General features: G+C 64.5%; 75 protein-coding genes and 2 pseudogenes. 31 read left to right on the plus strand and 46 right to left on the minus strand.

The window, feature by feature from the left end; all coding sequences use genetic code 11:
• Positions 1-151: pseudogene (locus AB4Z51_RS22190) on the plus strand (IS630 family transposase); the annotation flags it as partial.
• A gap of 26 nt (positions 152-177) precedes the next feature.
• Here AB4Z51_RS22190 and AB4Z51_RS22195 read toward each other — a convergent pair.
• Positions 178-1,452 carry an acyl-CoA dehydrogenase family protein gene (locus AB4Z51_RS22195; RefSeq protein ID WP_085403928.1) on the minus strand — a complete coding sequence of 425 codons (1,275 nt, stop codon included), beginning with the start codon at positions 1,450-1,452 and terminating at the stop codon, positions 178-180.
• Between the two features lie 212 nt (positions 1,453-1,664).
• On the opposite strand from AB4Z51_RS22195, the gene AB4Z51_RS22200 reads away from it, so the two are divergent.
• Positions 1,665-2,444, plus strand: coding sequence for an enoyl-CoA hydratase-related protein (locus AB4Z51_RS22200; RefSeq protein WP_085403929.1), 780 nt, complete (start codon positions 1,665-1,667; stop codon positions 2,442-2,444).
• A 186-nt stretch (positions 2,445-2,630) separates the two neighbouring features.
• Here the strand turns inward: AB4Z51_RS22200 and AB4Z51_RS22205 are convergent, their stop codons facing one another.
• From AB4Z51_RS22205 to AB4Z51_RS22215, 3 genes are read right to left on the minus strand one after another with little or no spacing between them, the layout of a single operon-like run.
• Complete coding sequence (locus AB4Z51_RS22205; RefSeq protein WP_085403930.1) at positions 2,631-3,008, minus strand: DUF6285 domain-containing protein; 378 nt, start codon at positions 3,006-3,008, stop codon at positions 2,631-2,633.
• Between the two features lie 3 nt (positions 3,009-3,011).
• Complete coding sequence (locus AB4Z51_RS22210; protein WP_441497968.1) at positions 3,012-3,998, minus strand: phosphotransferase family protein; 987 nt, start codon at positions 3,996-3,998, stop codon at positions 3,012-3,014.
• Complete coding sequence (locus AB4Z51_RS22215) at positions 3,995-4,783, minus strand: enoyl-CoA hydratase/isomerase (RefSeq protein ID WP_028146899.1); 789 nt, start codon at positions 4,781-4,783, stop codon at positions 3,995-3,997. Before AB4Z51_RS22215 ends, AB4Z51_RS22210 begins: the two co-directional genes overlap by 4 nt.
• Before the next feature lie 179 nt (positions 4,784-4,962).
• Between AB4Z51_RS22215 and AB4Z51_RS22220 the strand changes: the two genes are divergently transcribed.
• The 4 genes from AB4Z51_RS22220 (at position 4,963) to AB4Z51_RS22235 (ending at position 8,586) form a co-directional block, all read left to right on the plus strand.
• The gene (locus AB4Z51_RS22220; RefSeq protein ID WP_085403932.1) at positions 4,963-5,742 is read left to right on the plus strand and encodes an SDR family NAD(P)-dependent oxidoreductase; all 780 of its coding nucleotides are present in this window, start codon (positions 4,963-4,965) and stop codon (positions 5,740-5,742) included.
• Positions 5,743-5,851: 109 nt separating this feature from the next.
• Positions 5,852-6,232 carry a VOC family protein gene (locus AB4Z51_RS22225; RefSeq protein ID WP_028146897.1) on the plus strand — a complete coding sequence of 127 codons (381 nt, stop codon included), beginning with the start codon at positions 5,852-5,854 and terminating at the stop codon, positions 6,230-6,232.
• 307 nt (positions 6,233-6,539) lie between these two features.
• Positions 6,540-7,817 (plus strand): acyl-CoA dehydrogenase family protein, encoded by a 1,278-nt coding sequence (locus AB4Z51_RS22230; protein ID WP_014496881.1) that lies wholly within the window; start codon positions 6,540-6,542, stop codon positions 7,815-7,817.
• A 151-nt stretch (positions 7,818-7,968) separates the two neighbouring features.
• Positions 7,969-8,586: a flavin reductase family protein gene (locus AB4Z51_RS22235; protein ID WP_085403933.1), complete on the plus strand. Its 618-nt coding sequence runs from the start codon at positions 7,969-7,971 to the stop codon at positions 8,584-8,586.
• A 173-nt stretch (positions 8,587-8,759) separates the two neighbouring features.
• Here the strand turns inward: AB4Z51_RS22235 and yghU are convergent, their stop codons facing one another.
• Positions 8,760-9,641, minus strand: a complete 882-nt coding sequence (yghU, locus tag AB4Z51_RS22240; protein ID WP_085403934.1) for a glutathione-dependent disulfide-bond oxidoreductase — start codon at positions 9,639-9,641, stop codon at positions 8,760-8,762.
• 180 nt (positions 9,642-9,821) lie between these two features.
• Positions 9,822-11,495 (minus strand): flavin-containing monooxygenase, encoded by a 1,674-nt coding sequence (locus tag AB4Z51_RS22245; protein ID WP_441497969.1) that lies wholly within the window; start codon positions 11,493-11,495, stop codon positions 9,822-9,824.
• 255 nt (positions 11,496-11,750) lie between these two features.
• Here AB4Z51_RS22245 and AB4Z51_RS22250 point away from each other — a divergent pair, with 255 nt between their 5' ends.
• Together AB4Z51_RS22250 and AB4Z51_RS22255 are read left to right on the plus strand one after the other, a co-directional pair.
• Positions 11,751-12,884, plus strand: coding sequence for a nitronate monooxygenase (locus AB4Z51_RS22250; RefSeq protein WP_441497970.1), 1,134 nt, complete (start codon positions 11,751-11,753; stop codon positions 12,882-12,884).
• A gap of 176 nt (positions 12,885-13,060) precedes the next feature.
• Positions 13,061-14,572: an acetyl-CoA acetyltransferase gene (locus AB4Z51_RS22255; protein ID WP_441497971.1), complete on the plus strand. Its 1,512-nt coding sequence runs from the start codon at positions 13,061-13,063 to the stop codon at positions 14,570-14,572.
• Positions 14,573-14,678: 106 nt separating this feature from the next.
• Here the strand turns inward: AB4Z51_RS22255 and AB4Z51_RS22260 are convergent, their stop codons facing one another.
• The 6 genes from AB4Z51_RS22260 to ltnD form a co-directional block, all read right to left on the minus strand.
• Positions 14,679-15,878 carry an efflux RND transporter periplasmic adaptor subunit gene (locus tag AB4Z51_RS22260; protein WP_085403936.1) on the minus strand — a complete coding sequence of 400 codons (1,200 nt, stop codon included), beginning with the start codon at positions 15,876-15,878 and terminating at the stop codon, positions 14,679-14,681.
• Positions 15,865-19,044, minus strand: coding sequence for an efflux RND transporter permease subunit (locus AB4Z51_RS22265; RefSeq protein WP_441497972.1), 3,180 nt, complete (start codon positions 19,042-19,044; stop codon positions 15,865-15,867). Before AB4Z51_RS22265 ends, AB4Z51_RS22260 begins: the two co-directional genes overlap by 14 nt.
• Before the next feature lie 245 nt (positions 19,045-19,289).
• A complete protein-coding gene (locus tag AB4Z51_RS22270) occupies positions 19,290-20,981 on the minus strand; it encodes a methyl-accepting chemotaxis protein (RefSeq protein ID WP_063984694.1) in 1,692 nt (563 codons plus the stop codon).
• A gap of 178 nt (positions 20,982-21,159) precedes the next feature.
• On the minus strand, positions 21,160-22,437 hold the full coding sequence (gene otnK, locus AB4Z51_RS22275; RefSeq protein WP_441497973.1) for a 3-oxo-tetronate kinase: 1,278 nt from the start codon (positions 22,435-22,437) through the stop codon (positions 21,160-21,162).
• On the minus strand, positions 22,434-23,216 hold the full coding sequence (gene otnI, locus AB4Z51_RS22280) for a 2-oxo-tetronate isomerase (RefSeq protein WP_441497974.1): 783 nt from the start codon (positions 23,214-23,216) through the stop codon (positions 22,434-22,436). The genes otnK and otnI overlap by 4 nt, the downstream gene beginning before the upstream one ends.
• 16 nt (positions 23,217-23,232) lie before the next feature.
• Positions 23,233-24,372, minus strand: a complete 1,140-nt coding sequence (gene ltnD, locus AB4Z51_RS22285) for an L-threonate dehydrogenase (protein ID WP_441497975.1) — start codon at positions 24,370-24,372, stop codon at positions 23,233-23,235.
• On the opposite strand from ltnD, the gene otnC reads away from it, so the two are divergent.
• On the plus strand, positions 24,256-24,930 hold the full coding sequence (gene otnC, locus AB4Z51_RS22290; RefSeq protein ID WP_441497976.1) for a 3-oxo-tetronate 4-phosphate decarboxylase: 675 nt from the start codon (positions 24,256-24,258) through the stop codon (positions 24,928-24,930). The genes ltnD and otnC overlap by 117 nt on opposite strands.
• 185 nt (positions 24,931-25,115) lie before the next feature.
• Here the strand turns inward: otnC and AB4Z51_RS22295 are convergent, their stop codons facing one another.
• The 6 genes from AB4Z51_RS22295 to AB4Z51_RS22320 form a co-directional block, all read right to left on the minus strand.
• The gene (locus tag AB4Z51_RS22295; protein WP_085403940.1) at positions 25,116-25,820 is read right to left on the minus strand and encodes an ABC transporter ATP-binding protein; all 705 of its coding nucleotides are present in this window, start codon (positions 25,818-25,820) and stop codon (positions 25,116-25,118) included.
• The gene (locus AB4Z51_RS22300; RefSeq protein WP_028146884.1) at positions 25,804-26,535 is read right to left on the minus strand and encodes an ABC transporter ATP-binding protein; all 732 of its coding nucleotides are present in this window, start codon (positions 26,533-26,535) and stop codon (positions 25,804-25,806) included. Before AB4Z51_RS22300 ends, AB4Z51_RS22295 begins: the two co-directional genes overlap by 17 nt.
• A complete protein-coding gene (locus tag AB4Z51_RS22305; protein ID WP_063984699.1) occupies positions 26,532-27,515 on the minus strand; it encodes a branched-chain amino acid ABC transporter permease in 984 nt (327 codons plus the stop codon). The genes AB4Z51_RS22300 and AB4Z51_RS22305 overlap by 4 nt, the downstream gene beginning before the upstream one ends.
• Positions 27,515-28,393 carry a branched-chain amino acid ABC transporter permease gene (locus tag AB4Z51_RS22310; protein ID WP_063984700.1) on the minus strand — a complete coding sequence of 293 codons (879 nt, stop codon included), beginning with the start codon at positions 28,391-28,393 and terminating at the stop codon, positions 27,515-27,517. Before AB4Z51_RS22310 ends, AB4Z51_RS22305 begins: the two co-directional genes overlap by 1 nt.
• Positions 28,394-28,543: 150 nt before the next feature.
• The gene (locus AB4Z51_RS22315; RefSeq protein ID WP_085403942.1) at positions 28,544-29,788 is read right to left on the minus strand and encodes an ABC transporter substrate-binding protein; all 1,245 of its coding nucleotides are present in this window, start codon (positions 29,786-29,788) and stop codon (positions 28,544-28,546) included.
• 89 nt (positions 29,789-29,877) lie between these two features.
• Entirely contained in the window at positions 29,878-30,693 is an 816-nt protein-coding gene (locus AB4Z51_RS22320; RefSeq protein ID WP_441497977.1) for a putative hydro-lyase, read from the minus strand.
• A gap of 119 nt (positions 30,694-30,812) precedes the next feature.
• Here AB4Z51_RS22320 and AB4Z51_RS22325 point away from each other — a divergent pair, with 119 nt between their 5' ends.
• The 5 genes from AB4Z51_RS22325 to AB4Z51_RS22345 all read left to right on the plus strand — a co-directional run bounded on the left by AB4Z51_RS22325 (position 30,813) and on the right by AB4Z51_RS22345 (position 35,831).
• Positions 30,813-31,730 carry a LysR family transcriptional regulator gene (locus AB4Z51_RS22325; RefSeq protein WP_071915762.1) on the plus strand — a complete coding sequence of 306 codons (918 nt, stop codon included), beginning with the start codon at positions 30,813-30,815 and terminating at the stop codon, positions 31,728-31,730.
• 32 nt (positions 31,731-31,762) lie between these two features.
• Positions 31,763-33,013, plus strand: a complete 1,251-nt coding sequence (locus AB4Z51_RS22330; protein WP_441497978.1) for a Zn-dependent hydrolase — start codon at positions 31,763-31,765, stop codon at positions 33,011-33,013.
• A gap of 12 nt (positions 33,014-33,025) precedes the next feature.
• Positions 33,026-33,937, plus strand: coding sequence for an NAD(P)-dependent oxidoreductase (locus AB4Z51_RS22335; protein ID WP_441497979.1), 912 nt, complete (start codon positions 33,026-33,028; stop codon positions 33,935-33,937).
• An 11-nt stretch (positions 33,938-33,948) separates the two neighbouring features.
• A complete protein-coding gene (locus AB4Z51_RS22340; protein WP_441497980.1) occupies positions 33,949-35,022 on the plus strand; it encodes a malate/lactate/ureidoglycolate dehydrogenase in 1,074 nt (357 codons plus the stop codon).
• A 167-nt stretch (positions 35,023-35,189) separates the two neighbouring features.
• Positions 35,190-35,831: a suppressor of fused domain protein gene (locus tag AB4Z51_RS22345; protein ID WP_441497981.1), complete on the plus strand. Its 642-nt coding sequence runs from the start codon at positions 35,190-35,192 to the stop codon at positions 35,829-35,831.
• Positions 35,832-35,957: 126 nt separating this feature from the next.
• Here the strand turns inward: AB4Z51_RS22345 and AB4Z51_RS22350 are convergent, their stop codons facing one another.
• Positions 35,958-37,031, minus strand: a complete 1,074-nt coding sequence (locus tag AB4Z51_RS22350) for a tartrate dehydrogenase (RefSeq protein ID WP_282524730.1) — start codon at positions 37,029-37,031, stop codon at positions 35,958-35,960.
• 159 nt (positions 37,032-37,190) lie between these two features.
• Here AB4Z51_RS22350 and AB4Z51_RS22355 point away from each other — a divergent pair, with 159 nt between their 5' ends.
• Positions 37,191-37,967 carry an SDR family oxidoreductase gene (locus tag AB4Z51_RS22355; protein ID WP_441497982.1) on the plus strand — a complete coding sequence of 259 codons (777 nt, stop codon included), beginning with the start codon at positions 37,191-37,193 and terminating at the stop codon, positions 37,965-37,967.
• A gap of 114 nt (positions 37,968-38,081) precedes the next feature.
• On the plus strand, positions 38,082-39,500 hold the full coding sequence (locus tag AB4Z51_RS22360) for an amidase (RefSeq protein WP_441497983.1): 1,419 nt from the start codon (positions 38,082-38,084) through the stop codon (positions 39,498-39,500).
• Positions 39,501-39,552: 52 nt separating this feature from the next.
• Here AB4Z51_RS22360 and AB4Z51_RS22365 read toward each other — a convergent pair whose 3' ends face one another.
• The 3 genes from AB4Z51_RS22365 to AB4Z51_RS22375 all read right to left on the minus strand — a co-directional run bounded on the left by AB4Z51_RS22365 (position 39,553) and on the right by AB4Z51_RS22375 (position 42,229).
• A complete protein-coding gene (locus AB4Z51_RS22365; RefSeq protein WP_441497984.1) occupies positions 39,553-39,735 on the minus strand; it encodes a hypothetical protein in 183 nt (60 codons plus the stop codon).
• 194 nt (positions 39,736-39,929) lie between these two features.
• On the minus strand, positions 39,930-41,039 hold the full coding sequence (locus AB4Z51_RS22370) for an amino acid ABC transporter permease (protein ID WP_441497985.1): 1,110 nt from the start codon (positions 41,037-41,039) through the stop codon (positions 39,930-39,932).
• A gap of 2 nt (positions 41,040-41,041) precedes the next feature.
• Positions 41,042-42,229 carry an amino acid ABC transporter permease gene (locus tag AB4Z51_RS22375; RefSeq protein ID WP_441497986.1) on the minus strand — a complete coding sequence of 396 codons (1,188 nt, stop codon included), beginning with the start codon at positions 42,227-42,229 and terminating at the stop codon, positions 41,042-41,044.
• A gap of 87 nt (positions 42,230-42,316) precedes the next feature.
• Here AB4Z51_RS22375 and AB4Z51_RS22380 point away from each other — a divergent pair, with 87 nt between their 5' ends.
• The 4 genes from AB4Z51_RS22380 (at position 42,317) to AB4Z51_RS22395 (ending at position 46,365) form a co-directional block, all read left to right on the plus strand.
• Positions 42,317-43,189 (plus strand): MurR/RpiR family transcriptional regulator, encoded by an 873-nt coding sequence (locus AB4Z51_RS22380; RefSeq protein WP_441497987.1) that lies wholly within the window; start codon positions 42,317-42,319, stop codon positions 43,187-43,189.
• Positions 43,190-43,192: 3 nt separating this feature from the next.
• Positions 43,193-44,542 (plus strand): aspartate aminotransferase family protein, encoded by a 1,350-nt coding sequence (locus AB4Z51_RS22385; protein ID WP_441497988.1) that lies wholly within the window; start codon positions 43,193-43,195, stop codon positions 44,540-44,542.
• Positions 44,543-44,554: 12 nt separating this feature from the next.
• The gene (locus tag AB4Z51_RS22390) at positions 44,555-45,568 is read left to right on the plus strand and encodes an amino acid ABC transporter substrate-binding protein (protein ID WP_063984716.1); all 1,014 of its coding nucleotides are present in this window, start codon (positions 44,555-44,557) and stop codon (positions 45,566-45,568) included.
• Positions 45,569-45,726: 158 nt separating this feature from the next.
• Complete coding sequence (locus AB4Z51_RS22395; RefSeq protein ID WP_441497989.1) at positions 45,727-46,365, plus strand: aspartate/glutamate racemase family protein; 639 nt, start codon at positions 45,727-45,729, stop codon at positions 46,363-46,365.
• Here the strand turns inward: AB4Z51_RS22395 and AB4Z51_RS22400 are convergent.
• The gene (locus tag AB4Z51_RS22400) at positions 46,362-47,009 is read right to left on the minus strand and encodes a TetR/AcrR family transcriptional regulator (protein ID WP_441497990.1); all 648 of its coding nucleotides are present in this window, start codon (positions 47,007-47,009) and stop codon (positions 46,362-46,364) included. The genes AB4Z51_RS22395 and AB4Z51_RS22400 overlap by 4 nt on opposite strands.
• Positions 47,010-47,161: 152 nt before the next feature.
• On the opposite strand from AB4Z51_RS22400, the gene AB4Z51_RS22405 reads away from it, so the two are divergent.
• The 5 genes from AB4Z51_RS22405 to AB4Z51_RS22425 are packed head-to-tail and all read left to right on the plus strand — an operon-like array spanning position 47,162 to position 51,933.
• The gene (locus AB4Z51_RS22405) at positions 47,162-47,371 is read left to right on the plus strand and encodes a ferredoxin (RefSeq protein WP_007607931.1); all 210 of its coding nucleotides are present in this window, start codon (positions 47,162-47,164) and stop codon (positions 47,369-47,371) included.
• Between the two features lie 59 nt (positions 47,372-47,430).
• On the plus strand, positions 47,431-48,651 hold the full coding sequence (locus AB4Z51_RS22410; protein ID WP_085403953.1) for a cytochrome P450: 1,221 nt from the start codon (positions 47,431-47,433) through the stop codon (positions 48,649-48,651).
• Between the two features lie 32 nt (positions 48,652-48,683).
• Complete coding sequence (locus AB4Z51_RS22415) at positions 48,684-50,018, plus strand: MFS transporter (RefSeq protein WP_441497991.1); 1,335 nt, start codon at positions 48,684-48,686, stop codon at positions 50,016-50,018.
• A gap of 3 nt (positions 50,019-50,021) precedes the next feature.
• Positions 50,022-50,684, plus strand: a complete 663-nt coding sequence (locus AB4Z51_RS22420) for a sulfite oxidase-like oxidoreductase (protein WP_441497992.1) — start codon at positions 50,022-50,024, stop codon at positions 50,682-50,684.
• Between the two features lie 25 nt (positions 50,685-50,709).
• A complete protein-coding gene (locus AB4Z51_RS22425; protein WP_441497993.1) occupies positions 50,710-51,933 on the plus strand; it encodes a bifunctional alpha/beta hydrolase/OsmC family protein in 1,224 nt (407 codons plus the stop codon).
• A gap of 61 nt (positions 51,934-51,994) precedes the next feature.
• Here AB4Z51_RS22425 and pdxR read toward each other — a convergent pair whose 3' ends face one another.
• Positions 51,995-53,440: a MocR-like pyridoxine biosynthesis transcription factor PdxR gene (gene pdxR, locus AB4Z51_RS22430; RefSeq protein ID WP_441497994.1), complete on the minus strand. Its 1,446-nt coding sequence runs from the start codon at positions 53,438-53,440 to the stop codon at positions 51,995-51,997.
• 82 nt (positions 53,441-53,522) lie between these two features.
• On the opposite strand from pdxR, the gene AB4Z51_RS22435 reads away from it, so the two are divergent.
• Positions 53,523-54,437: a DMT family transporter gene (locus AB4Z51_RS22435; protein ID WP_441497995.1), complete on the plus strand. Its 915-nt coding sequence runs from the start codon at positions 53,523-53,525 to the stop codon at positions 54,435-54,437.
• On the opposite strand, the gene AB4Z51_RS22440 is transcribed toward AB4Z51_RS22435, so the two are convergent.
• The 16 genes from AB4Z51_RS22440 to AB4Z51_RS22515 form a co-directional block, all read right to left on the minus strand.
• Complete coding sequence (locus AB4Z51_RS22440; protein WP_085403958.1) at positions 54,416-55,474, minus strand: YeeE/YedE family protein; 1,059 nt, start codon at positions 55,472-55,474, stop codon at positions 54,416-54,418. The two genes, AB4Z51_RS22435 and AB4Z51_RS22440, sit on opposite strands and share 22 nt — an antisense overlap.
• A gap of 2 nt (positions 55,475-55,476) precedes the next feature.
• A complete protein-coding gene (locus AB4Z51_RS22445) occupies positions 55,477-56,481 on the minus strand; it encodes a quinone oxidoreductase family protein (protein WP_441497996.1) in 1,005 nt (334 codons plus the stop codon).
• A 180-nt stretch (positions 56,482-56,661) separates the two neighbouring features.
• Positions 56,662-57,993, minus strand: a complete 1,332-nt coding sequence (gene paaK, locus AB4Z51_RS22450; RefSeq protein WP_085403960.1) for a phenylacetate--CoA ligase PaaK — start codon at positions 57,991-57,993, stop codon at positions 56,662-56,664.
• A 46-nt stretch (positions 57,994-58,039) separates the two neighbouring features.
• Positions 58,040-58,489: a hydroxyphenylacetyl-CoA thioesterase PaaI gene (gene paaI, locus AB4Z51_RS22455; protein ID WP_441497997.1), complete on the minus strand. Its 450-nt coding sequence runs from the start codon at positions 58,487-58,489 to the stop codon at positions 58,040-58,042.
• 55 nt (positions 58,490-58,544) lie between these two features.
• Positions 58,545-59,627, minus strand: coding sequence for a 1,2-phenylacetyl-CoA epoxidase subunit PaaE (gene paaE, locus AB4Z51_RS22460; protein ID WP_085403962.1), 1,083 nt, complete (start codon positions 59,625-59,627; stop codon positions 58,545-58,547).
• Between the two features lie 2 nt (positions 59,628-59,629).
• A complete protein-coding gene (gene paaD / locus AB4Z51_RS22465; protein WP_441497998.1) occupies positions 59,630-60,133 on the minus strand; it encodes a 1,2-phenylacetyl-CoA epoxidase subunit PaaD in 504 nt (167 codons plus the stop codon).
• Entirely contained in the window at positions 60,127-60,903 is a 777-nt protein-coding gene (gene paaC / locus AB4Z51_RS22470) for a 1,2-phenylacetyl-CoA epoxidase subunit PaaC (RefSeq protein WP_441497999.1), read from the minus strand. Before paaC ends, paaD begins: the two co-directional genes overlap by 7 nt.
• A complete protein-coding gene (gene paaB, locus AB4Z51_RS22475; protein WP_166099185.1) occupies positions 60,903-61,190 on the minus strand; it encodes a 1,2-phenylacetyl-CoA epoxidase subunit PaaB in 288 nt (95 codons plus the stop codon). Before paaB ends, paaC begins: the two co-directional genes overlap by 1 nt.
• Positions 61,191-61,200: 10 nt before the next feature.
• Complete coding sequence (gene paaA, locus AB4Z51_RS22480; protein WP_441498000.1) at positions 61,201-62,193, minus strand: 1,2-phenylacetyl-CoA epoxidase subunit PaaA; 993 nt, start codon at positions 62,191-62,193, stop codon at positions 61,201-61,203.
• Positions 62,194-62,268: 75 nt separating this feature from the next.
• Complete coding sequence (paaX, locus tag AB4Z51_RS22485; protein WP_085403975.1) at positions 62,269-63,135, minus strand: phenylacetic acid degradation operon negative regulatory protein PaaX; 867 nt, start codon at positions 63,133-63,135, stop codon at positions 62,269-62,271.
• Positions 63,136-63,337: 202 nt separating this feature from the next.
• Entirely contained in the window at positions 63,338-64,108 is a 771-nt protein-coding gene (locus AB4Z51_RS22490; RefSeq protein ID WP_085403965.1) for an esterase/lipase family protein, read from the minus strand.
• 201 nt (positions 64,109-64,309) lie between these two features.
• On the minus strand, positions 64,310-65,596 hold the full coding sequence (locus AB4Z51_RS22495; protein WP_085403966.1) for a DUF445 domain-containing protein: 1,287 nt from the start codon (positions 65,594-65,596) through the stop codon (positions 64,310-64,312).
• Between the two features lie 163 nt (positions 65,597-65,759).
• Entirely contained in the window at positions 65,760-66,215 is a 456-nt protein-coding gene (locus AB4Z51_RS22500; RefSeq protein ID WP_085403967.1) for a phasin, read from the minus strand.
• Between the two features lie 202 nt (positions 66,216-66,417).
• Positions 66,418-67,011: a GNAT family N-acetyltransferase gene (locus AB4Z51_RS22505; RefSeq protein ID WP_063984735.1), complete on the minus strand. Its 594-nt coding sequence runs from the start codon at positions 67,009-67,011 to the stop codon at positions 66,418-66,420.
• Entirely contained in the window at positions 67,008-68,090 is a 1,083-nt protein-coding gene (locus AB4Z51_RS22510) for a PHA/PHB synthase family protein (protein WP_085404377.1), read from the minus strand. The genes AB4Z51_RS22505 and AB4Z51_RS22510 overlap by 4 nt, the downstream gene beginning before the upstream one ends.
• A complete protein-coding gene (locus tag AB4Z51_RS22515) occupies positions 68,087-68,470 on the minus strand; it encodes a hypothetical protein (protein ID WP_085404378.1) in 384 nt (127 codons plus the stop codon). The genes AB4Z51_RS22510 and AB4Z51_RS22515 overlap by 4 nt, the downstream gene beginning before the upstream one ends.
• A gap of 164 nt (positions 68,471-68,634) precedes the next feature.
• Here AB4Z51_RS22515 and AB4Z51_RS22520 point away from each other — a divergent pair, with 164 nt between their 5' ends.
• Together AB4Z51_RS22520 and AB4Z51_RS22525 are read left to right on the plus strand one after the other, a co-directional pair.
• Complete coding sequence (locus AB4Z51_RS22520; RefSeq protein ID WP_085404379.1) at positions 68,635-69,549, plus strand: alpha/beta fold hydrolase; 915 nt, start codon at positions 68,635-68,637, stop codon at positions 69,547-69,549.
• A gap of 124 nt (positions 69,550-69,673) precedes the next feature.
• Positions 69,674-70,138: a nuclear transport factor 2 family protein gene (locus AB4Z51_RS22525; protein WP_085404380.1), complete on the plus strand. Its 465-nt coding sequence runs from the start codon at positions 69,674-69,676 to the stop codon at positions 70,136-70,138.
• A 99-nt stretch (positions 70,139-70,237) separates the two neighbouring features.
• Here the strand turns inward: AB4Z51_RS22525 and AB4Z51_RS22530 are convergent, their stop codons facing one another.
• From AB4Z51_RS22530 to AB4Z51_RS22555, 6 genes are all read right to left on the minus strand, one after another.
• On the minus strand, positions 70,238-70,912 hold the full coding sequence (locus AB4Z51_RS22530) for a spermidine synthase (protein ID WP_085404381.1): 675 nt from the start codon (positions 70,910-70,912) through the stop codon (positions 70,238-70,240).
• A gap of 30 nt (positions 70,913-70,942) precedes the next feature.
• The gene (locus AB4Z51_RS22535; protein ID WP_085404382.1) at positions 70,943-74,179 is read right to left on the minus strand and encodes a bifunctional cytochrome P450/NADPH--P450 reductase; all 3,237 of its coding nucleotides are present in this window, start codon (positions 74,177-74,179) and stop codon (positions 70,943-70,945) included.
• A 131-nt stretch (positions 74,180-74,310) separates the two neighbouring features.
• Complete coding sequence (locus tag AB4Z51_RS22540) at positions 74,311-75,306, minus strand: alpha/beta fold hydrolase (RefSeq protein ID WP_028146842.1); 996 nt, start codon at positions 75,304-75,306, stop codon at positions 74,311-74,313.
• A 10-nt stretch (positions 75,307-75,316) separates the two neighbouring features.
• A complete protein-coding gene (locus tag AB4Z51_RS22545) occupies positions 75,317-76,867 on the minus strand; it encodes a WS/DGAT/MGAT family O-acyltransferase (protein WP_028157105.1) in 1,551 nt (516 codons plus the stop codon).
• A 46-nt stretch (positions 76,868-76,913) separates the two neighbouring features.
• Positions 76,914-77,714: an esterase/lipase family protein gene (locus AB4Z51_RS22550; protein WP_085404384.1), complete on the minus strand. Its 801-nt coding sequence runs from the start codon at positions 77,712-77,714 to the stop codon at positions 76,914-76,916.
• Positions 77,715-77,972: a DUF6489 family protein gene (locus AB4Z51_RS22555; RefSeq protein WP_071915885.1), complete on the minus strand. Its 258-nt coding sequence runs from the start codon at positions 77,970-77,972 to the stop codon at positions 77,715-77,717. It lies immediately after the preceding gene.
• 385 nt (positions 77,973-78,357) lie between these two features.
• Here AB4Z51_RS22555 and AB4Z51_RS22560 point away from each other — a divergent pair, with 385 nt between their 5' ends.
• From AB4Z51_RS22560 to AB4Z51_RS22570, 3 genes and pseudogenes are all read left to right on the plus strand, one after another.
• The gene (locus tag AB4Z51_RS22560) at positions 78,358-79,953 is read left to right on the plus strand and encodes an ABC transporter substrate-binding protein (RefSeq protein WP_085404385.1); all 1,596 of its coding nucleotides are present in this window, start codon (positions 78,358-78,360) and stop codon (positions 79,951-79,953) included.
• Between the two features lie 104 nt (positions 79,954-80,057).
• Positions 80,058-81,038 carry an ABC transporter permease gene (locus tag AB4Z51_RS22565; RefSeq protein WP_063984746.1) on the plus strand — a complete coding sequence of 327 codons (981 nt, stop codon included), beginning with the start codon at positions 80,058-80,060 and terminating at the stop codon, positions 81,036-81,038.
• Between the two features lie 10 nt (positions 81,039-81,048).
• Positions 81,049-81,196, plus strand: a pseudogene (locus AB4Z51_RS22570) (ABC transporter permease); the annotation flags it as partial.

Here is an 81,196-nt window from a genome sequence, read left to right on the forward strand (position 1 = left end):
CGACCTGAACCCGATCGAGCAGGTCTTTGCCAAGCTCAAGCATCTGCTCCGCAAAGCTGCCGCGCGAACCGTCGACGCGGTCTGCGCCGCAATCGGCCACGCACTCGATGCCTTCACCCCCGAGGAATGCGCCAATTACCTGAAAAATTAGGCTATCGAACTTAATGCCATCACGCTTTAATGCTTCCCCGGCCCCATATACCCGAACAAGAACCCCGCCACCTTCCGCATCTGGATCTCCTCACTCCCCTCCGTGATGCGATAGCGGCGGTGGTGGCGGTAGATGTGCTCGAACGGCTTGTGGCGTGAATAGCCCATGCCGCCGTGGACCTGCATGGCACGGTCGGCGGATTCGCAGCAGAGGCGGTTTGCCCAGTAGTTGCACATGGAGACGCGGTCGGAGAGCGTGCGCTCGATCTGCTCCTCATTGAGCTGGTCCATCTCCCAGGCTGTCTTGCGGATCAACAGGCGCAGCATCTCGGCTTGGGTCGCGAGCTCGACCAGCGGAAACTGGATCGCCTGGTTCTCGGCGAGCGCCTTGCCGAACGGCTTTCGCTCGCGCGCGTACTTCACACTCTCGTTGATGCAGTAGACGGCGGCGCCGAGCGAGCTTGCCGCCTGGCGGATGCGGTTCTGGTGGACAAAGCACTGCGCCAGCGACAGGCCGCGGCCGACTTCGCCGAACAGCGCATCCTCAGGCACGAACACGTCCGTAAAGCTGACGCGCGGATGGTCGGTCGGCATGTTGAAGGTCCACATGTACTCCTCGACCTTCACGCCATGGCTCTTGGCCGGCACCAGGAAGCAGGTGATGCCGCGGGCATCGCCGTCATTGCCCGAGGTGCGCGCGAACAGCGCGCAATGCGTGGCGACGTGCATGCCGGTCGTCCACATCTTCTCGCCGTTGATGATCCAGCCCTTGACGTTGTCGCGGGTCGCGGGCACCGCGCGCGTCTCCATGTGCGTCGCGTCCGAGCCGTGATGCGGCTCCGTCAATCCAAAGGTGATGCGGTACTTGCCCCTGATCGAGCCGTCGATCATCGCCTTCTGGTCGTCGCGGCCATAGCGATCGAGCATGGTGACAACGGGAAAATTGCCGACGATGGAGTGCTCGTTCTGAAGATCGTTGTGCAGGCCGAGACCCTTGGCGGCAAAGTGCTCGCGGATCACAGCCATCCAGAGGTTGGAGCCGTCCTTGCCGCCATATTGCTTCGGCACCGGAAAGCGCAGATGGCCGGCGGCGTCCGCGAGATCCTTGGCCTTGCGCAGCAGCGCTTCCCACTCATGGCGCGGCAGGCCGCCATTGTCGAAATCGGTGCGCGCCCATTCGCGGCGATGGTCGAAGAAGCGGATGTTGTCGTCGGCCTGTTCGAGCGGCTTGATCTCGCGTTCGATGAATCGATCGAGCTCTCCGAGATAGGCGACGAGATCGGCAGGCAATGAGAAATCCACGGCTCTCTCCCGGAGTAGTTTTGTCGTTTTGCGTTAAGGCGCTAACCGCGCTTTTGCTTCGCGCGATTAAGGTGAGAAGTGCGCGCGCAAGTCAAGCAAGGCAAGGCGTGTGACGGGCGCAAGGCGCGCCCGCGCAATTCGATGGTGTCGCGGCGCTGGCACGCGCTAGTATGACGCCAATATTCCTTCACGAGAAAATGCGGGAGCGCGCGATGGATCTGAAATTCTCAAAGGTGGAACGCAAGGGGCCGATCACGATCGTTACGCTGTCGCGGCCCGAGGTCTACAACGCGCTGCACACCGACGCGCATTTCGAGCTCCAGAAGGTGTTTGACGATTTCTCAGCCGATCCCGAGCAGTGGGTCGCGATCGTCACCGGCGCCGGCGACAAGGCGTTCTGCGCCGGCAACGATTTGAAGTGGCAGGCGGCGGGCGGAAAGCGCGGCTGGGACAAGGGCGGCTTTGCCGGCCTTACCTCGCGCTTCGATTGCGACAAGCCGATCATCGCCGCGGTCAACGGCGTCGCCATGGGCGGCGGCTTCGAGATCGCGCTCGCCTGCGACCTGATCATCGCCTCGGAGAATGCGACCTTCGCCCTGCCCGAGCCGCGCGTCGGCCTTGCCGCACTCGCCGGCGGCCTGCACCGGCTGCCGCGCCAGATCGGGCTCAAGCGTGCCATGGGCATGATCCTCACTGCGCGCCATGTCAGCGCCAAGGAGGGCCATGAGCTCGGCTTCGTCAACGAGGTGGTGCCGCAGGGTGAGGCCCTGTCGGGCGCACTGCGCTGGGCGGAGATGATCACCAAGAACTCGCCGATGTCGATCCGGGCGTCGAAGCAGACCATCCAGAAGGGCCTCGCCGTCTCGCTGGAGCAGGCGATCGAGGAGCAGCGGGAATATCCAGCGGTGAAGGCGATGGTGGCCTCGCAGGATTATATCGAGGGCCCGAAGGCATTCTCGGAGAAGCGGCCGCCGAAATGGGTGGGGAAGTAGAGCGCCGCTCTCCTCGTCACGACGACGGATGCCCCAACACCACAGGTGTCATGCCCCGGCTTGACCGGGGCATCCAGTACGCCGCGGCTTCAACGCATCTCATTGCCGTCTCTGGAATACTGGATCGCCCCCCCTGTGCGCAATTGCGCACTAGGCGGGCGATGACAGCGGAGAATATGGCACCGTCTACCCGCCTCGCCCCAGCTCCCGCTTGTATGAGGCATAGTTCGGCTGGTCGACCGCTAGCTTATCCATTGTGGTCTGCCAGAGATGCTCGGCGAGCCCCGGCGTTGCCAGATCAATCTCACCCTTGGCGATGCGATCGGCGAGCGCGCGGTTGAGATCGGCCACCGGGCCGTCCATGCCGAGCAGCGCGCGCAGCCGCTCCACCTCCTTCGCGTCGCTCCTCTCCTCCTGCGTCAGCTGCCGCGTCACGAGGTCGAGGATGTTGATGGCGACGCGCAGCTTGAAGGCCTGATGGCCGGAGATCAGCGGCGTGATGTCGTTGCCGAGGAAATCGGCGACCGCCTTGGTCAGCTCGGTCGGTGTCGGTTCGTCCTGCATGTGTCAGCTCCCGCGCGGCGCCAGCAGCCGCAACAGATCGATCTCGGTCTCGCTGGCGCGGCGGCCGATCATGGCGCGTTCCATCGAATGATCCGGCCCCTCGCGGAACCGCTGCATCATGCCGCCGCACATGATGCCCCAGCGCAGCGTGCCCATCACTTCCCAGAATTTGACGCGCGCAGGATCGCATTTGCGGCCCGCGGCCTCATAGCCGGCGAACAATTCCTCGCGTGTGCCAAAACCGCCCACCGGCTTGTCGATCTCACCAAAGCGCCAGGAGTTGACGCAGACCCAGCCGAGATCCTCCATGGGATCGCCGAGATGGGCGAGCTCCCAGTCGAGCACGGCGCGGACGCCGTCGGCGCCGATGATGAGATTGCCGTTGCGGAAATCGCCGTGCACCAGCGTGGTCTCGGCCGAGGGGCCGGGATCATGGTCGCGCAGCCAGCGCAGCGCCAGCTCGAACACGGGCTTTGGCCAGTTCAGGCTGCGATAGTCGCGCTCGAACTTGCCGATCTCCTGGGTCGCGGACCGGCTGCGCAGCTCGGGCAGCTTGTCCTGTGGCAGTTTGTGCAGGCCGGCGAGCACGCCGCCGATCTGCCGCGCGAGACGCGGCCGCGCCGCCGCGTACTCATCATCGCGAAGAATCTTACGGGCGATGGTCTCGCCCTCGACCCGCTGCATGATGAAGCCGGTGCCGAGATTTTCGTCGGGCGTCAACACATGCATCACGCGCGGCGACGGCACGCCCGCCTCATAGGCAAGCTGCATCAACTGGGCTTCGGCGGCGAGACCTGCCGCGCGCGTCGGCGCGGCGCCATAGCCCTTCGGCGAGCGGCGCAGGATCGCGCCGATCGGCCCATCGGGATGCTCGATGTCGAAGCGCCAGGTTTCCTGGCTGGCGCCGCCGGACAGTTTTGCCGCGCCGGTGACGCCAGTCGCCCCTTCGCACCAGCGCGCGACGCTGCGGGAGAGCTCGGCCTCGATCATTTGCCTTTGAACTGCGCCGGGCGCTTCTCCAGGAACGCGCCAACGCCTTCACGGAAATCGTCCGTGTCGCCGGCACGCAGCTGGCACTGGAATTCGAGATTGAGCTGATCCTCGAACGAATTTTCGGGGCTGTCCCAGTAGAGCTTGCGGATCAGCGACAGCGCGACCGTCGGGCCGCTGGCGAGATCGCGCGCGAGCTTCATCGCCTCCTCCATCAGCACGCCGTCGTCATAGACGCGGTTGACGAGGCCCCATTCCAGCGCCTTCTCGGCCGGCAGGCGCTCGCCCATCAGCGACAATTCGACCGAACGCGCCCGGCCGATCAGGCGCGGCAGCAGCCAGGTCGAGCCGCAATCCGGCACCAGGCCGATGCGGCGGAAGGCTTGAAGAAAGTAAGAGGACCGCGCGCACAAAATCATGTCGCCGAGCAGCGCGAAGCTCATGCCGGCGCCGGCGGCCGGGCCGTTGACGGCAGTGACGATCGGGCAATGCAGATTGCGGATGCGGCGCAGGAAGGGATGAAAGCCGGTCTCGAGCGTCAGGCCGGCCTTGGTCTTCTTCGACTGGTTGTTGCGCCCTTGCAGATTCGCGCCGGTGCAGAACGCCCGCCCCGCGCCAGTCAGCACCACGCAGCGCACCTCGCCCTTCTTCTCCTCGATCGCGTCGAGGGCATCGGAGAGGCCGCCCAGCATGTCCATGGAGACCGCGTTCATCACCTCCTGATGGTCGAGCCGGAGGATCGCGACCGAGCCATCGAAATCGAGCGTGACGTGTTTGAACTGCATGGTTTCCTCGTCAGTTGGTACTAGCGATGTTTCGCAGACCGGAATTAGTTTTGCCGGGGCGCATATTTGATTTTTGTCGCGGCCTTGTCCATGGTGGTCCGAACATACCTTGTCGTCGTATCGCACAATCTTGCGCGCACAGGCTGGCGCGCGCCCGTGCCAAAAACAGGAAACGCGCCATGAACCTTTTCGACCTCAGCGGCCGCGTCGCCGTGATCACCGGCGGAAATGGCGGTATCGGGCTCGGCATCGCGCAGGCGCTCGCCGGCCAGGGCTGCAACGTCTTGATCTGGGGCCGCAATCCTGACAAGAACAAGGCTGCTGCCGCGAGCATGACGGGCCTCTCCGGCAAGGTCGACACCCGCGTCTGCGACGTCACCGATCCGGCTTCGGTCAATGCCGCGATGAAGGCGACGCTCGACATTTTCGGCCGGGTCGACGGCTGCTTTGCCAATGCCGGTATCGGCGGCGGCGGCCGGCGCTCCTTCATCGAGCGCACCGAGGAAGAGTGGCGCACGATGTTTGCGACCAATCTGGACGGCGTGTTCCACGCTTTCCAGGCCGCCGCAAAACACATGACCGAGCGCGCCAATGCCGGCGATCCCTTCGGCCGGCTGGTCGCGACATCGAGCCTCGCCTCGATCTTCGGCACTGCGCGCAATGAGCACTATGCCGCGACCAAGGCCGCGATCAACGCGCTGGTGCGCGCGCTCGGCGTCGAGCTGGCGCGTCACGGCGTCACCGCGAACGCGATCCTGCCCGGCTGGATCAAGAGCGACATGACCGCGGGCATCATGGCCAACGAGAAGTTCGTCGCCAATGTGATGCCGCGCATTCCGATGCGGCGCTTCGGCGAGGCCAGCGATTTCGGCGGCATCGCGGTGTATCTGATGAGCAAGGCGTCGTCGTATCACACCGCGGATACGTTCGTGATCGACGGCGGCTATACGGCGTTTTGAATCTCGTAGCCCGGATGGAGCGAAGCGTAATCCGGGATTTTCAAAAACAAGCAAGACCCGGATTTCGCTGCGCTCCATCCGGGCTACAAACTCTGAGGGGAATGGGCAAATGTTCTCACACATCATGATCGGCACCAACGACCTGGACAAGGCCAAGGCGTTCTACGACCAGCTGCTCGGCACGCTCGAGGTGCGCCCGGCCAGGGTCGACGGCCATCGCATCTTCTACATCACCAAGACCGGCGTGTTCTCGGTGACGAAGCCGATCAACGGCGAGGCCGCCACGTGTGCGAATGGCAGCACCATCGGCTTTGCCGCCAACTCGCCTGAGCAGGTCGACAAGTGGCACGCCACCGGCGTCGCCGCCGGCGGAACGCCGATCGAGAATCCACCCGGCATCCGCGAGGGCGCAGGGAACAAGCTCTACATCGCTTATTTGCGCGACCTCGACGGCAACAAGATCTGCGCGATGCATCGGCTGCCGAACTGATTGCTCCAGGACGGTGTCATTCCCCGCCTTGTGCGCAATTGCGCACTGGAGCGGGGAATCCAGTACGCCGCGGCTTCTCCGTAAATCGCTGACGTCACGGAGTACTGGATCGCCCGGTCAAGCCGGGCGATGACAACAGTGAGTGCGGCCCGCACCTGCCTCCTCACGCCGTTCAAACAACATTTCAAACACTCTCGCGATATTCCATCGCATGGCATGGGTCGCCTGAAAAAATGCGCGCTCGCGCTTTGGCCGCGCTGCGACTATTCTGCGGCCCAACGCGATCTCAGTGACCCCGGGAGGAACAATGACAAAGCACGCCTACATACCCCGCACCACCAACTACACCCTCAATCCCGGCGACGAGCTCAACGATCTTCGCATGTCGGACCAGGTCCGGCCGCTCTACGATCACGTCAGGAAATTCATCCGCGACACCGTCGAGCCTATGTCGATCGAATTCGCCAAGGCCGGCGAAGGCAAGCAGGATCGCTGGAGCTTTACGCCGAAACAGCTCGAGGTGCTCGAGGTCGCCAAGAACAAGGCCAAGAAGGAAGGCCTCTGGAATTTCTTCCTGCCCGACGACGAGACCGGTCAGGGCCTGAAGAATCTCGACTACGCCTATATCGCCTCCGAGCTCGGCAAGAGCCCGCTGGCCTCCGAGACGATGAACTGCTCGGCGCCGGACACCGGCAACATGGAAGTGCTGGAGCGCGTCGGCACCAAGGAGCAGAAGGAGAAGTGGCTGAAGCCGCTGATGAACGGCGAGATCCGTTCGGCCTATGTCATGACCGAGCCGAACGTCGCCTCCTCCGACGCCAAGAACATTTCGACGACCGCAAAGCTCGTCGGCGACGAATGGGTCATCAACGGCGAGAAATATTACATCTCCGGCGTCGGCGATCCCCGCTGCAAGATCCTCATCGTGATGGTGAAGACCAATCCGGATGCGGCGCCGAGCAAGCAGCAGTCGCAGATCCTGGTGCCGCGCGACACGCCCGGCGTCGAGGTGCTCGGGCCCATGTACGTGTTCGGCCAGGACCACGCCCCGCGCGGCCACATGCACATGCGCTTCAACAACGTCCGCGTGCCCAAGGAGAACATGCTGCTCGGCGAAGGCCGCGGCTTCGAGATCTCGCAGCTCCGCCTCGGCCCGGGCCGCATCCATCACTGCATGCGCACCATCGGCAAGGCCGAGAAGGCGCTGGATCTGATGGTTCAGCGTGGCCTCACCCGCGAGGCCTTCGGCAAGAAGATCGCCCATCTCGGCGGCAACATGCAGATCATCGCGCAGGCGCGCTGCGAGATCGAGGCGATGCGGCTGATGGTGCTGAAGGCCGCCAAGGCGATGGACGTGCTCGGCAACAAGGAGGCCCGCGTCTGGGTGTCCATGGTCAAGGCCATGGTGCCGGAGCGCGCCTGCAAGATCATCGACCAGTCGATCCAGATGCACGGCGCCACCGGCATCTCGCACTGGACCCCGCTCGCGGAGATGTACCAGGACGTCCGCCATCTGCGCTTCGCCGACGGTCCGGACGAGGTGCACTGGATGGTGGTGGGACGCCACGAGTTGAGCATGGCGTAAAAGTCTCTGGCCTCTCCCCGCTCGGGAAGAGCCGTAGGGTGGGCAAAGGCGCGCTCTTCGCGCGCCGTGCCCACCATCGCGGCTTCGCAAGAAGTGGTGGGCACGCTTCGCTTTGCCCACCCTACGAGAGTTTCACTCCTACGGAGCCACCATGGAATACGCCGCCAGCGACCTGACGCCACGCGAGCGCTACAAGGTGCTGACGTCCTTCATCCTGCCACGGCCGATCGCGTGGGTGACCTCGGTCGGGCCGACCGGCGTCGTCAACGCCGCGCCGTTCAGCTTCTTCAACGCCTTCTGCGAAGATCCGCCGCTGTGCATGTTCGCGGCGAACCGGAAGCCCAACGGCCAGGACAAGGACACGTTTCTCAACATCCAGCGCACCGGCGAGTTCGTGGTCAACCTCGCCGACGAGCCGCTGGCGAAGGCCATGCACGAGAGCAGCGGAGATTTTCCCCCTGAAGTGGGCGAGCCTGACTATCTCGGGCTGAAGCTCGCACCGTCGGCGAAGATCGCCGTGCCGCGGCTCGCCGACACGCCCTGGGCGATGGAGTGCAAGCTCTGGAAGATGATCGACGTCAACGACGATCGCCGGCTGATCATGGGCGAAGGCATCCACTTCCATATCCGCGACGAGCTCTGGGACGACAAGGCGATGCGGGTGCACATGGACCGCTATCACCCGATCGGCCGCATGTTCGCCGACCGCTACTGCCGCACGGATGATCGCGTGGTGTTTCCGGCCGCGGAGGGGGCGAAGAGGAAGTAGGCCGCGCCATCGCGCTCCCTCGCCCCGTTCTTACGGGGAGAGGGCTGGGGTGAGGGGCTGCTTCCGAGAAAACAGTGTGAGTTGGACTCGCGGAGAGTCCCCCTCACCCGAATTCGATCTTCGATCGAATTCGACCTCTCCCCGCAAGCGGGGCGAGGTGAAGCGAGCACCGTTTACGTCGCCGCCGGCTCGCCGATCTTGTCCTGCGTCTTGGTGTCGAAATCGCCGGCGTCGTGCCGCTCGTGGAGCTGGCTGGCGGGATCGCCGGAGACGCGGTTGACCATGCGGCCGCGCTTGACGGCCGGGCGCTTGGCGATCTGATCGGTCCAGCGCTGCACGTGCTTGTAGTCCTGCACCGACAGGAATTCGCCGGCGCCATAGACCAGCCCCTTGGCGAGCGCGCCATACCAGGGCCACACCGCGATGTCGGCGATGGTGTACTCATTGCCCGCGAGGTACTCGTTGTCGGCGAGGCGCCGGTCGAGCACGTCGAGCTGGCGCTTGACCTCCATCGCAAAACGGTCGATGGCGTATTCGATCTTGGTCGGCGCGTAGGCGTAGAAGTGACCAAAACCGCCGCCGAGATATGGCGCGCTGCCCATCTGCCAGAACAGCCAGGACATCGCTTCGGTGCGACTCTTGATATCCTTCGGCAGGAAGGCGCCGAACTTCTCGGCGAGGTAGACCAGGATCGAGCCGGATTCGAACACCCGGATCGGCTCGGGACCGGAGCGGTCCACTAGCGCGGGAATTTTCGAGTTCGGGTTGATGTCGACAAAGCCGCTGCCGAACTGGTCGCCATTGCCGATCCTGATCAGCCAGGCGTCGTATTCGGCGCCCTTGTGGCCGAGCGCCAGCAGTTCCTCCAGCATCACCGTGACCTTCACGCCGTTCGGCGTCGCCAGCGAATAGAGCTGGAAGGGATGCTTGCCGACCGGCAGCTCCTTGTCGTGGGTCGCGCCGGCAATGGGGCGGTTGATGCTGGCGAACTGCCCGCCGTTCTCCTTGTTCCAGATCCAGACTTTGGGCGGTACGTAGGCGGGGGCGTCGGTCATGCGGGGGCTCCGGCGAAAAGATGCGCCTGCATTAATTAGCCCGCGAATGGCCGATGGCAAGGGCGCAGAAATGCATTGCCGGGCGGGGCAACTCTACGTTTCGTCATGGCAGGCCACTTCCCCGCCGTCGTTCCGGGCCCGCCGCTCTACGGCGCCCCGGAATGACGATCGGAGCGAGGCTCAGGACGCGGCCGCAGTCAGCCCCTGCTCGGCCCTCTCCAGCAAAAACCCCTCATATCCCTTCGCCGCGACCTCGTCGCAGATCCGGCGGTAGACGCCGACGCCGCCGATATAGGGCATGAAGATGCGCGGCTTGCCTGGAATATTGGCGCCCATGTACCAGGAATTGGCCTGCGGATAGAGCGTGCCGTGGGCGACCTCGTTGACATGGGCGACCCACTTGTCCTCGGCCTCCCCGCTTGCCTCCATGGTGGCAACACCCTGCCTGCGCATGTGAACGAGGCAATCGGCGATCCAGTCGACATGCTGCTCGATCGAGACGATCATGTTCGAGAGCACCGACGGGCTGCCGGGGCCGGTGATGATGAAGAGGTTCGGAAAGCCCGCGCTCATCAGCCCGAGATAGGTCTTCGGGCCTTCCGCCCACTTCTCGTTCAGCGTCCGTCCGCCCGGGCCACTGATGTCGATCTTCGCGACCGAGCCAGTCATGGCATCGAACCCCGTCGCCATCACCAGCGCATCGACCTCGTGGTCCTTGCCTGCGACACGCACGGCATTCGCGGTGACCTCCTCGATTGGATTGGTCTTGATGTCGACCAGCGAGACGTTCGGCCGGTTGAAGGTCGCGAAATAATCCGTATCGATGCAGATGCGCTTGGTGCCGATCGGATGGCTGTTCGGCTGCAACAGCTTCGCGGTTTCGGGGTCCTTCACGATCTCGGCGATCTTGCCGCGCACGAAGTTCGCCGCGGTATCGTTCGCGGATCGCTCGAGGCCGAGGTTGTTGTAGACATACATGAAGGTGAGCCCGCCGCGCTCCCAGCGCGCCGAATATTTGCCATTCCTGGTATCATCGCTGTCGTCGAGTGCGCCGCGATCGGGTTGCTCGGCGAAAATGCCGTTGCGTGCGACTTCGCGGGCGAAACGGCGGATCTCCGGATAGGTCTTGCGGAAGTTGTCGCGTTCTTCGTCGGTCAGCGCGGCGTTGCGCGCGGGAATCGAAAAATTCGCCGTGCGCTGAAACACGGTGAGATGTCTTGCTTGTTCGGCGATGACGGGCGTCGATTGGATGCCAGACGATCCCGTCCCGATCAAGCCGACGCGCAAGCCCGTGAAGTCGACGTCTTCATGCGGCCAACTGCCGGTGTGGTAGACCGGTCCCTTGAAGCTCTCAAGGCCCTTGATGTCAGGCTTGCGCGCGTTCGAGAGGCAGCCGGTCGCGAGCACGATGAACTGCGCCTCGACCGTCTGGCCGTCCGACGTCGTCACCGACCAGCACTTCGTGCGCGCGTCGAACGCCGCGCGCGCGACGCGGGTGTCGAACTGGATGTCACGGCGAAGATCAAAACGGTCGGCAACGTGGTTGGCGTAGTTCAGGATCTCCGGCTGCGGCGCGTAGCGCTCGCTCCAGTCCCACTCCTGCTGAAGCTCTTCCGAGAACGAGTAGGAATACTGCATGCTCTCGACATCGCAGCGCGCGCCGGGATAGCGATTCCAGTACCAGGTGCCGCCGACGCCACCGCCCTGCTCATAGACGCGCGCCGAGAAGCCAAGACCGCGCAGGCGGTGCRGCATGTACATGCCGGCAAAGCCCGCGCCGACGACGACCACGTCGTAAGCTTTCAAGGCTTGGGCCTTCACGGTTCGGGCCGGGCTCGCTTGCGCTTGCGACATCGGTTGGCGCTCCCTCGCTGTTTTCTCTTTGTTTGAGCCAGCATTCTCACAGACCCACAAAAGCGCAAGAGGCAAATCGGCGGGCTCCGGTCTGTTTATTTTGTGCAGCGGAATGGCTCATCCGCCGCGTGGCGTCTGCACGCAAGATGCGCGGCCAAATCCGGCTTGGCATCGCGGGTGACGATGAGCTAGCGTCGAAGCGCCTTCGCTCAAGCAAAGCAACAACAGCAACGCGACGGCTGCCGGGAGAGAGCCATGAAATCGCCGATCTGCGACATGCTGGGCATCGAGTTCCCGCTGCTCGCCTTCAGCCATTGCCGCGACGTCGTTGCCGCCGTCAGCCGTGCCGGCGGCTTTGGCGTGTTGGGTGCCACCGTGCACACGCCCGACACGCTCGAGCGCGAGCTGAAATGGATCGACGAGCATGTCGACGGCAAGCCCTACGGCATCGACGTTCTGATCCCCGAAAACATCTCGACCGCAGGCGAGAAGGACGTCACCTGGAAGAGCCTGGAGGCGCGCGTGCCGCAGGAGCACCGCGCCTACACGCGCGACCTCCTGAAGAAATACGACATCGAGCTGACGACAAGTGATGTGGCCGACAACCGGCCGCAACCGTTCGACGCGAAGACCGCACTTCAGCTGCTCGAGGTCTCCTTCAACCATCCGATCCGATTGATCGCCAACGCGCTGGGCGTGCCGCCGAAGGCGATGATCGAGATGGGCAGGAAGCACGGCGTGCCGGTTGCCGCCCTCGTCGGCGCCAAGGAGCATGCGTTGCGCCAGGTCGCGGCCGGGGTCGACATTCTCGTGGTGCAGGGCACCGAGGCCGGCGGCCATTGCGGCGAGGTCTCCACCCTGGTGCTGGTGCCGGAGGTGATCAAGGCGATCAAGAACATCCGCGACGTGCCGGTGCTCGCGGCCGGCGGCATCATGACGGGACGGCAGATGGCCGCCTGCATGGCGATGGGCGCGGCCGGCGCCTGGACCGGTTCCGTGTGGCTCGCCACCGTCGAGGCCGAGACCACGGAGATCTTCCGCGAGAAGATGATCGCGGCGTCCTCGCGCGACGCGATCCGTTCGAAGGGGCGCACCGGCAAGCCGGCACGCCAGCTCCGCTCGGTCTGGACCGATGCCTGGGACCGCGCGCCGGAAAGCCCCGGCGCGCTGCCGATGCCGCTGCAAAGCGTCATCAGCCGCGACGCCTTCAACGCGATCGATCGCGCGGCGGCGAGCGGCAACGCCAAGGCGCGCGACCTCGTCAGCTATTTCGTCGGCCAGGGCGTCGGCCTGATCGACAGCGTGAAGTCGGCGGGCGCGGTGGTGCAGGAGTTCAAGGAAGAATTTGCCGAGGCCGTCGAGCACATGAATGCGCTGGTGGCGGAGTAATTGCCTGTGGCCGGAAATAGAGTCCGTGGCTCATCCTTCGAGGCTCACCAAGCGCCGCTCGGCTCGCACCTCAGGATGACGCTTCCTCCGTAGCCGTCACCCTGAGGTGGCCGCTTCTTCAGCGGCCCTCGAAGGGCGACGGCGTGCCGAAGACCCAGAAAGTGAACCAAGAAGAAATGACCAAGACCTCTATCCCGGAAGACCTCATCCCCGTCATCGTCGGCGTCGGCGAGATCATCGACCGACCCAAGGAGATTACCGACGGCCTCGAGCCGTTGGATCTGCTCGAACAGGCGCTACGGCAGGCCGAGCAGGACGCCGGCGCAAAACTGCTTGGCGAGGTGCAGTCGCTCGACGTCGTCAACTTCCTGAGCTGGCGCTATCGCGATCCGGAGAAGCTTTTGGCGCAGCGGCTCGGCATTGCGCCGGCGCATTGCTATTACGGCCCGGTCGGCGGCGAGAGCCCGGTCCGCTACATCCACGAGGCGGCAAAACGCATCGCGCGTGGCGAGTGCACGGTGGCGGCAGTCTGCGGCGCGGAGGCGCAGTCGACCGCGACCAAGGCGGAGCGCGCCGGGGTCAAGCTACCCTGGACGCCGTTCGCCCATGACGTCGAGGAGCCCAAGCGTGGGGCGGCATTCCAGAAGCCGCTGGCGGTGAAGCTCGGTGTGTTCCGTCCCGTCACCGTTTATCCATTCTATGAGTCCGCCTCCTCCGCCCATTGGGGCCAGACGCCGCGCGAAGCCATGGCAGAGTCCGGCACGCTGTGGTCGCGCTACTCCGAGGCCGCGGCCGGAAATCCCAACGCCTGGCTGAAGCGGCGCTATGCGCCGGACGAGATCACGACGCCGACGGCGGACAACCGGCTGATCGCCTGGCCCTACAACAAGCTCATGGTCGCCAACCCCAGCGTCAACATGGGCGGCGCGCTGCTGCTCACCAGCCTCGCCAGGGCGCGCGCGGCCGGCATCGCGGAGGACAAGCTGGTCTATCCGCTCGGCGGCGCCTCGGCCGAAGAGCCGCGCGATTACCTCCTGCGCGATCAGTTCCATGAAAGCCATCCGCAGAATGCGGTGCTGAAGGCGGCGATGGATCTCGCCGGCGGCGACGGCAAAAAATTCGACGCGATCGAGCTCTATAGCTGCTTCCCCTGCGTGCCCAAGATGGCGCGGCGGACGCTGGGCCTCGGCGCCGACGTTCAGCCGACCGTGACCGGTGGCCTCACCTTCTTCGGTGCGCCGCTCAACACCTACATGACGCATGCGGCCTGCGCGATGGTGCGGCGTGTGCGTGATGGCGCCAAGCTCGGGCTGCTCTACGGCCAGGGCGGCTTCGTCACCAAGCACCACGCATTGGTGGTGTCGAAGACGCCACGTGAGGCGCTGGCGCAGGAGACCAGCGTGCAAGGCGAGGCCGACCGCAACAAGCGCGCGGTGCCCGAGTTCGTCACGGAGGTCTCAGGCAAGGGCAAGGTCGAGAGTTTCACGGTGCTCTATGGCCGCGGCGGCGAGGTCGAACACGGCGTGGTGATGCTGCGGACGGAAGATGATCGACGTACGCTGGGGCGCATCGCGGCCAGCGATACGGCGACTCTGGCGCACTTGCTGAACATGGATCGCACGCCGGTGGGTTCGCTCGGCGAGATCGCGATGGCCGCGGATGACGTGCCGGAGTGGCGGGTGACGTAGCTTTCGTAGAGTGGGCAAAGGCGCTCTTGCGCCGTGCCCACCATTCTTCTTCCAATCACGTGAAGACGGTGGGCACGCTTCGCTTTGCCCACCCTACGAGATCAACCTAGCCCTTCGGCGCCTGCTTCTCCGACGCCGTCGCCGGCTTGCCCTTGGCACCGCCGGCGACGCGAACCTGGTCGCCGTCGGAAAGGCCATCCGGCGGGGCAGTGATGACGCGGTCGTCGGGTGCGATGCCCGAGGCGAGTTCAATCTCCTTGCCGAGATCGCGTGCGATGGTCACGGTCTTGAACTGCACCTTGTCGTCGGGACCGACGGTCGCAACACGCAGACCGCTGCCGTTGAAGATCAGGGCACTGGCGGGAATGCTCAGCGGCGCGGTGTCGCGCTGAAGGTTGAGCTTCACGCTGGCATAGCCGCCGGGCATCAACTCGCCGTTGGAATTGTCGAGCCGAAGCTGCATGCGGGTGGTTCCTGAGGCGACGTCGACGGCCTGCGAAGACGCCTCGACCGTCGCCTGGAATGTCCGGTTCGGGTATTCCGGCATGACCATGGTGGCCTTGGCGCCGATCTTGATCGCAGGCACGTAGTTCTGGGGAACGTTGACGTAAACGCGCAGCTTGGTGATGTCGGAGACCACGAACATCGCCGGGCCGGAGCCGCCGCCGGCATTGATCAACGCGCCGACGTCGGTATCGCGCGCCGTGACCACGCCATCGAACGGCACCGTGATCTTCTTGTAGCCGGCCAGCGCTTCAAGCCGTTCGACATTTGCCTGGCCTGAGTGGACGGCCGCGTTCTTATTGGAGAGATCGGCGGTGCGCTCGTCGATCTCCTGCGCGGAGACGAAGTTGGAGGCGACCAGCGTCTTGCGCCGGTTGAGCGTTGCTTCCGAGAGCCTGGCACTGGCCTGCTGGCTGGCGAGGTCGGCGCGGGCCTGAAGCAGTTGCTGGTCGAGGTCGGGCGCCTCGATCTCGGCGATCACCTGCCCCGCCTTGACGCGCGCGCCCATGTCGACGCTCCAGCTCTTCAGATAGCCGGAGACGCGTGCGAAGATAGGCGCGCGGTAATAAGCTTCGAGCCGACCCGGCAGGTCGATGGTGCCGTTGAGGGATTTTGCGTTCGGCAGGGTCACCGCAACGCTGGGAACGGCCTGATCGTCGGTCCATTCCTTCAGCTTGGAGCCCTGCTCCTCGCGGGCACGAATGCCGGTACCCACGACGAGGCCTGCCGCAATCAGCGCCACCACGCCGAAGATGCCCAGTTTCCGGTGCGACACCGGGGAGCGGGGTTCAGTGGGCGACATGCGGAGTCTCCAATGGGGCGGCGGCTTTGGCGCCTTGTTTCTTGTGTACCATACTGAACACCACGGGAACAAACATCAGCGTGGCGAAAGTTGCAAAGATCAGGCCGCCGATCACGGCGCGGCCAAGCGGCGCATTCTGCTCGCCGCCCTCCCCGAGCCCCAGGGCCATCGGCGCCATGCCGATGATCATGGCGAGCGCGGTCATCAGCACCGGGCGGAACCGGACGAACCCGGCCTCGAGTGCAGCGGCGATGGGGTCACCGAGCTCCTCGTAGCGCTCGYGGGCGAAGGAGATCACCAGCACGCTGTTGGCGGTGGCAACGCCCATGCACATGATCGCGCCGGTGAGCGCCGGCACCGACAGCGTCGTCTCGGTCATGAACAGCATCCAGACGATACCGGCGAGCGCGGCCGGCAGCGCCGTGATGATCACGAACGGATCGGACCAGGACTGGAAGTTCACGACGATCAGGAAGTAGATCAGCACGACGGCACCGAGCAGGCCGAACAGCAATCCGGTGAAGGCGCTGTTCATGGTCTGCACCTGGCCGAGCAGCACCACGGAGGAGCCCTTCGGCACGTCCTTGGCGGTGTCGGCGATCACCTGGCGGATGTCGGCGGCGACCGCGCCGAGATCGCGGCCCGAGGTCGTGGCAAAGATCTGCACCAGCGACTGGATGTCGTATTGCGACACCACCGCGCTCGAGGTCGAGCGCTTGATGTCGGCGATGCCGCCGAGGATCGGCGATTGGGAATTGCCGGTGGCCGTGATCGGCAGCGTCTGGAGCGCGCTGAGCGAGTCGATCTGGTATTGCGGCGTCTGCATCACGATCGAGTAGGACACGCCGTTGTCCGGATTGAGGTAGTAGGTCGGCGCCACCTGCGAGGAGCCGGCGAGATTGACCACGAGGCTGTTGGTGACGTCGCGCTCGGTCAGGCCGACATATTGCGCGCGGGTGCGGTCGACATCGATGTTGAAGGTTGGGTTGTTCGGCGACTGCTGGATGCGCGCATCGGCAACGCCCGGGATCTTGCGAACCCTCGCCAGCAAATTGTTGGCGTAGGCAAAGTTGGCGCCGATATTGGCACCACGGATTTGCAGGTCGATCGGCGCCGGCGCGCCGAAGTTCAGGATCTGGCTGACGATGTCGGCCGGCAGGAATGCGAAGCTGACGCCGGGGAACAGGCGCGGCAGCTGCTCGCGCAGCACGCGCACGTGCTCTTCCGTCGGCTTGTGGCCCTCTTTCAGCTTGATCTGGATGTCGCCGTCCTGCGGGCCGATTACGCCCGTGTTGTTGTAGGTCATGTTGATGCCGGAGATCGGCATGCCGATGTTGTCGGTCAGCGTCTCGATTTCGCCGGGGATCAGCTTGCGGATCGCCTTCTGGACGTCGGCGAGCTGGTTGGCCGTCTCCTCCACGCGGGTGCCGACCTGGGTGCGGACATGCATCAGGATATTGCCGGCATCGACCGCCGGGAAGAAGTTGCGCCCGAGGAACGGCACCAGCGCGAAGGACGCGCCGACCACGCAGAGGAAGCCGATCACGAACACCGCGCGGTGCACCAGCGCCAGTCCCAGCAGATTATGGTAGCCGCCGCGGATGCGCTCGAACCGCTTCTCGAAACCGCGCTGGAACCACACCAGCGGATTGCGCGACTTCGGCGGCGCGCCCTCGTGATGGACGTGCGCCTGCAGCAAATAGTTCGCCATGGTCGGCACCAGCGTGCGCGACAGGATGAACGACCAGATCATCGCGAACATCACGGCTTCGGCCATGGGCACGAACAGGAAGCGGGCGACGCCGGAGAGGAAGAACATCGGCACGAACACGATGCAGATACATAGCAGCGAGACGAAGGCCGGCGTCACGATCTGATTGGCGCCGTCGAGGATCGACTGCTCGACCGGCTTGCCCTGCTCCAGATGGTAGTTGATGTTCTCGATGGTCACGGTGGCATCGTCGACGAGGATGCCGACCGCGAGCGCAWGGCCGCCGAGCGTCATGATGTTGAGCGTCTCGCCGATCGCCGACAGCATGATGATGGCGCCGAGCACCGAGAGCGGGATCGAGACCGCGATGATGACCGTGGAGCGCCAGCTGCCGAGGAACAGCAGGATCATGACGCTGGTCAGCAGCGCCGCGATCACGCCTTCGATCGCGACGCCTTGAATCGCACCGCGGACGAACACCGACTGGTCGCCGATGAAGCCGATCTTCAGCGCGTCCGGCAGCTGGTCCTTGACGTCGATCACCTTCTGCTTGATGCCGGCGATGATATCGAGCGTCGAGGTCGCGCCCGCCTTCAGCACCATCATCAGCACCGAGCGGTTGCCGTCGACGTGGACGATGTTGGTCTGCGGCGGATTGCCGTCACGCACGGTCGCGACGTCGCGCACATAGACCATCGCGCCGTTGACGGTCCTGATCGGCAGATTGCCGAGCTCGTCGATCTTCAGCGGCGAGTTGTTGAGCTGGATGTTGTATTCGAACTGGCCGATCTTCTGGGTGCCGACCGGCGTGATCAGGTTTTGGGCTGCGAGCGCGTTGGCGACGTCCTGGCCCGACAGGCCACGGGCCTGGAGCGCGGTAGGATCGAGGTCGATCTGGATTTGGCGCTGCTTGCCACCGAACGGATACGGGATCGCCGCGCCGGGCACCGTGACCAGCGGGGTGCGCAGATTATTGATGCCGATATCGGCGAGGTTCTGCTCGGTCAGGCCATCGCCCGACAGCGCCACCTGGATGATCGGCACGGTCGAGGCGGAGTAGTTCAGGATCAGGGGCGGCGTTGCGCCCGGCGGCATCTGCTTCAGCAGCGTCTGCGAGATCGCGGTGACCTGCGCGTTGGCGGTGCGGATGTCGACGTTCGGCTGGAAGAAGATCTTGATGATGCCAAAGCCGTTATAGGAGTTAGCTGTAATATGCTCGATGTCGTTGACGGTCGTCGTCAGCGCGCGCTGGAACGGCGTGGTGATGCGGCCGGACATCTGGTCCGGCGGCAGGCCGGTGTACTGCCAGACCACGCCGATCACGGGGATGCGGATGTCCGGGAAGATGTCGGTCGGCGTCCGCAGGGCCGCGAGCGGCCCGATGATCAGGAGCAGAAGCGCGAGCACGACAAACGTGTAGGGTCGGCTCAGGGCAATACGGACCAGAGCAATCATTGGTCAGGCAATTCCAAATCGGGGACAGGGAACACGCCCCACGGGTTCCTAGGGCTGATTTACCCGAACACCGTGGAAATGGCCAACGACAGCGCCGCCCCGTCCGGTCACTTCCCTGCTATCGCACTGCGAAATCGCATTCCAGATATGCAGCCTGCGGCCGGAAGATTACGAAAGCGGCTCACCCCCACGTAAAAAAGCGGCGCCCGCAGGCGCCGCCTTCAGAACTGCGAGCGTGTCCCGGCTTAGGCCGCGCGGACGTTGGTCAGGAACTTGCTGACCTCGGTCTTGAGGCGGCTCGAGTCGTTGGACAGCATCTGCGCTGCCGACAGCACCTGCGAGGAGGCCGTGCCGGTCTCGGTCGCGCCGCGCTGCACGTCGGTGATGTTGGAGGAGACCTGCTGGGTGCCCTGCGCCGCCTGCTGCACGTTGCGGGCGATCTCCTGGGTCGCTGCGCCCTGCTCTTCCACCGCAGCCGCAATCGCCGAGGAGATTTCGGAGAGACGCTCGATGGTCGAGGAGATCTCCTTGATGGCGCCGACCGAGTCGTTGGTCGCCGCCTGGATGCCGGAGATCTGCTGGCCGATCTCGCCGGTCGCCTTGGCGGTCTGCTCGGCSAGCGCCTTSACCTCGGAGGCGACSACCGCGAAGCCGCGGCCGGCTTCACCGGCACGCGCCGCCTCGATGGTGGCGTTSAGCGCCARSAGGTTGGTCTGGCCCGCGATGGTGTTGATCAGCTCGACGACGTCGCCGATGCGAGAAGCCGCCTTGGACAGCTCGCTGACGCGCTCGGTGGTGGCACGGGCCTGGCCGACGGCGTCGCCCGCCATCCGCGCTGATTCCTGCACCTGACGGCTGATCTCGCCGACCGACGAGGCCATCTCCTCGGTGGCCGAGGCCACCGACTGCACGTTGGTCGAGGCTTCCTCCGAGGCCGCGGCGACCGTAGTCGCCATCCGCTGGGAGCGGTCGGCAGTCGAAGTCAGCGTCGAGGCGGAGGCCTCGAGCTGGGTCGAGGCCGACGACACGGTCTGGACGATCTCGCCGATCATCGTTTCGAAATCGCGGGTGATGCCGTCGACGCGGCGGCCGCGCTCGATCTTGGCTTCGGCATCGGCGGCGGCGGCCTCGTCGGCGGCTTTCTTGGCGATCAAGGCTTCCTTGAAGATCTGGAGCACGTCGGCCATGGCGCCGATCTCGGTCTTCTCGCCGCGATGCGGGACTTCGGCGGAGAGGTCGCCCTTGCCGAGCGCCTGCATCGGTTGGATGATCGAGTTGATGCCGGCGGAGACGTCCTGGACCAGGTAGAAGCTGACGCCGATGCCGATGATCACGGCGGCGCCGAGGATGATCGAGACCAGCATGAAGGCATAGAAATAGCTGTCGGCGGCATCCTGGGCAGCCTGGTCGCCGCCCTTGGTGTTGAGATCGATGTCCTTCATCAGGACCTCATCCGACGCAAGGCCGATCTTGTTGACCGTCTTGGTGTTCAGCTCCTGGGCGTCATGCGGGACCTTGCCGGCCTCCTTGCGCGACAGCGCCATGACGTCTTCGGTGCCCTTCTTGTAATCGTCCCAGAGCTTGGCCCATTCGTTGTACAGCCGGCGCTCCTCGGGTGAGGTGATCATCGGCTCGTAGGCCTTGCGGGACTTGGCGAGCGCCTCGATGACGGTGCCGGCCGTCTTTTCGTTGGCGAGCTTCTCCTCGAGGGTCTCGGACAGCATGTGCTGGCGAACGACGTTGCGGTAGGTGATGACGCTAGCGCGGAGTTCGCCGAGCACCCGGACGCTGGGCAGCCAGCTCGTGGTGATGTCGGTGGTGTTGGCGTTCATCGACCGCATCTTCGTGACGGCGAGCAGGCCCATGCCGGTCATCGCGACCAGCAGGAACGCCACGACACTGATGATCTTGGCGCGAATGGAAATGGTGGCGAACATAATCGGGTCTCGTTGTGCTGGCGCGGGCGCGCGTCCGGGAGGTCTTAACAATCAACCAAAAGGAGCGACGCCGACATCAGACAACAGAGCGACTGAGCGACTGAGCAGATGTTAACTACGACTCCGTTCGAGTACGGAGCCTGAAAGAGATGAACAGGCAGCTAAGAACGCCCTGCGCTCAGCGCATGAGCCCAAGCGCGTCCGCGAAGAATTCCGGCCCGCCGAAATTTCCGGACTTCAGCGCGAGCAACATATCGCCTGCTTCAGCGCCGACGGCGCGCAGCACCGGGACGCCCGCAGCGATCTCAGCGCCGACCAGAAAGCCGGGAATCCCGAGGCGATCGACGACGGCGCCGGAGGTCTCGCCGCCAGCCACGACCAGCCGCCGGACGCCTGATTTCACTAGGCTTTCCGCAATGTCGGCCATCGCCTGCTCGATCGCGTGACCGGCTGCGTTGCGGCCGTGACGCGCCTGAAGCGCTGTGACCTGATCTGGCGTCGAGCTCGATGCGATCAGCACCGGACCTTCTGCCAATCGCGGCCTCGCCCAGTCCAGCGCGCGCTGCGCTTCGCCGTCTCCCGTAAGAATACGGTCCGGGTCGAGACGAAGCACCGGCATGACCTTTTCCGCGCTCGCGATCTGCTTGAGCGTCGCCTGCGAGCAGCTTCCGGCAAGGCACGCCGCCGGTCCACCGACGGCAGCACCGGTCTCTCCGCTCGACGCGGCCGATTTGACCTTGCCGGTCGAGACTAGCGCACGGGCAAGGCCAAGGCCGATGCCGGAGGCACCGACCGACAGCCGGTGCTGGGCCGCGACGAGGCCGATGGTCTCGAGGTCGTGGTCGAACACGGCGTCGATAATGGCGGCGCCGATGCCCTTGCCGGATAATTCGGCAAGCCGGGCCCGCACGGCCTCCGCGCCGCGGGTGACGGTGGCGAGATCGACGAGGCCCACTTGCGTCTTGCTCTGGCGCGCCAGCACCCGCACCAGGTTGGAATCGTGCATCGGGTTGAGCGGATGGTCCTTGAGCGGGCTCTCGTTCAGCGGCACGGCGCCGACGAACAGATTGCCCTGGTAGACCGTGCGACCGGTCTCCGGGAAGGCCGGCGTCACCAGCACGACGGCCTCGCCGTTATCGGCGCGCAGCGCGTCCATCACCGGGCCGATATTGCCCGCATCGGTGGAATCGAAGGTCGAGCAGATCTTGAACAGCACATGGCGCGCCCCGCGGCCGCGCAGCCATTTCTCTGCCGCGCGCGAGCGCGACACGGCAAGGCCTGCCTCGATCGAGCGGCTCTTCAGCGACACCACGACGGCGTCGACCTCGGGCAGCGTGAGATCGTCCGCGGGCACGCCGATGGTCTGCACGGTACGCAGGCCCGCGCGCGTCAGCGTATTGGCGAGATCGGAGGCGCCGGTGTAGTCGTCGGCGATGCAACCCAGTGCGAGCGTCACGGCTTCACTCCCGCATAAGGCTTGAACCAGGCGAGGCCATCGGTGGTCTTGCCGCGCGGATTGTATTCGCAGCCGACGAAGCCGGTATAGCCGAGCCGGTCGAGTTCAGTGAACAGGAACGGATAGTTCAGCTCCTCGCCGTCGGGCTCGTTGCGCGAGGGAACGCTGGCGATCTGGATGTGCCCGATGATCGGCATCATCTCGCGCAGGCGCATGGTAACGTCGCCGTGGATGATCTGGCAGTGATAGATGTCGAACTGGAGCTTCAGGTTCGCCAGTCTCAGCTCCTGGATCAGGTCGCGCGCGAAGCCGAAATCGTTGAGGAAGTAGCCGGGCACATTGCGCGCATTGATCGGCTCGAGCACGATGTCGATGCCGTGCGGAGTAAAGAACTCCGCAGCCCACGCCACCGATTTGTAGAACGCCTCGATCGCGACGCGCTCGCCGCGGTTGGCAATGCCGGCCATCAAGTGCAGCCGCTTGACGCCGGTCGCCTTGGCGTAAGGCAACGCGGTCTCCAGGCTCGCCTTGAGATCGGCGAACCGCGCCGGCAGCGCCGCAAAGCCCTTCTCACCGGCGTTCCAGTCGCCCGGCGGCAGGTTGAACAGCGCCTGCGTCAAACCGTTGCGCTTGAGCCGCTCGCCAACCACTTCGGCCGGATGCTCGTAGGGAAAGAGGAATTCGACCGCGGTGAAGCCCGCTTGCGCGGCGGCGTCGAAACGGTCGAGGAACGGCACCTCGGTGAACATCATCGAGAGGTTGGCGGCAAAACGGGGCATTGGAATCCTCTTGGCTCTACTTGTCGCCGGGAAGTTTTACGCCGGTGACCTGCGCGTACATGCGCGCCACCGAGGCGTCGTCATCGCGGCCCATGCCGGCAGCGGATGTCATCAGGAACATCTGGAGAGCGGCGGCCGAGACCGGCACCGGGAAGCGGGCGCTGCGCGCCATGTCCTGGATGATGCCGAGGTCCTTGACGAAGATCTCGACCGCGCTGCGCGGCGTGTAATCGCCGTCGAGCACGTGCGGCATGCGGTTCTCGAACATCCAGGAATTGCCGGCGGAGGCCGTGATCACCTCATAGACCTTGCGGATGTCGAGGCCCTGCTTGGCGGCGAACGCCATCGCTTCGCTGGCGGCGGCGATATGCACACCGGCGAGCAACTGGTTGATCATCTTGAAGGCGGCGCCCTGCCCTGCGGCATCGCCGAGCTCGTAGAGTTTTGCCGCCATGGCATCGAGCGCCGGCCGTGCCTTCGCAAAGGCAGCGGGACTGCCGGAGGCAAGGATCGTCAGCTCGCCTTGGGCCGCGCGCTGCGCGCCGCCGGAGATCGGCGCATCCAGATAGTGACGGCCGGTCGCCTCCAACTGCTTTGCGAGGCGACGGGCCACATCCGGGTCCATGGTGGCGGAGGACAGGAAGACGCTGTCCTTCGGCAGGGTCTCGGCGGCGCCATCCTTGCCGAACAGGATGGTCTCGGTCTGCGCGGCATTGACGACGACGCTGACGACGATGTCGGCGCCCTTGGCCGCTTCCGCCGGCGTGCTGGCGCCTGTGCCGCCGTCCTTCACGAAGCGCGCCACGGCGTCAGCCGAGACGTCGCAGCCGGTCACCGCATGACCGGCGCGCTTCAGCGAGGTCGCCATGCCGAACCCCATCGAGCCGAGCCCGATGACCGCGATACGCTGATTTTGTGTCGTGGAGGCGGACATGCAACTGACCCTTGCGAACGTTTCCTGGACGGCCGCCCTTTGCGGCGGCTCACTGATCCGAATAACACGGCTTGGCCGCGCTGCCAAAGCGTGAGACAAGCGGGCATGACGGCTATGAGCAACGAGACCCGGCTGCGTGAGGATATCTGCCGCTTCGGACGGTCCTTGTTCGAGCGCGGGCTGACGCCGGGCTCTTCCGGCAATATCAGCGTCAAGATGCACGACGGGGGTTGGCTCGTCACCCCCACCAACGCCTCGCTCGGCTTCCTCGACCCGGCGCGACTGTCGCGGCTGGACGCACGGGGGCGCCTCCTCTCGGGCGATGCGCCGACCAAGGAAGTTCCGCTGCACACCGCGCTCTACGACACGCGCGAAAGCGCGCGGGCGATCGTGCATCTGCACTCCACCCATTCGGTCGCGCTCTCGATGCTGCCCGAGATCGACCCGCGCGCCGCGCTGCCGCCGATGACGGCTTATTATCTGATGAAATGCGGCGCCACTGCGCTTGTGCCCTATTACCGCCCCGGCGATCCCGCGGTTGCGGATGCGATCAAGGGACTGGCGGGCAAATATTCATCCGTGCTGCTCGCCAATCACGGCCCGGTGGTCGCCGGCGACACGCTTGAAGCCGCGGTGTTCGCGACGGAGGAGCTGGAGGAGACGGCGAAGCTGTACCTGCTGCTGCGCGGGATGAACCCGCGGTATTTGTCGCCGGAGCAGGTGAAGGATCTGGTGAAGGTGTTCGGGGTGACGCTGCCGGAGCATGGGCACGAGCATTAGCGCCACCGTCTCGTGACGAGCGCGATGGCGCGGCCTCACTCACCGCTGTCATTCCCCGCGAAGGCGGGGAATCCAGTACGCCGCGGCTTCTCCGTAGCCAATTAATGTCTCTGGAATACTGGATCGCCCGCCTTCGCGGGCGATGACACCGATCGTGTAGAACCCGCGTGCACAGCAGCTTGTGACTACAGCCCCAGATACGCCTTCCGTACGTCCGGGTTCCCCCTGATCTCGGCTGCCGGGCCCTGCATCAGCACGCGGCCGGTTTGCAGGATGTAGGCGCGGTCGGCAATTTCGAGGCACTCGGCCATGCGCTGCTCGACGATCAGCACGGTCATGCCGGCGTCGCGGATGCGCAGTACCGCCTGGAAGATTTCGTCGACCAGCTTCGGCATGATGCCTTGCGAGGGCTCGTCCAGCATCAGCAGCCGCGGGCGCGTCATCAACGCGCGGCCGATCGCGAGCATCTGCTGCTCACCGCCGGACAGCGTCTCGGCGCGCTGCTCCAAACGTTCCTGGAGACGCGGGAACAGCGTGAACACGAGATTGAGCGGCCCCTCGCGGTCGGCGTCGCCGCGGTACAGATAACTGCCGAGGCGCAGATTGTCGCGCACCGACAGGCGCGGGAACAGGCGGCGGTTCTCCGGCACATAGGCGATGCCGGTGGCGGTGATGTGATGCTGCGCCATGCCGTCGAGACGCTTGCCGTCGAACGTCACCGTGCCCGAGCGCGGACGCTCGGCGCCGGCGATGGATTTGAGCAGCGTCGACTTGCCCGCGCCGTTGGCGCCAGCGACGCAGACGATCTCGCCCTTCTGGACCTCGATCGAGACCGCCGAGATCGCGACCAGACCCTGATAGGCGGTCGTGACTTCATGCACCGACAGCATGACGATCTCCCAGATATGCGCTGATCACCTTGGGATCGCGGACGACGTCGGAAGGCTTACCCTCGACCAGCACCTTGCCGAGGTCGAGCACGATGGCGCGGTCGACCAGTGGCATCACGATCTCCATGACATGCTCGACCATCAACACGGTGATGCCGGCATCGCGCACCTTGCGCACCAGCGCGACGCCGGTCTGCGCCTCGGTCGGCGTCAGGCCGGTCAGGACTTCATCCAGCAGCAGCAGCTTTGGTTCGGTCGCCAGCGCACGGGCAACTTCGAGGCGGCGTTTCTCGGCCGGCACGAGGTCGCTCGCGAGCACGTCGGCGCGCGCGGCAAGGCCGGTGAATTCGAGCACCTCATGCGCCTTGCGGCGTGCCTCGCGCATCACGGTGTTGCGCACGAGAGCACCGACAATGACGTTGTCGATAACAGTCATGGTCTCAAAGCTCTTGACCACCTGGAAGGTGCGCCCGACGCCACGCTGGCAGCGCTCGGCCGCCGGCATGTTCGTGACATCCTCGCCGTCGAACCAGATCGACCCTTGCGTCGGCGGCAAGACGCCGGCGATGAGATTGAACAGCGTCGACTTGCCGGCACCGTTCGGCCCGATCAGACCGACGATCTCGCCGCGGCCGACCGAGATCGAGACATCGCTGTTGGCGACGAGGCCGCCGAACCGCTGCCAGACGCCGCGGGTTTCAAGGAGCGCAGTCATCGCGTGGCTCCTCTTGCTTTCGAACGGGAGAACAGGCTCACCAAGCCGCGCGGCAGGGCCAGCGAGATCGCGACGATCAGGGCGCCGTAGACGATGAGGTCAACGCCACGGCCTGAGCCACCGATATAAGAGCGCGTCAGCTCCGTCATCGGGATCAGGATGGCAGCCCCAAGCACAGGCCCCCAGAGGGTGCCGATGCCGCCGAGCACGGCCGGCAGCGCCATCAGCAGCGAGAACTGGAAGCCCATCACGCTTTCGGGGTCGATATAGGCGAGAAACTGCGCATAGAAGGCACCGCCGATGGCGACGAGGAAGGCGGAGACCGCGGCCGCGCCCATCTTGGAGTTGAACACGACGACGCCGAGGCTCTCGGCCGCTTCCGGATTGTCCTTCACCGCGCGCCACCAAAAGCCCCATTTGGAGTCCTCCAGCCACCAGGTGACGAACCAGGCGAGGCTGCACAGCACCAGCGCGAAATAGAAGTACGGCAGCTTGCTGCGCATGAACTGGAATTTCAGCCAGCTGTCGCCGCGCACGGGAACGGTGATTCCCATCGCAGCCCCCGCCCATTCCCAGTTCTGGAACAAGAGCAGTCCGATTTCGGCGATGACGATGGTCGCGATTACGAAGTAATGGCCGCGCAGGCGGAAGAAGGGATAGCCGAGCCCCATTGCGATGATCGCCGCAATCACGCCGCCGGCGAGCATGCCGAACCAGGGCAGCACGCCGAACTTGGTGAACAGCAGCTCGGTGGTGTACGCGCCGATGCCGAAATAGAGCGCGTGCCCCAGCGAGATCTGCCCGCAATAGCCGGACAGGATGTTCCAGCTCTGCGACAGCGCCGCATACATCAGGGTCAGGATCAGGATGTTCTGGACGTAAACATCCTTGATCAACAGCGGAGCCAGCGCTGCGAGCCCGGCCAGCACTGCGGCGATGATGAGGTCGCGGCGGCGCCGCGCTGCAAAAGCCTTGTCCATCACATCGACCCGAACAGGCCGCGCGGCCGGATGAAGACGACGAGGAGATAGACGGCATAGATGCCGACGGACTTCAGCGATGGCGGCAACACCAGCGCGGTCACCGCTTCGACCAGGCCGACAATGATGCCGCCGGCGAAGGCGCCGAACACGCTGCCGAAGCCGCCGAGCGCCACGGTGACGTAGGCGATCAGCGCGAACGACGCGCCGACATCGGGATAGATGTAGAAGAACACCGCCATGATCGCACCGGCGAGACCGACCAGCGCGGCGCCGAGGCCCCAGCCGAACGCGAACACGCGGTTCTTGTCGATGCCGACGAGCGCGACGGCGCCGGGATCCTCGCGGGTGGCTTCCAGCGCGCGGCCGAAGTCGGTGCGGTGGATGAAGAGGTAGAGCCCGGCGAAGGCCGCGATCGAGACCAGCGCACCGATGAGCTGCGGCTCGGGCAGGAAGATGCCGGCGACCGAGATGGTTTTACCGCCGAGCCAGGACTGTGGAATGCTGCGATAGTCCGGCGTGAAGAAGTACTGCGCGAGGCCGCGCATCACGATCGCAAGGCCGAAAGTCGTGAAGATCTGCACCATGCCGGCATTGGCCTTGGCCCGCATGGCGAAGCGTACAAGGAGTAGATAGACCACCGCTCCGAACACGAACATCGCCGCTGCGACCAATGGGGCCGACAGCAGGGGATCGATCGCGAAGAACGCGAACAGAAAGAAGGACAGGTACATCGCGAGCATCAGGAATTCGCCATGGGCGAAGTTCGTGACGTCCATCAGGCCGAAAATCAGCGCGAGGCCGACCGCGATCAGTCCGTAGAGCAGGCCCATCAGAAGGCCGCTCGCGAGACTCTGGATAATGGCTTGAGCTGTCAAAAGTCGTCCCCCGAAATAGATCCTCATCCTGAGGAGCGCGCACCAGCGCGCGTCTCGAAGGATGGCCAAGCCCTCGCCCTTCGAGACGCGGGCTTCGCCCGCTCCTCAGGATGAGGGCGGGAGCTACGCCCGAGCTCCCGCTTCCCAATCTTACTTCATCGGCCAGGTCGCTTCGGCGATCGCGGCCTGCGGCGGGAAGATGGTGACGAACTTGCCGCCGATATATTGCAGCAGCACCGGGTCGGCGTCGTTGTTCTGGCCGGCCTCGTCGAACTTGACGCGCTTCCAGGGCATGATGGTCTGCTCACCCGGGATGTCGGTCGCAGCCAGTGCATCCCGGATCTTCTCGCCGTCGGCCGACTTGGCGCGGTTGACGGCGTCGGCCAGGATGATCAGGCCCATGAACTGGCGCGAGGTCAGGTCGTTGAAGTCCTTGCCCGAGCGCGCCTTGAACATCTCGTTGATCTTGCCGACCATGGGGCGCTTCTGCGCGAGATCGAGCGAGAAGGTGCCACGGGAGATCACACCCTCGAGCTTGTCGCCGACGGCATCATAGAGCGCCTTCTCCGAGAAGCCGGCGTCCTGCGCCACGATCGCGTTCGGCTTGTAGCCGAGCTCGCCCATGGTCTTGACCAGCAGGATGCCGTCGGTGGTGTAGCTCGAGGGCATCAGCACGTCGGCATTGGCGCTCTTGAGCTGCTGCACTTCGGCCGACAGCGACGGCGAATTGGCGCGATACTTGATGTCGGAGACGATCTTGTAGCCGCGCTCGCCGGCGATCTTGGCCTGGGCGTTCCCGGAATCGGTGCCGAAGATGGTGTCCTCGTGGAACAGCGACAGCGTCTCGATCTTGGTGCCCTTCTTCTTCAAGGCGTCGAAGAAGTCGAACATCGCAGCCGAGTACATCTCGTCATGCGGGGCGGCGCGGAAGTAATATTTGAGGCCGCGGCGATGCAGGCTCGGCGAAGAGTTGTCGGCCGAGACGAACGGGATCTGGTAGCGTTCGCAGATCTGGCTGACGGTGACGGCGACCGCGCTTTGATAAGTGCCGATGATCGCGGAGACCTTCTCCTGCGTGATCAGGCGCTCGGCTTCGGCGCGGCCCTTTTGCGGATCGGCCTGGTGGTCGGCGAACACGAGGCGGACTTTTGCGCCGCCGAGGCCCGGCAGACCTTCGCCCTTGGCCAGCGGCAGATCGAAATCGGTGTCCTTGTTGATGACCTCGAGCGCGGTCTCATAGGCCTTCTGCGCGTCGACGCCCTGCTGTGCGCTGCCGCCGGAGAACGGATAGATCACGCCGATCACGACCTCGGAGGTCTGGGCGCGTGCAGCGAGCGGCACCAGCGCGGCAGTGGCGGTGGCACCAAGCAGCACGTCGCGGCGAGAGATCGTCATGGCAAAGTCCCCTGTTACTAAATTTCGACTGATCGAATGGAGCGATTGATGGATGCGGTAAAGCCCGAAGAAGCAGCAAACGCTGCCTACTAAATCACGGCCATGTTCCGGTTCTTCAGATCCGTCACCAGCATCAGGCCGGGCGAATGCGTGATCGCGAACGGCAGCCTGGCGGCGTTGATCACCGATTGCGGCGTCACGCCGCAGGCCCAGAACACCGGGATCTCGTCGTCGGCGACGGGCACGGGATCGCCGTAATCCGGCTTGGCGAGATCCTTGATGCCGATCAGGTGCGGATGGCCGAGATGCACGGGTGCACCGTGCACGGCGGGATAACGCGAGGTGATCTGCACCGCGCGGATCGCATCGGCCGGCTTGAACGGACGCATCGACACCACCATGGGACCGGCGAACGGACCGGCCTCGCCGCAGGCGATGTTGGTGCGGTACATCGGCACGCGCACGTTCTGCTCGATGTGGCGGATCGGCATGCCCTCGTCGAGCAACGCCTCTTCGAACGAGAACGAGCAGCCGAGCACGAATGTCACGAGATCGTCGCGCCAATGCTTGGTCACGTCGGTCGGCTCGTCGACCACCTCGCCGTCGCGCCAGATGCGATAGCGCGGCACGTCGGTGCGGATGTCGAGATCGGCGCCGAGCGCGGGGATGTGCGGACTGCCGACGTCGGACATGCCGATGATCGGGCATGGTTTCGGATTGAGTTGGCAGAAGCGGTGAAAGGCGCTGGCATATTCGGCCGGCAGGATCGCCAGATTGCCCTGGACGAAGCCGGGAGCGACGCCGGCGGTAGATCCGACCTGGCCGCCGCGATAGGCGAGCCGCGCCTGGCGGCTCGGGAACGTGTCGGGCGTTTCAGTTTGCTGCGCTGCCACCAAAACAGTCATTTGATCGACCTGCCTATAAACTCGACAAAGACAGCCAACACCAAGCATGCTATAAAGTCTAATCTTCCTTTCTAATCGATCTTGATAAATTAGATTTATCGATCGGGAAAATCCTTCTCATGCTGGACTTCAGGTCGATCGAAACCTTCCTTTGGGTTGTGAAGCTCGGCAGCTTTCGCGGCGCCGCAGCACGGCTCAATACGACCCAGCCGGCGATCTCCCAGCGCATCGCCCAGCTCGAGCGCGAGATGGGCGTAAAGCTCCTCAACCGCGATCATCGCGTTGCTTCGCCGACGCCGAGCGGCCGGCAGATGATGGTCTACGCGGAGAAGCTGATCGGCCTGAGGGCGGCGATGATCGCCGAGATCGGCGATCGCTCCGCAATGCGCGGCGTGATGCGTCTCGGCGTCGCCGAGACCATCGTGCACACTTGGCTGCCGCGGCTCGTCAAGAGCATGAACGAAGTCTATCCGAACCTGTCGCTGGAGATCGAGGTCGACATCACGCCGAACCTCACTGCGCGCCTGCTCGCGCAGGAGATCGAGCTTGCCTTCGTGGTGGGGCCGCTGTCGGCCTCCGGCGTCCACAATCGCGTGCTCGCGGATTATCCGATCGGCTTTCTCGCAAGCCCCTCGCTCGGACTCGGCGACGGCCCGGTGACGCGCGCCGACCTCGCGCGGTTTCCGATCATCACCTTCCCGCGCAAGACCAGGCCTTACGAGGTCGTGCGCGAAGTCTTCGACCGGCCGGAGCTGCCGCCGATCCGGCTGCATGCGTCCGCATCGCTGGCGACGGTCATCCACATGGCGGTCGAAGGGCTCGGCATCGCCGTGATCCCCGATGCCATCGTCGAGAACGAGCTCGCCGACGGGCGGTTACAGCTGCTCGAAACCGATCTCGCCATAGCGCCGCTGACATTCACAGCGAGCTGGCTCGCCTCGCCTGACGTCGTCGCGGTGGAGCGCGTCGCCGAGCTCGCACGGCAGATTGCGCAGAGCAGCCTCGCGGTTGACGAGTCCGCGCCGGCGCGTCATTGAAAAAGGCGCCGGACAACCGAGAGACCGACCGCATGAGCCGAGCCGCCACCAATCTGCAGATCGATTCCGCCCGCCTCTGGGGCTCCATCCATGAGACCGCCCAGTTTGGCGGGACGGCCAAGGGCGGCGTACGGCGGCTGACGCTGAGCAGCGAAGACAAGCAGGTGCGCGACTGGTTCCGCAAGGCTTGCGAGGACGCCGGCCTCGATGTGCACACCGATGCGCTCGGCTCACAGTTCGGCCTGCGCAAGGGCCGCGACATGTCGAAGCTGCCCGTCGGCATCGGCTCGCATCTCGACACCCAGCCGACCGGTGGCAAGTATGACGGCATTCTGGGGACGCTCGGCGCGCTGGAGGTGATCCGCACGCTGAACGATGCAGGCATCGAAACCGAAGCGCCGATCTGCGTCGTCAACTGGACCAACGAGGAAGGCTCGCGCTTCGCACCGGCGATGATGGCCTCCGCCGCTTACGTCGGCGATTTCACTACCGATGACATCCTGTCGCGCAAGGATATCGACGGCACGACCGTCAGCCAGGCGCTCGACAGCATCGGCTATCGCGGCGACAAGCCGGTCGGCTTCCAGAAGCTCGGCTGCTTCGTCGAGCTGCACATCGAGCAGGGTCCGATCCTCGAGGCCGAGGGAAAGACCATCGGCGTGGTCGATTCCGGCCAGGGCGTGCTCTGGTATGACGGCAAGATTTCCGGCTTCGAGAGCCATGCCGGATCGACGCCGATGCCGCTGCGGCGCGATGCGCTCGCGACGCTCTCGGAAATCGTGCTGGCGATGGAGGCCATTGCGAAGAAGCATGGGCCCAAGGCAGTCGGCACCATCGGCGAGGCCGTGATCGCAAACCCATCGCGCAACGTCATTCCCGGCGAGATCGCCTTCACCATGGATTGCCGCAGCGCGGATGGCGCCATCATGGACGCGCTCGATCGCGATTTGCGCGCCGCCATTGCCGAGATCGCCACGCGCCGCAAGGTCGAGGTCAAGATCGACCTGGTCTGGCGCAAGCCGCCGACGCATTTCGATCCCAAGCTGATCGCGGCGGTCGAGAACGCGGCGAAGACGCTCGGCTATTCCTCCCGTCGCATCACCTCCGGCGCCGGCCACGATGCCTGCAACCTCAACACCGTCATGCCGGCGGCGATGGTGTTCGTGCCCTGCAAGGACGGTATCAGCCACAACGAGCTGGAAGACGCCACGCAGCCCGACTGCGCCGCGGGCACCAACGTGCTGATGCATACCGTGCTGGCGATCGCCGGCGTCGCGTCCTGATCGGAGAGAGCCATGCGCGGAGTTTTCGTCGACGCCAACGAAGCCCTCGCCGTGATCATGGAGCGGCTGGAGATATCAGGCGACCCCAAGGTGCGGATCCACAGGGATCCCGACATCAAGCCGGAGCAATATCCTGAAGTCCTCGATGGTGCGGAGATCGCCATCGTCGACCACACGGCGCTGCCGACCGAGGTCGCGAAGAAATGCGCGGGGCTGAAGCACGTCGTGTTCCTCGGCACCGGCGCGCGCAGCTACATGAATCCGGAAGAACTCGCCGAGCTCGGCATCTCCGTGCACCTGATCAAGGGGTATGGCGACACGGCAGTCGCGGAGTCCGCGATCGCCCTGATGTGGGCCTCCGCCCGCGTCATCGCGATGATGGACCGCGAGATGCGCGTCGGCAATTGGCTGCGCGAGGACGGCATGCAGCTGACCGGCAAGACGCTCGGCCTGATCGGCTTCGGCGGCATCGCCGCGGAAGTCGCACGCATTGCGGTCGGCTCGGGCATGAAGGTGATCGCCTGGAACCGGTCGCCAAAGAGCCATCCGGGCGTCGAGTTCACCGATCTCGACACGCTGCTGGCGAGAAGCGACGTCGTGTCGCTGCATCTGCTGCTCAACGACGAGACGCGCGGCATGATCACGCGCGAGAAGATTTCTGCGATGAAGCCCGGTGTCATCCTGATCAACACCGCGCGTGCCGCGGTCGTCGACGAGCAGGCGATGATCGACGCGCTGAAGTCCGGCCACATCCGCCATGCCGGCCTCGACGTCTTCAACATCGAGCCCCTGCCCGGCGACCATCCGTTGACAAAACTGCCGAACGTGACGCTGTCGGCGCATTCGGCCTTCCGCACGCCGGAAGCGAGCGAGAACCTGATTGAAGCGGCATGGGTCCATTGCCGCCGGATCGTGAAAGGATAAGAGCGACAACAATGGCCGACTATCGCACCATCAAGGCACTGCCGCTCACCAACGTCGTCCGTGCCATCGTCAAGGCGGGCGGGTCTACGGACCGCGAAGCCGAGCTCGTGGCCACCAACCTCGTCGAGGCCAATCTTAGAGGACATGACTCGCACGGCGTCGGCATGATCCCGCGCTATGTCCAGAGCGTCACCACGGGCGGCCTCGCCGTGAACGCGCACGTCAAGATCGTGCTCGACACCGGTCCGCTTCTCACCCTTGACGGCCTCACCGGCTATGGCCAGGTGATCGGCCATGAAGCGATGGAGCTGGCGGCAGAGCGCGCCAAGCGCAACGGCGTGTGTCTCGTCGGCCTCTCCAACTCGCACCACATCGGCCGCATCGGCCATTGGGCCGAGCAGTGCATCGACCACGGGCTGGTCTCGATCCACTTCGTCAACGTGATCTCGCGCCCGATCGTGGCGCCGTGGGGCGGCAGCGATGCGCGCCACGGCACCAACCCGTTCTGCGTCGGCATCCCGCGCAGGGGCAAGGACCCGATCGTGCTCGACTTCGCCACCAGCAGGATCGCGCAGGGCAAGACCCGGGTCGCCCACAACAAGGGCGTCGAGCTCGAGCCCGGCACCATTATCGACAACGAAGGCAAGCCCACCGTCAATCCGCGCTACACCGTGATCCCGCCGCACGGCGCCATCCTGCCATTCGGCGAGCACAAGGGCTCGGGGCTCGCACTGGTGTGCGAAATCCTCGGCGGCGCGCTGTCCGGCGGGCAGGTGGTCAAGGGCCCGTCCGACGGTAAGTACAACGTCCTCAACGGCATGCTCTCGATCATCATCGATCCGGGCAAGCTCGGCACCGGCGAAAACCTCGCGAGCGAGGTCGAGAGTTTTGTTGCCTGGCACACCGGCTCGCCGCCCGCTCCCGGCGTCGACAAGGTGAAGATCGCCGGCGATCCCGAGCGCGAGACCAGGAAGAAGCGTCTGGCCGAAGGCATTCCGGTCGACCCGACCACCTGGCAGGAAATCCTGGAGGCCGGGACGAAGTTCGGGCTGGATCAGGCGGCGATCGAGAAGATCGCGGGCTAGTCGGGAACGAAGCGCATCGCTGAGAATAGCCCGGCCAAGTGCACTATCGCGCAACGAGGTCTGGACTAAAGCGAAGCATCACCGCACTCGTGGAACGGATTTGAACCGGCCCGCGTCGTCTCGCGACAACGCGGATATCCCGGTCCACATCCGCCCTCGAGGTTCACATGTTCTCCCGTCTTGCAAAGCTCATGTCCGGCTCGAGCGAGCCGTTACCCGAAACCGACTTCTACCGGTACCGGCTCGCGATCTATGAAAGCGAGCTGGGCGAGCCCGAGCACAGCTTCACCGACAGCGCGGAGCGCCGCATCGACATCCACGCCTTTGGCCGCGATTTCGTGCCGGTGTGCGAAGAGGGATCTGACGAAGGTTATGTGCTTCTGACCAACGGCATGAGCGAACAGCGAATGCCGGGGGTGCATGGCGACGCAAAGCCACGTGCCGAGCTGATGTGGTATGTCCGGGAGCCGACAGAGGAGGTTTGCGCCAATCTGCGCTGRCTCGCCAATCTGCCGTTCATCGACACGACCTGGTTCGGTTTTGGTCATCGCGTCGCGCTGCCGTGTCCGCCGGTTGCAGGAACGGACTTCCAGACGTTCCTGTTTCTCACACCGATCATCGGCCCCGATAAGCAGATCGCCGAGGCGCTGGAGATCGCGAGCGATCCCGTGGAGATCCTGACCGTGAACCTGATCTCGCATCAGGAACTCGGCCTCATCAAGTCCAGGGGACTCGACCCGTTTCTCGATCTGCTCGACGAGAACGATTATCCGCCGATCTTCGATCCGACGCGGAAATCGTATGTGTAGGGTGGGTTAGCCCTGCAACTTCGCGAAGCGCAGTTGCTCGGCGTAACCCACCTCTTCTGTCTCTGCGAACACGAACAGTGGTGGGTTACGCCTTCGGCTAACCCACCCTACACAGCTCGCCTCGCCTTAATCCACCATATCCGCAACCGCCTTGCCGCAGGCGGTGGTGTCGGCGTTGCCGCCGAGGTCCTTCGTCCGCAGCGTGCGTTCGGCGAGCGTGCGCTCGATCGCATCGACGATCGACTTACCGGCCTCCTTCTCGCCGAGGTGCTCGAGCATCATCGCGCCGGACCAGATCGCGCCGATCGGGTTGGCGATGCCCTGCCCCGCAATGTCAGGCGCCGAGCCGTGCACCGGCTCGAACACCGAGGGGAAATCGCCCTCGGGATTGATGTTGCCTGACGGCGCGATGCCGATGGTGCCGGTGCAGGCCGGGCCGAGATCGGAGAGGATGTCGCCGAACAGATTCGAGCCGACCACAACGTCGAACCAGTCCGGATGCAGCACGAAGTTCGCGGTCAGGATGTCGATGTGGTACTTGTCCCACTTCACGCCCGGAAACTTCTTGGCCATCGCCTCCACGCGCTCGTCCCAATAGGGCATAGTGATGGAGATGCCGTTCGACTTGGTCGCCGAGGTCAGGTGCTTCTTCGGCCGCGACTGTGCGAGCTCGAAAGCGAATTTCAGGATGCGGTCGACGCCGGTGCGAGTCATCACCGTCTGCTGCGTGACGAACTCACGGTCGGTATCGGGGAACATGCGGCCGCCGACGGAGGAATATTCACCTTCGGTGTTCTCGCGCACCACCCAGAAATCGATGTCGCCGGGCTTGCGGTTCGCCAGCGGCGACGGCACGCCGGGCATCAGCCGCACCGGGCGCAAATTCACATACTGGTCGAACTCGCGGCGAAACTTGATCAGCGAACCCCACAGCGAGACGTGATCCGGAATCTTGGCCGGCCAGCCGACGGCGCCGAAATAGATCGCGTCATGCTTGCCGATCTTTTCCTTCCAGTCGTCGGGCATCATCTGGCCGTGCTTCTCGTAATAGTCCCAGGACGAGAAGTCGAAATGGTCGAAATGCAGGGACACCCCGTGCTTCTTCGCCGCTGCCTCCAGAACGCGCAGGCCCTCGGGCATCACTTCCTTGCCGATGCCATCGCCGGGAATGACTGCAATCCGGTATTGTTTCTTGCTCATCGAGAACGTCCTTGGTTGGTCCGGCAGCCGCCGCCTTTTTGACCGCACTGCAATGGACCAAACTCGGCAGCAGTGCAACGCTGCACTGCAATGTTGACCGTGGCGCGGCCGAGCGCCTACTGGTTTGATCCTGATGTTCCCACCGAGCGAGTACCCTTCATGGATCTGCATCTGCGTGGCAAGCGCGTCCTGATCACGGGCGCGTCCAAAGGCATTGGCGCAGCCGCCGCCGAGGCGTTTGCCGAGGAAGGCGCAAACCTCCTGCTCGCCGCCCGCAGCGGCGACCAGCTCAAGGCGCTGGCGGACCGCCTGCGCTCCGCGCACCAGATCGATGCCGCAACGAGCATCGTGGACCTGCGCAAGGCCGAGGACGTGGCGCGGCTCGCGACGGAAGCCGCCGATATCGACGTGCTCGTCAACAATGCCGGCGACATCCCCGGCGGCTCGATCGACAAGATCGACGAGGCGACCTGGCGGCACGCCTGGGAATTGAAAGTGTTCGGCTACATCAACCTGACGCGGCAGATCTACGCGCAGATGAAGGCGAAGGGCGGCGGCGTCATCGTCAATGACATCGGCGCGGCCGGCGAAAAATTCGACGCCAATTACATCTGCGGCAGCGCCGGCAACGCCGCATTGATGGCCTTCACCCGCGCGCTCGGCGGCAAGAGCCTTGCCGACAACATCCGCGTGGTCGGCATCAATCCCGGCCCGGTCGGCACCGATCGCCACGTCACCCTGCTCAAGACGCGGGCAAAGCACCAGTTCGGCGATGAGAGCCGTTACAAGGAATTCCAGAAGAGCCTGCCGCTCGGCCGGCCCGCRCATGCGCGCGAGATCGGCGATCTCATGGCGTTCATGGCGTCCGATCGCGCCGGATATACGTCGGGAGTCATCTATACGGTGGATGGCGGCATCAGCGCGGGCTGGGGTTAGTTTTTCCTGTCATTGCGAGCGCAGCGAAGCAATCCAGAAATGCATCCGCTGTGGCWGTTCTGATTGCTTCGCTGCGCTCGCAATGACGACACAATAAGCACAGGAGTAAAATAGTTGTCTCAAGACCTGATCCGCGAAACCGCATGCGCCGTCGTCGACAAGCTACGATCCGGCGACGTCTCGCCGCTCGAGCTTCTGGATGTGCTGGAGACGCGCATCGGGGAGGTCGACGGCAAGGTCAACGCGCTGCCGACGCCATGCTTCGATCGCGCGCGGGATAACGCCAAGGCGCTGATGCAGAAGCCGGCCGGCGCGCGCGGGCTGCTCGCGGGCCTGCCGGTGCCGATCAAGGACCTGACCGACGTCGCGGGCGTGCTGAACACACAGGGTTCGCCGATCTTCAAGGACAATGTGCCCAAGCAGTCCGATCTCATGGTCGAGAACCTCGAAGGCAATGGCGCGGTCGTCTACGCCAAGTCGAACACACCGGAATTCGGCGCCGGCGCCAACACGTTCAACGAAGTGTTCGGCGCGACGCTCAATCCCTGGGATACGACGAAGTCTGCGGCCGGCTCCTCCGGCGGCGCGGCGGTGGCGCTGGCCACCGGCATGGCCTGGCTCGCCCAGGGCTCCGACATGGGCGGCAGCTTGCGCAGCCCCGCGGCGTTCTGCGGCGTCGTCGGCATGCGGCCGAGCATCGGGCGCGTCGCACATACGCCCAAATCGGCGATCGACCGCAATCTCGGCGTGGTGGGGCCGATGGCGCGCAACGTCGAGGATCTTGCGCTGCTGTTGGATGCCATGAGCGGCGACTATGCGGACGACCCGCTGTCGCTGCCGGCGCCTGCGACCTCGTTCCTGTCGGCGGCGCGGTCAGGCAAGAAGCCGAAGCGCATCGCCTATTCGCCCGATCTCGGCATCACGCCGGTCGATCCAGAGGTCAAGGCGATCACGCGCAAGGCCGCGGAACGCTTTGCGGAGGCCGGCGCGATCGTGGAAGAAGCGCATCCGGACTGGCGCGAGGCGCATGAATGCTTCCACGTCCTGCGCGCCTTCGATTTCGCGATCACCAAGGCCAATCTGCTGCGGACCAAGCGCGACCTCCTGAAGCCCGAGGTGATCTGGAACATAGAGGAAGGCCTCAAGCTCACCGTCGAGCAGCTCGCGCGCGCCGAGGCGCAGCGCGTCGGAATGACCGCGCGCGCGATCGAGTTCTTCAAGAACTACGACCTGCTGTTGACGCCAACCACGATCGTGCCGCCCTTCCCGATCGAGCACCGCTATGTCGCCGAATGCGCCGGCAAGAAGTTCGAGAACTATGTCGAATGGCTCGGCGTCGTCTACGCCATCACGCTCGCCTGTTGCCCGTCGCTGTCGCTGCCCTGCGGCTTCACGGCGTCTGGCCTCCCGGTCGGCGTACAGGTCGTCGGCGCCCCGCGCGCTGATGCGCAGGTGATTGCCGGCGCGAAGGTGTTGGAGGACATTCTGGGTCTGCGCGGCTCCACGCCGATCGATCCCAAGGTGAAGGCCTGACGCGGGCCGCACGGCGGAGGCTTGGCCGTCCCCGCCGTGCGCCGGTCAGACCCTAGTCGTTCGCTTTCGGCCCGCCGTGATACCGATGCGCATCGTATCCGGCCTCATCCGTTGGAGCGGCGAAGGCGAAGGAGTTCGGATGCGTTTCCGACATCTGGACGGTGGCCGCCGAAGCCATGTGCGAGTGATTCATTGCCTCGTGGGCAGAGGCGGCGGAGCAAAGCGCGACCAGCATGGCCGACGCTGCGAGAACTGATTTCATCATGATGTGACGTGCCTCTTGTGAGTGCCACCAACAAATTGCAGATGGATCTCGCCGCGTAGGATTGCCAGTTTGAATCCAGGCACGCGATATAGGCGCGGCATAAGCATTTCGCGCTCCAGTGTAGGCTTCCAGCGCTCCTGGCTACCCGCGGCGGGGAAAGCCGCTCACCTCGCGGCGGTATTCGCCTCCAGGCCGCGACTGTACCGCGACATCGCAAAGCAAAAGACAAAGTAGATCGCGGCGACGAAGATGTAGACCTCGACCGAGAATTGCTGCCAGGCCGGATCGATGATCGCGGTCTTGGCCGTCGTCAGCAGGTCGAAGATGCCGATGATCAGGACCAGGCTGGTGTCCTTGAAGAACGCGATGAAGGTGTTGACCAGCGGCGGGATGACGTGGCGGATCGCCTGCGGCAGGACGATCAGGCGATGCTTGCGCCAGTAGGACAGCCCCAGCGCCTCGGCGGCCTCATATTGCCCGCGCGGCACGGCCTGGAGGCCGCCACGGATGACTTCGGCAAGATACGCGCCCGCGAACAGGATGATGGCGATCTGCGCGCGCAGCAGCTTGTCGATATTGAAGCCGCTCGGCATGAACAGCGGAAACATCACGCTCGCCATGAACAACAGGCTCACCAGCGGCACGCCGCGGATCAACTCGACATAGAGCACCGAGAGCGAACGGATCGCCGGCAGCTTTGAGCGCCGGCCGAGTGCGACCAGGATGCCGAGCGGAAAACCAAAGGCCAATCCAAACGTCGCCAGGATCAACGTCACCGGCAAGCCACCCCAACGGTCCTGCGAGACGAAGGAGAGGCCGAGCACGCCGCCCCACGTCAGCACGCTGATCAGCGCGAGCGCGCCGATCCAGATATAGGCCAGTTCGCGCCGCCACAGGGCGCGACGGGTGGAGAGATAGAACAGCCCGATGAACAGCACGACCGACAGCGCCGGCCGCCACTGTTCGTCGAACGGATAGGTGCCGAACAGGATGAAGCGATATTTTTCGGGGATGATCGCCCAGCAGGCACCGAGGCCGCGTGCGGCGCGGCAGGCGCTGGAATCGTTTGCCGGCGTGAGCCAGACCGCGTTCGCGATGCCCCACTGCACGAAGCTGAAGATGCCCTTGGCGAGGACTGCCAGCAACACGACCGAAAGAACGGCGTTGGGAATCGACGAGAACAAATTGGTGCGGAGCCAGCGCAGCACCGGGTTGCCCATCTGCGGGCGGCGGGCAGCACGCGGGGCGTCCGGAATGTCGGTGATCGCCGTCATGATCAGCGCTCCACCAGCGCGATGCGCGAATTGTACCAGTTCATGAAGAAGCTGATGCCGAGGCTGATGGTCAGGAACACCGCCATGATCAGCGCGATCGCCTCGATCGCCTGCCCGGTCTGGTTCAGCGTGGTATTGGCGACAGACACTACGTCCTGGTAACCGATCGCGACCGCGAGCGAGGAGTTCTTGGTCAGGTTGAGATACTGGCTCGTCATCGGCGGCACGATGACGCGCAGCGCCTGCGGCAGGATGATCTGGCGCAGCATGAAGCTGCGGCGCAAGCCGAGCGCATTGGCGGCATCCCATTGTCCGCGCGGCACGGACTGGATGCCGCTGCGAACGATCTCGGCAATGAAGGCCGAAGTGTAGGTCACGAGCGCGATCAGCAGCGCGAAATACTCCGGCGCGAGCGTCAGCCCGCCGACGAAGTTGAAGCCGCGCAGCTCCGGCCATTCGATCTTCCAGGACACACCAAGCGCCACGGACATTGCCGCCGGCAGCGCGACGATGAAGCCAACCGCAAAGGGCCACGCCGGCCGCGGCTTGCCGTCACGCATCTGCTGCGCGATCAGCCATCGCCTGATGAGATAGAACACGGCAAGCCCGAGCACGGCTGTACCGAGCACCCAGAGCTGCGGCGAGCTCAGCGGGATCGCCGGCAGGATCAGGCCGCGATTGGATAGGAACACGCCCTCGACCGGCCGCCAGGCCGCGCGCGCGGCCGGCAGTGCCTGCATCAACACGTACCAGAACAGGAGCTGAAGCAGCAGCGGGATGTCGCGGAGCGTTTCGACATAGACGGCGGCGAGCCGCGACAACAGCCAATTGGCGGAGAGACGCGAAATGCCGATCAGCGTGCCCAGGATCGTCGCGAGCACGATGCCGATCACGGCGACGCGCAAGGTGTTGGCGATGCCGACGACGAAAGCCCACAGGTACGTGTCTCTCGGATTATAGGCGAGCAGGCTGTCGGCGATCGGCATGCCGGCTTCCCGGCCGAGGAAAGCGAAGCCGGTGGTGATGCGGCGGGCCGAGAGATTGGTGACGGTGTTGGACCAGAGGAAGGCGACAACCCCAAGCACGATTCCGACGACGAGCACCTGCCAGAACAGGCCTTGCAGCTCTCGGCGGCCAAATCCGCCGAAGAAGCGACGGCGGGGCGGCGATCTTGGACTGTCTGAAGTCACAGCACAAAAATCCTTCTCAAGAGCAACGATTTCCGGCGGCCCACGTCAACTGTTGCACCAATCTGAAAAGCGTGCAACAAATGTTTCATGGCCGAGCCCACGAAATCCTCGCCCTTGAGCGAACTGCGCATTGCGTTGCCATCGCTCCCCCTGCGCCTGCAGGAGGTCGGCCGCTTCGTTGCCGCCAATGACTACGACGCCACCACCCGTTCGATGCGCGATCTCGCCGCCGAGGCCGGCGCCGACCCGGCCGCATTCACGCGGCTTGCCAAGGCCATCGGCTATTCCGGCTGGGACCAGTTGCGCGCGGCACTCACCGAAGCGCGGCGGCCTTCGCAGATCTCACCTTTCTCGGGCCGCGCCAAGAGCCGCCGTCACGGCCCGAACGCCGATGTCGCGCTCGTCACCGACAAGCTCGAGGCCGAGGGCGCCGGCCTTCTGCGCATTCCGGCCCAGCCGATTGCGGATGCAGCCCGCGCGCTGCACGACGCCAAGCGTATCTGGATTGCCGGTTACCGAAGCTGCCGGAGCGTCGCGGAGCTCTTGAACTACGAGCTCCGGCTGTTCCGTCCCGAACAGGTGCAACTCGTCGGCGCATCCGGCCCCGACGATCTCGATCTCGGCGCCTTTCGTACCGGCGAAGCCGTCATCRTCATCGGCTTCCTGCCCTACACGCATGCGAGCGTCCGTGTTGCGCAGGCCGCCCATCGTGCCGGCGCAGCGCTGATCGCGATCGCGGACAGCCTCTCGGCGCCGATGGCCGAAGGCGCCGACCACGTGCTGCTGTTCGAGGCGGCCTCGTCCCCCGGCTTCTTCCCGAGTCTCACGGGTGCCATCGCGATTGCGCAATCGCTCGCGGCGGTCACATTCTCGCTCGGCGGCACGGCCGCCAAGAAGCGCCTGGAAACCACCGAGGCGCGGCTCGCCGCGGCCTCCACTTACGTCCCAGAGAAAGGTTGACCCATGGCCGCTCGCACCAGCCGCGTGCTGCACCGTTCGTTGCGCGAAACGCCGCCCAAGGCGATCGGTGGCGAAGGCGTCTATCTCTTCGCCGAGGACGGGCGGCGCGTGATCGACGCCTCCGGCGGCGCAGCCGTCTCCTGCCTCGGCCATCAGCATCCGCGCGTGATCGCGGCGATGGCAAAACAAGCCTCGACGCTGGCCTATGCGCACACCGCCTTCTTCTCCTCCGAGCCGGCCGAGGCGCTGGCCGAGACGCTGGTCGGGCACGAACCCGGCGGTCTCGCCTACGCCTATTTCGTCAGTGGCGGATCGGAGGCGATCGAGGCCAGCATCAAGCTGGCGCGGCAATATTTCATCGAGCGCGGCGAGCCGCAGCGGCAGCACTTCATTGCGCGGCGGCAGAGCTATCACGGCAACACGCTCGGCGCGCTCGCCGCCGGTGGCAATGCCTGGCGGCGCGCGCCCTATGCTCCCCTGCTGTCCGGTGCCTTCAACCATGTGACACCGGCCTTTGCCTATCACGAGAAGCACGAGGGCGAATCCGATGCGCAGTTCGTGGCGCGACTGGCCGCGGAGCTCGAAGCCGAATTTCAGCGGCTTGGCCCCGACACCGTCGCCGCGTTCCTCGCCGAGCCCGTCGTCGGTGCCACCGCCGGGGCGGTGACGGCACCGGACGGCTACTTCAAGGCGGTGCGCGAGATCTGCGACCGGCATGGCGCCCTCCTCATCCTCGACGAAGTCATGAGCGGCATGGGCCGCACCGGCACGACGCACGCCTGGGAGCAGGAGGGCGTCGCTCCTGATATCCAGGCGATCGCAAAGGGCCTCGGCGGCGGCTACCAGCCGATCGGCGCGATGCTCGCGAGCGGCAAGATCATCGACACCATCCGCTCAGGCTCCGGCGCGTTCCAGCATGGCCACACCTATCTGGCGCATCCCCTCGCCTGCGCGGCCGCGCTCGCGGTGCAGGATGTGATCCGCGAGGACCGCCTGCTCGACCGCGTCAAGGATCGCGGCAAGCAGCTCGAGCAACGCCTGACCGAGCGCTTCGGCAATCACCGCCATGTCGGCGATATCAGGGGCCGCGGCCTGTTCTGGGCGATCGAGCTCGTCGCCGATCGCGCCGGCCGCACCTCGTTCGATCCCGCGCTCAAGCTGAACCAGAAGATCAAGGCGGAAGCCTTCGCCAACGGGCTCGGCTGCTATCCCGGTGGCGGTACCGTGGACGGCGTCCGTGGCGACCATGTGCTGCTGGCGCCGCCCTATATCACTTCGGCTGCCGAGATCGATCTGATCGTCGACAAGCTCGGCACCGCCGTCGACAACGTGTTGCGTAGTGTCAATCACTGAGGGGAGAGTCATATGATGAGGAAAGTGGTTATCGTAGCCGGCATGCTCGCGGCATCGACGGTTGCCGCGTCGGCGGCGACGCTCGACACGGTGAAGAGCCGCGGCACGCTGATCTGCGGCGTCAGCGCCGGCTTTGCCGGTTTCTCCGCGCCGGACTCGCAGGGAAATTATAAGGGCCTCGACGTCGATTATTGCCGCGCGCTCGCAGCCGGCGTGCTCGGCGACGCCAGCAAGGTGCGCTACGTCTCGCTGACCGCGCAGAATCGTTTCACCGCGCTGCAATCGGGCGAGATCGACGTACTCTACCGCAACTCGACCCAGACCTATCTGCGCGGCGTGACGCTGGGCCTCCGCCAGGGGCCGGTCAACTTCTACGACGGCCAGGGCTTTGTCGTGAAGAAGGACCTCGGCGTGAAGGAGATCAAGGATTTGAAGGGTGCGACTGTCTGCGTCGCGCAGGGCACCACGCATGAAGTCACGCTCGGCGATTACGGCCGCGCCAACGGCATCGACTGGAAGCCGCTGGTGTTCGACCGCGTCGACACCATGTACCAGACCTTCTTCGGCGGCCGCTGCGATGCCATGACCCAGGATGCCTCCGCGCTCGCCGGCGCGGTAACGACCGCGGCGCCAAATCCGGCCGACTACGTCGTGCTGCCGCAGACCATCAGCAAGGAGCCGCTCGGGCCCTTCACCCGCAATGGCGACGAGGTCTGGAGCGACATCATCACCTGGCTGCATTACGGCCTGATCGAGGCCGAGGAACTCGGTGTCACGCAAGGCAATGTCGACGAGATGGCGAAGTCACAGACGCCGGCGGTCCAGCGCCTGCTGGGTGCCTCCGGCGACCTCGGCTCGCGRCTCGGTCTCGACAACAAATGGCTGGTGACGGTGATCAAGGCCACCGGCAATTACGGCGAGATCTACGAGCGCAATGTCGGCAAGGCGAGCCCGCTCAAGCTCGACCGCGGCCTCAACGGCCTCTGGAGCAAGGGCGGCTTGATGTACGCGGTGCCGTTCAAGTAAACGGTGCTTCACCTCTCCCCGCCTGCGGGGAGAGGTCGACCGCGCAGCGGTCGGGTGAGGGGGAGCCTCCGCGAATTCATCCCTCACTTTCAACGTGGATAGAGCCCCTCACCCTGACCCTCTCCCCGTAAGAACGGGGAGAGGGAGAAGAGACACCGATGCGCATCGCCCTGATTCACGCCCTCAAGCATTCCATCGCGCCGATCGAGGCTGCGTTCGCGAAGGCGTGGCCAGAGGCGCGGCTGATGAACCTGCTCGACGACAGCCTGTCGGCGGATCTGGCCCGCGACGGCGTGCTCAACGATGCCATGACCGAGCGCTTCCTCGCGCTCGGCGACTATGCGGCAGCTACGGGAGCGAACGGAATCCTGTTCACCTGCTCGGCGTTCGGCCCCTGCATCGAGGCCGTCGCGCGCGCACATGCGCCGATGCCCGTGCTGAAGCCGAACGAGGCGATGATCGAGCAGGCCGTGACCATGGGCAAGCGAATTGGCCTGCTCTCGACCTTCCCGCCGACACTGGCCTCGATGCCACCGGAGTTTCCGGCCTCGGCCCAGGTCGTGCCGAAACTCGCCGAGGGCGCGCTGGCGGCGCTCGATCGCGGCGATCGCGCCACGCACGACAGGCTGATTGTCGAGGCTTCAAAGGACTTGCGCGATTGCGACGTCATTGCGCTCGCGCAATTCAGCATCGCGGCGACCGCGCCGCTGGTCGCCGAGGCCACCGGCCGCCCGGTCGTGACGACCCCGGACAGCGCGGTCGACAAGCTGATGAGGCTGCTGAATGCGAAGGCCTAGGCGCCGGCCTTTTTCCGACGTTGCGCATCCTTGATCGCAGCAGCGAGCGCGACCTTCGTTTCGTTCACAAAGTCCTCGACCAGTTCCTCGCGCGTGGCATGCGCGGCCTCGCCGGTGAACAGGCCCTGCTCGGCCAGCATCACCACGCCATGCAACGCCGCCCAGATCTTGAGCGCTTGTCGCTCGCGCAAGAAGCCGACCGCCGGCGCCTCGAGGGCTTCGATCACCAGCGCAAAAGTCTCGCGCGTGGCGTCGTGCAGCTCGCTGCCCTTCGCCGCGCATGACACGGTGCGGGAGGCGAACATCAGGCGATAGATGCCGTTGCGGCGCAGACCGAAATCGAGCATCGCCTGAGCCAGCCGCGACAATTTCGATTGCTTCGACGGCTTCGCCATCGCCTCGCGCAGAAGTGCACTGAGCTGCCGGAACGCTTCCGCCGTCACCGCCGTTAGCAGCGCATCACGGTCGGCAAAATGCCGATACGGCGCCGGCTGCGAGACGCCGAGCTGTTTAGCAAGCGCCTTGATGCTGATCGCCTCGGCGCCGCCCTGCTCCGCCTCGCGCAGCGCGGCCTTGATCAAGGCGTCACGGAGATCGCCATGGTGGTAGGTATTCTCCGGCTTGCGGACAAGTTGTGAACGCATGTTACGTCAAGCCTATAAGTTTGCGCTTGACAGGGGAAGCCCGCCGCGAATGTAATATCATATAACTTCAAGTGGCGGCAAATGCCGCCGATAAAATTGACATGAGGATCGCGCGGCCTTCGGGCCCCGCGCACACGACCGAGGAAGCCGCCATGACAGAGCGACTGAGGGTTCACGTCGATCCCGACAAATGCCAGGGCCACGCACGCTGCAAGGCGCTCGCACCGGAGCTGTTCGAGCTCGACGAATACGGCAACGCCCATGAGGCCGGGGACGGCACCGTGCCGCCCGGCCTCGAAGACAAGGCCTGGCTTGCCAAATCCAACTGCCCGGAAATTGCGATCGATGTGATCGAGGAGTAGCGCGGCCCCTGCCCGCTTGCGTGCTTTTAGCGAACACGAGCCCCGAGGGATTTCCTGCCATGTCCGACGTCAGCCAGCCTGTCGCCCACCCGCCCGTCACCGACTGGGTCAACGATTTCGACCACACCGATCCGCAATGGACGGAGGATCCGTTCTCGATCTGGGAGGAGCTTCGCTCCGCGAGCCCGGTGGTGCATACAAAGCGCTTCCTCGGCTGCTACATGCCGACGACTTATGAGGCGGTGCGCGAGATCGCCAACGACACCGAGCATTTCTCCTCGCGCCGCATCATCGTCCGTGACGTTCGGCCCGAAGTCGCCAGGAACGCCGCTCCGCCGATCACCTCCGACCCGCCCGTGCACAAGCCAGCCAAGCAATTGCTGTTGCCGCCTTTCACGCCGGACGCGATGAAGAAGCTGGAACCGCGGATGCGCGCGATCTGCAACGAGCTGATCGACGGGTTCATCGCCGATGGCAAGGTCGATGCCGCAGCGCGCTACAGCAAATATATCCCGGTTCAGGCCATCGCCCATATGCTCGGCATTCCCGAGAGCGACAGCGATCTGTTCATCGACTGGATCCACATGATCCTCGAGCTCGGCATCAAGGACGAGAACAAGCTGCTCCAGGCCGTGCAGGAGATGAGCGCCTATTTCAGGACGCATATCGAGGAGCGCAGATCGAAGCCGACCGACGACCTGATTTCCTATTTGATGAACGCCAAGGACAAGGAAGGCCAGCCGCTGGAAGAGTCCCATGTGCTGGGTTCGCTGCGGCTGCTCCTGATCGCCGGCATCGACACCACCTGGAGTGCGATCGGCTCCTCGCTCTGGCATCTCGCCCGGACGCCGGCCGACCGCGAACGGCTGATCGCCGAGCCCGGGCTGATCCCGATCGCCGTGGAGGAGCTGCTGCGGGCCTATTCGCCGGTGACCATGGCCCGCGAGGTGGTCAAGGAGACCACGATCTCGGGCTGCCCGGTCAAGGCGGGCAACATGGTGCTGCTGTCGTTCCCGGCCGCCAACCGCGACCCCAAGATGTTTCCGGACGCTGACAAAGTCGTGATCGACCGCCGGGAGAATCGCCATGCCGCCTTCGGCCTCGGCATCCACCGCTGCGTCGGTTCCAACCTTGCACGCATGGAGATGCAGGTTGCGCTGGAGGAATGGCTGAAGCGGATCCCGGACTTCTCCCTCGATCCGGCAGGCACGGTGACTTGGTCACAGGGCACGGTGAGAGGCCCCCGCCAGTTGCCATTTCTGTTCGGAAAGGCGATGTAGGCCTTTCCAAGACCAACGGAGAGAGGCCGGACGTGACAGAGCAAGCAACCCTACCGGCCTCTGATCACATCGATATCGACATCGACATCGCCGACGCCAAACGGCGGATCAAGGCGATCTTCATCGGCTCGATCGGCAATCTCGTCGAGTGGTACGATTTTTACGCCTATACGGCGTTCGCGCTCTATTTCGCTCCGGCCTTCTTCCCTGGCAACGACCCCGTCGTCCAGCAATTGAACGTCGCCGTGGTGTTCGCGGCGACCTTCCTGATGCGCCCCTTGGGCGGCTGGCTGTTCGGCTACATCGCGGATCATTTCGGCCGGCGTATCTCGCTGACGTTATCCGTCGTCTTCATGTGCTTCGGCTCGCTGATCATCGCGCTGACGCCGACCTATGCGACCATCGGTTTCGCCGCGCCGGTGATCCTGGCGCTCGCCCGCGTCATCGAAGGCCTGAGCCTCGGCGGCGAATATGGTGCCAGCGCGACCTATCTCAGCGAGGTTGCCGATCCCAAGCATCGCGGCTTCTATTCGAGCTTTCAATACGTCACGTTGATCGGCGGCCAGCTCACCGCGATCATTGTGCTGCTGCTCCTGCAAAAGGTCTTCCTCACGCCGGAGGAGCTCAGAGCCTGGGGCTGGCGCATCCCGTTTGCGATCGGCGCGGCGCTGGCGATCTTTGCCGCAGTGATGAGACGCAATCTGCACGAGACTGAGGCCTTCGAGGAAGCCAGGAAGGTGGTGAAGCCGACCGGCTCGCTGGCCAATCTGCTACGCTACCCGCGCGAGTTGCTGCTGGTAGTGGGCCTCACGGCCGGCGGCACCGCGGCGTTCTACACCTTCACCACCTACATGCAGACGTTCGTCAAGCTCTCGGTCGGCCTGACCGAGGACCAGACCACTTTCGTGATCTTCGGCACGCTGATCTTCGCGACCATCCTGCAGCCGATCTACGGCGCGATCTCCGACAAGATCGGCCGCAAACCGCTGCTGATCTTTTTCGGCGTCGCGGGTACGCTCGCGACCGTGCCGCTGCTGATGACGCTGAAGGAGACCAAGTCGCCGTTCATGGCCTTCATCCTGATCTGCTGCGCCTGGCTGTTCGTCGCCGGTTACACCTCGATCAACGCCGTGGTGAAGGCCGAGCTGTTCCCGACCAATGTCCGCGCCCTCGGCGTCGGCCTGCCCTACGCCATCACGGTCTCGATCTTCGGCGGCACGGCACCGGCGATCGCGCTCTATTTCAAGAGCATCGGGCATGAGGAGTGGTTCTATTACTATCTCGCCGGCGTCATCTGCCTGTCGCTGATCATCTATTCCACCATGCGTGACACCAAGCACGCCTCTGCGATGCATCGCCACGAGTAGCTCATGGCCGACGACAACGAGCCGCCCGACAGCAAGCTGACGCGCACCAAGGAGAAATGGGCGCGCGAAGGCCGCTTCCTCACGGGCCGCGTTACGCGACCGGAGGATCAGCGACTGCCGCCGGGCCAGCATCTCACCAAGGACTGGCCGGTGCTCGATCTCGGAGTCGTACCGCCGGTTTCGCGCGAACGCTGGCGGCTCGACGTTTACGGCGCGATCGAGACCCCCGTGTTCTGGACCTTTGCCGAATTCGCGGCGCAGAAGCAGGCGCAGATCACCTCCGACATTCACTGCGTGACGACCTGGTCGCGCTACGACAATCAATGGGAAGGGCTTGCGACGCGCGAGCTGCTCGCAGCGTGCCAGCCGCGCGAGGATGCGCGCTTCGTGGTCCTGCATTCCCATGACGGCTACACCACCAACCTCACGCTGGAAGACTTTGCCGCCGAGGACGCCCTGCTCGCTCACAGCTGGTCGGGTCAGCCGCTGACCGAAGAGCACGGCGGCCCGGTACGGCTCGTCGTGCCGCATCTGTATTTCTGGAAGAGCGCCAAATGGCTTCAGGCCATCGAATTCCTGACCGAGGACGCGCCGGGCTTTTGGGAAGTCCGCGGCTATCATAACCGCGGCGATCCCTGGGCCGAGCAGCGTTATTCAAGCGATTAGGTTCACGCAAGGACGGGGGAAGCCCATGCCGACGGAACGCTTTCAATTCACCGGCGAAGGCGGTCATCAACTAGCCGCCGCGCTGGAGCTGCCGGATGGCGAGCCCGCAGCCTACGCGCTGTTCGCGCACTGCTTCACCTGCGGCAAGGACACGCTGGCCGCAAAACGCATCTCGGTCGCGCTCGCCGCCAAGGGCATTGCGGTGCTGCGCTTCGACTTCACCGGGCTTGGCTCCAGTGAAGGCGATTTCGCCAATTCGACGTTCTCCTCCAACGTCGCCGACCTCATGCGCGCCGCCGATCATCTGCGCCAGGTCCGCACGGCGCCGTCGATCCTGATCGGCCACAGCCTCGGCGGTGCCGCGATCCTCGCCGCGGCCGGAAGGATTCCGGAAGCCAAGGCTGTCGTGACCATCGCGGCGCCGTCCGATCCCGCTCACGTCACCGGTCTGTTCAGCGAGCAGCTCGACAGCATCCGCGCGCAGGGCGAAGTTGAGGTCTCGCTCGCGGGGCGCCCGTTCCGCATCAAGCGCGAATTCCTCGACGACATCGCCGAGCAAGAACTGATGAAGGACATCACCGGCCTGCACAAGGCCCTGCTGGTGATGCAGTCACCTGTCGACGACACCGTCGGCATCGACAATGCGACCAAGATTTTCGTTGCGGCAAGACACCCCAAGAGCTTCGTCTCGCTCGACCACGCCGATCATCTCCTGACCAAGCCGGCCGACGCCCTCTACGCGGCCGACGTGATCGCGGCCTGGGCCAGCCGCTACATCGACACCGCGAAGCCCGCGAAGGCGATGGATCTCGCGGAGGAGCCGCGCAAAGTGGTCGTGCAGGAGACCCGCAAGAGCAAGTTCAACCAGCTCATCACCGTCGGCCCGCACCATCTGGTGGCTGACGAGCCGGTCGCCGCTGGCGGCGAGGATGCCGGCCCCGGCCCTTACGACTTCCTGCTCGCCGGGCTGGGTGCCTGCACCTCCATGACCATGCGCCTCTATGCCGATCGCAAATCGCTGCCGCTCGATCGCGTCACGGTCACGCTGAAGCATTCGAAAATCTACGCCAAGGACTGCGCGGAGTGCGAGACGCGCGATGGCATGCTCGACCAGATCGAGCGCGACATCGCGATCGACGGCGCGCTCGATGCGGAGCAGCGCAAGAAGCTGATGGAGATCGCTGACAAGTGTCCGGTGCACCGGACGCTGACCTCGGAGATCCGCATCGTGACGAAGGCCGTGGACTAGCGCGTTATTGTTTAAGCATGATCTTTTCGGAAAACCGCTTCACACTTTTCCGGATCATGCTCTAGAAGCATGACGCCATCGTCCGCAACGCCGCGCTGATCTCATTCTCGCGCCAGGCCGCGAAGCCGAGCAGCAGGCCATGGTCGCGTGGACGGCCGAGCGCCAGGCTGGACAGGGCCCGTGTTTCGACGCCTGCCTCGACCAGCCGTTGCACCGCCGCCTGATCGGCGCGACCGCGCTTGAGGCGGGCGACCAACTGGATGCCGCCCGAGGGCACTTCGGCGGAGAGAACTTCGCCCAGATGGCGCTCCAGTCCCTCGACGAGGTGATCGCGGCGCGCGTGATAGAGCCGTCGCATCCGGCGCAGATGCGCGAGAAAATGCCCGTCTGCGATGAACTCCGCCAGCGCTTCCTGGATGTGGCTGGAGGCGATCAGCCCGATGTGTCGCTGTGCGATCTCGAGGGTGCCGACCAGCCCTGGTGGCGCGACGACATAGCCGAGCCGGATATCCGACGTCATCGCCTTCGAGAACGTTCCGACATAGAACACGCGGCCGTGGGCGTCTAACCCCTGCAAGGCCGGCACCGGCCGGCTGTCATAATGGAATTCGCCGTCGTAATCGTCTTCGACGATCCAGGTCTCGCCTGGCCTGCTCATGCCCAGGAATTCAGTGCGGCGCGCGAGCGACATCAGCCGCCCGGTCGGATGCTGATGCGAGGGCGTCATGAAGATGAGCTTTGGCGCGGCCATGCCCGGCATCCGCTGCATGCCCTGCTCATCCAGCTTCAGCCCCATCACGCGAGCGCCGGAGGCACGGAAGGCCGCCGCCGCACCGGGATAGCCGGGATCCTCGACCCAGACATCGTCGCCGGGCGTGATGAGCGCAGCCGCAATCAGGGTCAGCGCGGCCTGCGCGCTCGGCAGGATCAGGATCTGGTCTGCGGTGGCGCGGACGCCCCTGCTGGCGGCCAGATAATGCGCCAGCGCCTGGCGCAGGCGCGTCCCGTTGACCGGTCCAAGCTCGCGCTTGGCTGCGCGCACCGCGCTGCGGCGCAAGCAGCGGGCCCACACTTCGTGCGGAAACTCCCGCGCATCTCCATGCCCCGGACGCAGGGGTTTTAGCGGCGCCTGATAGGACATCGGCCAGTCGGTCTGCTTGAGCTTCGACGCCCAGGGCGAGAGCCGCGGCTTGCCAGAGCGGACGCTCGGTGCGACGGCACCCGCCTCTTCGTTACGGCCGCCGTCGACCGTGACCATGGGACGACGACCGTGCGACGCTTCGAGATATCCCTCGGCGGCGAGCTGCTCGAAGGCATAAGTGACGGTGTTGCGTGAGACGCCGAGGTCGCTCGCGAGCCGGCGGCTCGACGGCAGCGCGCGGCCTTTGCCGAGCCGACCGGTCGCGATCAGGTCTCGCAGCTGGCTCGTCAGTTGCGCCACCAGCCCCTCGTCGTCGGTCCGCTTCAGCTCGATCAGGGCGGAGATCACACCTTCCGAAACTGGCACCTTATTCCTTTCCAATCTGGCACTTTTTCAGGTGCCACTCCGGATGCTATCCGCCGGACTGGACTGCTTCAAGGATTTTGCGATGAACTCCCTCTCCTCCCGCGCGGCCGTCGGCCTGTTCCTCATCGTCGTGCTGGCCTGGGGCGTGAACTGGTCGGTGACGAAGCAACTCGTCCAGTTCCTTCCGCCACTATGGACTTCGGCGATCAGGAGCTGGATCGCGCTGGCCGGATTGCTCGTGATCCTCGGGCTGAGCAACAATCTGATGATCCCGGAGCGGCGCGACATTCCGGTGATCCTGAGCGTCGCGCTGCTGCACATGACGGTGTTCTCGGTTCTGGTTGCGGCCGGTGTGCGCTTCCTGCCCGCGAGCAAAGCGATCGTGCTCGGCTACACCACGCCGCTCTGGGTCGCGATCGCCGCGCCCTTGCTGGGGAAGGATACGCTGACGGCGCCCAAGCTCGCCGGCGCCTTGCTCGGACTGATCGGCCTTGCCGTGATCCTGAACCCCACGTCGATCGATTGGACCAATACCAACGTCCTGCTCGGGGCCGGCATGGTCGTCCTGGCCGCGATGTCCTGGGCCGCGAACATCATCTATATGAGCGCGCATCGCTGGATTGCATCGCCGCTCCAGCTCCTGCTCTGGCAGGTGCTCGTGGCGACGATCGTACTGACGGGATCGGCTGTTATCATGGAGGGCCCGCCGCACGCGGAATGGTCGTGGAAGCTCGTGCTGCTTTTCCTGTATTCCGGCCTGATCGGAACGGCGCTGGCCTATTGGGCGATGTCGATGGTCAACAAGAGCATCTCGGCCCTGACGACGTCGCTCGGCACCACCGGGACGCCGCTCGTCGGTATCGCCAGTGCTGCGATCCTGCTGGGCGAGCCAATCGACATGAGTCTTGCTGTCGCGGCCGGACTGATCGTCACCGGCATCGGTCTTGCGACGCTGGGCGACCGGCTGCTGCGCGGTCAAGCCACCGCGAGCGGCTGAACCCGCAGTGCGCCGCGCAGGCCGGCCGTCGTGCCGAGCAGGATGCCGGCGACCGCGACGAACGAGCCCAGAGCGAGCGTCGATACGCCGGTGAGCCCCTGCCCGATCGAGCAGCCGAACGCCATCACGCCGCCGATCCCCATCAGCGCGGCGCCGCCGGCAGACCGCAGCATGTGGCGCGGCGAGGAATAACCTTCGAGGTGGAAACGGCCTGTGGCGAGCGCGGTGACAAGGCTGCCGGCGAGAACGCCGGCCACGGTAGCAATGCCGAAGTTGAGCGTCAGACCGGTCGAGAGCATGGCGTATTGCAGGCTATCGGCAATCGGCGCGACGAAGGTGAGCGAGGTCACCGGGACCGGATTGAAATCGTCGGCGCCGAGATAGCCGGTGACGAACCAGCCGCTGGCGACCAGGAGGCCAACGACGACACCGGCTGCAATCTGGCCGGGCGAACGCCGGAACGCCGGGTGCGCGAACGCAAACAGGATCAGCGCAACGACGATTACGGCAGCGCCCAGCGCGCGCGATGCCGCTTCGCCGGGGCCGAATGTCGCCAACAGTGACGGCAGCGAATTGGCGTTGACGGTCGTTTGCGAGGCCTGAAGCAGCGCGATGCGCGCCGGCGCGATCAGGCCCTTGAGCGTCATCTGCGCGGCGATGGCGAGCACGATCACGACGACGAAAGAGCGGAGATTGCCGCGGCCGAGCAGCACCAGCGCCCGCGAGCCGCAGCCGTTCGACAACACCATGCCGTAGCCGAACAACAGGCCGCCGAGGAACAGCACCGGCACTGAAAAGGATTGTTGCAGATAGATCGACTTGCCGAGATCGACCATGCCGCTACCGGCAAGGAATTGGCTCGCAGCAACCGCAACAGCAATCGCCATCGCAAAGGTTCGCACCAGCCGCCCGTCTCCTTCGACCAGCCAGCCGCGCATGCTGCTCATCAGGCAGAAGCCGCTGAGCAGGCCCACGGCGCCATAGATGAGCCCGATGACGAGGCCGGCAAGGATGACGAGTTGGATGGACGAGTCCATGATCAAGGCTTCAGGATCACGCGATCCCGCGACGAACCGGCGACCGCGACATAGGCCTCCTTGGCGCGCTCCAGCGGATAGACGGCATTCGCCTTGATCGGAAACGGTTTCAGGTGCCCGCTCGCAAAGCCGGGGCCGAGGTCGCGCAGCACCGCGCCGGTCGCGGCCGAGGACAGCCCGAGCGTGTCGATGCCGACATAGGTGTGTTGCCCGCGGTAGAATTCGAGGATGTTGAACTGCACGATGCGGTCGATCGCGGCGATCAGGATCTGGCGGCCGCGCAATCCGAGCGATTTGTGCGCGGCCTGGAAATAGGGATCGCCGACCGTGTTGAAGACGATGTCGGCCCCCTTGCCGCCGGTCAGTTCGCGCACGCGCGTGGCGGCATCGGTCGCCGAGGCGTCAATCACCTCGATGGCTGCGTTGGCATGGCCCTCATAGGCTTCCGCCTTGCGCACCACGCCGATGACGCGCGCGCCCTGCCACGTCGCGATCTGGACCKCGGCCTGACCGACCTTGCCGTTGACGCCGAACACCAGCACGGTTTCGCCGGGCTTTGGAACGCCGGCGCGGCGAAAGCCTTCCATCGCGGTGACGAAGGGCACGCCGACGCCGGCGGCCTCCTCCCAGGACACCGTCTTCGGCTTCTCCACCACGGCGTCGGCTTCGACGACGAGATGGCTGGCATGGGTGCCGTCGCGGCGGATGCCGAGATCGCCGGAGGAGCCGAACACCTCGCGGCCGATCGTATCGGCCGGCCCGTCAATCACCACGCCGGCATAATCGCGGCCGGGCGTGCGGGGGAAGACCGCATAGGGCATCAGCCCGGTCGCGGCCTTCACATCGGAGGGGTTGACGGCGGCGGCCTTGATCTCGATCAGGAGGTCCTTCGGACCGCGCGTGAGCATATGACGCTCGATCAGCGGCGCGATCGCCGCAGCATTATCGGCCTTGGCATCGAGGCGGACGCAGTGCGCTTCGACGGTTTTGCGATCGGCTGATGACATCGAAAGACCCACGATTTCTCGCGGGCCTTGTCGCCTTTGGGACCGGTCAAGTCAACCGCCTCCCCTCATCCTGAGGAGCCGCGCGAGCGGCGTCTCGAAGGATGTGGGCCCGCGCTGCAGCATCCAGGCCTTCATGGTTCGAGGCGCGCCTTTGGCGCTCCTCACCATGAGGAGCGACGGCTAATCCTTCGGCCGCTTGTCGTAGAGGCGTTTGGCTTTGCCGAGCGAGCGCTCCAACGTGGCCGGCGCGACCACCCGCACGTTGGAGCTGACCCCGATCGTGTTCTTGATGTGGGTCGAAATGCGATCGGCATGATCGACCAACCCCCGGCCGTCCCAGCTTTCCGGCCGCGCCTCGGCAATGATGGTCAGCTCGTCCATGCGGCCTTCGCGGGTGAGTTCAAGAATGAAATGCCCGCCGCACCAGTCGGTCGCAAGCAACACCTCCTCGATCTGGGTCGGGAACAGATTGACGCCGCGCAGGATGATCATGTCGTCGGAGCGGCCCGTCACCTTCTCCATCCGCCGCATGCCCGGCCGCGCCGTGCCCGGCAGCAGCCGCGTCAGGTCACGGGTGCGATAGCGGATCACCGGGAAGGCTTCCTTGGTCAGCGAGGTGAAGACCAGCTCACCCTTCTCGCCGTCCGGCAGCACTGCGCCAGTCTCCGGGTCGATCACCTCGGGATAAAAATGGTCCTCCCAGATGTGCAGGCCGTCCTTGGTCTCGATGCATTCCTGCGCAACGCCTGGACCGATCACCTCCGAGAGGCCATAGATGTCGGTCGCGTCCATGTCGAAGGCGTCCTCGATCTCGCCGCGCATCGCGTTGGTCCAGGGCTCGGCGCCGAAGATTCCGACCTTGAGCGAGCACTGGCGCGGGTCGAGCTTCTGGCGCTTGAACTCGTCGAGGATCGCCAGCATGTAGCTCGGCGTCACCGTGATGATGTCGGGTCGGAAGTCGTTGATGAGCTGCACCTGCCGCTCGGTCATGCCGCCGGAGATCGGCACCACGGTGCAACCAAGTTTTTCGGCGCCGTAGTGCACGCCCAATCCGCCGGTAAACAGGCCATAACCATAGGCGTTGTGGATGATCATGCCCGTGCGGCCGCCGGCGGCGCGAATCGAGCGTGCCATCACCTCCGACCAGGTGTCGATGTCGCGTTGCGTATAGCCCACCACGATCGGCTTGCCCGTGGTGCCGGACGACGCATGCACGCGCACCAGCTTTTCGCGCGGCACGGCGAACATGTTGAAGGGATAATTGTCGCGCAGATCCGTCTTCACGGTGAACGGGAATTTCGCGAGATCGGAGAGTTCGCGAAAGTCGGACGGATGCACGCCGGCCTTGTCGAAGGCCTGGCGGTAATGCGCGACGTTGTCGTAGGCGTGCTTCAGCGACCAGGCCAGCCGCTGCTTTTGCAGCACCATGATCTCGTCACGTGAGGCGCGCTCATGCGCGTCCATCTCGGCACGATAGGCGTTGCCACCTTCCTTGAGCCTCGTCAGAGCCATCCTCGTTTCCCCACATTGGTTGGTTCTTTTTATTGGTTGGTTCTTTTTATTGATCTTGCGTCGGCAGCCACGTGCCGGGAATGACACGCGAATGCCCCCGGAATTCCGCGATGACGGTGTCGCCGGCTGTCACGCGCACGTCGTAGATGCCTGAGCGTCCGCCACGGCTGACCTCGCGCGCCCTTGCAACGAGGCGGTCACCAAGCTTGCCCGGCTTGATGAAGGTGATCTGGCCCTGTGCCGCCACGACACGTTCATTGTGCGAATTGCAGGCAAACGCGAAGGCGGAATCGGCGAGCGTGAAGATGAAGCCGCCATGGGCGATGCGCTGGCCGTTGACCATGTCCGGCCGCACATTCATCGCCAGCGTCGCAAAGCCCGGACCAATCTCGACGATCTCCATGCCGAGACCCTTGGAGGCATCATCCTCGGCCCACATCGCGTCGGCGCAGGCGCGGGCAATATCCTCGGGCGACAGGTTGGCTTTGACGTTCACGCGCTTCTCCCGGCCAAATGTTTGGCCACAATGCTCTGCTGCCCGGCCATAACTGTCAAACGTGATCGTAATCGACCACGACCCGCTCCGACGACGGCTTGGCCTGGCAGGTCAGGACGAAGCCGGCCTTCAATTCCCAGGGCTCCAGTGAATAGTTGATGTCCATCGGCGCCTCGCCCTCGACCAGCTTGGCGCGGCAGGTCGAGCACATGCCACCCTTGCAGGCGAAGGGCAGATCGACGCCGGCGCGCAGCGCGGCATCGAGGATCGCCTCGTCCTCGGCAACCGGCACGTCGCGGCGCTTGCCGTCGATGATCAGCGAGGCGATCGCCTTCGGCGGCGCGTCGGGTGCAACGATCTTCTTCGGTCGCGGTTTGCCGCCGAATTCGGAGACGAAGCGCTCGACGTGGATGCGCTCTTCCGCGATGCCGAGATCCCTGCAAGTCACCTCGATCTCCTCGCTCATGCCAAGGGGACCACAGATGAAGACATGATCGACACTCGCGGCCGGCACCAGGGAACGCAGCAGCACTCTCACCTTATTGCCGTCCAGCCGGCCATGCAGGATCGGGATGTCCTGCTCCTCGCCGGAGATGACGTGGAAGATCGAGAGGCGATCGATGAAGCGGTCCTTCAGCTCCTCGAGTGCCTCCAGGAACATGATGTTGTCGGTGGCGCGGTTGCCGTAGAACAGGAAGAAGCGGCTGTGCGGCTCGCGCGCAAGCACGCCCTTGACGATCGACAGGATCGGTGTGATGCCGGAGCCCGCGGCAAAGCCGACATGGATGCGTCCGCTATCTGCCGGCGGGATCACGCCGAAGCGCCCGGTCGGCGTCATGACGTCGAGCTCGTCGCCGCATTTGAGTTCATCCGCCGCCCAGTTCGAAAATGCTCCGCCGTCAATCTTCTTCACGGCAATGCGGATCTCGCCATCGTCAGGACCCGAGCAGATCGAATAGGAGCGCCGGACTTCCTCGCCATCGAGCATGGTGCGGAGCGTGAGGTACTGGCCGGGCGCGAAAGCGTAGTCGCCCGCGAGTTCGCCGGGGACCGCAAAGGTCATCGATACGGCATCGGCCGCCTCGCGGCGGAGGTCGTTGACGGTCAGGCGATGAAAGCGCGGTGCGGCTGCGGACATGATCAATGACACTTGAAATAATCGAAGGGTTCGCGGCAGGCCTTGCAGCGCCACAGCGCCTTGCAGGAGGTCGAGCCGAATTCGGACAGCAGCTCGGTCTTGTCAGAGCCGCATTTCGGGCACGCGATGGCCTGCTCGCCGAACAGCGCGCGGCGGGAGCTTGACGCCTGCGGTGGCGCGATGCCGTAGGCGTGCAGCTTGCGGCGGCCCTCCTCGCTCATCCAGTCGGTGGTCCAGGCCGGCGACAGCACGGTGCGGACTTTTGGCTGGCGAAAACCGGCGCGCTCCAACGCAAGCTCGATTTCGAACGCAATCATGTTCATGGCCGGGCAGCCCGAATAGGTCGGGGTGATCGCGACCTCGACATGATCGCCGTCGAGCACGACATCGCGCAGCACGCCGAGATCGGCGATGGTCAGCACCGGGATTTCGGGGTCAACGACGCCCGCCGCGGCGTCCCAGGCGCGCCGGCGCAGCTCGCTGTCGCGTTCAAGCACCGTCACCATGTCTGCCCCGGAAAAGTACGCTGCATCGACTGCAGCTCAGACAGGAGATGGCCGAGGTGCTCGCTGTGGCGGCCCACGCGGCCGCCCTGCTGCATCCAGTCGTTCTGCGGCAGCGTGAGCGTTGCCTCGCTGACGACATCGGAGAGCGTCGTCAGCCAGCGACCGCGCAAGGTCCCGGGATCAATCGCGATACCGGCATGGATCAGGGCGCGCTCTCCGTCATCGACGGCGAACATCTCACCGGTAAAGGCCCAGAGATGATCGATCGCGGCCTGCGCCCTGGCGTGACTCTCACTGGTGCCGTCGCCGAGCCGAATGATCCATTCCGAGGCGTGGCGCAGATGATAAGCGCTCTCCTTCTCGGACTTGGCGGCAATGGCCGCGAGCGTCGGATCACGCGAGGCCATCATCGCCCGCCAATAGAGGTCGGCGAAGGCGGAATAGAAGAACTGCCGCACCAGGGTCTGGGCAAAGTCGCCATTCGGCTGCTCGACCAGCAGAAGGTTGCGGTACTGTCTGACGTCGCGCAAATAGGCGAGCTTGTCTTCGTTGTTGTCCTTGCCTTCGGCTTTGGCTGCGTAGGTGTAGAGCTCACGCGCCTGGCCGATCAGGTCGAGCGCGATATTGGAGAGCGCCATATCCTCTTCCAGCATCGGCGCATGCCCGCACCATTCCGACAGACGATGACCGAGAATCAGCGCATCGTCGGCGCGGCGCAGCGCGTAGAGCACCAGCGGTGTTTCCGCGACCTGGATGTTGGCCACAAGCATCACATGTGCCCCACTTCCTCAGGCACCTCGTAGAACGTCGGATGCCGGTAGATCTTCGATTCCGCCGGCTCGAACATCATGCCTTTCTCGGCGGGATCGCTCGCGGTGATCGCGATCGACGGCACGACCCAGATCGACAGGCCCTCGCCGCGGCGGGTGTAGATGTCGCGGGCGGCCTGCAGGGCCATGGTGGCATCGTTCGCATGCAGCGAGCCGACATGCTTGTGCGCGAGCCCGTTGCGGCTGCGAATGAAGACTTCCCACAGCGGCGTGTTTGGCGTGGCCATCGTGATCTCCTTATTCCGCGGCTTGTGCGGTCTGACGCTGCGCGCGCTTTGCGGCATAGCTAGCTGCCGCCTCGCGGACCCAGGCGCCCTCCTCGTGCGACCTGCGGCGCGCGGCAAGCCGATCGCGGTTGCACGGGCCGTTGCCGGCGAGCACCTGCTTGAATTCGGTCCAGTCGATCTCGCTGTAGCGCCAGTGGCCTTCGGCATCCTGCGTCATGCCGGGATCGGGGATGGCGAGGCCGAGATATTGCGCCTGCGGCACGGTGGCATCGACGAACTTCTGGCGCAGCTCGTCATTGGAGAAGCGCTTGATCTTCCACTTCGTCGACGTGTCGCTGTGCTGGCTCGTCGCATCGGGCGGACCGAACATCATCAGCACCGGCCACCACCAGCGGTTCAGCGCATCCTGTGCCATCGCCTTCTGCTCATCCGAGCCGCGGCACAGCGTCAGCATGATCTCGTAGCCCTGGCGCTGGTGGAAGGACTCCTCCTTGCAGACGCGGATCATCGCGCGTGCATAAGGGCCATAGGAGCAGCGACACAGCGGGATCTGGTTCATGATCGCGGCGCCGTCGACCAGCCAGCCGATGGTGCCGATATCGGCCCAGGTCAGCGTCGGATAGTTGAAGATCGAGGAATATTTGGCCTTGCCGGCAAGCATGGCGTCGACCAGCTCTTCGCGCGAGGTGCCGAGCGTTTCGGCGGCGGCGTAGAGATAGAGTCCGTGGCCGCMCTCGTCCTGCACCTTGGCCAGCAGCGCCGCCTTGCGGCGCAAGGTCGGCGCGCGCGTGATCCAGTTGCCCTCAGGCAGCATGCCAACGATTTCGGAATGGGCGTGCTGGGAGATCTGGCGGGTGAGCGTCTTGCGATAGGCCGCCGGCATCCAGTCGTTCGGCTCGATGCGCTCCTCGGCATCGATGCGGGCCTGGAACTGCGCAGCCTTCGCCGCATCCTCGAGACCGCGGTCGTCGGTCTCGGCCGTATTCAGCGCCTGGGTATACATGCGCATCCTCCCGTTTATTGGGAGGCAATATATAACAAAAATTACTTCATGCAATATATTTCTGTAACATATAAATCAGACCTCGAACCTCCGCTCCAGGAGCTTTCGAGCCGGCGGCAGTGGCCCCTTCTCATTGGTTCCATGGCTATCAAGCCATTGTTCCGACGGCGCAAGCAGCGCGCGATAGACCTCGCGGCAGACTTCACGTGCTGCCCTGCCAGGCCAGTCGCCGGGCAGCAGGCTCTCGGGCAGCAGCGGATCGCGCAACACGACGCGGCGGTAGTAGTGGATCAGCAGGATCCGCGCGGTGAAGGCGTCGGCCTCGGACAGATCCGCACCGCGCGCGATAGCGGCACGGAGCGGCTCGAACGTCTTCATGAACTTCAGATAGGCGTCGGCGGTGCGGTCCAGCGGCCAGCTCGCGCTGAGCAGACGGCGCCCGCTGTCATCTTCAGCCGAGACTTCGAGACGGATCGCCCCGGCAGCCTCGTCCGGCACCGGCACGCCTGATGGCGCGACCCACACGCCGGGCAGCGGACTGCCGAAGCCGGCGTTGCGCAGCGCTTCGCGCGAGACGTCGCGATCCTCGCCGTTGCCGATCAGGAGCAGCTCGAAGCGCCCGGTCCAGTCCGACGATGGCGGATCGTAGATGTGGCGCGTGGCGGCCTCGAAGGTCTGACTTCCCTTGTCGGCCAGGCGATAAAAACTGTTACGGCCAACCTTTTCGCGCATCAGCCAGCCATCGGCAGCAAGGCGCGACATCGCGGTGCGCACCACGCCGGCATCGATGTCCAGACTCTCGAAGAACTCCAACAGCGTGCCGAGCCACACCGAGCCGCCGCGCGGCACGATGGCGTCGCCAAACACGGTGATGACGATGGAGCCCGTGCGTGACGGCTCACGCTTGAGCTGGTCGATGATGCGGGACAATGGATGCGCCATGCGCGAGGCATAGCGCGTTTGGTGCGGGCGCGACAATGGACGGGGGCGACAATCAAAGCGAGAGCCGGGCTCGATCCTTCGAGACGGCGCTTCGCGCCTCCTCAGGATGAGGTCTGATCGCTTTCGCGCGGCGTCACTAGCTCTCAGTCCTCATGGTGAGGAGCGCGGCAAAGCCGCGCGTCTCGAACCATGCAGGCCGCGCTTACCGATGCGGATCGGGATAGATCATGCTGCGCCAGCCGCTGCGGTCGAACGGCCGCCACTGGCCTTCCTTCTGCGCGAGGCGGTCGGCGACCGCATAGACGGCTGCGGGATGATGGCCCATGCCGCAATGGCTGCTCTCGACCTCGATGCTCTCGGTCTGCGCGCCCGTCTTCTCCATACAGCCCTGCCAGGCGCAGACGCCGTCGGTGCGGCTGAAGACGGCGGTGGTCGGCACCGGCGGCGGGACGGCGAGCTCGCCGCCGAACTGCGGATCGACCTCGTCGGACTTCCGGCCGCTCGCCCATTCATAGACGCGCCAGGCATTGGTCGAACGGGGATCGCCCGCGAAGGGGCTGCCGAGCGTGATCACCTGGCGCACGCGCGCCGGCATCATCTTGGCGAGCTGGCGCGCATAGAGGCCGCCGAGGCTCCAGCCGACCAGACTGATCTTGCGGCCATGCTTGTCGCTGAGCTCCTGCACGAGATCGACCATCGCATGCTGCACGCCCTCGCGCAGGCCGTAGTTGCGGCCCTGGCGCCAGCCGCTTGCCGCGTAGCCCTTGCTGGTCAGAAACGAGCGCAGCGCGCGCGTCGACGCGTCGGAGGCCACGAGGCCCGGGAACACCAGCACCGGATGCCCATCGCCGCGGGGCGCAAGGCTCAGCAGCGGCAGTGCGCCGAGGAATGCGCCGAACTCGTGGATCGCGCGCCCTTCCAGGAACATCAAGGTGCGGGACGGCGGACGCAGCGTCTGGGCAGTAGCAGTCATCAATGGTCCCCTGGGCAGAATTGCTGAAAAGGCTACCGGTTGCGATGCCGGCAAATGGGTATGAATTCCAACACTCCGGCTTCTCGAACGTTCCGCAACGCAGCATGAATCAGCTAGGCGGCCGATGCCCGACATTCAAGCGGGTGAAACCCAAGGCGACAATAGGCCCGCGCGTGAATGCCAGCGTCCGTGACGCAAAAGTCACAACCACCGAAGCAGGAATTCTACGGAGTAGAGAGCAAGACCTGCGAGCCCGCCGATCAGCGAGCCATTGAAGCGGATGTATTGCAGGTCGCGGCCGATGTTGATTTCAATCAGCGAAATCAGCTGCGCCATATCCCACGCCTTGACCTGGTCGGAAATGAAGGTCGAGACGCCGCTCTTCTGATCCGCAACGAAGCTGCGCAGCACCGCCACCAGACCCTTGTTGATCTCGCCGCGGAGCTCGGCATCGCCGGCGAGCGCCTCGCCCGCGGCGACGAACATCCCGGCGAGATGATGCTGCAGCACCTGCGTCTCGCCGCTCGCGCTGCGCTCGATGAAGGAGCGCGTGTTGGCCCAGACGGTGCGGGCGAGATCGGCAAGCTCGGGCCGGGCGAGCAGATCGCGCTTCAATCCGTCGATGCGGTCGATATAGGCCTGATCGGTGCCGAGCCGGTCGACGAAGCCCAGCACCATGCGATCGAATTCGCCGCGAAACGGATGTTTGGGATCGCTGCGCACCTCGTTGAAAAAAGCCGTGGCGGACGCCACGATCTTGTTCACCAGAAACTTGTCGGCGCGATAGAGCCTGAGCAGGGTCGGCAACTCCGCGCGCACCTTCTCGCGGATCATCGCCATCGTCTCGGTCTGATTCAGCGTCTCGTGCATCACGCGCAGGAGATCATCGAACAGGATCTGATGCCGCCCTTCCGCGACGAAGCCGCGCAGCGTGCCGGCCGCGAGCGGCGCAAGGTCGATCGCCTGGAGCTGCGAGGACATGCGGCGAATGATGAAGGTCATCAGACCCGAGCTTTCCGTCGCGGAGACGGCCTCCGGCAGCAGGCGCAGCGCGAAACGCGCGAGATCATCGCTGCGCTTGCGGTCGCGCAGCCAGTCGGCGACGAAGGAGCCGAAATCGATCTCCCTCAGCTTGGCCTCGACGGGGCGGGCCTCGAGGAAATGCACCTGGATGAACTCGCCGAGCTTGTCGGCGATGCGGGCCTGATTGCTCTGGATGATCGCGGTGTGCGGGATCGGCAGGCCGAGCGGCCGCTTGAACAGCGCGACCACCGCGTACCAGTCGGCGAGCCCGCCGATGGTCGCAGCTTCTGCGAAGGCCGCGATGAAGCCGAACACGGGATGCACTGGCAGAAGCCATTTCGCAACGACGAACAGGGCAAGCGTCGAGGCCAGCACCAGCGTCGCCAGTGCTTTGACGCGGCGAAGCTCCGCCGCGCGTTCGGCGTCACCGGGGGTGTCGAAGGAGAAGGTAGCGGGCGGGGTCATCACTGCATCACCCTACTCGTCATTGCGAGCGAAGCGAAGCAATCCAGAGTCTTTCCACGGAGACGGACTGGATTGCTTCGCTTCGCTCGCAATGACGGCAGCGCAAAAAACAAAGGCCCGCCGAAGCGGGCCTCAAATTTCAGTTTGTACTCAGGGTGCCGTATCAAGCGGTCTTGGTGTAGACCTTGGCAAAGTTGTCCTGAGCGGACTTCGCACCGTTGGCAGCGAGCTTGCCGACATAGTCGGCGGTCGCCTTGGCGCGCGAGACGAAGACTTCGCCGCGGGCGCGGAGCAGGCTCGACTGGATCTCGACGGCTTCGCTGACCGACTTGGCGGACGCGAGCTTGTCGATGCCCGAGAAGAACGCCTCGGCGTCTTCATAGATCGCCTGCTGGATGTTGCGGCTGATCTTGCCGGCCTCGGTGACGGACTCGGTCACCGCGTTCTCGACGGCGGCGGTCACGCGCTCGGAGCCAGCGAACACCTCGGCAGCACGGTCCTTGGCGGTGTTGGCGGACTTCTTGACGAAATCGCGAGCGGCCTCGGGAACTTCCAGGTTCTGGATGTTCTTGAAAGCGTCCTTGAAGCCCTCGAAGGCAGTGTTGGTTTCGGTGGTCATGGGGTTCTCTCCATCCTCATTGGGTTGAGCTATGGGCTCACCCCGTCCTCATTGGCCCGGGGCACGGCTTGTATGACATAATTAATGGTGCGATGCAATATTCGTATTGCACTGCGATATCACGAAATCGTGAAAAGCCTTAATGGAAGGCAATTTGCCGCCTCCCTGGCCAGACGGGTTCCGGATAACGAGCCGGCCGCCCCTAATGCTGGACGGCACCCGGCAGCCCATAGGCCTCCATTTGGGCCTGCACCTGCGCAATATTGTGCCCGAGCACGACAATGTCGTGGGTCTTGCCGTCGACGTCCCGGACATGGTCCCGCAGCAGCGCCTCGGCCTTGAAGCCGAGGCTCTCGAACAAGGCGATCGCCGCCTGCTGGTCGACCGTCATCTGGACCGAAAGCTTTTCCAGGCCGGCGCCGAGCGCGAGCGCAAAGGTCTCCTGCGAGAGCGCCCGCCCGACCCCCTTCCCGCGCACGTCGAGGGAAACAACCATCCGGATCTCGCCGACATGGGGCGACCAGGAATGCGGATCGCGCACCAGCGTGCCGCAGCCGACGACCTTGGCGTCCCTGACCGCGAGCAGGCTGGTAATCGCGCCGCGCTCGATCTCCTTGACCCAGGCCGAGAGCACCTTCGGCTCGCTGATGTTGCGCGGCAGGAACAACAGATCATGGGTCGGCAGGCCCTTGCCGAAGGCCAGCATCGCGGCCTCGTCCGCAGGCGACATCAGGCGGATCTCGATATCGCCAGCGTCGGTCTTGACCTGACGCGGATAGGAACGCTGCTCACTCATGTCGATCTCTTCCCCAGCCAGGAATCCAGTTTCGGCCACAGCCGTTTCACAGCGTTGGCGCCGGCGACAAGCGAGACGTGACCGCCCTTCAGCATCACCTCTTCCTTGTCATCGGATCCGATCTTCGCGATCAGGTGTTTTGCGGCGTCATACGGCACGATGTGATCGTGCTCGGCGACCGCATGCAGGAACGGCACCTTGATGTCTTCGAGCTTCGCCGCGCGGCCGCCGACCGACATAGTGTCGTTGAACAGTTTGTTGTCCCACATCAGATCCTTGGTGATCGTGCGGAAATACTCGCCCGCAAGCGGCAGCGTGTCGGTCGCCCAGCGGTCGAACATGCGATACGATTTCACGAACTCATCGTTCCAGATGTTTTCCCAAAGCTGGATCTGGCTCGCCGTGCGCGAGGCCGGGCGCAGCATCTCGAACGAGGACAGGATCATCTCCGGCGGCACGTTGCCGACGCTGTCGACGAGGCGGTCGACGTCGAAATAGCGGCGGTCGGAGAAATTGGAGAACAGCTTCATCTCGCGAAAGTCGATCGGGGTGGTGAAGCAGATCAAATTCTTCATCGGCCCGTCCTTGTGGATCGAGCCGTAGAGCAGCGACAGCACGCCGCCGAAGCAATAGCCGATCACCGAGACGTCCTGCTCGCCGGAATCCGCCTGCACGCGGCGGACACAATCCGGGATGAAGTCGAGGACGTAGTCCTCCATGCGCAGGCTCTTCTCCTCCGGCCGCGGCGCGCTCCAGTCCAGCATGTAGACGTCGTAGCCGCGCTTGAGCAGGAACTCGATGAAGCTCTGACCAGGCACGAGATCGAGGATGTAGCCACGATTGGTGGTCGCCATCACGATCAAGACCGGTACGCGGTAGATCTCGTCGGACATCGGCCTGTAGTGATAGAGGCTCATGGTGCCGCGCGAATGCAGCACGTCCTTCGGCGTCGAGCCGAGCGAAGGGCCCGAAGTCGAGAAATATTCGACGCCCTTGATGCTGCGCTGGATGGCGCGCTGCACCTCGGACTGGATGCGATCCGGGATCGATGCGAGATCTAGTCCGGTGGCTGCATTCATGTCTGCTCTCCGCCCTCGGACGGCGGGCGCCTGGTGCGCGGCGGTCGCAATGCCGTATCGGAGCCCTGAGATACGCCGGAACGTGCCGCCATCTGGCTCAGCATCCACTTGATCTCACCGATCTGGCCTTCGATGGCTTGCAACCTTTCGGCAAGGCCAGTGACCTGATCGCGGCTGGGCAGGTTCATGGAGACCAGATATTTTTCCATGAGCTCGCCGAGTTGCTTCTGAGCACCTGCAGCAACCCCTCCCGCGCGGTTCATCGCCTGTGAAAACTCGGGCGACGACATGGCCTGGTTGGCGAAGGAGTTGAACCCCTTCTCCATCTCACCAACCATCTTCTGCCACATGGCGACGGGGTCATTGGTCTTGTCGGTCATCGGCGTCCTCCTGATATCGAGAGCTGCGATGCCCTTCTTTTTTCGCCATACCACACCGTTGCGAGGGAGCGGTCAACCGGCAGGTCGCGCGGTGCGGCGCACACGGCTTCTTTGCGGCGGCAAACCGTGCGATACAGCATCGATCAGCAGGAGGGAACGCGCCCGTGACCACCCATCAGCCGCCCCAGAGCATCCGCGCCAACGGCATCGACATCTGCTACGAGATCTTCGGCAACGACAATGCCGAGCCGCTACTGCTGATCATGGGGCTCGGGGCGCAGATGATCCACTGGGACGATGCGTTCTGCGAGCAGCTCGCCGTGCATGGCTTTCGCGTGATCCGCTTCGACAATCGCGACATCGGCAAGTCGAGCCATCTGACGGGCGGCAAACGCCTGACGCCGCTCGAGCTGCTGAAGCTGCGCTTTCTCAAGATTCCCGTCGCCGCGACCTACAAGCTGATCGACATGGCGAAGGACACGGTCGGCCTGATGGATGCGCTCGGCATCAAGTCGGCGCATCTGGTTGGCGCCTCGATGGGTGGCATGATCGCGCAGGAGGTGACGCTGTCGTTTCCAGAGCGCGTGCGCTCGCTCACCTCGATCATGTCGACGACAGGCAATCCGCGCGTGCCACCGCCGACACGCGAGGCCTCCGCGATGCTGATGGCTCCGCCGCCGCAAAGCAAGGAGGAGTTCATCGTCCGCTTCGGCGAGACCTGGAAGGTGCTGCGCGCCGGGTCCTTTCCGGAAGAGGAAGCGCTCGACCCCGATCGTGCCGAGCGCGTGTTCGCACGCGGCCTCAATCCGGCCGGCGTCGGCCGGCAGCTCCGCGCCGTACTCGCCTCCGGCAGCCGCAAGGAGCGGCTGCATGGCGTGAAAACACCGACGCTGGTCATTCACGGCACCGTCGATCCGCTGGTGCGGCCCGAAGGCGGCAAGGACACCGCAGAGTCGATTCCCGGCGCAAAGCTGTTGATGATCGACGGCATGGGCCATGCGCTGCCGATGCGCTTCTGGCCCGACATCATCCGCGCCATCGACAAGCACGCTCATGGGGCGGCGGCGCAGGCGGCGTAAACGCGACCGGTCTCCTCGCGGTGACCATGTGAGCTTCCGGTTACTCTCTTAACGTGAGCCGGCGCGAAAGCTATACAGGCCTCCCTCAATCGCAAGACAGAGGCTGCGGCCTCTCGGAGTTCACATGCATCTCATCGTCCGGCCCGTCGCAATGATTGCGGCTTCCATTCTCATGCTGTCCCTCAGCAACGGCGCTGCGCTGGCCGCCAGCGCGCAGGAAGAAGCCAACCGCGCCGCCGTGCTGGCCTTCTACGAGAAGGGCCTTAACCAAAAGGACGCCGACGCCGCCCTCGCCTATGTCGGCAACCGTTATGTCCAGCACAATCCGAACGCGCCCGATGGTCCGGACGGTTTTCGCAAGTTCATCGGCTTCCTGCGCGAAAAGTTCCCGAGCTCGCACAGCGAGATCAAGCGCTCATTCGTCGACGGCGACTTCGTCATCCTGCATGTCCACTCCGTTCGCGAGCCCGGCAGCAGGGGCCGCGCGATCGTGGATATCTTCAAGCTGGAAAACGGCAAGATCGTCGAACACTGGGACGTTGTTCAGGACATCCCGGAAAATCCGGCGAACAACAATACGATGTTCTAGAGCCGTAGCCCGGATGAAGCGCAGCGTAATCCGGGACCACTCTTTGCGGATCGACCGCCCCGGATTTCGCTTCGCTCCATCCGGGCTACAAATCGCCGCCTAGCTCTTCCGCGCAATCCAGATTACATGGCGCGCGCCGCCGCCTCGTCCGGTGGCCCGGACATTGACTTCGTTCACATCGAAGCCGGCGCTGCCGAGGCGCTTGGTGAAGGCCGGGTTGGGTCCCGACGACCAGACGGCGAGCACGCCGCCCGGCCGCAGCGCCACCTTCGCCGCTTTCAACCCGCTCGCATTGTAGAGTGCGTTATTGCCCTTCCGGGTCAGCCCCTCCGGCCCGTTGTCGACGTCGAGCAGAATGGCGTCGAAGGCCGACCGCTGCGCGCGGATGATCTCGCCGACATCGGTTTCCCGGATCTTCACCCTGACATCATCGAGACTGTCGCCAAAGACCTCGGCCATCGGGCCGCGCGCCCAGGCGACCACCGCCGGCACGAGCTCGGAGACCACGATCTTCGCCTTGCTCCCGAGCACAGTCAGCGCCGCGCGCAGCGTAAAGCCCATCCCGAGGCCTCCGATGAGGACAACGGGCTTTGCGACCTTCTCGATCTGCTTCGCCGCCAGTGTCGCGAGCGCCGCCTCAGAGCCCGACAGGCGGTTGTTCATCAGCTCGTTGGTGCCGAGCTTGATGGAGAACTCCTTGCCGCGCCGCATCAGGCGGAGCTCCTCGTCGGAGCCGGGGATTTTTGCGGTGTCGATCTTTTCCCAGGGAATCATGGGAAAGCTTTAGCACGATCGGACGAACAATCACCCTCCCGCCCAGACGTCCAGCACATAGCGGTTCTTCGCGCCCATCTCCTCGATCCAGCGCACAGCTGTGGCGGCATCGCTGCCGCTCTTCTCGCGATGGATCGCAACGAGCGCGGCCTTCACGTCGGGCTCCATCTTGCCGCCATCGCCGCAGACATAAATGATCGCGCCCTGCTCGATCAGCGGCCAGACCCTGTCCTTCTGCGCGGCAAGCATGTGCTGCACATAGGTCTTCGGTCCATCTGCACGCGAGAATGCCGTGAAGAGCTCGGTGATGCCGCTTGCCGCCAGCCCCTTCAGCTCCTCCGCGTAGAGAAAATCCTGGTCGGGATGGCGGCAGCCGAAGAACAGCATGGCCGGACCGAGGGCGGCGCCTTTCGCCTTGCGCGCAGCGCGCTCCTGGAGGAAGCCGCGGAACGGCGCAAGCCCGGTGCCCGGGCCGATCATGATGATCGGCACCGATGACTCATCCGGGAGCCGGAAGCCGGCCTTGGTCTCGCGCACGGTGGCATAGATCGCATCGCCCGCACGCCGGTTGGAGAGATAATTCGAGCAGATGCCTTTGTAGACACCGCGCCCGGAGGCGGCCGGCCCTTCGACCACGCCGACCGTGACGCTGCATCGCGCCGGGTCGACCGACGGCGACGACGAGATCGAATAGTAGCGCGGCGCCAGCAGCGAGAGCATTTCCAGGTAAACGTGGAACGGCAACTCGCAGGCCGGATATTCGAGCAGCATGTCGAACACCGATTTGCGCCCGGCCAGAATCTCGGTGCGATAGCGCTCGAGCGGCTCGGCCTCCTCGCCAACGAAGGCCAGCAGCTTAGGCTTGGTGACCGGGCAGCGGGTGTGCTCTGCCATGATCTGGATCTGCTTCCGTGTCGCCACCTGCTGCAGCTCGACGAACTCGCTGAGCAGGCGTCCGACCGAGACGGCATTGCCGACCGGCAGCTGCGCGCGGCGGCCTTCGGCGACCTGAAGCCTGATCTGGTCCGCCGGCAGGAAGCCGAAGCGACGGGCAACCGAATCCACCAGCGTCGGATCATTGCGCGGGACCACACTCAGATGATCGCCGACGCGGTAGGTGATGTTGGACGGCAGCTGCACCTCGATATGGCGCGTCGAACGCTCGGACGGATTGGCGCTGGACTTGTTCTGAAGCTCGTCATTGACCAGCACCTTCATCGCGACAGCACCGCCCTGCGCGACGATGGTGTTGACGGCGGTTACTGCGACAGGCTCGATCGCATAGAGCGGATCGTCCTCCGCGGTGCGGGTGAAATTCCAGTCGATGCCGAATTCCTTGGTGGCGACCTGCGCGGCCGCAGGGAACCATTTCTGGAACTGGCCGTCGAGATCGCTGCGCGCATCGCCTTCGCCGCGCGGATAGACCGCGCGCGCACCATGCTTCGACAATTGCTCGTCGATGAAGCGCGGCACCGATTGATAGGTCGCCGCCCAATCGCTGTTGCCGCAGCCGAACACAGCGTAGCGCACATTGGCAAAGGCATCCTTCGGCAGATCGTCGCCGAGCCATTTGACGAATTGCGTCGCATTGTCAGGGGGCGCGCCGTTATAGGAGGCGCAGATGATCAGCACGCCACCCTCCTGCGGCAGCTTGCCGACGTAATCGTCGAGCGGCCCGAGATGCACGGCAAAGCCGTTGATCTCGGCAAGGTCGGCCATGCGCGTCGCGAGCTCCTCGGCCGTGCCGAGATTGGAGCCGTACAGCACCAGCATCGGCGTATTGTGGCCGGGCCGCGTCGTCGGCTGACGAGGCGCCCGCGGCCCCGAGGACGCAGCTGCGACAGGACCGCCATAGGCGCCGCGCTCGCGATCGGCGCGCGGACGTACCTTGATCTTGAAGCCTTCCGGCTTCATCGTCAGCGTTTCCTTCAGATGCATCTGATAGCGCTGATGGTCGATCAGCTTGAAGCGCTGGAGGATCATGCCGAGCGCGAGTGCCGCCTCGTGCATCGCAAAACCGCGGCCGATGCAGGCGCGCTGGCCATTGCCGAACGGCTTCCAGGCGTTGATCGGCCGCTTGGCCTCCGCCTCGCGGCTGAAATTCTCGGGATCGAAGGCGTCCGGATTCGGACCCCAGACCGAGGGATCGCGATGCAGCGCCGTCACCAGGATGGTGATGAAGGTGCCCTTCCTAAGCCTGTACTGGCCGCCGCCGATAGTCTCGTCGTTCAGCGGCGAGATGCCATAGGCCGGCGCCGGCGGCCACAGCCGCAGAGCTTCCTTGAGGATCTGCGTGATGTAGGTGAGCTGCGTCACCTGCTGGTAGGTCGGCTTCGCGTTGACGTCGGGGCCGAAGACGCGGTCGACCTCGTCATAGGCCTTCTTGAGAATGTCCGGGTGCTTGAGCAGAGCGTAGAGCGTGTAGGACAGCAGGCCACTGGTGGTCTCGTGCCCCGCGATCAGGAACGTGTTGATCTGGTAGCGGATGTTGATGTCGTCAAGYTGCTCGCCGGTCGAACGGTCGACGCCGGTCATCATCGCGGCGAGCATGTCCTTCTTGTCGTCGATCCCTTCGGCGCTCTTGCGGCGCTCGGCGATGATCTCGTCGACCATCTTGTTCATGAAGGCGACGTCTTCGGCGAGCGTCTTCCGGCGCTTCTGCATCCAGAGCTGCTCGAACGGCAGGCCGCGCGTCATCATGATGGTTTCGAGCGAGCGCACCAGCGACTCGACGAAGGGATGGTAGTCGCGTCGATAGAAGGAATTGAAGCGGTACTCGAAGCCGCACAGGCCGATTGTGTCCAGCGTCAGCGCGGTCATGTCATGGACGACGTCGATCTCGTCGTCGGCGTTGAGCCGTTCCCATTTGTTGACGAGCTGCTCGGCGATATCGACCATGCTCGGGTGATAGGACTGCATGGCGCGGTTGCCGAACGGCTGAAGCAGGATGTTGTGCGCCTTGCTCCAGTTCGGCTCCCTGGTGTCGGCCGTGAAAAGGCCGTCGCCGCCGACCGCGCGCACGCGGCGCAGCGCACCGCGCACCGTCTTGTCGAAGCGCTTCTCGTCGGACAGCTCGTCGACGAGATCATGGCCGGAGACGACGACGATCGGCGAACCCATCATGTCGAGCCAGAAGATCGGCCCGAGCTCCTTGGCAAGCCGGGTCAGGTGCTGCACCGGCGCGGCCGAATCCAGCGACAGCATGTTGCCGACCACCGGCTTGGTCGGCGGCTGCGGAATCGGGTCCAGACGGTTCTTGGATGACATCGAAATGTAGTCCCCCTGCCTCAATGTCGTCATTGCGAGCGAAGCGAAGCAATCCAGAATATATCCGCGGAGGCAGTCTGGATTGCTTCGTCGCTTCGCTCCTCGCAATGACGCGTTCGCAACGACGAGCGCTAACCAAACCGCCTTCTACGCCATTCGATCAGCTTGGCGCTGACCTCTTCCGGCTTCTCCTGCTGCGTCCAATGGCCGCTGTCGCGGACCAGGTATTTTTCGAGATCGGGAATCAGCTTGTCCATGCCATCGGCGGAAGACGGCGGCAACACCGCGTCGTTCTCGGCCATGATCATCAGCGACGGCACCCGCACCGTATGATCGAGCCCTTCGGCGCGCGTCCAGTTGCGCGACATGTTGCGGTACCAGTTGATGCCGCCGGTGAAGCCCGTTCTGGTGAAATTGTCGACGAACACCTTTTTCTCTTCCGGCGACAGGATCGGCGTGCGCGGATCGTGCTTCGCGTCGTAAGCCGCAATCATCTGCGGAAACGCCAGATTGACCCGCGGCGAAGCGCCCACGCCGGCAATCACTTCCTCAGCCGGCGCATCGGGCGGGCGCGGCGCCGGCTTGCGCATGAACGCATCGAATGTCTGCTCGACGCGACTGCCGAAGATCCTGTCGGGTTCACGCGCCGGATCCTGAAACTGCACGATGTACATCTTGTCGCCGAAGCGAGCGCGCAGCAGCTCGATCGGATCGGCCCAGGCACGGTTGGTGTGAGGCGTGTTGATGCCGACCACCCCCGCAACCCGGTCGATGTGCCGCAGCGGCATCTGCCAGACGATGAAGCCGCCCCAGTCGTGACCGACGAAGATGGCCTTGTCGATCTGGAGATGATCGAGGAGCCCAACGAGGTCGCCGGTCAGATGTTCGATGTCGTAGGCCTCGACCGGCTCGGGCCGGTCGGTCGCGCCATAGCCGCGCTGGTCCGGCGCGATCACCCGGATGCCGGCCTCGCTTAGCGCCTTGATCTGGTGACGCCAGGAGAAGGCGAGTTCCGGCCAACCGTGGCACAGCACCATCGGCGGCTTGTCGCTGACCGGGCCCGCCTCGTAGTAGCCCATGCGGATTCCGTTCGTCTGCACGAACTTGAGCGGTGGCATCTCAATCATCGCAATATTCCTACTCTGCGGCGCCCTTGACGTCGGCCGCCGGCGGCGCGTAGGCCGCCTCCAGCGCGGCGAACTCCTCCGGCAGCATGTCGCACATCACCTGCACGTGCGGAATGATGTTGGCGCCGACGATGAAGCCGAAGTCGAGCTGGTCGCGATAGCTCTGCACGGTGATGTTGAGCGCCTGTCCATGCGTCGAGATCGACACCGGGAAGATGTGCAACAGCTCCGCGCCGGCGGCATAGAGCGTCTGCCGCGGCCCCGGCACGTTGGACACCGTGATGTTGGCCGCCGGCGGCAGCACATCCGACAGGTTCGAGCGGCTGTAGAGCAGCGCCAGAACCTGCACCATCATCGGCGCACCCAGCATCGAGATGTTGGAAATCTGCGGCATCAGGGCCCGCAACGGATGCGACATCTCCTTGGACTTGGTCGACTGCGCGATGATCGCCTCCAGCCGCGCCTTGGGATCGTCGATATTGGTCGCGATCGAGCAGATCATGCCGAACACCTGGTTGTTGGCCTCGGTGTTGCCTTCCTCGCGCAGCGAGATCGGCACGGCGGCGGTCAGCGATTTYGCCGGCAGCGTGCCATATTGCTGGAGGTAGCGCCGGACCACGCCGGAGGCGAGCGCCAGCACCACGTCGTTGAGCTTGCCGCCGGCCTGCTTGGCGAGCGCCTTTGAACGCGACAGCGAGATCGAGACGCCGGCAAAGCTGCGTTCCGAGGAAATCGTCTTGTTCAGCATGGTCGGCGGCGACACCATGCTGGCGAGGCTTTCCCGGGATTTCGGATCGGAGATTTTGCCGAGCACGTCGGAGACGCTCTTGACCATGGTCGGGATGTTGCCGGCGAAGCGCACCGCGCTCTCGATCTGATACATCGCATTGTCGAACAGGATCGAGCCGATGTCGCTCTTGCCCGTGCGCGGCAATTGCAGGTTCTTCGCGGCGGCCGAGGCATCGAGCGGCTGGGTGAAGAGCTGCTGATAGGAATCGAGCAGGTTGGCGGCGATGTCGCGCGGCTCCTGTCCGGGCTTGCTGCCCGCCGTCGGCGGATCGACCTTCCGGGGGGTGGGCGAGATATCGTAGATCATGTTGGTCAGCGCCGCCCCGGCGCCGCCGTCGATGGCGGCATGGTGCATCTTGGAATAGAGCCCGACCTCGTTGTCCTTCATGCCCTCGAACACGTAGAACTCCCAGAGCGGCCGGGCGCGGTTCAAGAGCTTGGCGTGCATCCAGCCGACGATGCGTTCGAGCGTGGCGCGGTCGCGCGGCTGCGGCAGGCTGGCGCGGAAGATGTGGCGGTCGATGTCGAACTGGTCGTCCTCGACCCAGGAGGGATGATCGATATCGAGCGGCGCCTTCTCCAGCCGTGCCTTCAGGATCGGTGCGATGTGCAGGCGCGAGACGATCATCGCCTTGAAGTCTTCGAAGAAGTCGCCCTTGTAGTCGTCAGGCAGGCGAAAGATCGCCATGCTGCCGACATGCATCGGCATCTCCGGCGTTTCCAGATAGAGAAATGATGCGTCCAGCGACGACAGCTTCTTACCGTCAGCCATAGTTCCCTCCGCTCGTTTCGACGGGCGCCTTTGCCGGCGCTTCTCGTCAGGCCGATACTGCCCGTTCCGGCGGGGCATATGCAATGGCAAACGGCCCTGCCCGGTCGAACGGCCAGAATTCCCCCTCCGGTTGCGCCAGGCGGTCCGCCACGGCCCACAGCGCCGCGGGGTTCACGCCGAGCCCGATATGGCTCGCCAGGTGCACCTCGATGTTCTCGGCGCGGTCGGAGGGACGCAACAAACAGGTTCGCCAGTTCACGACACCGTCGGCGCGCGAATAGATCGACGTCGCCGGCACCGGCAGATCGCCGGCGATCGCCTCGCGCAGTTCGGCGAAATCCTCGACACGCTCGCCGGTCAGCGCTTCGTACAGCCGCGTGGCGTTGGTCGCCCGCACGTCGTTGGCAAACGGGCTGCCGAGCGTGACGACGTAACGGACCATCTCGGGCGCCTGGAGCGCGAGATCGCGGGCATAGACGCCGCCGAGACTCCAACCGACCAGGCTGACCTTGCGTCCGCTCGTGGCGTGGATTTCGGCAAGGCGCTTGCGCAGGGCTTCCCTCATCCGTTCCAGCCCACCGAGATTGCGCCCCATCCGCCAGGCATGCGCCTCATAGCCGAGCTCGCTGAGATAGCGCCGCATCGGCGCCATCGAAAGATCGCTGGCAAGAAAGCCCGGCAGCGCCAGCACCGGATGGCCGTCGCCCCTGGGCGCGCGCATCAGGAGCGGCGACAGCATTACGCTGGCGTTGAATTCGAAAAGTCCACGGGCTTCGGCCAGCAGCAGGCCGAGGCTCGGCGGACGAAGCCGGCCCGACCCCTGCGGCTCGTCCGGCCCGGGCGACATTTATTTCTTCTTGTCGCCGCTGCGCGGGCTGCCGAGACCGGCCATGGTGACGAACATGTCCTGAAACCGCTCGGCGATCTTGGGATCGAAGGTGAACCAGCTCTGGATCAGCGATTCCGGCGAGACCTTGTCGATATTGGACATCATCTGCTGTTGCAACTTGTCCATCACGGCGGTCTGCATCGGCATCACGTCGGGTAGTCCGAAGAACTGGCGGGCTTCAAGGGGGGTGCAGTCAATTTCGATGTTAACTTTCATGTCCCCTCCAGATGAGATTCGAGCGGCCTGTCGCAGTATCGCCGCGAGACGGTGTGCAACGCAAGCGACCTGAGGCTGGCGGCCGGCCTTGCTTCCGCGATCGGCGGATATGGTCAATGAAATCGCGCCCGCCATGAGCCCGCTTCCTCGGCGCCCGGCGGGGCACGAGGGCCCCGCGGCCGGGGACTTCACCGATCGAAAGTCGAATATCGCCCGCGAACCCCTCGCCGCCAGATTGTCGGCCAGCATTGCTGCACAGCGGCGCAACTTGGCGCGTTCCTTGCTGGAATGGCGCTTGCACGGGTCGTGGACTCTGGGCAACATGGATTGGGACGCCCGCCGAACAATCAAAAATCACGGCGCGGCAGAGTGGAGAGGGTCAAGAATGTCAGTCGGTCGAACTCTGTTTGCGGCGACGCTCGCCGGTACGTTTGCGTTGACGGTCTCGTCGGCGTCGAGCCAGACGCTACGTTATGCCAACCAGGGTGACCTGAAGTCGCTAGATCCCTATACCCTCAACGAGAGCACCACTCACGCCCATCTCGGTCACGTCTATCAAGGCCTCACCGCGCGCGACAAGGACCTCAAGATCATTCCGGCGCTGGCGGAAAGCTGGGAAACCCCGGAGCCGACCCGCTGGCGCTTCCATTTGCGCAAAGGCGTGAAATTCCACAACGGCGATCCCTTCACCGCCGACGACGTGCTGTTCTCGGCCGATCGCGTCCGCAAGAAGGGGTCCAACATGCAGACCCGCCTTGCTCCGGACGTCAAGGTGATCAAGGTCGACGACTACACCGTCGATTTCGTCCTGCCCTCGCCCAATCCCATCCTGCATAACGCGTGGGATGTCTGGTACATCATGGACAAGAAATGGGCCGAGGAGAACAACGTCGTCGACCCGACGCCGGTGGCGGCGACCACGCCGAGCTACGCCTCGCTCCACGAAAACGGCACCGGTCCCTTCATCATCGAGAGCCACCAGCCCGGCGTGAAGACGGTGTTCAAGGCCAATCCCAATTACTGGGGCAAGGTCGAAGGTAACCTGAAGGAGATCATCTTCACCCCGATCGCCTCCGACGCCACCCGCGTCGCCGCGCTGCTGTCGGGCGAAGTCGACGTCATCGAGCCGGTGCCGATCCAGGACATCTCCCGCGTCGATTCGAGCCCGAACGCCCAGGTGCTGAAGGGGGCGGAGCTGCGCACCATCTTCATCGGCTTCGATCAAGTCCGCGACGAGTTGCTCTACTCCAGCATCAAGGGCAAGAACCCATTCAAGGACATCCGCGTCCGCGAGGCCTTCTACAAGGCGATCGACATCGAGCTGATCAAGACGCGCGTGATGCGCGGGCTGTCGACGCCGTCGGCGTTGATGATCGCTCCGGAATTGTTCCTGCTGTCCAAGGAGTTCACCCGGCCGAAATTCGACCCTGAAGGCGCCAAGAAGCTCCTGACCGAGGCCGGCTACCCCGACGGCTTCGAGGTCACCATGGATTGCCCGAACGATCGCTACGTCAACGACGCCGCGATCTGCCAGGCCGTCGTCGGCATGCTCGCCCGCATCGGCGTCAAGATCAATCTGCTGGCGCAGCCCAAGGCGCAATACTTCGCCAAGGTGTTGAAGCAAGGCGGCTACCAGACCTCGTTCTACATGCTGGGCTGGACGCCGAGCACGATGGATTCCCACAACGTGCTCTTTGACATCATGGGCTGCCGCGACGATGCCAAATCCTCGCGCGGCGAAGCCAATCTCGGCGGTTACTGCAACAAGGAGTTCGACGCCATCACCGACAAGGTGCTGGTCGAAACCGACACCGCCAAGCGCAACCAGCTGATCAAGCAGGCCTACGAAATCGGCAACAAGGACTGGTCCTACATCCCGCTGCACCAGCAGGCGCTGGCCTGGGGCGTATCAAAGAAGGTCAACCTGCCGCAGCGCGCCGACAATCTGGTCATGTTCCACTGGGCGACCAAGAAGGAATAGCGACAGTTGAACACGAGGTCCCGGCAGCGTCAGGCTTCCGGGACCTTTCCTTTTCCGGCTGACAAAGACGTCAGCCAAACGCACACCCAAGGATAGTGGAAGGCATGCTCGCTTTCACTCTTCGCCGCGCCCTTCAGGCCATCGGCGTCATGTTCGCCGTCGGCATCATCGCGTTCTCGATGTTCCGCTTCGCCGGCGACCCGGTCAACCAGATCGTCTCGATCGATACGTCGGCGGCCGAACGCGAAGCCGTGCGCAAATCGCTCGGCCTCGATGATCCCGTGCCGGTGCAGTTCGTCCGCTATTTCGGCAACGCCGCGCAGTTCAAATTCGGCGTCTCCTATCAGTTCCGTCAGCCGGTCTCTACGCTGTTGATGGAGCGCATGCCCGCGACGCTGGAACTGGCGATCTGCGCGACCGTATTCGCAATGGTGTTCGGCATCCTGATGGGCGTCTATTCGGCGCTCAAACGCGACACCGTGCTCGCCAAATTATTCCAGGCGGTTTCGCTGATCGGCATCTCGTTGCCGACTTTCCTGATCGGCATTCTCCTGATCTATCTGTTCGCGGTGACATTGGGCTGGTTGCCCTCGTTCGGTCGCGGCGAGGTGGTCAAGCTCGGCTGGTGGACGACGGGGCTGCTCACGCTGTCGGGCCTGAAGGCGCTGATCATGCCCTCGATCACGCTCGGCCTGTTCCAGATGACCCTGATCATGCGGCTGGTGCGCGCGGAAATGCTGGAAGTGCTTCGGACCGACTATATTCGCTTCGCTCGGGCCCGCGGGCTGACCACCCGTGCCATCCATTTCGGCCACGCACTGAAGAACACGCTCATTCCCGTCATCACGGTGGCCGGACTACAGTTTGGCTCGGTTATTGCATTTTCGATCATCACCGAAACCGTATTCCAATGGCCCGGCATGGGACTTCTGTTCGTGCAGGCCGTGCAAAACGTCGATATCCCGATTATGGCCGCCTACCTGCTGATGGTCTCTCTGATTTTCGTCACCATCAATCTGGTGGTCGACATCCTCTACACCGTGGTCGATCCGCGCCTGCGCTCGACCATCGGCCGCGCCGCATGAGGCAGCCTCCATGTCCGACGTAGTCGCCTCAAATTCCGACAAGCAGAGCACRCTGCCGACGCATGCCGCCCGCAGCTGGCTCAGCCGCGCGCTCGACAGCGACATTTTCTATTCGTTCCGCCGCTCCAAGCTGACCATGGTGGCGGCGGCCATTACCG

Origin of the sequence: Bradyrhizobium sp. 2TAF36 (genome assembly GCF_052114925.1) — a bacterium.
GTDB lineage: Bacteria > Pseudomonadota > Alphaproteobacteria > Rhizobiales > Xanthobacteraceae > Bradyrhizobium > Bradyrhizobium barranii.

Coding starts and splice junctions, on each gene's coding strand:
- paaB (WP_166099185.1), bottom strand. CDS start 61,190: ATGGCCACGCCAAACACGCCGCTGTGGGAAGTCTTCATTCGCAGCCGC.
- AB4Z51_RS22215 (WP_028146899.1), bottom strand. CDS start 4,783: ATGCAGTTCAAACACGTCACGCTCGATTTCGATGGCTCGGTCGCGATC.
- AB4Z51_RS22330 (WP_441497978.1), top strand. CDS start 31,763: ATGAGCCGAGCCGCCACCAATCTGCAGATCGATTCCGCCCGCCTCTGG.
- AB4Z51_RS22425 (WP_441497993.1), top strand. CDS start 50,710: ATGCCGACGGAACGCTTTCAATTCACCGGCGAAGGCGGTCATCAACTA.
- paaD (WP_441497998.1), bottom strand. CDS start 60,133: ATGGTGACGGTGCTTGAACGCGACAGCGAGCTGCGCCGGCGCGCCTGG.
- AB4Z51_RS22315 (WP_085403942.1), bottom strand. CDS start 29,788: ATGACGATCTCTCGCCGCGACGTGCTGCTTGGTGCCACCGCCACTGCC.
- AB4Z51_RS22325 (WP_071915762.1), top strand. CDS start 30,813: ATGCTGGACTTCAGGTCGATCGAAACCTTCCTTTGGGTTGTGAAGCTC.
- otnI (WP_441497974.1), bottom strand. CDS start 23,216: ATGCCCCGTTTTGCCGCCAACCTCTCGATGATGTTCACCGAGGTGCCG.
- AB4Z51_RS22540 (WP_028146842.1), bottom strand. CDS start 75,306: ATGATTGAGATGCCACCGCTCAAGTTCGTGCAGACGAACGGAATCCGC.
- AB4Z51_RS22305 (WP_063984699.1), bottom strand. CDS start 27,515: ATGGACAAGGCTTTTGCAGCGCGGCGCCGCCGCGACCTCATCATCGCC.
- AB4Z51_RS22400 (WP_441497990.1), bottom strand. CDS start 47,009: ATGCGTTCACAACTTGTCCGCAAGCCGGAGAATACCTACCACCATGGC.
- AB4Z51_RS22255 (WP_441497971.1), top strand. CDS start 13,061: ATGACCAAGACCTCTATCCCGGAAGACCTCATCCCCGTCATCGTCGGC.
- AB4Z51_RS22225 (WP_028146897.1), top strand. CDS start 5,852: ATGTTCTCACACATCATGATCGGCACCAACGACCTGGACAAGGCCAAG.
- AB4Z51_RS22515 (WP_085404378.1), bottom strand. CDS start 68,470: ATGACCGACAAGACCAATGACCCCGTCGCCATGTGGCAGAAGATGGTT.
- AB4Z51_RS22405 (WP_007607931.1), top strand. CDS start 47,162: ATGACAGAGCGACTGAGGGTTCACGTCGATCCCGACAAATGCCAGGGC.
- AB4Z51_RS22550 (WP_085404384.1), bottom strand. CDS start 77,714: ATGTCGCCCGGGCCGGACGAGCCGCAGGGGTCGGGCCGGCTTCGTCCG.
- AB4Z51_RS22385 (WP_441497988.1), top strand. CDS start 43,193: ATGGCCGCTCGCACCAGCCGCGTGCTGCACCGTTCGTTGCGCGAAACG.
- otnC (WP_441497976.1), top strand. CDS start 24,256: ATGACGGCTATGAGCAACGAGACCCGGCTGCGTGAGGATATCTGCCGC.
- AB4Z51_RS22235 (WP_085403933.1), top strand. CDS start 7,969: ATGGAATACGCCGCCAGCGACCTGACGCCACGCGAGCGCTACAAGGTG.
- yghU (WP_085403934.1), bottom strand. CDS start 9,641: ATGACCGACGCCCCCGCCTACGTACCGCCCAAAGTCTGGATCTGGAAC.
- AB4Z51_RS22230 (WP_014496881.1), top strand. CDS start 6,540: ATGACAAAGCACGCCTACATACCCCGCACCACCAACTACACCCTCAAT.
- AB4Z51_RS22530 (WP_085404381.1), bottom strand. CDS start 70,912: ATGATTCCCTGGGAAAAGATCGACACCGCAAAAATCCCCGGCTCCGAC.
- AB4Z51_RS22300 (WP_028146884.1), bottom strand. CDS start 26,535: ATGACTGCGCTCCTTGAAACCCGCGGCGTCTGGCAGCGGTTCGGCGGC.
- AB4Z51_RS22420 (WP_441497992.1), top strand. CDS start 50,022: ATGGCCGACGACAACGAGCCGCCCGACAGCAAGCTGACGCGCACCAAG.
- AB4Z51_RS22370 (WP_441497985.1), bottom strand. CDS start 41,039: ATGACGGCGATCACCGACATTCCGGACGCCCCGCGTGCTGCCCGCCGC.
- paaE (WP_085403962.1), bottom strand. CDS start 59,627: ATGTCCGCAGCCGCACCGCGCTTTCATCGCCTGACCGTCAACGACCTC.
- paaC (WP_441497999.1), bottom strand. CDS start 60,903: ATGCTTGTGGCCAACATCCAGGTCGCGGAAACACCGCTGGTGCTCTAC.
- AB4Z51_RS22555 (WP_071915885.1), bottom strand. CDS start 77,972: ATGAAAGTTAACATCGAAATTGACTGCACCCCCCTTGAAGCCCGCCAG.
- AB4Z51_RS22495 (WP_085403966.1), bottom strand. CDS start 65,596: ATGACCCCGCCCGCTACCTTCTCCTTCGACACCCCCGGTGACGCCGAA.
- AB4Z51_RS22320 (WP_441497977.1), bottom strand. CDS start 30,693: ATGACTGTTTTGGTGGCAGCGCAGCAAACTGAAACGCCCGACACGTTC.
- AB4Z51_RS22350 (WP_282524730.1), bottom strand. CDS start 37,031: ATGAGCAAGAAACAATACCGGATTGCAGTCATTCCCGGCGATGGCATC.
- AB4Z51_RS22395 (WP_441497989.1), top strand. CDS start 45,727: ATGCGCATCGCCCTGATTCACGCCCTCAAGCATTCCATCGCGCCGATC.
- AB4Z51_RS22510 (WP_085404377.1), bottom strand. CDS start 68,090: ATGAATGCAGCCACCGGACTAGATCTCGCATCGATCCCGGATCGCATC.
- AB4Z51_RS22210 (WP_441497968.1), bottom strand. CDS start 3,998: ATGATCGAGGCCGAGCTCTCCCGCAGCGTCGCGCGCTGGTGCGAAGGG.
- AB4Z51_RS22505 (WP_063984735.1), bottom strand. CDS start 67,011: ATGAGTGAGCAGCGTTCCTATCCGCGTCAGGTCAAGACCGACGCTGGC.
- paaX (WP_085403975.1), bottom strand. CDS start 63,135: ATGGCGCATCCATTGTCCCGCATCATCGACCAGCTCAAGCGTGAGCCG.
- AB4Z51_RS22260 (WP_085403936.1), bottom strand. CDS start 15,878: ATGTCGCCCACTGAACCCCGCTCCCCGGTGTCGCACCGGAAACTGGGC.
- AB4Z51_RS22205 (WP_085403930.1), bottom strand. CDS start 3,008: ATGCAGGACGAACCGACACCGACCGAGCTGACCAAGGCGGTCGCCGAT.
- AB4Z51_RS22335 (WP_441497979.1), top strand. CDS start 33,026: ATGCGCGGAGTTTTCGTCGACGCCAACGAAGCCCTCGCCGTGATCATG.
- paaK (WP_085403960.1), bottom strand. CDS start 57,993: ATGGCTCTGACGAGGCTCAAGGAAGGTGGCAACGCCTATCGTGCCGAG.
- AB4Z51_RS22200 (WP_085403929.1), top strand. CDS start 1,665: ATGGATCTGAAATTCTCAAAGGTGGAACGCAAGGGGCCGATCACGATC.
- AB4Z51_RS22365 (WP_441497984.1), bottom strand. CDS start 39,735: ATGCTGGTCGCGCTTTGCTCCGCCGCCTCTGCCCACGAGGCAATGAAT.
- AB4Z51_RS22295 (WP_085403940.1), bottom strand. CDS start 25,820: ATGCTGTCGGTGCATGAAGTCACGACCGCCTATCAGGGTCTGGTCGCG.
- AB4Z51_RS22250 (WP_441497970.1), top strand. CDS start 11,751: ATGAAATCGCCGATCTGCGACATGCTGGGCATCGAGTTCCCGCTGCTC.
- AB4Z51_RS22525 (WP_085404380.1), top strand. CDS start 69,674: ATGCATCTCATCGTCCGGCCCGTCGCAATGATTGCGGCTTCCATTCTC.
- AB4Z51_RS22220 (WP_085403932.1), top strand. CDS start 4,963: ATGAACCTTTTCGACCTCAGCGGCCGCGTCGCCGTGATCACCGGCGGA.
- AB4Z51_RS22500 (WP_085403967.1), bottom strand. CDS start 66,215: ATGACCACCGAAACCAACACTGCCTTCGAGGGCTTCAAGGACGCTTTC.
- AB4Z51_RS22410 (WP_085403953.1), top strand. CDS start 47,431: ATGTCCGACGTCAGCCAGCCTGTCGCCCACCCGCCCGTCACCGACTGG.
- AB4Z51_RS22565 (WP_063984746.1), top strand. CDS start 80,058: ATGCTCGCTTTCACTCTTCGCCGCGCCCTTCAGGCCATCGGCGTCATG.
- AB4Z51_RS22435 (WP_441497995.1), top strand. CDS start 53,523: ATGAACTCCCTCTCCTCCCGCGCGGCCGTCGGCCTGTTCCTCATCGTC.
- AB4Z51_RS22490 (WP_085403965.1), bottom strand. CDS start 64,108: ATGACTGCTACTGCCCAGACGCTGCGTCCGCCGTCCCGCACCTTGATG.
- AB4Z51_RS22340 (WP_441497980.1), top strand. CDS start 33,949: ATGGCCGACTATCGCACCATCAAGGCACTGCCGCTCACCAACGTCGTC.
- AB4Z51_RS22440 (WP_085403958.1), bottom strand. CDS start 55,474: ATGGACTCGTCCATCCAACTCGTCATCCTTGCCGGCCTCGTCATCGGG.
- AB4Z51_RS22560 (WP_085404385.1), top strand. CDS start 78,358: ATGTCAGTCGGTCGAACTCTGTTTGCGGCGACGCTCGCCGGTACGTTT.